This window comes from Ancylobacter sp. (genome assembly GCF_965279025.1).
GTDB lineage: Bacteria > Pseudomonadota > Alphaproteobacteria > Rhizobiales > Xanthobacteraceae > Ancylobacter.
Map to the genome: position 1 here is coordinate 3,523,677 of NZ_OZ257132.1, position 107,709 is coordinate 3,631,385.

Below are 107,709 nucleotides of genomic sequence, written 5' to 3' on the forward strand. Positions count from 1 at the left end.
CCAGATCGCCCGCCCCTGCGGGGGTGGGGGTAAACGTGATCGCGGTCGGCGAGCACCCGCACATGGTGCCGAGCGTCGGACACGGGCGAATGATCTTGCCGCATGTTCCGCACGTCGCCCCCTCCCGCGCCCCAGCATCCTCGATGGCGGAGAGGTCATCACGCATCCAGCGCAGGACTTGGGCCGCAATGGTGGGGCCGTTGTCCGATCCAGCGGCGCAGCTAAGGGACGCAGACGCACCGCTCGGGGCCACGATATTCAGCCACACGCGTCCATCAGTTTCAGTTACAGAGAGCTTCCAACCATCCGGCACCCTCACCCCTACCGGGGCGGGCATGGCCGCCTGCATGGCGCGGGCGCCCCACAGAGCGATGGTGAACGCCGAGGTATGATCGACGCCAAGTCGGGTGCGGGCTTCTGCATTCGCAAACACGGCTTGTCGCGCGGCCTCGGCAGCGTCCGGCGTGTTCTCAGTCATGGCGGGGCTCCGAAAGGGCGGCGGGGACGTCGAGGCTGACGATGACGGCATTCACGCTCGTGCCGGAATCGCGGAAGCTCTCATCCGGCAGCGCCTCGATGGACCCGCCCTGTCGAGCAATGAAGGCGCGGAACTCGCTTGCCCGGCGGTCTTGGCGGAAGCTCACGCCGGCTCCCATAACAGAGACCAGCCGGCCGCCGGGGCGAACGAAGCCGGCTGCGTGCATGACGTGCGCGATATCCGCCTGCTTGGCGAAGGGCGGGTTCATCACCACGCGGTCATAGACGGGCACGGGGTCGGCGCCGAGGAAGTCGCGCTGGATGACCATATCCAGCCGATGCGCAGCCTGAGAGCTTGCCTTGACGAGGGCATTGCAGCGCCGCTCGTCAACCTCGTAGCACATGACCTGCGCGCCCCACGCCGCTGCCGCGAGAGCTATGTTGCCGACGCCTGCGCTCGGCTCCAGCACCTTCATGCGCGGCCCGATCCGGGCGAGTTCCATGACGCGCGCCACCACGGCGGGCGGGCTGTCGAACTGGCCGAAGTCCTGCTTGGTGCGCTGGACGACGCCGGTCAGCAGAATGGGTTCGATCACCTCAGCCGCATCGCCGTCGAAGATGTGAGCTTTCGCGCTGCGGTTCCACTTCCCGCCGGCTGCGGCGATAACCTTGTTCACGGCCTCGTAGGCCTTGCGGTCAAGCTGACCAACGAGGGTAAGCGCGTTGCCCTGGCATTCGGCGCCGGCAAGGACGGCAAGGGTGGATTGGTCGACGTTCACTTCGCTGCTCCATTAATGACGAGCGCCATCGCAGAGGCGGCGGTGCTCAGGATGTGGCCGTGCGTCTCGGCGAAATACGGGATGCCGATCACGCCGGGCAGGCTCCAGCCGAACGCGAGGGCGCGGGTGCTCGCGCGGCTCATCGGCTCTCCTCCGCGCTCGCGGGGGACGGGAGGGCTCCGTAACCATGGGATGGCGACACTGAAACGCGGATGCAGCGGCAGCCTTCGCGGTAGGCGCGCTTCCATCCGGCCCGCCAATCTTCGCCCGGTCGCTTCCACGCGCGGCCGATGATGGTCTGCGCATCAGTGCGGGTTCGGCTTGTCGTGTGGGCCATGATGAATGGGCGGGGCCTTCCGTTCAGCCAAGCGCAGGCCCAGCCGTATTCGGTCCCGAACCTCACCCGCTCTCCGTCCTTCATCGCGGCGAGGGGGTTAGTCATGGGAGGGGTTCTCCGCATCGACGTGGCGGAAGGGCTCGTCAAACGGCTGGGTCGTGGGGTCGTAGCCGCGTGGCGTGGCCATCATCGCGATCAGCGCCGCCGCTTCCTCGAAATGCAGAGCGTCGCCAAGGGCGGTAGCCGTGCCCTCGGCGCGGGCAGCGACAGCACGCTCGCGAAGGCGGGTGACAATCTCGGGTATGCCAGGGTCGCGAACCGTGGCGCCATCGACATCCCGGCCGTCCACGACGGCACGGATAACCTGCGCCATATTGGCGCCGTCAGGCTTCGTAGTCAGCCACCACTCGGCGCGCCGGAGCGTCTCCACCAACTCTGCAATGCGCGCCATCTGCCGGGTGCAGACGCTATCGAGGCTCTTCCAATCGGCGGTAAGGCTCTTGCGGCGGGTCTCGCTGAGCTGCAACGCACCCTGCAATTTGGTGAACCCGATGACCCTCATGCGGTCTAGCTGGCCAGCGGCGGAAAGCGCGTATTCAAGCTCGGCGATCTTGTCGGCCGCCGCCTCTGGATTGGCGCGGCAGAGGTCAGCGTCGAAAGCGACGTGCTTATTCTCGCCGATCATGCCGCCCTCCAACGCTTCAGGACCAGCATGGCGGACTGCACCATGACCGCGTCGCGCCCTTCGATGGCGAACCCGCATCCCTCGCAGTAGACCGTGCAGCCCTCGTCAATCTGATCGCTGGTGCACTCGGCGCGGGTCAGCTTCGCAGTCTGGCAATCGGGGCATTCCTCGATGGACCAATCGACCTCACCCACGGCTCGGCCCCCCCTCGTCGGCGCGAGCCATGTTCTCGGCGTCGCATTTGCTATCTGGCGTCCATGACGGGTCTTTGCCGCACAGCCCAAGCGCCGGGTAATCGCCACACCACGAGCACATCGAAAGGGCGATTGGCTCACGCGACGGGTCGGCGGCAACGCGCTTGATCGGCATCTTCACGAAGCCGCGTCCCTTGGTGTCGAAAGGGAACCCCTCCTCGTCTAGGTCTGGTTCTTCCGGCTTGATGAACCCGACGAGTTTTGCGCCCTTCTGCTGAACCGCGTAACCTGCGTACCGGACGGCCATTGAGCCGCCGCGATAGGCTTCGTCTTCATCGACAACGTAGGTCGTGAAAATGACCGGCTGGCCCGGCGCGAAGGCGTCCCGCCGCTCCTTGCAGATGAACTTGACGGTCGTGATGCCGAGGCCGCGAAGGGCCGCGCGCTTGTCTTTCTGCCGCTCGCAGGCGCCGTCATAAGCGCAGCCGTTGCACGTGAGGGTTTTCATCGCGGCCCTCCCTCGTCGGCGAAGGGGCGGGCGGGGGGGGCGTCGTCCGGGTAGTCGTCCTGGTCGAGGGCGCGGCGGCCGAGCAGCGCGAAGCCGACGCCGGCGACGAGCCCAAGCACCGCGCCGATGACGACAAGCCACCAGTCGGGCGTGCAGAGGTTGCAGACGGCGGGGGTCATGACGCCCTCGCCATGCTGCGCTGCTTCAGGTGATGCCGAGCGTTCGCCTTGACGTCGGAATCCATGTCCTTCTGGCCGATCACCCATTCCAGATAGTCGGCGGGCACCTCCTCCCATCGCTTGCCGCGGTGCTTGCCGAACGGAACGCGCGGCAGGAGAGCCGGGCCGCTCGACCAGCGAGCCAAGGTCGGCAGGTCAACGCCGCTCTTGGCGGCCGTCTCGATGACGCGGCAGAGGAGCGCGGCACCGACATAGGCGTCCGGCCCGGCGCGGTGCGGCGGCATGGCGGTGTCGAAGTCCACCTCCAGCCCAAGCCAGTAGCGAAGGACTTGCAAGCTGTGCGACGGCGCATCCGGCCAGAGGCGCAGCGCGGTCTTGTAGGAGCACAGCCAGGGCACCAGCCCGTTGCCGTAGAACTTCCGCTCGAACTCGACATTGTGCGCGGCGAGATAGTCCGCCGGCGGCTTGCCGAGGCGAAGGAAGGCGACATCGGGTGACGGGGCGCCGAGGACGTCGGCATCGCTGATGTGGTGGATGGCGCGCGCCTCGACAGGCATCGGCCGGCCGGGGTTGGTGAGGATCGTCTGCGGCGGTCCAAATGTCGTCACAACCGCGTCCGGGACGGGGTCGCCGGCGCTCACCTCGATGTCGCACCAGCCGATCTCGCAGACCGCGTGCGGATCGTCGTCGTTCGGGATCCCCGTCGTCTCGAAGTCGATGCAGCGGATCAGCATGGCTCAACCCTCCTGCCGGCGGAGCGCCGTCACGCGCGCCTTGACGGCGGACTGCAGGTCATCGACCTCGTCGGCCATGAGCTCGTGCTGGAGCCTGAGCTGCTTCTGCTGATCGCTGCGGAACCAAGCCCCCAGCGCGTCCGGGTCCGTCGCGGCGGCGATGTGCGCGCGGCACTGCTCCAGGAACTCAGAGGGGGAAGGCGCCCGCTCGCCGACAGGGGGGCTATCGGCGGCGGGCGCCTCATCCGCGTCGGCCTGCTGGGGAGCGGCAGCGGGCTTCGCGGAATCGGAAGTCTTGGGCTTCGGTGCGGGATCGGCGGCCCGGGTGTCGTTGCCGAACTCGGCGACGCTGGCCTTCGCCTTCTCGGCTGCAGTCTCCTTGCCATCGGCGGGGCCGGCGGCGTGCAGGGGCGGGAAGGTATCCTCCAGGCTCGCCATGCCGTCGGTGACAGCCTTCATCATCGCGATGACACGGGCGACGTCCGGCGCCAGCCATTCGGCGGCAGTGCGGCCGATCACGGCCTCGACGCGCTTGATGTCGACGTGGTCGGCGAGTTTGCGCGCCGTCACCTCGCGGTACTGCTGGAGATTCGCGCCGATCTTCCCGACCAGCGCGTTCCGGGCTTCCTCGAATGCGAAGTCGGCGAAGGTCTGGAGAGCATTGGTGACGACGTTGCGGATCGCCTTGGACACGCCGATTTGCAGAGCGATGTCGAGCGCGCGGTCGTCGCCGGTCTTCATGCCGCGCTGGGATTTGCGCTGCTGGAAAGGGCGGACCATGTCGAAGCCGGTCTCATAGTCGGTGAACCGGGCGTAGATCAGCCAGGCGTCGCCGAGGTCCTGCACGCGGGTGTCGACGCCACAATTGCCGAAGGTCCGCGCCAGATCGTTTGCCAGCTTGATCGACGGACCCTCGATCCAATCGGTGCGGCCCTCGCGGTTGTTCTTCACCGGATAGCGGTAGAACCATTCCTGCCCGGCGGCGGCGGCGAGCGCCTTGAGCTTGCCGAGCACGCGGACGTCGTCCCGGTAGACCGCGACAGGCTGGGCACCGACGATCCTGTCCGCCGGCGCGGCGAAGGGCTGCGCGGTCGTTGCCACGGCGCCGCCGCGCTCCTCGGAACGGGAGAAGGCATCGAGGGCGGCGCGCGGGTCGGCACGGTCGATAATGTCGGTGTTGCTCATCGGGCAAGCTCCTTGGCGCGGCGGTCGGTGAGGCGCAGCACGCGGAACGTGCTCGCGGGCACGGTGTGCTCGGCGCGGGTTTGGGATTTCCAGGTCACGCGCCATCCGGGGAGCGTGCCGATCTCGGCATCGCCGAGCTTCGACTTGATCTCGGTTTCGATCGCGGTCTTGCGGGTCTCGCTGGTCTTGATCACGCTCGTCAGCGTGGCGCGCTCGGCCATCAGGCCCGGCAGCATGTTGTCGCCGGAAAGGTCGATCTCCTTGCCCGGCTGTTCGGCCGGGTAGAGCGTCTTCACGAGATCCTCGTCGGCGGAATAGGTGACGGGCGGCTCGCGGCCGGCGGCGACGTTCGCCCAGAAGTCGGCAGCGATGCGGCGGATGCGCGCCTCGGCGCCGGCATGGCGCTCGACGGCGAACTCGACGTATTCGGCGGAGAAGGTGTCGACGACGAGGGCCGCCACCATTGCCCAACTGGCATCCATCAGCGATGCCTCGCCGAGGGTCTGGAGCTGGTAGCCGATGGGCGGAACGCCATCCTCCCACATGGCCTCGAAGACCGGGCGGGCGACGACCTTGCACTGGATGTTGCCGAGCCCTTCGCGGGCCGGGTCGATGGCGACAACGTCCGGGGTGGCGCCGAAGCGATTGACCGGGTCGCGCAGATAGACACCAGCGCGGCGGACCTCCCATTCCGGGTGCATATCCCTGATCGCCTCGACGACGGACGCCTCCAGCCAGCGGCCGCGGCGCATGATGTCGTTGTCCTCGATCGGCGGGAGCGTGCCGGTCTTCTCGTGATAGACGCGCAGCGGCGTGCGGCGGGGATCGTGGCCGGCGACGGCAGCGATGTCGGATGCGGTCAGATCCTGCCGGCGGAGCGCCAGCCAGGATTCGCGGTCCGTGACCTCGATGCGCTGCGTCTTGGCGGATGCGGACTTCTCGACCACGCGCGCGGCGAGGGCGCCGATCGGCTGGAAGGTGTCAGTCATGGGCGTCGCTCCCGAAGCAGGTGGCCTTTGGCGCAGGCTTGCCGGCGAGAGCGGCGAGCGCGGCGTTGCGGATTCCGACCAGCTCCGGCGAGGCATCAGCGCGGGCGCACGCCTCCTCGATCCGATGGAGCCACTGGCGCAGGTTCCGCGCGTCGTTGCGATCAGCCATGACGAGCCTCGCGAGCGAGAGGGATGACGGCGCCGCTGCGAAGGCGGGCGCACGGGTTAAGGTGCCGGCTGGCGATGGCGCGGATTTCCGCAGGGTCTTCGCCCTGGTCGAGCGCTTGGATGACGTAGCGGAGGCCGATCGCCATCCGGGCGGAAGCGGCGCGCAGGGCGTTGTCGGCCCGGTCCCGGCGGCGGGCGGCGAACTCGGCAACGAACGCGCCGGCAATGGTGGCGACGAGCGCGCCGCCGACAGCGCCGACCATCACGAACGGCAGGGGCGTGGTCAGGAGGCCGACGGTGATCATTGCACCCGCGCCTCCGGCTCGTGCGTCGGGACGATGCCGCCGGCCTGCGCGTCCATCGCTGTGAGGCGTTCCGAGAGCGCCTTGCTAATGACGATCGACAAGAGCACGCGCTTGTTGACGCTCAGCCCCGACAGCGCGGAGGCGAGCAGGTCGACGGCGAGGCTGATGATCTCCATCGCTTCGATCTTGGCCCCGCGCGGGTCGACCTCGGCGGCTATGATCTTCTCAGCCTGACAGGTCAGGCAGTTGCAGGCGTCGGCCATGTCAGCCTCCGAAGGTGAACAAGAGGAAGGCGCCGAAGATCGCCGGCCCGCCGAGGCAGACCGCCAGCGGGAGCACCTGGGCGAGGACGGTGCGGAGGCGGAGGGGTTCACGCATCGGTCAGCTCGGGCCGGGCGGCCTCAAGCGCGGCGATGGCCTTGGACGTCCAGTCGCGGATGGCGACGAGGTCGGCGTGCGAGGCGAGATAGGTGGCCTGGAAGGCGTCGCCCTGCAGAAGGATGCGGACGGGCCGGTTGAGCTTCCGCCCAACGCTGCGGCAGTCATCGAGGCGGATGGCGCACAAGGAGCCCTCCATCCAGCCATCTCGGTCCTGCGCGATCTCCAGCGGCTCGGCGAGTTCGTTCGGGCGGGACATCGCGCTCACTCCGCAGCGATCAGCGACGGCGCGGCGGCGGCCCATTCGTCATAGGCGGCGAGCGCTTCGTCGGCGGCTTTGTTGAGGGGGGTCAGGGTCGCCAGCAGCACGTCCTGCGTCTTGGCGGGATGGGTGGCGCTCAGGCTCCACGCCAGCGCGGCATCGAGGCCGGACTCGTTGGCGTAGATCGCGAAGGCGCCCCAGGCGCCCTGATGATAGGTGGCGACCGTCGCGAAGGCCGGGCGCTTGGCGTCGAGTGCGTCGATCGCCTTCTCGCGGGTGACGATGCAGTAGCCGCCGAAGCGATCGTCGATGTGCTCCAGCGCCATCTCGCCGCCGAGTTCGTCGCGGCGCTCGATGATGTCGGCGACCAGCGCTTTCCGCTGGGCAATCATGTCCGTGTAGGGGGTGCTGCGGGTCATCTGCGGCTCCATCGCCTGCGGGGTCGTCAGCGCGTCGGCTGATGAACACATTGCTACAGACCGTAGACAGTCCTGTCAACTACCCATCGTAGCAATTTGTGAATGAGTTGCTACGCATCGAGGCGGGCGGCGCTCAAGCCGCCCCGCGCCGTCCGCAGGCTGGTGATGTCCGAGGTGCGGGCCGAAGGTGGGCCGAAGGCGGGCCTCGCGGGTCGCTAGAACGAACCTGTCCAGGTTCCCTCTGCTTCATGAGGTGGAAGGGCGCCGCTTGATGCGGCGCTTCCCCTTGGAGCGACGATTCAGGATGGAGAGGAACCTATATGAAGAAAGTTCTTCTACTACCCCGCGCGCGAAACGGCTTAACGCGCGCGTACGCGGGAAAGGCGCCGAGGGGTGCTTGTCCGGGGTTTGTCCGCAATCTGTCCGGGTTCTGTCCGGCCCTCAGCGGCATGAAAAAGCCCGCCGCTCACGGGGAGGGCGGGCTGGTCGGGAGGACGCAGGCGGTCAGGGGCCGGTCGGCGGCGGCGGCTCTTGGCGTGGCGCGAGAGCCTTCAAGACATCATTGATGCGGCCGGTGAGGAGTTCTATCTGCTGAGCGTTCTGTTTGCTCAGAGCTTGGGCATCCGTCGCGGCCTGGACGCTTGCCGAGGTCAACTGCACCCCACCATCGAAGCGGTCCCCGCCGAAGGAAAGCACCGCGATCACGGCTAGGATGCCTGCTACGACTGCGCCGCCAACCGTTGCATACAGGGTTGACGACGTCGGAAGGTGGCGAAGGGTGGTGTTTATCTCCGCAAATGCCGCCGAGCTGCCGGCTTCGAGACGAGCAAGGGCCGCATCAATCCTATGCTCGGTGGCCTCCATGCGGGCCTCCGTTGCAGCGATCTTGGCGTCCATTTCTTCGCGGGTCATGGGATCATATGTGACGCTGGCAGCGGGTTCTGGCAAGTCCGGATTGGTGCCGCGGCCAGCCCGGGTGGGCGCCGCTATAGCCGCTAAGAGCCCATTCGGCGCCATCAGATTTTTCATATCTACGAGCCGCCGCGGCGGACGTCTCGCCGCTTCGTTACGAGGTAAGTGTTGCGCGGGCCGCATCTACCTGTTCCTGAGTCAGTCGTCCGTCTTTAATGAATTGCTCAATAGATGAATTAAAGAATGAAAGCATATTCAGAAATCCGCTGCCGTTCATTACAACTTGGGCGAACGTAGTGACTTGGTTGTCGCCATTTCCTCCGAAGTCCGGGTCTACCCGCGACAGATAAAATTTAAACACACCCGAATTGTATGCAAGATTAACTACCCCATCAGCATAAGCGGTCGAAAACGACGCGCCTGGAAATACGCTTGCCTTGCTGTCGTCGATCTCATCGTCTGCCATTACAGCCCCTCCCATCGATCTTTCGTTAACCAATCACCCCGAACCGCCGCACGACGCGCCCGATGATCTGAACCTCGGAAAGCATCCGCTCACGCGCCGGGTGGCGCTCGTTGTCGGATATGACGTTCACGAGCACCTCGTCATCGCGCCGGCCGAGCACCTCCAGCCGCTTGACGACGATGCCGCCGAACTCGTCGGTCAGCGCATAGAGCCCATCGGGCGACGGCAGGCGGTGCCTGGTGTCTACGAACACGAAGTCGCCCTCGTTGAGGGTCGGGAGCATGGAATCGCCCTGCACCGGCAACACGATGGTGTCGTGCGGCCGCAAGCCCATGCCGGTCATCAGGGCGGGGGGTAGGCGCCAGTAGTCGCGCACATGCTCTGCAGCGAAGGTCATCCCGTGTTTGCCGGGGACGCCGTCGGACACGATGGTGAGGCCGCCGCCGCCCATGCCGCCCGTCACGTCGATCTGGGCGAGCGTATCCTTCGGGATGCCGCGCCGGCCGGTTTCGCTGCCGACGGTCTTCGCCTCGTCAGGGTCGCCTAACCCTGCGAGGTCGGCGACATCCATCGAGTCGATGTGAGCGTCGGCGGAACCCCGACCGTGAAACAGCCACAGCATGTTGCCGTCGAAGAAGCGCGCATACTTCGCCGCGTCGCGCTCGTCGAAATCCCGCGCCCCAGGCTGCCCGGCTCGCTCGTGGGCGTTGTAGGTCGAGGTCGCCACCGACATGGCCTCGGCAGCCGAGCGGGCGGACGAATAGCCCGCCTTCTCGCGCAGAAACTTCAGTCTTTCGCCCCGTGTCTTCATGTTGTGGAAGTTACCGAGCGGATTGCTACGATTGGTGGTTGACACGAAAAACTACGGGATGTAGCAATGTAGTCATGCGAACCCCGGCTGACATCATTGCGCTCTGGCCCTCGATCGGTGCTTTCGCCGCCGATATCGACGTCACCGCCAAGCACGCCTCCCAGATGAAGTTCCGCAACTCGGTGCCGGTGACCTACTGGCCGCGGATGGTTGCGGCCGCTGCAGGTCGCGGGATCGAGCTCAGTTATGAGGGGCTCGTAGGCGCTCACGCGCAGCCCGGCGGCTTCACGCCGGCGCAGGAATCCGCGACGCCGATGGAGGCCGCGCGATGAACCGCCAGCCCTTCTTCATGGTCTATGGCCTCGGCCAGCGCCAGCCGACGGTGCGGCACAAGACCCGCGCCAGCGCCGCACTGGAGGCCGAGCGCCTCGCCCGCGTGCATCCCGGCATCGAGTTCTTCGTGCTGCGCACCGTGAGCGTCTCCAAGAAGACCGACGTCATCACCGAAGAAATGTCGCCGTGGGATCGGGCGGACGAGGTGCTGGTCGACGACGAAAACGTCCCGTTCTGAGGCATCGCCATGAACGCCCCCGAGGTCTGCCATTTCCAGCCCGGCCAGCTCGTCGAGTGCATCGACGATGAATGGGTGAACATTATCGGCGAGCGTCCGCGCGTTCCGACGCCCGTCTCGGGATGCGTCTACACGATTGCCGAGGCTCACGAGTATCTCGGCGGAATCTTCCTGGGCTTCGAGCCCTACGGCACTGGCATCTGGTTCTCGTGGCTCCATTTTCGCCCGGTCCAGACGCCTGACATCGGCATCTTCCGGGGCCTTCTGGCGCCGTCGCCGGCCTCGCCCCGCGAGGTTGAGCTGGCATGAGCGCCCATCATTCCATCGTTTTCCCGACCGCGCAGCACGAGGGCTGGCAGGCCCTCCGCTCGCGTTCCGGTTTCCTCCCGACCCTCGCGGGCCGGCACCTGGCGCGCCGTCTCTCCATTCGCTGCGGCGGCGCGCTTCTCTCTCATCGCTTCAAGTCCTCCGAACAGTTGCCGTCCAACGTGGTCATAGCAAACCACAAGGAGACGGTTCTGTGTCGGTTCATCTCACCGAGGGCTCGGCTGATTCCGCCGAGAGCGAGGCAAGTCACATGAGCGGGGTAGCGCAAGCCTCCGAAGCGCTGGACCAGCTTGTCCAGCCGTGGCCGGCTCGAAAGAGCTTCAAGGAAGCCGTGGCGATCGCGACGAAGTTGGTCAACGACATCGGCATCAAATCGAAAATCTTGAGTGCGCCCATCAAGCACTCCCGCATCGAGGACCTGTGGAAGCGTGAAGCGCGCCGGGTCAATGCGGAGGAGCTGGACGCCATTCGAGCCGCGCGCGACGCGAAGCTCCAGAGGAACGCAAGTGACCAGCACCAGAGACTCGTCGCGCGGATTGCGCGGCTCGAAGCGGCCCTTCGCCTTTCGGACGAGGACGCTTATCGCGAATTGGCTGGAGAGCGGCGCGAGCTGGCTCGCGGTGCTGATCGCCCCCTGGATCGCCACGCCTGAGCCGGGAGGCGACGACGATGCAGTCTGACCAGCACCCCGCGTTCGACCTGATCGAGGAGGCGAAGTTCGCCCGGCGCATGCTGGCGATCACTGACGCCTCGCTCGTCAAGATCATCGAAGCCGCCGAGCCGAAGCCGGATGCCGCGCCCGTCGAGGCGACCCGGCCCGCGCGCCTGGAGGTGCCGACGGTCAATCCGGAGGGGTGGACGGACGAGGTGCGTGCGCTGGTGCGCAGCGAGCGTGCGCTCGGACGCACGGCGCAGGAGGTGGCAGTCGCACTGTCGATCGTGTTCGGGCTGGCCGTGACGCCACAGGTGCTGCTCGCCGCCATCATGCATTTCGACCTGGACTGCCGGTACGACGCGCCCGCGCCGGAGGAGCTTGCCGTGCTTGCCGTGCAGGCCGAGCAGGTGGCGCCGGTGCAGGAGGTGCTGGAGCAGCCCTCCGAGCCCGAGCCCGTTGCCGATCAGCCGCGCGACGCAACGCCGGTTGTGGATCACGAAGCCGCCCCGGTGGAAGACAAGCCGGCCGAGTTGGAAGCCGATGTGCCAGCGTGGCCGAACCCGGAAGACCCGGCCATCAACGAGCCTTGGGCGCAGAGGGCGCTCGCCATGCACGCCGAGGGCTTGCCGCCGTTCCGCATTGCTGGCGATCTGAAATGGCATGGCGCCACCGACTTCAAGGTCCGGTGCCTGCTGATCCCCGGCTTCCGCCAGCAGCAGCGCGACAAGATCAACGCCGCGCGCGGCTACATCGCCAAGCCCCGCACCAGCGCGCCTGCTGCTGTGCCTCCGAAGCCTGCGCCCCGTGAGCCGAAGACCAAGCCGACGCGGGTGACCGTCACGACGCCGGCCGCGCAGCCCAAGCCTGAGCGCAAGGCCGCCGCTGAGAAGCTGGACCCTCTTCCCTGGGCGATCCCCGCGCCCGGGACCGCCGCCGGCTGCAACACCGAGATCCCCGTGCCCGGCAAGGGCCTGCACATCAGCGACCTGCAGGACCGTCACTGCCGCTGGCTGATGGGGCCGGGCGCCGACGGGCACGAGACCTATTGCGGCTGCCAGAAGTCGAAGCACGGCTCCTCCTACTGCGAAGCCCATGCCGTGAAGGCCTTCAATGAATGGCCGCCGCGCACCCCGATCAAGCGACCGACGCGCATGGCGCGCTCGATGTCCGCGCTCCCCGATGCCCGAACCCGCCAGACCGAGAGGACAGTCTGATGAACCGGAACAATGGCAAGCGTCATATCCGCGATCTGGAAGGCGACCTGAACAACGCCGACGTGGCGCGCCGGCAGATGGAAGGCATCAGGACGCTGATCGTGCCCGATGACGCTCGGGGGCCCGGCATCGTGCGCGGGCACTCCGTAATCGCGGGGATGGTCGACCGCATCGTCACCGAAAGCGGCCGCGTCCTGAAAGACAAGTTCGCAGCCTGACCCGACGAACCCCAAAGGAGGGCACCATGCCCAAGCAGCCCGATTCCATGGTCACCGGCAGGGTGGTCAACAAGAAGGTGTTCGACACGCTGGTCTCGCGGGTCGGCGCCATGAACTCGAAGATGGCGACGCAGCGCGGCGAGATCGGGAGCTTCATCAAGGACGCCGAGGAAACGCACGGCATCCATCGCGGCGCCTTCAAGCTGGTGCTCAAGCTCGACGGCATGGAGGACCTCAAGGCCAAGGACTTCCTCCGCTCGTTCGACCTCTACCGCGAATACCTCAAGCTCGACCAGCGCGGCACCAGTGACCTGCTGGAGAACGATGCCGGCGACGATGAGGGCGATGACGTCGGTGATGCCGACGCCACGGATGCCGATGCGGCGGACGAATGGGATGCCAGCGCGCCGGCTGCCGCCAGCGATGACGAGGTGCTCGCCCCTGGCACGGTGCGGGTCGGCGGCGAGGTCGTGAAGCTCGGGCCGAAGCCCCGCGAACGCCGGCTCATGGAAGCGGCTGCCAAGATGGACGACGGCAGCACGACCGATCCCGAGGAGATGGGGCGGCGCCTCGCCGGAAACCCGCTCGATGACCTGACCGGCCGCCGCCACTGATGATGTCGACCACGGCGCTCCCGCTGATCCTCGCCCTCGACGTCGCCAGCACCACGGGCTGCGCCGAGGGCCGGCCCGGCGAGAAGCCGCGCACATGGAAGTGGCAGCTCGGCAAGGCCGGCGCCACGCGTCCGGAGCGCCTGTTCTCGCTCCTCTGTCACCTCTCGGAGCACCTCGCCGTGTCGCAGCCGAAGATCATCGTCATCGAGGCGCCCATGTCCCTGCGCGGTGTCGACACCATGATGCTGCTGTTCGGCGCGGTCGGTGTCTGCGAGGCGGTCGCGCGGGGCAGGGGCGTCAACGACATCATCCTCGCGAACGTCCAGAAGGTCCGGGGCTACTTCGTGGACCGCTCCCGGTTCAAGGAAACGAACGACGGCAAGAAGGCCGTCATGGCGAAGTGCCAGGCGCTCGGCTGGAACCCTCAAGGCTTCGACGAGGCGGACGCGGCGGCGGCCTGGGCATGGGCCTGCCACACCCGCTACCCGCGCCATGCCCAGCACGTCGAGCCGCTGCTGATCGGGAGCGATGCACGATGAGCAAGCCCCCCGCTCCCATCACCTTCGACGAGATGATCCGCGAGGCCCAGCAGGAGGCCTATCGGATCGAGGACATCCAAGCCGCCCTTGTCGCCTCCGGCCTGCGCTCCGGCCCGGAGGCCCAGCAGCTACGGCGCGCGAAGGTGTTCCTCGCCATCGCGTCCGGCCTGACCGACATCCGCGCCCGCCAGCAACAGCAGCCCCAGGGAAACCGCCGATGAAGCGCGATCGCACGCCGTGGAGCAAGGACCGGGTCATCCAGATGGCGATGATCGCGGGCGCCGGCGGAACCGCCGAGGACATCGCCGGGGCGCTGCGCATATCGCCCCAGGCGGCGCGGGATGCTGCGCGGCGGAATGGAATCGCGCTGTCGAGCCGGCTTGCGCCGTCCTGCGCGGTCGGACGGCGCATCGTGGTGGTGAAGCTGCGACCGGAGGTGATCGAAGCTCTCCAGGCTTCCGCCGCCTCGCGCGGGATCGACGTTGCCGAGCTGCTGGAGCGGATCGCCGAAGCGCACGCCCAAGGCGGCGCGGTGCTGACCGACAACGTGCTCGATGACGGGGTCGAAGGATGACCGCCGCCTGCACATGCCCGACCTGCGGCCAGCCGATGCGCGCCGGGACCGACGTCAAGGCGTTGACCGGCCTCGCGCGTGGCCCGGTTTCGCGCGCCATCCTGGACACGCTTGTCGAGTCCTATCCCGCCTCCATCGAGGGGCGCCGGCTTGCGGAAGCAGTATGGGGCGACGACCCTGACGGCGGGCCGAATTGGCCGGCTGGCTCTCTTTTCATCCTGATGCGCCGCCTTCGCCTGAAGCTCGGTCCGCTTGGCTGGACGATCACCAGCACCGGCCCCGGCCGAGGCGGCGCCAGCTTCCGCCTCGCGCCGCTGGAGGCCTGAGCATGGCGCCCGCGTGGCCCTTCGGCGAGTTGCAGCCGCAGCACCATAGCGTGGTGCTGGTCGACCCGCCTTGGCGCTGGTCCGGCGGCACGACGTCCCGGCCGCAGCACTATCCCCGCATGACGCTCGACGAGATCAAGGCGATGCCGGTGCGCAGCCTGCTGCTGCCCGAGGGCGGCCGCGTCTGCCTCTGGATGACCGCGCCGCTGATGCACCGCATGCCCGAGATCGCGAAGGCATGGCGGCTGCGGTACTCGTCGATGATCCCTTGGATAAAGCTCTGGAACGGCGAGGGCGGCATGTTCGTCTATGCCAATTCCGTCGCGCGCGGGACGGGCTTCGAGGTCATGGGCAACGCGGAATATTGCGTGATCCTGAAGGCCGGGCGCCCGCATTCGATCAAGGGCAACCCGTTCCCCGGCGTGCTGATCGAGCCCCGCCGCGAACACTCGCGCAAGCCGCCCCGCCTGCATGCCGAGATCGAGGCGCGCATCCCCGGACCCTATTGCGAGATATTCGCCCGCGAGCGCCGGCCCGGCTGGAACGCCTGGGGCAATGAGACCTGCAAGTTCGGAGCCGCGGCATGACCGACGTCTCCGACCTCGCGCGGCATATGGAAGGCGTGGCCCGGCTGCTGCTCGGCGAGCCGAACAAGGCCATGTCGTCCAAGGCCGAGCTGCGGTTCGGATCGAATGGTTCGCTGTCGGTCGACCTCAAGAAGGGCGTCGCCGCCGATCATGAATCGGGCGAGGGCGGCGGGGTGCTCTGGCTGATCCAGCGGCAGACCGGGCGCGCGAACGGCGCGGCTGTCGAGTGGATGCGCGAGAACGGATTCGAGGTCGAGGACCGGCAGGAGCACCAGCACCACGCCGCCGGCCCGGCGCGCCAGCAGCAGCAGGGTGTCGAGCGCCGCGAGATCGAGGCGACCTATGACTATGTGAGCGACATCGGCGATCTGCTCTATCAGGTGGTGCGCCAGGTCTTCACGCTCGACGGCCGCCCGGTGATGACGAAGGACGGGGCGAAGCGAAAGAAGACCTTCTCGCAGCGCCGGCCGGCCCCCGGCGAGCCCGGCGTGTGGATCAACGCGCTCGATGCCGGCACCTTCATGCGCAAGGGGCCCGGGGCGAACTGGTCCCGCTTCGACGAGGAGAAGTTCAAGGCCTGGGGCTGCACGGAAACGCGCGACTTCCACGACGAGCCGCCGCCGGTGCTCTATCGCCTGCCGGAGGTGCTGGAAGCGCTGGGCGACGAGCGCCAGGTCTTCATCGTCGAGGGCGAGAAGAAGGTCGATTCGCTCTGGAAGCTCGGGATCCCCGCGACCTGTAATGCGGGCGGATCGAAGAAGTGGCAGCCCGCGTTCAATGACATCTTCCGCGATGCCGCGGTCGTCGTGCTGCCGGACAATGACGACACCGGGCGCCAGCACGCCAGCATGATCGCCGCCGGGCTGAACGGCATCGCGGACCGCGTCCGCATCGTCGACCTAGCCGACCACTGGCCGCTGTGCCCGCCTAAGGGTGACGTCGTCGACTGGCTGGCCGCCGGCGGGACCGCGCAGGCCCTGTTCGACATGGTGAAGGCGACGGCGCCATGGGCGCCCGCCATCGTCTCTAAGTTCGGCGCGCTGGCGTGGCAGCACCTCGACGATGCCGGGCCGGAATATGAATACATCATCGATGGCTGGTTCACGCTCGGCGACAAGTCGGTGATCGGCGGCCCATCCGGTTCCGGTAAGAGCTTCCTCGCCATCCACGCCGCGATGTCGATCGCGCGCGGCACCGACTTCTTCGGCTGCAAGGTGCGTTCACCCGGGCTGGTGGTCTATCAGGCCGGCGAGGGCGTCCGGGGCATCAAGAAGCGGCTGCGCGCCTACCGCAAGCAATTCGACATCCCGCCCGACGAGGCGGTGCCCTTCGTGCTGCTGCAGTCGAAGATCGACCTCTACCGCCAGGATGGTGATACGCCCGCGCTGATCACCGAGCTCAAGGCGATCCGGGCGATCTACGGGCTGCCGCTGCGCGCGTTCTTTATCGACACCCTCGCCACGGCGCAGGGAGGCGCCGACGAGAACAGCGGCAAGGACATGTCCGTCGTGATGGAGAACATCGACCGGATCAACCGGGAGGCCGGCTGCCACGTCTGCCTCGTCCACCACATGAACGCCGCCGGCACGAAGTTGCGCGGGCACACCTCGATCTACGCGAACATCGACCAGGTCGTCTTCGTCACCCGCGACGAGGTCACGAAGGTTCGCACGGCGGTGCTCGGCAAGCAGAAGGACGACGAGGACAACGCGCATGTCCGGTTCGAACTGGCATCGGTCGAGGTCGGCAAGCGCGCCGACGATGGCAAGCCGATCACCTCGTGCGTCTGCCTCCAGGTCGGCGAGCGCGAGATCATGCAGAAGAAGACCGCCGCCGCCGGCTACGCGCTGATGGGCAAGGAGGAGCCGATCTTCCGGGCGCTGATGCTGGCGCAGAAGGAGAAGGGCATCGTCCCGACCCCGGAGATGATCGCCGCTGGCGTGCCCGCCGATGTGATCGCGGTCCATTACAGCGATTGGCGCGACGCTCTCAAGCAGGTTGGGGCGCCCGGCAGCGACGGCGAAGCCCAGAGCGACGAGGCGGTGCGCAAGATGTTCGACCGTCTCGTGATCCAGGGCAAGCTCACTCAGCACGACATCATCGGCTGGAGCCGCCCGCATCTGTGGTGGAAGGGCCGGCACATCCGGGGCTTCCCCGAGACGATGCCGGCGCCTGCGCCAAGCGGACAAAACCCGGACAATTCCTGGACACAGGGCTTCGGCGCTGGTGGTGACGAAGCGGCCGATTTCGGCGGGTTTTTCGAGGAAAACGCTTATGAACGCTGAACTTGAGGCCGGTGACGACGCCCGGACAAAACCCGGACAAAACCCGGACATCGACGCCAGCCTGCGCGCAAAGGGTTGGATGCCCGGCCAAGTTGATCCCGGCAAGGCGGCGCGGATGCAGGAGCGTTCAGAGCGTCGGCGGCGGCATGGCGATGGGCCGCCGGCGGAATGGTCGGGCGAGTGGGTGCGCAAACGCATGGTGCGCGCCTATAGGGTGCTCTCTGCTACGGAGGGACCAGTCGGGCCCCAGGGTTATTCTTCGTTCTGGCCGCCAATAGTTAGCGAGTTCGGCGATCTTGTTGCCCAGGTCGACACGGGGGAGCTTGGAAGGGGCCGAAATCGGCCAATCCGGGGCGCCGCGATCGAGGAGATCGGCGCCATGCACCAGGTGATCGAGTGGCCGATGACAGTATTGAAGGGCTACCCGGAAGATGCGCGCATCCTCGGACGCTGGGCGTTTTGCAAGGCGTTCAATCTGAACATCGAGGCAGAGGCGGCCCGCTCCGGCTACTCGTACACGCATTGGAGGCGCCTGCGCGATGATGCCGCAAACCTATGTGCCGCAATGCTTACAAAGGCTTCGGTGAAGCCCTTCTAGTTGCGTGAACTTGCGTGCGGGTTTCGGCTCGGGATTGACAATGAGCATTTGGTGCGGCTCTCGTGCGGGGATGCACCGAACTGTGACCGAGGGAACGCCCCAGCGGAGGGCTCGCCCCCGGCAAGGGGGCTGAGCGAGCCCAGAGCGTCGGGACGAAGACGACGTTACTAGGAACTGCTCTTACACCCCGCGCGAGACGATGAAGGCTCCGCACCGTGGTCAGGTTTCGGACACGCGGATCAGCTTTCGCGAAAGAAGATCGCGGATCTGTTTGGCCTCATCGAGGCTTGTACCGTCAGGTAGGTCAAACCCGATGAACTTCTTGAACAGGTCCAACTCGTCGCCGGCATATTGCTCCATGACAATGAAGGGCTGCCCGCTTTCGAATTCAGACACGCGCCAGTGAACTTCCGATCGCTTGGTCATGCGCTACCTCCCGATGCGCTCTTGAGCGCCGAGCCAATTACTAATCCGACTAGCTCGGCGATGACGTGCCGCCCGGTCTCTTTCCCGGCCTCCGTGGCAGCCTCTTTCAACCGCGTGCCGAGAGCTTTCTGGTCCGCCTCGATTGGGCTGCCAAGTGTGGAAAGGCCTTTGTCGGTGAGCGCTACACCGAATGCGCTCCCTTCGATCCTCTGATCCGCGTCGACGTAGCCGTTTCGATCGAGAAACCGGATGAGGTCGTCGAAGAATTCTTCAGGATCGCGCGGCGGTTCAAGGCTGGTTTTCGCCCCTAGGTCGAGGGCAGAAAAATCCACTCGCCTTGGCCATCGCTCATAAAGGGAGCCAAGGATGTGAGCCATCCAAGCGTCTCCGACCTCGCGATCTGACGTCTCATCGTTCATTCCGAGATTCCCAGTCGGCATTCATGGGCTGCAGGACGGCCCAAAAATGACTGTTGTTGTGCGGCAAGCGGCCCTCTATTCGCGCGGCTGTAGGCGTCGAACCTGATCCGCAATCTTCCGCAGCTTGCCGACCGCGTCATCCAACTCGCGGCGAGCGCGTTCGTACTCCTCGCGCTTGATGTAGCGATCGACGTCATCGAGTTCATCGCGGATCACGTCGGCAATTGCTCTCGACAGCGCTGAAGGCGATGGCATCGACGTCCCCCCTCTGATTTAGACGAAAAGTAGATCACCGCTCATGGCTGTCGGCAAGAAGACAGGCGGGCGCCAGAAGGGCACCCCGAACCGGGCGACTGCGCGCCGCGAGCGCGAGATCGCCCGGGGCGGCGACACCCCGCTCGAATACATGCTGAAGGTCATGCGCAACCCGCGCGCTGATGCAAGCCGCCGGGATGACATGGCCCGTGCCGCCGCCCCCTACGTCCACCCGAAGCTCTCGACGATGCAGCATACGGGCGCCAACGGCGGCCCCATCCAGACCGTGGACCTGACGAACGCGACAGACGATGACCTCGCCCGCCTCGAAGCGCTTCTCGGTCCAATTGCCAGTGCCGCCGGCGGAGCTGCTTCGGCAGATCAGGGCGGAGAGGGCGAGGAGGGCGCTGGAGGCTGAACGGGTTGGCATCCGGCAGGATGCCGAGCGAATCCGGGCGAAATGCCAGACCCTCGATGGCTTCATCGAAGAATTCTGGTCCGTCCTTGAGCCAAAGCGAGAGCTGAAGTTTGGTTGGGCGCTCTTGGCGATGTGCCGGCATCTCACGGCGGTGTCTGAGGGGCTGATCCAATTCCTGCTGATGACCGTGCCACCGGGGATGATGAAATCCCTGCTGCTGGTCTTCTGGACGGCATGGGAATGGGGGCCGCTAGGCCGGCCTGATATCCAGGTGTTGGCGACCTCGTACAGCCAGCCGAACGTGCTGCGCGACAACGTCAAGCTGCGGCGCCTGATCGAGAGCGAGAAGTTTCAGGCACTGTGGCCGCTGAAGCTGCGCGACGATCAGAACGCCAAGGGCAAGTTCGAGAACACCGGCAGCGGTTTCAGCGAGGCCCGGCCATTTTCATCGATGACCGGCGGCCGCGGCGATCGGGTGAAGATCGACGATCCGCATTCGACCGAGACGGCCGAGAGCGATACCGAGCGCGACACCGCTGTCCGCATCTTCCGAGAGGGCATTTCGGATCGACTGAACGACGTCACCTCGTCGGCGATCGTGATCATCATGCAGCGCCTCCACGAGCAGGATATCGCTGCCGTGGCCATGCATCTGGATATCGGGTTCACCCATCTGAACCTGCCGATGGAGTTCGAGCCTGACAGGGCGTGCCGAACCTATGTCGGCAATGAGCTGTTCTTCGAGGATCCGCGCACGGCGGAGGGCGAGCTGCTCTTTCCCGAGCGGTTCCCGCCGGGCGAGATCGAACGGCTCAAGAAGGCCAAGGGCTCATACGCCTATTCGGGCCAGTACCAGCAGCGGCCGGCGCCCCGATCGGGCGGCATGTTCCAGCGGGGAGACTTCGAGATCGTCGACGCCGTGCCCGCCGGCGGCCAGGAATGTAGGGCTTGGGACTTCGCGGCATCGAAGGCAGTCGCCGGCCGTTCGCCTGACTGGACCGTCGGGCTCAAGATGAAATACGTCGGGGGCATCTTCTACGTGCAGGATGTGCGCAGGGATCGCTGGTCGCCGGGCGATGTCGAGACGAACCTGAAGAACACCGCCACGCAAGACGGCCTTGGGGTCCGCGTTCGCATGCCGCAGGACCCCGGCGCCGCCGGCAAGGCTGACGCGGCGACGAAGGTCAAGCTGCTCGCAGGCTACGACGTCATCGTCGTGCTCCCGACCGGCGAGAAGTCGGTGCGTGCCAAGCCCGCATCTGCCCAGGCCGAGGCCGGCAACGTGAAGCTGGTGCGAGGCCCATGGAACGACACTTTCCTCGACGAGGTGTGCTCGTTCCCCAATGCACAACACGATGATCAGGTCGATGCCTTCGCCGATGCTCTGAACGAGCTGGCTCTGGGCTCGACCTTCACATTGGCCAACGTCTAGGAGCGGACATGAGCGTCGTTCAGTTCGCCCGCTTCGTCGGCGACAGCCTGACGAACCTCGTCAGCCGCATGGGCACCGAGCGCGACAAGGCGTCGTCGAGCTACTACGGCCTGCCGCTGCTGGACGATGGCCAGTTGCTGAACGCCTATCGGGGTGCCTGGCTCCCCCGCAAGATCGTCGACATCCCTGCCTTCGACAGCGTGCGGGCATGGCGCGACTGGCAGGCTGACGGCGATCAGATCGAGAAGATCGAGGCGGAGGAGAAGCGCCTCAACCTGCGCGGCAAGGTGCTGGAGGCCCGCGTCAAGGCGCGGCTCTGGGGCGGGGCTGCGATCCACATCGGGACGGGCGATCAGAACCTCGCCGCGCCGCTGAACGTCGACCGCGTCGGGCTGGCCGGCATTCGCCATCTGACCGTGCTTTCGCGCCGGCAGCTTTCCGTCGGTGAGATCGAGCGCGACGTCGAGAGCGAGTTCTACGGCCGGCCGAAGGTCTACAATCTCACGGCTGGCGACAAGACGATGGTGGCGATCCACCCCTCGCGCCTGGTGATCTTCACCGGCAACGCGCAGCCGGACGTCGATCTCGTCGGCGGCACCGAGTTGGGATGGGGCGACAGCGTCCTGCTGTCCGTGATGGACGCCATCAAGCAGGCCGATGGCACCTCGGCGAACATCGCCTCGCTCGTGTTCGAGGCGAAGATCGACATCATTCGGGTGCCGAACTTCATGGCGAACCTCGCCGATGCGGCCTATCGGGCGAAGCTGCTGGAGCGATACACGCTCGCGAACACCGCCAAGGGCATCAACGGCACGCTGCTCCTCGACAAGGAGGAGGAATACGAGACCAAGACCACGTCTTTCGCGACGCTGCCGGACGTGCTCGACCGCTTCCTGCAGATCGTCTCCGGCGCCGCTGACATCCCGGCAACCCGGCTGCTCGGCCAGTCCCCGGCTGGCATGAACGCCACCGGCGAGAGCGATTTGCGGAACTATTACGACCGGCTGTCCTCGATGCAGGAGCTGGAGATGACGCCGGCGATGCAGCGCCTTGATGAGGTGCTGATCCGCTCGGCGCTCGGCGCGCGTCCCGAGGAGGTCTATTACGATTGGGCGCCGCTCTGGGCTCTCTCCGACAAGGAGAAGGCCGACATCTTCAAGACTAAGGCGGAAGCCGCGCGCACCATCGCCGGCACCGGTGGCGCTTCCCCGCCGCTGATGCCGATCGAGGCGCTGTCGGATTCGCTGGTGAACGCCTTCGTGCAGGACGGCTCGCTTCCGGGGTTAGAAGGCGCCATCGAGGAATACGGCAAGCTCTCGGAGCAGGAGGAGAGCGAGGAGGAGTTGCAGGCGGCCGCGATGGCGCAGCAGCCGCCGGCTGGCCAGGAGACGCGAGGTGCGTCGGTCGACGACGCGACCTTTCGAGGACGCTCGCAGAAAGCGCCGAGGAAGCGGGCCCAGCCGAAAGGGGTTCGATCCTAATCAGCCGCGCGGCGGAAATGGCCGCTGGGTGCCGACGGGCAAGCGTATCGAGGCGCTCGCCGGCAAGGCCGGGCAGAACACTGTGGAGCATGTGCCGTTCGCCAAAGTGCGGCGGCCTGCTGAACTATCAAAGCTGGTCGGTGTCGACGTCCGGGGCTTCAAGCATTCGGTGAGCAATCAGGCGATCCAGCACGCCATCGGTCGCCATGGCGTCCCCTCGGTGGAGATCCAGCGCGGACAACGGGCGGTGACGCCCGAGGACTTCCAACGGCTTCCAGACGTGGTGCGCACGGCGCCCGCGCTGAGTCCCGTACGCGGCAAGAATGGCCAGCCAAGGCTGGTCTATCGGGCGGATATCGACGGGATTTCCTACACTTACATCGCAGAGGTTCGAGCCGGCAAGAAGCGGCTGGATGCTGTGACGATGTACAAGAAATGAAACGTCGCGATGCTCGTGCCCCGCGTGAACGGTCCCACAGCTTACGTCCGAAACGCTCGCGACTGAGCGAAACATAGGCCGACAGAGGCTCTCATGCAACTGACAGACGTCGCAGTCGTCGCGGGAACGCGCCGGCGCGAAGACGGCTATCTCGTCGCCGACGCCAGGATCGCGCGCACCGGCGTGCAGGTCTACCTCGGCCGTGAGGTGGGCAAGGCGGAGATGGCCACCGTGCGGGTCTACCGGCCCGGCGACGAGGTGTTCAGCGCCGATACCCTCAGCAGCGCGGCACATCGGCCCGTCACGAACGATCATCCCGCTGACCTCGTCACCTCGCAGAACTGGAAGCAGCACGCCGTCGGTCAGACCGGCGACGAGGTGGCAGGCGAGGGCATCTTCATCCGCGTCCCGCTGATGGTGAGCGACGAGGCCGCCATCCGTGACATCGAGGCCGGCAAGCGCGAGCTGAGTGCCGGCTACACCTGCGATCTGGACTGGACGGCCGGCAAGACGCCTTCGGGCGAGGCCTATGACGCCGTCCAGCGAAACATCCGGCTGAACCATGTGGCGATCGTCGCCCGTGGCCGGGCCGGTTCCGAGGTCCGCATCGGCGATGCGGCTCAATGGGGCGCTGCCCCGATCACCGACAAAACTCCTGAGAAGGAAATCACCATGACGCTCAAGACGGTTACCGTCGATGGCATCCCGATCGAAGTGACCGATCAGGGCGCCACGGTGATCGCGACGCTGCAGAGCCGCGTTGCCGACGCCGCCGCCAAGTTCACCGACGCCGAGACCAAGCATCAGCAGGCGCTTGCCGCCAAGGACGCCGACATCGCCAAGAAGGATGCCGAGATCGACGCCCTCAAGGGCAAGGTGCTCGACGCCGCCGCCATCGACAAGCTCGTCGCCGACCGCGCCGACCTGATCGGCAAGGCGAAGGTCCTCGCGAAGGACGTGAAGACCGACGGCCTGTCCGATGCCGACATCAAGAAGGCCGTCGTGATCGCCGTCGTCGGCGACAGCGCCAAGGACAAGTCGCCGACCTACATCGACGCCCGCTTCGACATCCTGGTCGAGGATGCCGTCAAGAAGACCGGCGAGTCCGATCCGTTCCGCGAGATCGTCAAGGACGGGCTCACCCCGACCGCCGACGAGCTCAAGCCCGTCCACGATGCCCGCGCGAAGATGCTGGCCGACATGACGTCGGCGAGCCTCGCCTCGGCCAACTGAGGGAGCGCGCATCATGGCGACCTATCAGACCACCTATGGCGTCTCGCCGGCGAAGGGCCTTCCCGGCCAGATCGCCAACGAGGAGAAGTGCAACAAGGTCAGCCGCACCGTCGAATCTGCGGCCGGCATCGCGTTCGGCCAGCCCGCTTTCCGGGGCGCCGGCGATCATGGTGTTGTCCTGGGCGGCACCTTCGCTGCCACGGGCGCCGGTTCGGCCGCGGCCTCCGGCAACGTCGGCACCGGCACGATCACGGCGAGCCCGGCGATCACTGCCGGCGCCAAGCAGGGCCGCTATCGCATCGTCCTGATCGGCACCTCCGCGACCGCGCCCTACCTGGTCTATGACCCGGACGGCTTGGTCGTCGGCGATGGCCTCGTGGCGACCGCGAACACCTCGATCCCCGGCATCACGACCTTCACCATCTCGAACGCCGGCACCATGACGGCGGGCGACACCTACTACATCGACGTCACCTACACCGCGAACGCCGTTTTCCTCGGCCTCGCCGTGCTGAACCCCGCCGTCCCGCCGGTCTCCTCGGGTGTTGCCGACCGCTACCCGCAGTATTTCACCGGCGCCTTCATGACGATGGGCCAGATGTACGTGACCGCCGGCGACACCGTCGTCGATGGCGGCGACGTCTACTGGGACCCGGCAGACGGTCGCTACACCTCCACCACGACGCACGTCCGCATCCCGGGCGCGAAGTTCGATACGTCGGGCGGGGACGGCGACATCGTCGAAGTCTCCCTCAAGCTCCGCTGATCGCGAAAGGACCAGCCGCCATGAACCAGATTGTCCGGCAGGCCTTCGCTGATGCGCAGGCCGCGCTCCCCTTCGTCATCGCGCAGGGGCGCAACATCGAGACGCGCATCTATCAGAAGCGCTATCCCACCCTCAATTACGCGCAGGTCGTCCCCGTCGTCACCGAAGGGGCACCGTGGGCGATCGGCACGACCTTCTTCACGGTCGACAGCGCGGGCGAAGCGAAGTTCATCTCCGGCGCCGGCACCGACATGCCGTTCAACAAGACCACCCGCGATCAGGCGTCGCACGACTTCGCCATGGTCGGTTCCGGTTGGGAGTGGAACATCGAGGATATCAATCAGGCTGCCCTCTACGGCATTGCTCTGCCCTCGACCGATGCCATGTCGGCGTCCGACAAGGTCGAGCGCCTGCTCAACTCCATCGCGTTCGTCGGCTCCACCGAGAAGAATTGGACGGGCTTCGCGAATAGCCCTGACGTACCGCGCGCCGACGTCGCGACGCCGGGCACGTTCTGGGCCGCCAAGACGGTCGATCAGATCCTGATCGACGTGAACGAGGTTCTGAGCCGGGTTCGGACGCAGACCAATGAGGTCGAGTGGGCGGACACCCTGGCGATTCCGCCGGATGCCTTCCGCGCGATCGCGACCAAGCGCCTCGGAGCCGGCGACGGCACGATCACCGTGCTGGAGTACATCCGCAAGAACAACATCTACACCGCCGAGACTGGCCAGCCGCTCACCATCATCCCGGTGCGCGAGCTCGCTACCGCCTCGCAGGATGGTGGCGGCCGCATGGTCGCCTACCGCCGCGACACCGAGGTGCTGCGCTTCCATCTGCCCATGCCCCGCACCGTGCTGCAGCCGCGCCAGAAGTCCATCATGGGCTTCGAGACCGGCATCATCGCGCGCACCGGCGGCACCGAGTGGCGCCTGCCCAAGGCCGCGGCTTACGCGGACGAGGTTACGGCCCCGCCGGCCTGAGCGAGCGCATGACCCTGCCGGGGCGGTCTCGGCAGGGTTCTCACCGATCGAAGCTGGAGGCGGTTATGAAAACCACCATCACCAATAACTCGCGCGCCTTGCAGGGCGTGCACACCACCGACGGGATGGCCTTTATCGAGGCTGGGCAGACCCGGGAACTCGAAGTCGCCGAAGACTACCTTCCGCGCCTCAAGAAGCTGCCGTTCTTCTCGCTCAACGGTGAGCGGAGCGCTGACGCCGCTGTCAATGACGGCCGCGACGTCAATGGCGATACGCCCGAGATGGCGGAACTGCGGGGGCGTTTCGACGAGGCGTGGGCAGCCCTGTCGGCCGAGCACGAGGCAGCCACGGCGGGCCTTGCAGCAGCCAACAGCGAGATCGTCACCCTCAAGGATCGAGTGGCCGAACTCGAACTCGAAAACGAGGATCTGACGAAGCGCATCCCTTCGGCAGTTGTCCCCGAAGCCAAGCACCGCGGCGCCGGCTCGTATTCCATTATGGAGGGCGACACCGAGATCCGCGAGAAGCTGCCGCGCGAACAGGCCGAGGCGTTCAACGCGCTCGACGCCGCTGGCAAGGCGAAGTGGCTGGCCGACAATCCCAAGCCCGCCGCCTGATCGGCAGGAGACCGCGCTATGAGCATCACCCCTCCGATTGTGCAGAACGAAGTCGGCCAGGCCGTCGCTGCGCCCCCGTTCTATGACGTCGTCAGCGCGCCTGCGTCGAAGTGGGTGAAGGTGACGAAGGCAGATTCCAACCTCGCCGGTGGCATCTGCCGTGCTTTGCTGGTCGGGACCGAGGGCACTGCGAACCTGCAGGACGCCGACGGCGTCACCACGACCGACGTCCCGCTCCAGATCGGCTACAACCCGCTGCGCTGCCTCCAGGTCCGCACCGGCGGCACGGCCGACAACATCTGGGCTCTGTACTGATGGCCAGCTATGGCACCCTTGCCGGATGGCGGGCCTACGCCACGGCGCGCGGCAACGGCGCCCCCACGAGCGCCACGGACGCGAATGGTGATGCCGCGTTGCTGCGGGCATCCGCCTATATCGACGGGCTGTACGGCATCCGGTTCGCCGGCCGCCCGACGGGAGGCGCCACCCAGGCGCTGGCGTGGCCCCGCACGGGCGCCGTCGACTATTACGGACAGTCCATCCCCCCCGATTCCATCCCCGACCGCGTCGTCAGCGCGGCCTATGAGGCAGCCCTGCTCGAATTGGCGTCGCCCGGTTCGCTCACGGTCACGCTCACGCCGGACCAGCGCAAGGTGCTGACTAAGGTCGACAAGATCGAGTGGGAGGTCATCACCCGCGGCAAGGCCGGCGTCGGGTTCGCCGACGCCACGCCGACCTCGACCCTCATTGAGGGTCTGTTGTGGCCGCTGCTCGTCCGCACCGACGAGCCCGCGATCATGGTGGTGTGAGCCGTGGCCGAGAATTGGGCATCCATCGCCGCGGAGGTCGAGCAGGCGATCCGCTCCATCGGCGACGTCTCCGCGCCGGACGGCTACCCCGCGACGCTGCGCAAGCCGCCGAGCGGGCCCCCTGCCCAGCCGTGGGAGCCGCCTTCGGGCCTGCCGACCTATTTCACCGTGCGCGTCATGGTGGCCGAGCGCGAGCTGCGCGACATCAACGGGACGCTCATCGGCCAGACCAAGCGCACGATCACCATTTCCGGGGCGGCTGGTGTCGTCCCGAGCGACGATGACCGGATCGCCGAAGGCATCACGGCCGAGCAGGCGACTGCCGCCGGTGACGATGCCGTGGCGTGGCAGGTGGTAGCTGCGGTTCGCCCGCTGGCGCCCGCTGGCGTCGCGGTGCTCTACGACATCGACCTTGTGACATGACCCGCAGCGAGATCGACGCCCTCCTGGCGCTGTACGAGCCGAGGCTGCGCGACGCCTTCATGCGGGCCGTCAACGAGACGGTCGACGCCATCGTGCTGCTGAGGGTGGTGGAGGCGCTGGAGCGGCGGGACATCGAGGCGGCGGTGCGCGCTGTCGGGCTGGACCCGGCGGCGTTCGGGCCGCTGCAACTGGCGATCAGCGAGGCTTATTACGCTGGCGGGATGGGCGAGGCAGCCGGCATCCGGGCGCGCGATCCCGACGGCAACCGCGTCGTGTTCCGGTTCGGGGTGCGGAACCTCGAAGCCGAGCAATGGCTGCAGTCGTCTTCCTCGGCGCTGGTGACGCGGATGGACGCCGATCAAGTCATCGGCCTGCGGACCAGCTTCGCCGCCGGCCTCGCGCGGGGCGACAACCCGCGCACCACGGCGCTGGATGTCATCGGCCGCATCAACCGCGCCACGCAGCGCCGGGAGGGCGGCATCATCGGCCTCACCAGCCAGCAGGCCAGCTACGTCGACCGCGCCCGCGATAACCTGCTGTCGGGCGATCCTGCCCGGATGCGGGAATATCTGACGCTCACCCGCCGGGACAAGCGCCACGACCGGACGGTGCTCAAGGCGATCCGGGAGGGCAGGGCGCTCTCCCGCGATGAGGTGACGAAGATCACGCGGCGGCTGTCCGACAGCTACCTCAAGCTGCGCGGGGAGACGATCGCCCACAACGAGACCATGCAGGCCATGGCGAAGGGGCGCGACGACGCGATCCGGCAGGCCGTGACGGCGGGAAAGATCGACGCCGAGACGACGACGAAGACGTGGTGGGATGCCGGCGACAGCCGCGTCCGGCCGACCCACAAGCATGGATCGCTCGGCGGCCAGAAAGTGCCGTTCGACCAGCCGTTCATCAGTTCGTCCGGGGCCCGGCTCATGTACCCGCACGACCCCGCAGCGCCGACGTCTGAAACGCTTGGGTGCCGGTGTTGGTGCGATTATCGCCCGAGCGCCATATCGCGTTTCCTGCGGCAATACCGGGAGCGGCAGGCGTGAGCGGCTTCGCTGCATCGGTCGGGGCCTGGTGCCACGGCGTTGTGGGCGCCATCGAGGCGATCCACGAGGATTCCGTGACCGACGTGGTGTCGGTGATGCAAACGGCCGGGCCGTCGAAGGCGGCCACCAAGGCCGACATCAAGAACGCCAAGAAGAAGTTCGTCGGCCCGCCGCAGCCGGCGGGACATGGCGGACGGATGCCGGTGGACACCGGGCACCTGCGAGCCTCGCTCATGGCATCGACAAGCCAGATGCCAAGCATCGACCCGAACAACAACAACCCGACCGGGCAGCCGGTGACCTATCAGCCCGGCCAGGTCGAAACCGTGATCAAGGGCGCCACGCTCGGCCAGACCATCTACATCGGCTACACGGCCGCCTATGCGGCCGCGATGGAATATGGGTCGGGCTCGCTCGCTCCCTATGCCTTCGTGCGAACCGCCGCCCAAGGCTGGCAGCAGATCGTCGCGAAGAACGAGGCGGCGATCATGAGGGCTCGGGGCCTGTCCTGACCGTCGTCGGGGCTTCCTCGACGCCGTCCATCTTCATCAGGTGCCCGGCCTGTAGCAGGGCCAGCGCGCGCCGCGCCGCCCTGATCGCGGTGTCACCGTGGCCGGTCTCGCCTTCCTCGCGGCCGAGCGCCTCCAGGGCGGCGTGCATGCGGTCGTAGATCGCGAGATCGCTGAGTTTCATCCGGGCAAGGTAGCGCAATGGCAACGTCGACAGAAGCCCGGATCAAGGCGCTGCTGTTCGCCCGGCTGGGCACGCTCACGGGCGCTGCCGGCGCGCTGCCGCTGGCCGTCCAGAACGTCAACTTCACGCCGCCGGCGTCGGGCAAGTTCCTCCGCGTGGACTTCATCCCGAACCGCGTCGACCGGCTGGAGATCGCATCGGACGGCGCCCACCAGATGCGGGGCCTGCTGCAGGTGTCGGTGATGTGGCCGAAGGGCGAGGGCATCGACGACCCGTACGACATCGCCGGAGCCATCGTCGCCGCCTATCCCGTCGACCTCCCGCTCTGGGATGGCGACCTTCGCGTGCGTGTCTATGAGCGCCCGGCCGTCGCCGGCGTCATCGTCGAGGACCAGCGGGTGATGATCCCGGTGACGATCCTCTGGGAAGAATTCATCTAACCATCTGAGAGGAAGAGACAATGGCAGTGCGGATGAAGATCGCTGGGCAGCGATTGTATATCGGCTCGACGCCGGTCGACGTCCCCGATGCGGATCTGGTCGAGGCCGATTTCGCGACGGAAACGTGGATCGAAATCAAGGGCTGGACGACGGTTGCCGCCATTGGCGACACGATCACGCCCATAGCCATTTCCGAGGTGAACCGCGAGCGTGACTTCGTCATGGGCGGGACTCGCAACGGAAATACGCAAGAGCAGGTTTTCAATATCATCCCCGGCGACGCCGGGCAGGTCGCGCTGAAGGCAGCTCAGAAGGCCGGCTATAATCGACGCTTCAAGGTGGTCTGGCCGGCGCTCGCCGCGCCCAAGGCGAACACCGTGACGATCACCATCGCGGCGCCCGGCGTCGTGTCGTGGACTGCTCATGGGCTCGCGGCCGGCACGTCCGTCAAGCTCTCGACCACTGGCACCCTGCCGACCGGGTTGACCGCCGGCACGACCTATTATGTCGTGAGCCCGACGACCGACGCCTTCAGCCTGTCCGCAACCCCCGGCGGCGCGGCGATCACCACCACCAGCACGCAGACCGGCGTGCACACCGCCACGACTGTGCCGACCGGCGCCGAGCGCAAATATGTCGGCCTCCCCCTGAATGTGACTGAACCCGGCGGCGAGGCGAACACGGCGGCTACGATCGCCGCCTCGATCGCCGTCAATTCCAACACGGTCGAGAAGGACGCCCTGGGCTGATGAGCACCGCCAAGCGCAACACCACCAAGCGGGCCAGCGTGCCCGCCGCAACTCCCGCCCCCGGCGTCGTCGACCTCTCGGCCATCGAGGCGTCGATCAAGCGTCAGGACGAGGGCATCGTCGTCGACATCATGGGCCCGGACGGCAAGACGCCGCTCGGGCTCAAGATCAGGGTCGCCGGGCCGGACAGCGCGAGGGCGCGGGAGGGACTGGAAGCACTCATCGACGAATTGACCGCCGAGGGCGGCGCCGGGAATGCGACGAAGGCCGAGCGTTACGACCACGGTCTGCGCTACCTCGCCAAAACCTCCATGTCGTGGGAGGGCCAGGTCAAGTTCGACGGGAAGGTTCACGACTTCTCCGAGGCGGCGGCTCTGGCGCTCTATCGCCGGTTCGGCTTCATCTCGCCGCAGGTCGATAAGGCTGTCGACCGCTCGCGTTTTATGAACGGCTGACCGATGCCCTGACCTCCTCTCTCGGGGAGGCACAGGAAGGTCAGCCGACATCGCCCCCGCTTGCTGTAGAGCGGGTCTGGCAAGCGTTCTGGGAAATGGACCAGTGTCGGGGCGGCCTCGTCTGCGGCGACCGATACATCTACTCGTCGGTCACCCACGCCGACATTGCCGGCTTTCAAGCCTGCGCCGGGGTCCAGTTCCGCCCGTGGGAGCGCCGCGCGCTTCTAGCAATGGACCGCGCCCGGCTCGCCTGGCTGAACAAGCGGGACGACAAGGCCACCGACAAGCCGAAGGACGACGACCTCACACCGGAGATGTTCGACGCGCTGTTCGGCTAGAACGTTGCGGACGGACTCGACTCCTGGCGCGCTCTGCACATGATTGCGGAGATCCGTCGAGGGTGTGGGGGTGACAAAGTGGCCGACCTTTTATCCAAAATAGTCGAAGTAATAGTGAGTGGCCGGATGTATTATTCCGCTATATTGGCAGTCGTTAGCGGACTTATATTGATCGCTAGCAATTACGGGATTAAAGTACCTGCAGAAATTGAAAAATGGACAGGCGTAATACTAATATTATCGAGTGTTATATTTGTATTTGATCTATTTATTAAAATTGTCAATTGGTCAAAGATGGCGATCGCTGAAAGAAATTATAATCGCCGGCAAGACGAAGAGTGTATCAGGAATATTCAATCATTGAATTACGATGAATTGCGCCTGCTTTCAGCGTTGCTTTTGGATATTGCGCCTAAACGTTTTGAAGTGGGGATGTATTCACCATTGTCAAATTTGTTGGACAAAGGAATGTTGCGCGTCGTCAGGCATGTAGATAACTCGACGACGATATGCGAGTTGCACCCAGCAATTTCGGCAAGGGCGGAGGTTGTTAAGAAGAGTCTACCTCCGCCGAACGAAGATATTTTTACGAGGTGGCCACGCCATTGAGATAGGTCGCCGTCAGCTTCGTCCGCTCGTTGTGGACCAGGCTCATGGGCCTTCATCCTCGACACATGGTTAGAAGCTAACGATGGCCTCATTATTAGGGCCGGGAAGGGGCCCCCGGAAATAGGTAGCGTACAGCAGAGAAAGCGGCCTAGTCGGCTTTGGGCTTCTTGCGAATGAACGATGGCCGGCGCTCTGGCGGGGTCACGTCGAGCTGAAGCGCGCGAGGCTTCTCGCCTTCCTCGGGTTCGGGCTTCCGATACGGCCCGATGAGGGACGTGCGCTTGGGCTCTGACTGCTGGAGCGCCTGATCGACGACGCCCCGGACTATCATCAGCCATTCGGTCGGGTCGGTCATTCCCTCGGGAAGCGGGCGGGAAAAGGACTGCTCTAGGCGCGAGATGATCTCGGCGGATAGGCTCCGCCGGTTCTCATGAGCCTGATCCTCCAGCCTTGCCTTAAGGCTGGCTGGGATCATGAATTTGTATTGGACCCGATCATCTTCGCTCATGAGGGGTGGATGTACCAAAAATGTCCTTGACGCAAGGTACACGAAATGTACCTATGGGACGTCTTATGTCCGGTCGAGGAGGCGATGACGACTCAGGTGCAATTCAAAATGAACCTGCCGGCAGATATAAAGCGGTGGGTGGCAATCGAGGCCGCCAAAAATATGCGGTCTGTGACTAAAGAAATCATCTTCATCCTTTCGGAGAGGATGGCGGCGACGACGGGGGCCAGCTTGCAGGCAGACACCCCCGCCGTCGCTCAGAACTCCGCCGCCTTGCAGGGCGGCGAGATCATCAACCAGGCACTGGAGATGCCCGATGACCACCAAGGAATATAACAAGTCTCAGAAGATATCCATCGCCGGCACGGACGTGCAGCGGGTCCTTTATCAGGACGAGCCGGTCGTGACGTTCGCAATGGTCGATGCGATCCACCAGCGCCCGGAGGGGACGGCCGGCCGCACCTTCCGCGAGAACCGCGCCCGCTTCGTAGAGGGCGAGGACTACGTCGATCTGACCTCCGACGAAATTCGTCGCATGTCGGAGACCGGCACTTTCCCGCCTCGCTCGTCGCGCGGCACCCTGATCACCCGTCGCGGCTATCTCAAGCTGGTGAAGCCCCTCACCGATGACCGCGCTTGGGATGTGCAGGGCGAGATGATCGACCGCTATTTCGCGGTGGAGAAGCTGGCGGCGCTTGCGCCCGACGTTCTGGAGATGATCCGCCGCGACGACGGAATCTCGCGCATGCTCGCGCGCAAGGTCACGGCGCTTGAAGGCCGGATCGACAACCTGCTGGTGAGCGTGAACGCGCGGGTGGCGGCGCTGGAATATGTGAGCGTGCGCGAACTGCTGGAGGAGGCGAAAGCGATCCAGAAGGGGCGCCGGGGCCTGAACCGCAAGGTCGGGCACGAACTCAAGAACCGGGCGCTGCTGGCCGGCCATCCGGCGCCGTGCCGCCGCTGCCCGCATTCTGGCGTGTGGCTGTTCCAGCGCGACTTCGCGTCGCTGTACATGAAGGAGTCCGGCGCGGCGCTTGTCGCCGACCACAACGCCCGGCAGCGCGGACAGGGCAACCTGTTCGTGATCCCGGCGAAGGGCGGGGAGGCTCGGGTCTGATGAACCAGCACCCCACACCCCGCCGCCGCCCCGAAGACTCGGCAACGATTGCGCTGATGCTGCTCAAGGCATCGGTGCTCCCGCCCGCCGACTCTGTCGCTGTCGTCGCTGCGCCGCGCTTGCCGGTCCTCTCCGGTGGCGCTGCTGCCGCGCGGGAGATGGTCTGATGGAAACGGCGATCAAGACCAGCAGGCGCGGCTTCTTCGGGCACGCAGCCGGGGCCTATGTCGCGGCCGGCGCCCTCGCGACTGGCACCGTCATCGCCGCCGACCGCATGGTCCTTCTTGCTGCCGAGCGGCGCCGTCTCGAAGCCGAGATGGCCGGCATGGATGACGACCAGGAGGTTGATCGAGTCTGGCAGCGGATGGCCGGGCTGGATCGCGACATGATGGCGTGCCGCGCAGTCTCGCCGGAGGGCGCCGTTGCCTCTCTGGAGGAGGCTCAGCGCGAGTTCGGCAGGTACGTTGACGACGGGTCTGACGGCCACCGGCTCATCAACTCGCTCATTCAGAGCGCGCTGGACTTCATCAAGGCGACCCCGGCCGCCTGACGACCCCACCAACGGCAAGACAGAGGGGCGGCTTTCGAGCCGCCCTTTTTCTATGTGCCGGAGCATATCCGCAGCTTAGCCTGAACCACGTTGAGCGACTCCATCCCGGCGGTCGACCGTCCTTCCGTATAGGCCTTCGCTTCTCTTAGCGCCTCATTGCACATAGCGGCGTGGCGCGCCGCTGCGGCTGCCTCCCGCCTCGCCTTCCTGTCCAGTTGATCCGAAACCACGAAGTAGATCGCAGCCGCGCTCACGATCACAGCCGCGAGCGTGATTATCGTCTTTTGCATGCACCCCATCCTCCCCCCGGTGAGTAAGCAATGACCGTTGCAAATCTTGGCCTTGCCGTCGATAGCCGGCAGGCGGCGGGTGCTGTCGTCGATCTTGACGCACTCGCGGCCTCCGCCATCCGCACAGAGAAGGCCACCGACTCCATGTCGGCAGGGGCCAAGCGCAGCGAGAGCGCGACCGCTGGCCTGTCCCGCACGATTCGCGAGGCCACGGGTGCCAACGACAACGCCGCCCGCGCGATCAGCCGACATGTGCAGGCGATCCAGGCGCTGACGGCGGCCGAGAGCCGTGGCGGCAGCAACAGCTATGCGGAGCGCGCCGCCGATATCCAGGCCTACGGCCGCGCGCTCGACGAGATGCGCGCCAAGGTCAACCCGGCCTACGCTGCGATTCGGCAGTACCGCGAGCAGGTGGAGCAGATCAGGACCGCGCACCGGCTTGGCGCCGTCTCGGCCGACGAGATGGCCGCAGCGATCAGCCGCGAGCGGCAGGCGACGCTCGGCAGCTTGGCAGCCCTCCGCGAGCGGCAGCAGGCTATCGCGGCAAGCACCGGCGCAAGTTATAGCTCAAACATCGCGGCGCAGTTCCAAGATATCGGCGTCACCGCCGCCATGGGCATGAGCCCGCTACAGATTGCGCTCCAGCAGGGTACGCAGCTTTCTGCCGTATTCAGCGACTTGAAGACGCAGGGCCTCGGGGTTGGCGCGGCGCTCACGTCCGCCTTCGCGAGTATAGCTAGCCCCGTTAGCCTCGTGACGCTCGGCGTTGTCGGCTTGAGCGCCGCGATGATCCAGTATTTTTCTGGTCTGTCCAGCGGCGAAGCCGTGTCGGACGCGCTGCTGAGGCGCCACGCCGCGAGCATCGATCGGCTCAAGGACGCCTACGACGGAGCGCTCGACAAGGTTCGGGCCGTCGCGAAAGAGAGCGAGCGCGTGGCGGAGGCGCTTGAGCGGATCGACCAGGGTGACCTCTTCAAGCAGCTCTCAGAGCAGACAGCTGACGCGATTGTTGAGATCAGGAAGCTCTCGGTCGAGATCGACAGCGCCGGGAACATCGGAGCGAACCCTGTATTCGCCCCGCTTGAACAGTCAGTGAATGACCTCATCAAGTCGGCCAAGGATGGACAACCCGACATAGCTCTCTTTCGGGAGCGGCTCGCTGAGATTATCAACACGTCTGGAACTAGCGAGCCGCTAAGGAACCTCGCTAAGACCTTCTTGCAACTCACGAACGATGCGGACACGACGTCGCGCGCGCTGATCGCCAGCCGATCTGCGATCGAGCAGACTGGCCTCGCAGCTAGCGGCCAGATCGCGGCCCTCAAGGCCTACGGCGAGGCGCTGAATGCCCTCGGCAATATCGCCCTCCCGGACCTGACGCCGCTCCAGGAGGCGCAGAAGCAGCTCGAAACGGCCCTTGCCAACTCTGGCGGCGATCCGGTCAAGGAGCTCTACGCCTACGAACAACACGAGGCCACGAAGACCCGCATCAAGGAGCGCGAGGCCGAGAAGCAGGCGGAGATCGACAAGCGGAAGGGCGAGCAAAACGCCGAACGCCTTGTGCGCGAGGCCGAGCAGCAGGAAGACGCTCTCGCCCGCCGGGTCGAAGCGCATCAGTGGGCGCTGCTGTCGGAGGAAGACGCGGAAAACCTGAGCCTCCAGAAGCGACTGGAGGACCTGGAGGAGTACTACGAACAAGGCAAGATGAGCCTTGAAGAATACCTCCAGTGGAAAACGTCAGCCGAAGAAGACCACGCGCGCGAGGTCGAGGAAATTCGCGAGCGGCAGGCGCAGCGCGAGAACAACATCAGGCAACAGCAGTTCCGAGTGGCCGGCGAGATGTTCGGGAACTTGGCTACTGTTGCCGAAGCGTTCGGCGAAAAAGGCTTCATCGCAGCGAAAGCCTTCTCTATTGGCCAAGCTGTGATGAATACAGCCGAAGCCGTGACGGAAGCTCTGGCATCTGCTCCGCCCCCCTGGAATTTTGCCGCTGCCGCCGCCGTCGCTGCTGCTGGCGCGGTTCAAATCGCGGCAATCGCCAGCGCGCGGCCCGGCAATGCACGCGCGCCCGCTGTCTCCGGCGGCGGCGGAAGCTATTCCTCCGGCGGAGGCGGCGGAGGAGGCGGCTCGTCCGGCGGCAGCGCCAGCAACGACAACAAGGCGCTCAACAACACCATGTACGTCAGCATCAAGGGCGAGGGCCCCGTGTCGCAGGAAGCTCTCCGCGACCTCATGGACATGATGGTCGAGGCACAGAAGAACGGCTACCAGCTCGTGGTCGGTCCCTGATGGCGATCGTCCTTTCCTCCGCGCTGGTCCTTTCGGCACCGACCGATCCGACTGGTCCGAACGCGCCCGCTATTGGCTGGCGCAACATCGTGGCGGCCGGCGGCATCGAGGCCGATTCCGAGGCGGACGGCTATCCCGTCACCAACCTCGCCAATCCCTCGACCGCGCCGCAAGCCTCGTGGCGCTCGGCGAGCACGGCCGAGCAGTTCGTGACGGTCGCAACGTCCGGCGGCGACGCGATCGACTATGTCGGCATCGCCCGGCACAATTTCGGCTCGGCGGGTATCAACATCAGCATCGAGGCGGCCGACCCGGACAATCCGGGCGACTGGATCGAGATATTCGCTGCCGTGGTGCTGGCGGGCGACGGGCCGGCGGTGCTGCGCTTCGAGCCGACCTATGCGACGGCCATCCGCCTGCGGCTGATCCCGCCGGGCGCCGTTCCGCCGCGCGCCGCGGTGCTCTATGTCGGGCAGCTCCTGCGTCTGCCGCGCGGGCTACAGGCCGGCCTTGTGCCGCTGGCCTTCGCCGCGTCCGATGAAGTCGTGTCGGCCAAGGCTGAGAGCGGCGACTTCCTCGGACGCATCGTCATAAACCGGTCGCTCAAGTCGGCCGTGTCGGTGCGGTATCTGCCCTACGACTGGTTCCGCGCCAACATGGGGCCGTTCGCTCGGGCCGCGCGCACCATCCCGTTCTTCTTCGCGTGGGCGCCTGCCGATTACCCGGACGACGCCGGCTATGCCTGGCTTGACGGCGACATCCGTCCGACGCTGGAGCGCACGTCTGCCGGGATCGTCGCCCATGTCGATATCTCGATGATGGCGCTCGCCCTATGACGACTTCGCTGACCTTTGTGGAGATCGACATCGAGGTGTGCAGCCTCGCCTATGGCGTCGCGCCCTGCGTGGCAACGACGGGTGGCCTGACGCCTACCGGCACGCGCAAATGCTTCAACACCCGCTCGACGTGCCAGGATCGTCCGAACTATGCGGCATCCACGGTGACGCTGCGATTTGCGGAGGGCACCGCTTCGCTCGCTGAGAGCGGCATTGACGCCATCCCCTGCATCGAGGGCGTGACGCTGAAATCCGCCATCGTCTCGCTGGGCGAGAACCTCGGCGAGCGTGGGTCGGTAACTGTCGAGTTCAGCGACTCCCCATGGCCCGACACCGGGCCGGGCTACGACCCCTATGTCACCGAGCGGCCCTATGATCCGTTCAAGGTCGGCACCTATTGGGGCAAATTCCGCGCGCGGCAGCCGTATCTGCGCTTCCGCCCGCTGCGGATCATTCGCGGCACGCTGGGGCAGTCGCTCGCCGAGATGGAGACCCGGCATTTCCTCGTCGAGAGCATCGAGGGCCCATCGCTGGATGGTCGGTTTTCGATCACGGCGAAAGACGCGCTCAAGATGGCGGATGAGGACCGCGCGCAGGCGCCGCGCCCGTCCAACGGATTCCTGACCGCCGACATTACGTCCGGCGCGACGACGGCCACGCTGGCGCCATCGGGCGTCGGCAATGCCGAATACCCCGCGTCCGGCCTCGTCGCGATCGGGGGCAAAGAAATCTGCGCCTTCACCCGCGTCGCCGACGTGTTGACGCTGACGCGAGCGCAATACGGCACGGTCGCCGTCGCGCACGAGGCGCAGGACCGTGTGCAGGTCTGCGTCGAGTATCTCGGGAAGACGCCGGCTTTCATCATCGCCGATCTGTTCCAAACCTATGCCGATATGCCCTCGGATTTCATACAGATCGCCGAGTGGGAGTTCGAATGCGCGACCTATCTCCGCAGGGTCTATTCGGGCCTGATCGCCGAACCGACGGGCGTCAATAAGCTCGTGTCGGCGATGATCCAGCAGGCGGCGCTCGCAGTCTGGTGGGATGAGATCGATCGCAAAGTGCGCCTGCAGGTGCTGCGTCAAATCCCATCTGACGCCGAGGTGATCGACGACAGCGTAATGATCGCGGAAAGCCTCAAGGTCCGTGAGCAGACCGACAAGCGGGTGTCGCAGGTCTGGACCTATTTCCGCATCGCGAATCCTCTCAAGAAGTCCGACGACGCCGACAACTATCGATCGGCGGCTCTGACCATCGACGCCCAGGCGCAGGACGATTACGGCGCGCCGGCGATCAAGACGATCTTCGCCCGCTGGATCCCGCCCTTCGGCCGGCAGGTTGCCTTGCGCGTCAATGATATTCAGCTCGGGAGATTCCGCGATCCGCCACGGAAGTTCACCTTCAAGACATTTCCAGGCGCCGGCCCGATGCCGCTGCTGGGGCGCGGCTTTCTGCTGGCCTCGCGGGTGCTCCAGGCTGACACAGGCGAGCCTGACAGCATCCCGGTGCAGGTGATCAGCCAGAAGGCGACTGCGAGCGGCTACGACGTCACGGCCGAGGAAATGCGTGGCCTGATCCTCGACGAAGAAGACCTCGACAACCGCGTCATCATCATCGACGCCAACACCTACAACTTCAATTTCCGCTCGGCCCACGACCAGCTCTATCCGGTGGCCGTGAGCGGCGACACCGTCACCTGCATCATCGAGGAAGGCGTCATCGTCGGCTCGACGTCTACCGCGCAGCCGGCCTTCACGGTCGGGACATGGGCGGCAGGCGTCAACCTCATCCTCATCCTGCGCGGGCGCATCCAGGGCGCGGGCGGTGCCGGCGGCTGGTATCTCAAGCCATTCGCCTATCCCGGCGGCCCGGCGATGTATGCCCGGCGCGCGCTGGCGGTACAGGTTGAAGGATCGGGCGCCATCTGGGGCGGCGGCGGCGGCGGCGTGGTCTGGCTCGGCTCGGAATACACCACGCAGGGCGGCGGCGGCGGACAGGGCTTTATCGGCGGCGCAGGCGGCATCGGCACCGAGGGCAACGGCAAGGCCGGCACATCGGAGGCCCCAGGCGCGGGCAGCTTCGGCGCGGGCGCGGGCGGCGGGCCGGGACAGGCCGGGCGGCCAAGCCTGACGAGCGGCGGCGCGAACGGCGGTGCAGCGGGCGCTGCGATCGACGGCGTGAGCTACCTCACCTTCACCGGCACGCCTGACGTGCGCGGCGCACAGATCAACTGAGGTCGACGATATGACGCTCTACCGCTGGCAATCGCCTGTGCAGGATGAGGACGGCAATGTCATGCCGGGCGCGACCGTCGAGGTGCGAAGCGAGGCGACTGGCCTGCTCGCCACGCTCTTCTCGGACAAAGCTGGGGCCGTGCCGCTCGCCAACCCCTTCGCAGCGGACAGCAATGGGCTGGCGGGGTTCTACGTTGCCGCCGGCTTCTACCGCTTGGAGGCCACCTCGGGCCTGCTGATCGCCGAGGCGCGCGACATCAACCTCGGCGCGATGAACGCCGGGCTCTACGATCCGGGCGCCGTCGAGAGCGACACGTTCAACGCCGCGAACCACGCCTTTTCGCCGACCGGCACCGGCTTGACGAGCACGACCACGCAGACCGCGCTTGCGGAGCTCGCCGGCGCCAAGGAAGACATCGGGCGCTATTCGGCGATCCGGGATATCACGCTGACGGCCGACACGCTGGTGCTGACCGATCGCGGCAAGCTGATCCGCTCGACGAATGGATCCGCGACGACGATCACCGTGCCCCCGCAGGGCTCCGTTGCCTGGCTCGACCGGACCCGGATCGACTTCCTGTGGTACGGCGCCGGCCAGCCGACCTTTGCCGCCGGCTCCGGCGTCACGATCCGCAGCGAGGACAGCAAGCTGAAGATCGCCAAGCGCTACGGGGCGGCCTCGCTGATCCGCCTCGCGTCAAATGAATGGGCGCTGGTCGGGAACCTCGCGACATGATGCCGGTCGGGATGATCGCACCGCTGCGCCCGGTGCCTACGCTCAAGCAGATCATCACGGGCCTCTCGCTGCCGACGCCGAACGTCGTGCTCGATGCCGGCGACCCCGCCAGCTACACGTCGGGCAACACATGGACGGACGTCCAGTCCGCCAATAACTTCTACCGCGGCGACGACGGTTCAGGCTTCGGCGGTTTCCCGCAGTTCGAGGGGGCTGTCGGTGCCCTGACCGGCGCTTTCGCTATGTCGAGCGTCACGCGCAGCCTCTTCCGGGCCACTGGCGCTTGGACCTTCGCCGAGGCGTGGCACAAGAACAATGGTGCCTTCACGCTCGCGGCCCTGGTCTATGTGCCGTCCCTGGCTTCTGGGAGTGGCGCCTTTCTGTTCTCGACGTGCGACGGCGCGACCTCGTCAGTCGGCATGCGGGCGCGATACCTCGACAGCGTCTCAGGTATGCGCCTTGATCTCAAGGTCTCCAAAGGGTCGGGCGGCTACTCGCTCGATACGTATGCGGACATGGCCCCCGGTCTTGTTGAGGGCTCGTGGAATTTCGTGGCGATTGCGATCGATGAAGCTGTCGGCTCAAACGGGCTGACGTTCCACTGCAACGGCCAGAACGTGCAGGCGACCAGCACCTACTCCTCGCCGTCTGCAGCCGCATCGTCCGGGCCCTATGACGTCTCGGGCCCGATCGCCGGCACCAGCGGCAACAAGATCAAGATGTTCGCCGGCTGGAGCAGCCGCCTATCGACGACGCAACTCGGCAATCTCTACGCGCAGATCAAGCAAGACCGGCAATTCGATCTGCCGTAGGGAGCGCACCATGTACGGTTTGGGATACGGGCTGGGGATCACCCAGCGCCGTGGCGTGCCCTATGTCGGGCCGCTCGACGGGTTCGCGGGGCAGCTCTACGCGACCTCTGGTCTGTGCCGGCTGCTGTCGGCCTATGGCGGCCCGCTGGTGCGGATGCGCCGTGCCAGTGATGGGGCCGAGACCGACATCGGATTCGTGGAGGATGGCGGGCTCGATGTCGCCGCGTTGCTCGCCTTTGCCGGCGCGAGCAGCGCCTACTCCACGCTCTGGCACGATCAGACAGGCAATGGGCACCACGGCGCGCAGGCGACAGGTGCCGCCCAGCCCCGGCTCGTCAATGCCGGGGTCCTCGACGTCGGGCCCAACGGCAGGCCGGCTCTGGTGTTTTCGGGCGCGCAGTATTTGGAGCTGCAGAGCTCGGTTGGCTTCGTTCGCGACGTCGCGGCGGCGACCTATGCCGCCGTCTCTCGCGCGACGGCGGCGAGCGGCCAGTCCGTTCTCGCCACTTCTACGACAGGATCGGCGGCCCAGGCGCGCAGCATTCTTGCTTACTCGCCCAATTCGACCGCGCCAGTTTTTCAGGCGCGAAATACCGATGTCAGTACCCTCACGGCCTTGACGGGCGTGGCGGTATCGTCTGGCGCATGGACCCGGCTCATTGGTCGCGCGCGCTATGCCGCCGGTGGCGCCGACATCGCGGTGAATGGCACGGTCAACACGGGCGCGATGACGCCCGCGCAGAACACGCCGATCGCGGACACAGTCGTAGGCGTAAGGATCGGCCAGTTTTCGTCTGGCTCTCTTTCCCTCACCGGCGGCATGTCCACCGTCGTGCTCGCGCAGTCGGCGCTCGACATCGCTGCGCTCAACGCAGCACTCGCGCAGGTGATGCCATGACCTACCTGATCTTCGACATCGCAGCCGACGCGCAGGACCGCAGCGCGCAGGCCTGGCTCGATTGCGGCTACGAGGCCGGCGGCACGGATCGCCTCTGGCTCTGCCTTGATCACCCGACGGACGGCAGGGGCGCGCTGATGATCCCGGCGACGCCGAGCGACGCGCAGATCGGGCTGTCGCAGGAGGCGTACGAGGCGCTCCTGACCGGCGCCGAGCGCGACGCCCTGGTGCCCGCGCTCACCGCCGACTGGACGCCTGAGATCGCCTGATCCGGCAAGACGACACCACGACAGATTGAGGGCCTCTTATGAGCGGATATGGATTCGGCCTCGGCCTGGGGCGCCGGCGGGCGGGGGGTGGTGGTGAACCGCTCCCGCTTAGGGTGGTGACCGCTCCGAACTGGCACCCGACCGGCATGCAGTCGGCGAGCGGATCAAATACCCGCTTCATCTCTCGGCGCCCGATATACATCGGCATCGGCGGGGCGTCAGAACTCGTCTGCAGCTACTTCAACGCCTGGGCGGGGGTTGGCGGGTCCGGCGCCTTCACCGTCGTCTCCGCCGCCATCGAGGCCGGCAACGGGTCGATGTCTGTGCCGGTGACCTTCGACGGTGGCGCGAACCGCTCGAAGAGCATCCCCCTCGGAACGTCGGACGTGCAGTCCGATCCGATCCTCCCGAGCGCCTTCGGGCTGACGAAGTTCGACGCGGGCACGCTTTTCTGGGAGCGCCTCGTCTTTGATGCCCCCACCGGCAACACCTACCCGGCCAACGTCCCGCGCCGCGCTGGCTATGCCGGCATGGCTGCGTATTCGTGCGACCCTGCGACCTTCCCGGCCCTGGTGGCTGACGGCGTGGGTGCGCTGGACGCCACCGGCAAGACCCTGATCAGCGGCAAGACGTTCGGCGCCATCGTGCTGGGGCGTCCGCTCACTGCTGGTGGGCGGCATTTCGGCAGTACAGGCGATAGTTTCACCCGCGACAGCGACCAGGAGACCGCTGCCGGAACTTACCCGCTACGCCTATTTGCCGATGTCTTCGAGCGGGCGATGATCGACTTCAAGGGGGACCTGTCGGGGCTCTACCCTTACATCAACTTTGGCATTTTCGGGACGGGCGTTAATAGCTACGATCCTGCTGCTGATCCGCGCCGGCCGTACTACAAATACTGCACCGACATGCATGACGAGTACGGCACCAATGACACCGGCGGCACTAACCTTGCCGCTCTCCAAGGTCGCTTGCAGGCTCTGTGGGGCGCATACGTTGCGGAGGGCGTGGAGCGCATCTGGCGCACCAAGCTATGGCCCATCGCGACATCGACAGACAGCTACGCCACCGAGGCTAATCAGACGGTGGTCGCGTCACAGCAGCCTGGGGGCATTCGCTTCGAACTCAATGCGTGGTTTGACACCAAGGCCGGGGATGGCACTCTTGCCGGAGTCATTCCTTGGGGGCGCTCGCGCGCGCCGACGAATTTCGAAAAATATCGCGTCTCCGACAATGTGGCGAGCTGGATCGTCGGCGGTGGTCACCCAAGCAACGCCATCGGCGTCCCGATGATGGCGAGCGAGGCCCGCTCGATCATGATCCCGGCGCCGACCGCCGTGCCGTCGCAGGTCGCAAATCTTGCGCTCTCGGCGTCGGACGTCGCCATCACCGCGACGTGGGATGCGACCACCAATAGCCCCTCGGATCATCTGGTCGAGCTATCGTCTGATGGGGGATCGACCTGGGCGCCGATCCATACCTATGAGCCCTGCACAACTTACAAGTGGACGGGGCTCACACCCTCGACGTCCTACCGGGTGCGGGTGACGGCGATCAACTGCAAGGGCGCGGGGCCAGTTTCCTCTGTCGTGGTCGTCTCGACGCAGGCCACGCCCTCCGGTCTGACACTCGACGGCCTCTCCGCCGCTCCCGTGCAGGCTCTCTCCTCTCGCCGACTCCGGTCGGCCTACACCGGGCCGGCGTACTACGGGCGGCGGATGGCGGACGGCCTGGAGGCACCGATTGGGTTCGACGCCAACGGTGACCTCGACGCAGCTTGGCTGCTGAGGTGGGCGCTCGGCGGGGATGTGCTGCTCAAGCGCGCCTACGACCAGTCTGGCGGAGGGTTCGACCAGACCGCCGCTTACACGTCGGGCAGCGTGGCTTCGTGGCCCATCCTCGCGCAGGCTGGGGTTCTCAACACGGTGGGTGGACGAGCCGCGCCGCTTTTCACCAACCCAAGGGCTTTCCCGAACAGCACGCTCTCGGCGGTGCCTGCGAACAACGCACGCTCAATCGTCGCGGTGCTTCGCCTGCTGGCGTTGAGCCAGCAAGGGATCATTGGCGCTGGTGGGTCTGGCTCCTACCACGCGGAAGTCACCTCTGGCGGCAGGGTGAACCTGCAAAAATACCTGACGACGAACATCCTCACGTCGACAGGGGCGGTCATTGCGGCGAATGACACGACGCTGGTGTCTGTGGCCTATGACGGGACCAACGCCGCGATCTGGCTGGACAAGATTGCCAGCGGCGCCGCAGTCAACGCTCAGACCTTCGCCGGGACGCGCACGGTGACCTACGGCACCCTCGACCCCAACACTTTCGGCTCCGTCAACGGCTACGTGCCGGAGCGGGTGACGTGGGACGGCGCGGCTCTGTCGACGCCTGACCGGCAGGCCGTCGAGAACTCGGCTGCCGCCTACTGGTCCACCTGACCCCCAGCCGCCTCCGGGCGGCTTTTTCGTATCCCGATATCGGAGACCGCCATGACCGCCGCCAATTTTACGCGGGCGCAGCCGCATGTCCTCGCCTATGAAGGCAAATTCTCGAACCACCCGTCCGACCCGGGCGGGCGCACCTATGAGGGCATCACACAGCGCGTGTGGGATGCCTGGTGCGCGCTCCATGGGCTTCCGAAACGTCAGCTCACCGCCAAGACCGGCACATGGAAGGACTGGGAGAAGAACCGGAACGCCATCTACCGGAAGCAGTATTGGGACGCCGTGCGCGCCGATGAACTGCCCTCCGGCGTCGACTTCGCGGTCTATGATCTGGCCGTCAATTCCGGCGTCGACCGCGCCGTGCGCATCCTTCAGAAGGCGCTGCGCATCAACAATGTCGACGGCTCCCTCGGCAGCGTCACCATGGCGGCGGTCGAGCGGCATCCGGACCATGATCTGCTTGTTGCCGCGATCTGCGCCGAGCGCCTCGCCTTCCTCCAACGCCTGAAGACGTGGAAGGCGTTCGGCACGGGATGGGGCCGCCGCGTCGCTGCCGTCCGCCGCACCGGGCAGGCGTGGGCCACAGGCTCCATCGGCCCGAAAGCCGAGCCTCTCGACGAGCCGATGGCCAAGGCCGAGGACGTGGACGCGAAGGCTATCCCGACAACTGCGGGCGCAGACGCTGCGATAGGCGCCGGCGGCTCCTCCGTGACGGCCGGCGGCATGCTGGAGGGTGTCCGGCAGCAGCTCGAGCCCTACGCCTATGCCAGCGACATCATCGCTAAGATCGTCCTCGCCCTCGTCATTGCCGGCATTCTGGCTGCGGCCGGCGGCATGGCGTGGCGCTGGCACCAGAAGCGCCGGGCGTCTGAATATGCCGAGGTTATGGCATGACTTGGCTCCTCGGCCTTGTGCTGGACTGGACGCCTTGGTGGCTGTGGCTTGCTGCCGGCATCGCGGCTCTCGCCGCCACCTACACCCTTTGGCGCCCCGTGTGGGCGCTTCTCCCGACGCCGATCAAGACCGCCGCCATCGTCATTGCGACGGGCGGCCTCGCCTATCTCGCCGGCCGCAACAAAGGCGCGTCCGGTGCTCTCCAGCGCGCAACCGAACAGGAGCAGGCCCGTGCGGACCAAATCATTGAGCGCGGCACTGCCGCTCGCCAGCGTGCTGATCGGGACGCTGTTTCTGGGCGGCTGCGCGACAACGACGGCTGGAAGCGGGACGACGGGTAAGGCCATCTGCACCGTGCTCCAACCCGTGAGGTGGTCTGCCGCTGACACCGACGAGACGATTCGCCAGGTGAAGGCGAACAATGCGGCCGGCAAGGTCGTGTGCGGGTGGCGGTAGATGGGGCCTGTCCACTATGACGACCTCAATCCCAAGGTCCGCGAATTCCTGGCCGATCTTGATGAGGAGAAGGTGGCCGAGCTCGAAGAGGCCATCCGGTTCACGCGCGCCACCAAGACCGTCTCGCGCTTCCTGAAATGGTGCCTGATCACGGTGGTGGCCGTGTTCCTGACGACGGCGGCCTTGGGGGAGGCTATCGGCAAAATCTGGGGCTGGATTACCTCGATAGGAGGCCCGAAATGATCTGGCGCGTCATCACGCTCACATCACTCGCCCTGCTCGCCGGCTGGGCGGGCTGGCAGGTTTCCGACCGATCTCCGCCGGTCGTCGTCTATTCGGCCAAGCCAGAGGGGCCGGCCGTTGCCGGCGGGCCCCTGCGCATCGCCTACACCCTCAACCGCCTTCGCCAGTGCGACACCATCGTCGACCGCATGGTCGTCGACAGCCGGCAGACGCGGTTCATTCTCGATCCGCTTGTCTTCGCCACGGGCGCCGGGCCGATCGGCCAGGAGCAATACGTGTCGGTCGTCAACGTGCCTGTGCAGGCCGCGCCCGGCCCGGCCATCTACCGGACGACCTCGCGCTTCACCTGCTCGCCCATCAACGCGCTCTGGCCGATCTATGCGCCGTCTCGGGAGATCGGCTTTGTCATCGAGCCGTGAGCCCTTCCGCGACGCCTTCGACAAGCCCACAGGCCTGCTGATCATCGACGGCCCCGGCTTCTCCGGCATCGCCACGCCGGAGGATTGGGAGCGGGTCGAGCGCTTCATTCGGCAGGCCCGGCAGCGCGTGCGGCTGGATGCCTATGAGGGCAAGTGGCCGGAGCCGCCTGTGCTGCCGGAGGTGTGAGGGGCCCTGGCTGGGCCGGCATGGCTCATTGACTCTCGGCGCGCGTGTTCCTTCTATGTTCCCATGAATGGAAGGAGCCGTCTTGTCGGATTCCAGTGCAACTGCGGCCGCCGCACGGTGTACGAGCGTGCCGCAGCGCTGGCGCTGCTCGGCCGTCCCGGCGAGACCATGCACGACATCCGGCTGAGGATGCGCTGCCGGCATTGCGGAGAGCGCGCGCCGAACGGGCCATTTCCCTTCGACGACACTGATGAGAGCAATCTTTGGTGCTGCACGGACAAGTCGATAGGCCTGATGCGGAAGCGGGAGGAGCCTTAACGGCTCATCTGATCTCCCACAGCCTGGCGCACTCCTCGCACATCTCCCCAGCCGGTCCGCGGTGCGGGCATCCCGGCCCGCAATCCATCTTCGTGAGCCAGCGCCAGAGGCGGCGGGCGAGGGTGAGGGCGCGCTCAAGCATGCGCGCCTCCTGCGGAACGGGTGGGGAACGGACGGGCAGGGCGCTGTGCCGTGTGCCGTGCCGTCGCGAACCGATGTACTGTGCGGAGAATGCGCATTTGGCGCCCCTTGCGTAGAAGGTAGCGCCTTGAGAATGCTTGCTTTCTGCTGGGAATTAGGCGGCGAAGAGCAGCGAGCGAACTGGTTTACAAAACCGCTGCACTACCGCTGTGCTAACCCGGCCCGCCAGTGTCGCCGACCTGCCCGCCGGCCCGGCATCGGGCGAGGGGCGGCGTCGGCTGGTCCTGTCGCGCTGGCGCTGACGCCAGCCTCGACAGCGTTCTCTTCGCCGATGGCCGGCGCCCGGTCAAGACGGCGCTGTCTCGCCTGTGCGGCTTCAGGGCGCCGCACCGCCTGTCCCGCCACGTCATCATCTCCACAGTCGCCGCGCGCCCCTGTCGGGGGCCCTGGGCTCCCGCAAGGTGATGTGCGCCGCCGCCAGGGGCGTCCGCGTGGAGGGCTGAACGGGCGATCACCCCCCGGATTACCGGAGCCTTCCGTCCGAACCGGCCAAAATACGTCATTGCGCCGAGGCGTTGCTTCTGCGAGACGAATCTGCGGGGATTTCTTTCTGAGGGCGCGTGCCGAACCCCTCCCGATGCTGTCATCGGAGAGCACGCTATTTGGGAGGCTGGAACATGAAGGCATTTTGGGTCGGACTGGCGGCTTTGCTGCTGGTCGGCATGGCCGGGAGCGCGTCGGCACAAACGATGAGCTATGCCCAGGCGGGGGCGCTGATCGCCAAGAGCTGCGGTCCGTCGATCGAAAAGTTTTGCGCGAAGGTAAACATCGGCTCGGGGCAGGTGCAGCAGTGCCTGACGCAGTACAAGGATCAGGTCCCCGCCCAGTGCTTCACTGACTATGCGGCGGCGGTTGCGTCGCTGACCAAGCGCGACGCCGCGCAGGACAGCGCCTTCAACGTCTGCAACGCGGACATCCGCCAGTTCTGCCCGGGCGTGAAGCCTGGTGATGCGCGTATTCTCGATTGTCTCATCGCGTCGAGCAAGGTTGTCCGCGGCACCTGCAAGCAGGTGCTTGTCGACGCCGGCTGGCAGTGACGCACCGCAACCACGCCCAATCGGAGAGATGAGATCATGACCCGCATCATCGCCCGCGTCGCGCGGAGCGCCCGGTATGCCGCTTTTGCAGCCCTGCTCGCAGTCCCGTTTGCGGTCACGCCAGCGGCTGCACAGACGAACCTGACCAACCAGCAGATCCTGCAGGGCCTGACTGCCACCACCGACGACGAGCCGACCATCACGGCCCAGTTGCTCCGCCAGATGGCCGAGCAGGCCGTGGCGCAGAATGTGCCGCTCAACCTCAACACGTCTGCGGTCGCTGCACAGCTCTTCAAGCTGGCGCAGATTACCGTTCAGATCCAGTTCGCGCTGAACTCCGACATCATCCGCCCGGAATCCTATGGGACTATCGGAGCGATCTCGGATGCCCTGCACCATCCGATCCTGTTCAACTACCACTTCCTGATTGTCGGAAACACGGATACGACCGGTACGAGAGCGCAGAATCTTAAGCTGAGCCAGGCCCGCGCAGACGCCGTCAAGCAGGCGCTTGTCACGGTGTTCGGCGTCGATCCGGGCCGTCTGGAGGCGGTCGGCCTCGGCCAGGAGGTCCTGCAGACTCCGAACGATCCGACCAACCCGATCAATCGTCGGGTGCAGTTGTTCAACATCGGGCTGGAATGAGGCCACGACGGTTTTGCACCGCCGGTCTTTCTGGCTATAGCGACGACCGGGCGCCTGCGGTGCCCGGTCTTTTCGTTTTCCAATACCGGAACGAGTTTATCAGATGAGCATCCAGAGAATCGAAGTCGGTCCGCGCATGAGCGAGGCCGTGATCCACGGGTCGGTCGTGTATCTCGCCGGCCAGGTCGCCAAGGGCGACAGCGTGACCGCGCAGACGCAGGCCGTGCTCGACCAGATCGACGCGCTGCTGGCGCAGGCCGGCACCGACAAGACCAAGCTGCTGACCGCCACCATCTATCTCGCCGACATCGCCACCTTCGGCGAGATGAACGCGGTGTGGGACACGTGGGTGTCGGCCGGCAACACGCCGGCGCGCGCCACCGTCGAGGCGGCTCTGGCCACGCCGGAATACAAGGTGGAGATCGTCGTCAAGGCGGCCATCTGAACATCGCGATCATGAAGGCCCCGTGAGGTGCCGGAACGAAAAAAGGCCCCGTCGCGAGACGGGGCCTTTCCGTTGGGGGGCGCCCCGGAGGGCGCCCCCGATGCCGGCGATCAGTGCCAGTTTTCGAGGTCGCGATCCTTGGTCTCCGGCGCCAGCACAAGGCCGATGACGAAGGTCGCGAGAGCCACGATGATCGGGTACCAGAGGCCGTAATAGATATCGCCGGTGGCCGCCACCATGGCGAAGGCGGTGGTGGGCAGGAAGCCGCCGAACCAGCCATTGCCGATGTGGTAGGGCAGCGACATGGCGGTGTAGCGGATGCGGGTGGGGAACAATTCCACCAGCCAGGCGGCGATCGGGCCGTACACCATCGTCACGAACAGCACGAGGATGGTGAGGAGAGCCACCACCATCGGCGTATTGATCGCCGCAGGGTCCGCCTTGGCGGGATAGCCGGCGGCGCGGATGGCTTCGGTCATGCTGGCGGTGAAGGCGTCGGACTGCGCCTTGAAAGCCGCCGCGTCGAGGCCGACGCCGCTGACGGAGGAGATCACCTTGTCGCCGACCTTGACGCTGGCGACGGTGCCGGCAGGAGCGGCCTCGTTCGAGTAGTTCACCGAGTTGCGTGCCAGGAAGGACTTGGCGACGTCGCACGAGGTCACGAACTTCGACGTGCCCACCGGGTTGAACTGGAACGAGCACTCGGCCGGATTGGCGACGACGGTGACGGGGGAGGTCGCCTGCGCCCGCTCAAGCGCCGGGTTGGCATAGTGGGTGATGGCGGCGAAGATCGGGAAGTAGGTCAGCGCCGCGATGAGGCAGCCGCCGAGGATGATCGGCTTGCGGCCGATCTTGTCGGACAGCCAGCCGAAGACGATGAAGAACGGCGTGCCGATGAGCAGCGAGATGGCGATCAGCACGTTGGCGGTCCAGCCGTCGACCTTCAGCGTCTGCGTCAGGAAGAACAGCGCGTAGAACTGGCCCGTGTACCACACCACGGCCTGGCCGGCGGTGCCGCCGAACAGCGCGATGAGGCCGACCTTGGCATTTTCCCAGCGGCCGAACGCTTCGGTGAGCGGCGCCTTCGAGGTCTTGCCCTCTTCCTTCATCTTCTTGAAGACGGGCGATTCGTTCAGCGTCAGACGGATCCACACCGAGACCGCGAGCAGGATGATCGAGACCAGGAACGGAATGCGCCAGCCCCATTCGGCGAAGGCGGCCTCGCCCAGATAGGTGCGGGTGCCGAGGATGACCAGCAGCGACAGGAACAGGCCGAGCGTCGCGGTGGTCTGGATCCAGGAGGTGTAGAAGCCGCGGCGACCATGCGGCGCATGCTCCGCGACATACGTGGCCGCGCCACCATATTCACCGCCCAGCGCAAGGCCCTGGAAAAGGCGGAGAATGATGAGGATGACCGGGGCGGCGATGCCCCAGGTGGCATAGTTGGGCAGAATGCCGACGACGAAGGTCGAGGCGCCCATCAGCAGAATGGTGATGAGGAAGGTGTATTTGCGGCCCACGAGATCGCCCAGCCGGCCGAAGAAGATGGCGCCGAACGGACGCACGGCGAAGCCGGCGGCGAAGGCCATGAGGGCGAAGATGAAGGCCGCGGTCGGGTTGACGCCCGAGAAGAACTGCGCGGCGATGATCGCCGACAGAGAGCCGTACAGGTAGAAATCGTACCACTCGAAGACGGTGCCGAGCGAGGAAGCGAAGATGACCTTCCGTTCCTCGCGGGTCATGGGAGCGGTCGTTCCGGCCGGTCCCTTGGTTGTTACGCTCATTGTGTTTCCCTTCCCCAGAGTAAGGCCGCGCTCGTGCAGAAGCATGCGAACACCCTCGCACGCGCGAAAAATTCAGCTCGCGAGAGCTGCCTGTCGTGATGGCCGAGTTTGGGAGTTCCGGTTGGGAACCTTGCGCTCGGGCTGTTTCCTCCCGGAGGTGGCCCGCACGAATCGGCGAGCGGCACTCTCCAGCTTCACGCCACGCGGAATTCTATGATTCCGTCGCATGCCTCAGCGGAGAGTGTCGAAACTGCGGCGCTTTGACGATTGGCAATTGGTCGTAAACTGCCGCCGACGCTGCAATGCGGGATAAAATGCTGTCGTTGCGAAGTAAAACGCCGGGTCAGGCCGGCTGGCCGATGGCCCGCCGGGCAATATAGAGCGCCAGCACGGCCGCGTTCGACACGTTGAGGCTGACGATCGAGCCCGGCATGTCGACACGGGCGAGCGTGTCGCAGGTCTGGCGGGTGAGGTGGCGCAGGCCCTTGCCTTCCGCCCCGAGCACCAGGGCGGTGGGCGCGGACAGGCGTGTATCGACGAGGTCCGCCGGCCCCTCGCTGTCGAGGCCGACCACCAGCACGCCGTTCTGCTTCAACTCGTCGAGCGCCCGGGCGAGGTTGCCGACGAAGCAGAAGGGCACATGCTCCAGCCCGCCGCTGGCGCTCTTCGCGAGCACGCCGGTGGCGGCGGGGCTGTGGCGGGCCGTGGTGACAATGGCACCCACCTTCAACGCCGCCGCCGAACGCACGATGGCGCCGACATTATGCGGATCGGTGATCTGGTCGAGGACGAGGATGAGATCGCTCTCCGCCGCCTTGGCGAGGCTGAGGGAGGGCAGGGGATCGCACTCGGCGAGCATCCCCTGATGCACCGCGTCGGGGTCGAGCAGCCGGTCGATCTCGCCGGGGCGGACGATTTCCGGGGCGATCTGCTGGGGAATCGCCTCTTCCTCCAGCCGGCGCGCCGCGTTCTCGGTCAGCATCAGCCGGCGCAGCTTGCGGCGGGGATTGCGCAGCGCCTCGACCACGCTGTGCCAGCCATAGAGAATCGCCACGTCGTCCGGCCACGCGCCAAAGGGGCGCCCGGCGGGGCGGGGGCGTGGCTGGCGGGGACGTCCGGCGGAAGGCTTGGGACGGCCGGGCGGGCGGCTGGGGCGATCGTTCATGCGCGCGTTCTGTCACGCCGCGCACGGCTTGGCAATTTGCCCGCGACACCGTTTGATCCACAGGCCGGGAGGCGCGCGACGCAAGCGGGGTTGACAGGGCAGGGGCACCTCACCATAAAGCCGGCCGCACGGGAGCCGCGCTTTGCGCCGGTTCTTCCGTCAGGTCGATGAGACGGCGCAATTCGACGCACCGCAGATCGGCCGACGTGCGAGGGGGAGTGTCCCGAGCGGCAAAGGGGGCGGACTGTAAATCCGCTGGCTATGCCTTCGTAGGTTCGAGTCCTACCTCCCCCACCACGTCGCTTCACGCTACAATGCGCCTATCCTCGCGGGTGTAGCTCAATGGTAGAGCAACAGCCTTCCAAGCTGATGACGAGGGTTCGATTCCCTTCACCCGCTCCAAATCTCCGCGCAAGCCCCCATATGAGCGACGGCGCGGGTCCCACACGGGACGGCCGGCAGCCCCGAGGGCGGCGCGTTTCCCCTCTCCCCGCAAAGGCCGCGCAACGCGGCACTTGCGGAATTCCGTGAAACCGCCTATCCCACGGCCCGATTTTTCGCGGCCCGCATGTCGCTGAAGGAAACGAGTTATGGCCAAAGAGAAGTTCAACCGATCGAAGCCTCACTGCAACATTGGGACGATCGGCCATGTTGACCATGGCAAGACGTCTTTGACGGCTGCGATCACGAAGATTCTTGCGGAATCGGGCGGCGCGACGTTTACGGCGTACGACCAGATCGACAAGGCTCCGGAAGAGAAGGCGCGCGGGATCACGATCTCGACGGCGCATGTCGAGTACGAGACGACGAACCGCCATTACGCCCACGTCGATTGCCCCGGCCACGCGGATTATGTGAAGAACATGATCACCGGCGCGGCGCAGATGGACGGCGCGATCCTGGTGGTTTCGGCCGCCGACGGCCCGATGCCGCAGACCCGCGAGCACATCCTGCTCGCCCGCCAGGTCGGCGTTCCGGCGCTGGTGGTGTTCCTGAACAAGTGCGACCAGGTCGACGACGAGGAGCTCCTCGAGCTCGTCGAGCTGGAAGTGCGCGAGCTGCTGTCGAAGTACGACTTCCCGGGCGACGACATTCCGATCATCCGTGGCTCGGCGCTGGTGGCGCTGCAGAACGGCGACCCCAAGCTGGGCCATGACGCGGTGCTGGAGCTGATGAAGGCGGTCGACGCCTACATCCCGCAGCCGGAGCGTCCGGTTGACCTGCCGTTCCTGATGCCGATCGAGGACGTGTTCTCGATCTCGGGTCGCGGCACGGTGGTGACCGGCCGCGTCGAGCGCGGCATCATCAAGGTGGGCGAGGAAGTCGAGATCGTCGGCATCCGTCCGACCATCAAGACGACGGTGACCGGCGTTGAGATGTTCCGGAAGCTGCTCGACCAGGGCCAGGCCGGCGACAATGTCGGCATTCTGGTTCGCGGCACGAAGCGCGAGGACGTCGAGCGCGGCCAGGTTGTGTGCAAGCCGGGTTCGGTGAAGCCGCACACCAAGTTCAAGGCCGAGGCGTACATCCTGACGAAGGAAGAGGGCGGCCGCCACACGCCGTTCTTCACCAATTACCGTCCGCAGTTCTACTTCCGGACGACGGACGTGACGGGCATCGTGACCCTGCCGGAAGGCACGGAAATGGTGATGCCGGGCGATAACATCACGGTCGACGTGGCGCTGATCGTGCCGATCGCGATGGAAGACAAGCTGCGCTTCGCCATCCGCGAAGGCGGCCGCACCGTCGGCGCCGGCGTCGTCGCCTCGATCATCGAGTGATGGGTGAAGGGGAGGGGTGCGCCTGTCGCATCCCTTTCCGGCACCGAAGTTTTTTCCGCTTCGGTGCCTAACTGTTGAAACCGGCGCGCTCGGCCCTCGACGTGGACGCGCCGCCGGTTATAGTGCCTCGCGATTCGAGAGGCGGGCGATCTGGGCAATGCCCCGTCCGCCTCTTCTAGGAGTGTAGCTCAACTGGTAGAGCACCGGTCTCCAAAACCGGGGGTTGGGGGTTCGAGCCCCTCCACTCCTGCCACCCTTCCCACCCGGGTGGCAGGCAAGGCGCCAAAGGTTCTTTGACGCGAGGCGGCTTTGCGGGCTATACGCCCGCTTCGTGCATTTTTAGACGGTCGTGCCGGTGGCGCCGATAAGGTGGCACATGGCGAGACCCGCAGGCGGCGCGCCGCGATCAGCCGATTCCGGCGCGGGCCGCATCAGAGGCGTTTCGAGACGAGCATGGCGAAGACGAACCCGGTCGAGTTCTTTCAGCAGGTCCGCGCGGAAGCCCGCAAGGTCACCTGGCCGACCCGTCGCGAGACGCTCATCACCACCGCGATGGTCTTCGTCATGGTGGTGCTGGCCTCGCTGTTCTTCCTGGTCGCCGATCAGATCCTGAGCTTCGTTGTCGCTCAGATTCTGCAGATCGGCCGTTGAGGAGAGACGCGATGCCGATGCGCTGGTACATCGTCCACGCCTATTCGAACTTCGAGAAGAAGGTCGCCGACTCCATCAAGGAGCAGGCTGCGCAGCGTGGCCTTACCGACCTGTTCGAGCAGGTGCTGGTGCCGACCGAGAAGGTCGTCGAGGTGCGCCGCGGCCGCAAGGTCGACGCCGAGCGCAAATTCTTCCCCGGCTATGTGCTGGTGAAGATGGACCTCACCGACGAGGCCTTCCATCTCATCAAGAACACGCCGAAGGTCACCGGCTTCCTCGGTGCCGACAACAAGCCGATGCCGATCGCCGAGAAGGAGGCCATGCGCATCCTTCAGCAGGTGCAGGAAGGCATCGAGCGGCCCAAGCCCTCGATCACCTTCGAGGTCGGCGAGACGGTCAAGGTTTCGGACGGCCCCTTCGCCTCCTTCAACGGCGTCGTCGAGGAAGTCGACGAGGGTCGCTCCCGCCTCAAGGTGGCGGTGTCGATCTTCGGTCGCGCCACGCCGGTCGAGCTGGAGTTCGCCCAGGTCGAGAAGGTCTGAGGACCACGCCTCGTAACGGTTTCAAGGGCGCAGCTTCGGCGGCGCCCTTTTTCGTTGGTGTCCGCGTTAACGGGTTAACACCCTCTTTCCGGCCCGGCGGCCTATCCTTCGCCAAGCCTGCCGCCGCACATGGCGGATGGCGGCACAACAGGGGAGGACGCCATGGCTGGCAAGCGCATCCTGATGATCGTCGGCGACTTCGTCGAGGACTACGAGACCATGGTGCCGTTCCAGGCGCTGCTGGCGGTCGGGCACACCGTCCACGCGGTTTGCCCCGACAAGAAGGCCGGCGACAGCGTGGCGACCGCGATCCATGATTTCGAGGGCCACCAAACCTATTCGGAAAAGCGCGGGCATAATTTCGCGCTTAACGCCACCTTCGCCGACATCGATCCCGCCCGTTACGACGCGCTGGTGATTCCCGGCGGGCGCGCACCGGAATATCTGCGGCTCAACGCCCGCACCATCGAGATCGTGAAACACTTCTTCGACACCGACAAACCGGTGGCGGCGATCTGCCATGGCGCGCAGATTCTCGCTGGCGCGCGGGTGCTTGAGGGGCGTACCTGTTCGGCCTATCCCGCCTGCCGCGCCGAGGTTGAACTCGCCGGCGGCACCTATGCCGACATCGCCATCGACGCGGCTGTCACCGACGGCAATCTGGTGAGCGCCCCGGCCTGGCCGGCGCATCCCGCCTGGATCGGGCAGTTCCTCACGGTGCTCGGCACCACCATCGCCCATGGCGAGGCCACGGTCGGGGCGCGCAAGGCGGCGTGAGCCGTCTTCGCAGCCGGGCCGAAGCGGACTAGACTGCGCGTGGCGGGGGAGGAGCCTCCGCCACCGAGGGAGGCGCGCCATGTGCAAGCTCTTCATCGAGGCCGATCCTGCCCTGTGGCAGACCCGGCTGAAATCACTCCGGCTGAACGGATTCTCCACCAGCGTGCGGCTGGAGAACCTCTATTGGCAGGTGCTGGAGGAGATCGCCCTGCGCGACGGCATGAGCCTGCCGCAGCTGCTGGCGCGCCTGCACGACGAATTGACCTTCGCCCATGGCGGGGTCGAGAACTTCGCCTCCTTCCTGCGGGTGTGCTGCGGGCGCTATCTCGCTCTCCAATTGGAGGGCGATGTGCCGCGAGACCTGCGCACGCCGATTCGTAGCCTCGACGCCGATGCGATTCTGGCGCGCGAGGCCCATCGCAGCCGCCGCGCGCTGTCGGCGGCCTGACGGCGCCCTGCCACGGCGCGGGATGAGGCCTGCTGCTCGCGCACCCGTTGCGTTTCACTGCGCGATCCTGTATGGCACCGAGCGTGTGTCCGAAGGTGCAAGCCTATGGGCCGCATTCATACGCGGGAGGCACGGCCGGTTCGCCAGCCGGCGTTAAGCGTGCCGCTACCGCGACCCTCCATTTACGCCGCCCGCGATGAAGCCGTCGCGACGGCGTGCTTTGGCGTTTGCGACTGGCAGTCGCGCCGCCGAGGAGTTCGTCATGGCGAAAAAGATCACCGGCTACATCAAGTTGCAGGTGCCTGCCGGCTCGGCCAACCCCGCCCCGCCGATCGGCCCGGCGCTCGGTCAGCGCGGCCTCAACATCATGGAATTCTGCAAGGCGTTCAACGCCCAGACCGGCCAGCTCGAAAAGGGCATGCCGATCCCGGTGGTGATCACGGCCTATCAGGACCGTTCCTTCACCTTCGAGCTGAAGACCCCGCCGGTCTCCTACTTCTTGAAGAAGGCCGCCGGCCTCGAAACCAAGAAGAAGCCCGGCTCCGGCCACAAGACGCCGGGCAAGGGCGGCTTCGTCGGCAAGATCTCGCAGGAACAGATGCGCGAAATCGCCGGGAAGAAGATGAAGGACCTCAACTGCGAGACCGTCGAAGCGGCGGTGCGCATGATCGAGGGCTCCGCCCGTTCCATGGGCCTCGAAGTGGTGGGTTGAGCTGATGGCCAAGATTTCCAAGCGTGTTCGCTCCGTCCGCGAGGGCATCGACCCGGTGAAGCTGTACGGCCTCGACGAGGCGCTGACGCTTCTCAAGGACCGGGCCAACGCCAAGTTCGACGAGACCATCGAAGTGGCGCTGAACCTCGGCGTCGATCCCCGTCACGCCGACCAGATGGTGCGTGGCGTGTGCAACCTGCCGAATGGCTCGGGCCGTACCGTCCGCGTCGCGGTGTTCGCGCGCGGCGCCAAGGCTGACGAAGCCAAGGCGGCGGGTGCCGACATCGTCGGTGCCGAGGACCTGCTCGAGACCATCCAGGGCGGCACGATCGACTTCGATCGCTGCATCGCCACCCCGGACCTGATGCCGCTCGTCGGCCGTCTCGGCAAGGTGCTCGGCCCGCGCGGCCTGATGCCGAACCCGAAGGTCGGCACCGTCACCATGGACGTGAAGGGCGCCGTCGAGGCGGCCAAGGGCGGCGCGGTCGAGTTCCGCGTCGAGAAGGCCGGCATCATCCATGGCGGCATCGGCAAGGCCTCGTTCCCGGTCGACAAGCTGGCCGAGAACATCCGCGCCTTCGTTGACGCGGTGGTCAAGGCCAAGCCGACCGGCGCCAAGGGCACCTATCTCCAGCGCGTTGCCGTTTCCTCGACCATGGGCCCCGGCCTGAAGGTCGAGCCTGGCACCGTTCTGGCTGCCGGCTGACCGCGCGTTCGACCTATCTGCGGCACGGGGCCGGTCGCGGCCCCGTGATCGCGACGGTGTGGATTTGTCAAGCCCTTGGTGCTATCAGGGGTGACAAATCCCAAGCGACCCACTATATGGGCGGTTTCGTTATCGACGACGAGTCGATCGCGAACCGAAGCAATTTCAACTTTCGCCCGCGTAAAATCGGGCGGAGAGGCCGGTAGGGTTCGCCCTGCCGGCTTTACGTCCTGTCCGAGACTGCCGGTGCCCCTCGCTCGAGGTGGCTTAATCCCGCTCCGGGGCCAGCATAGACGGGGTACGACCGACGAAGGGTTCCGGGCAACCGGGTCCTGGCTTTCGGCTCGAACCAGCGCCTTGGCCGGTTTTCCGGTCCCAGGGGACAGGATACCAACCGTCGCCGCTCCGCAAGGAGGGGCGGCAAGGCGCAAACCCGGCGGGGAAGACCCTCTTCCTCGCCACCGGAGAGCAAGTGAAGTGGATCGAGCACAAAAAGAAGAGCTCGTCACATCGCTGACCGACGTGTTCCAGAACACCTCGGTTGTCGTCGTGGCCCACTATTCCGGCCTCACCGTCGCCCAGCTGTCGGCCCTGCGCCGCCAGATGAAGGCGAATGGTGCGACCGTGAAGGTGGCGAAGAACCGCCTCGCCAAGATCGCTCTCGAAGGATCGGACGTCGCTCATGTCGCGGCCCTGCTGAAGGGTCCGACCATCATCGCTTATTCCAGCGATCCTGTTGCGGCTCCGAAGGTTGCCGTCGACTTCGCCAAGACGAACGACAAGTTCGTCATCCTCGGCGGAGCGTTCGGCACGACGGCCCTGAATGTGGATGGTGTGAAGGCTCTGGCCACCATGCCGTCCCTCGATGAACTGCGCGCCAAGCTGATCGGCCTCATCCAGGCCCCGGCTACCAAGATCGCCCAGCTCACCACCGCGCCGGCTGCGAAGCTCGCCCGCGTGTTTGGGGCCTATGCCAAAGAGAACGAAGCCGCGTGAGGCTTCCCGGTAATACTGGTTCGAACCGAAATCCAAGGACTTAAGTAAAATGGCTGATCTGTCGAAGCTCGTTGACGAGCTGTCCTCCCTGACCGTTCTCGAGGCTGCCGAGCTCGCGAAGCTCCTCGAAGAGAAGTGGGGCGTTTCCGCTGCCGCCGCCGTGGCTGTCGCCGCTGCCCCGGCCGCTGCCGCTGCCCCCGTCGAAGAGCAGACCGAGTTCACCGTTATCCTGGCCTCGGCCGGCGATAAGAAGATCGAGGTCATCAAGGAAGTCCGCGCCATCACCGGCCTGGGCCTCAAGGAAGCCAAGGATCTCGTCGAGGCGGCCCCCAAGGCTGTCAAGGAAGGCGTGACCAAGGACGAAGCCGAAAAGATCAAGGCGCAGATCGAGAAGGCCGGTGCCAAGGTCGAGCTCAAGTGATCATCTGATCATTCGAGGCCGCCGGTTCGCCGGCGGCCTCTGCCTTCGGGATAGCCGAGGGCATGGTTTAGGGAAGCCCGACGGCTTCCCAGACGATCCGGATCGGGGTCGTCTGGCGAGCCGTCGGTCAGGGAACGCCGGAGAGGCAGGCACCGCTTGTGCCTCATCCTCGTCGGATTGTTCCGTGATCTTATGCCTCCACGCAAGGCCACCGGCCCTCCCGCCGGTATCGTGGAAGGCGCTGACGGATACTCGGACGGAGCGAGGAGCGACATGGCGCAGACGTTCACCGGTCGTAAGCGGGTCCGCAAGTTTTTCGGCAAGATCCAGGAAGTGGCGGAGATGCCGAACCTCATCGAGGTTCAGAAGGCATCCTACGACCAGTTCCTGCAGATCGTTGAGCCGAAGGGCGGTCGCGCCGACGACGGCATTCAGGCGGTTTTCAAGTCGGTTTTCCCGATTTCGGACTTTTCGGGCGCTGCCATGCTCGAATTCGTCCGCTACGAATTCGAGCCGCCGAAGTACGACGTTGACGAGTGTCGCCAGCGCGGCATGACCTTCGCGGCGCCGCTGAAGGTCACGCTGCGCCTCATCGTGTTCGATGTCGATCCCGATACCGGCTCCAAGTCCGTCAAGGACATCAAGGAGCAGGATGTCTACATGGGCGACATCCCGCTGATGACCATGAACGGCACGTTCATCGTGAACGGCACCGAACGTGTCATCGTGTCCCAGATGCACCGCTCGCCCGGCGTGTTCTTCGACCACGACAAGGGCAAGACGCATTCCTCGGGCAAGCTGCTGTTCGCCGCCCGCATCATCCCGTATCGTGGCTCCTGGCTCGACATCGAGTTCGACGCCAAGGACATCGTCTATGCGCGTATCGACCGCCGCCGCAAGATTCCGGTGACGAGCCTGCTCTTCGCCCTCGGCCTCGCCGGCGAAGAGATCCTCAACACCTTCTACGACACCATCACCTTCGCCCGCGCGAAGGATGGCTGGCGCATGCCGTTCGATCCCAAGCGGATGAAGGGCTACAAGGCCGTTTCCGACCTCATCGACGCCGACACCGGCGAAGTCGTGGTCGAGGCCGGCAAGAAGGTGACGGTCCGCCAGGCCCGCCAACTCGCCGAGAAGGGCCTCAAGGCGCTCAAGATTTCCGACGACGAGATGGTCGGCCAGTATGTGGCCGAGGACATCGTCAACCCGACCTCGGGCGAGATCTACGTCGAGGCCGGTGAGGAAGTCACCGAGAAGATGCTCAAGCAGCTTGTCGAGCTTGGCTATGACGAGGTGCCGATCCTCGATATCGACCACATCAATGTGGGCGCCTATATCCGCAACACGCTGACCGTCGACAAGAACGTCACCCGCGAAGACGCGCTGTTCGACATCTACCGCGTGATGCGTCCCGGCGAGCCGCCGACGCTCGATTCCGCGCAGGCCATGTTCCACTCGCTGTTCTTCGACAGTGAGCGCTACGACCTGTCCGCCGTCGGCCGCGTCAAGATGAACATGCGCCTCGACCTCGACGCCGAGGACACCGTGCGCGTGCTGCGCCGCGAGGACATTCTCGCGGTCATCCAGACGCTGGTCCAGCTGCGCGACGGCAAGGGCGAGATCGACGACATCGATCACCTCGGCAACCGCCGCGTCCGCTCGGTCGGCGAGCTGATGGAGAACCAGTACCGCGTCGGCCTGCTGCGCATGGAGCGCGCCATCAAGGAGCGCATGTCGTCCGTCGACATCGACACCGTGATGCCGCAGGACCTCATCAACGCGAAGCCGGTTGCGGCTGCGGTGCGCGAGTTCTTCGGCTCGTCGCAGCTCTCGCAGTTCATGGACCAGACCAATCCGCTGTCGGAGATCACCCACAAGCGTCGCCTCTCGGCGCTTGGCCCGGGCGGCCTGACGCGCGAGCGTGCCGGCTTCGAAGTGCGCGACGTGCACCCGACGCATTACGGCCGCATCTGCCCGATCGAGACGCCGGAAGGCCCGAATATCGGCCTGATCAACTCGCTGGCGACCTTTGCCCGCGTGAACAAGTACGGCTTCATCGAGGCGCCCTACCGCCGCGTGAAGGACAGCCAGGTCCAGGACGAAGTGGTCTATCTCTCCGCCATGGAGGAGGGGAAGTACTACGTCGCGCAGGCCAACATCCCGCTCGACGCGGAAGGCCGCTTCACCGAGGACCTGATCGTCTGCCGGCACGCCGGCGACGTGCTTCTCGTCACCCCGGACCGCGTCGACTTCATGGACGTGTCGCCCAAGCAGCTCGTCTCGGTCGCCGCCGCGCTCATTCCGTTTCTTGAGAACGATGACGCCAACCGCGCGCTGATGGGCTCGAACATGCAGCGCCAGGCCGTGCCGCTGGTGCGCGCCGACGCGCCCTTCGTGGGCACGGGCATGGAAGCGATCGTTGCCCGTGACTCGGGTGCCGCCATCGGCGCCCGTCGTACCGGCATGGTCGACCAGGTCGATGCGACCCGTATCGTCATCCGCGCGACGGAAGAGAACGATCCGTCGAAGTCCGGCGTCGACATCTACCGGCTGCAGAAGTTCCAGCGCTCGAACCAGTCGACCTGCATCAACCAGCGTCCGCTGGTGCGGGTGGGCGACCGCGTGCGCAAGGGCGACATCATCGCTGACGGTCCCTCGACCGATCTCGGCGATCTGGCGCTCGGCCGGAACATCCTCGTCGCCTTCATGCCGTGGAATGGCTACAACTTCGAAGATTCCATCCTGCTGTCGGAGAACATCTCCAAGGGTGACGTCTTCTCCTCGATCCACATCGAGGAATTCGAGGTGATGGCCCGTGACACCAAGCTGGGTCCGGAGGAAATCACGCGCGACATTCCCAACGTGTCGGAAGAGGCGCTGAAGAACCTGGACGAAGCCGGCATCGTCTATATCGGCGCCGAAGTGCAGGCGGGCGACATCCTCTGCGGCAAGATCACGCCGAAGGGCGAGAGCCCGATGACCCCGGAAGAGAAGCTGCTTCGCGCCATCTTCGGCGAGAAGGCGGCGGATGTGCGCGACACCTCGCTGCGCGTTCCTCCCGGCGTCACCGGCACCATCGTCGAAGTGCGCGTGTTCAACCGCCACGGTGTGGACAAGGACGAGCGCGCCCAGGCGATCGAGCGCGAAGAGATCGAGCGTCTGGCCAAGGACCGCGACGACGAGCAGGCCATTCTCGACCGTAACGTCTTCGGGCGTCTCGCCGAGATGCTCGACGGCAAGACCGGCGTCGCCGGCCCCAAGGGCTTCAAGAAGGACTCGGCTCTCACCCGTTCGGTGCTGACCGAGTACCCGCGCAGCCAGTGGTGGCAGTTCGCGGTCGCCGACGACCAGCTCATGAGCGAGCTGGAGGCGATCCGCAACCAGTACGACGAGTCGAAGAAGCGCCTCGAGCAGCGCTTCCTCGACAAGGTCGAGAAGCTGCAGCGCGGCGACGAGCTGCCGCCCGGCGTGATGAAGATGGTCAAGGTCTTCATCGCGGTGAAGCGCAAGATCCAGCCGGGCGACAAGATGGCCGGCCGGCACGGCAATAAGGGCGTGGTCTCGCGCATCGTCCCGGTCGAGGACATGCCGTTCCTTGAGGACGGCACCCCGGTCGACATGGTGCTCAACCCGCTCGGCGTGCCCTCGCGCATGAATGTCGGGCAGATCCTCGAGACGCATCTCGGCTGGGCCTGCGCCGGTCTCGGCCGGGTCATCGACCGCGCCATCGAAGGCTACCGTCAGACGCAGGACATCGCGCCGCTGAAGGATGCGTTCGGCAAGATCTACGGCAAGGACGACACCATCGACTCGCTCGACGAGGAAGGTCTGGTCGAGCTGGGATCGAACCTGCGTCGCGGCGTGCCGATTGCCACGCCGGTGTTCGACGGCGCCCGCGAGGCGGATATCGAGCACATGCTGGAGCTGGCGGGCCTCGACAAGTCGGCGCAGTCGACGCTGTTCGACGGCCGTACCGGCGAGCAGTTCGATCGTAAGGTCACGGTCGGCTACATCTACATGCTGAAGCTGCATCACCTTGTCGACGACAAGATCCATGCACGCTCGATCGGCCCGTACTCGCTCGTTACCCAGCAGCCGCTGGGCGGCAAGGCGCAGTTCGGCGGTCAGCGCTTCGGCGAGATGGAAGTGTGGGCGCTCGAGGCTTATGGCGCGGCCTACACGCTGCAGGAGATGCTCACCGTCAAGTCGGACGACGTCGCGGGCCGTACCAAGGTCTACGAGGCGATCGTGCGCGGCGACGACACGTTCGAGGCGGGCATTCCCGAGAGCTTCAACGTTCTCGTGAAGGAGATGCGTTCGCTCGGCCTGAACGTCGAGCTGATGAACTCCAAGACCCTCTCGGCCGTGGCGACGCCCGGCGAGAGCCTGCCAGCGGCCGAATGACCGACTGAACCAAAGGGGGCGGGTGCACCCGGTGCGTCCGCCCCTTCGACCGCTCGACAGACCAGACTTTTCCGTGACCCCAACCAGCCGCGGCGGCGGAGGCGGGGTCCAGCCGAAGGAGACGGCGATGAATCAAGAGGTGATGAATCTCTTCAACCCGGCGGCGCCGGCGCCGACTTTCGATCAGATCAAGATCTCGATCGCGAGTCCGGAGAAGATCCTGTCGTGGTCCTTCGGTGAGATCAAGAAGCCGGAGACGATCAACTACCGTACGTTCAAGCCCGAGCGTGACGGCTTGTTCTGCGCGCGCATCTTCGGTCCCATCAAGGACTATGAGTGCCTGTGCGGCAAGTACAAGCGCATGAAGTACAAGGGCATCATCTGCGAGAAGTGCGGCGTGGAAGTCACGCTGTCGCGCGTGCGCCGTGAGCGCATGGGCCACATCGAGCTTGCTGCCCCGGTTGCCCATATCTGGTTCCTGAAGTCGCTGCCGAGCCGCATCGGCCTGCTGCTCGACATGACGCTCAAGGACCTCGAGCGCATCCTGTACTTCGAGTATTACTGCGTCATCGAGCCCGGCCTCACGCCGCTGAAGGAGCGTCAGCTCCTCTCGGAAGAAGACTATCTGCGCGCCCAGGAAGAGTATGGCGACGATTCGTTCACCGCGCTGATCGGCGCGGAGGCGATCCGCGAGATCCTGCGCGGCATGGACCTCGAGAAGATCGCCGGCAACCTCCGCAAGGAGATCGCCGAGGCGACCACCGAGCTCAAGCCGAAGAAGCTCGCCAAGCGCCTGAAGATCGTCGAGGCCTTCCAGGAGTCCGGCAACAAGCCGGAATGGATGATCCTGACGCATGTCCCGGTCATCCCGCCGGACCTGCGCCCGCTCGTCCCGCTGGACGGCGGCCGCTTCGCCACGTCCGACCTGAACGATCTCTACCGCCGCGTCATCAACCGCAACAACCGCCTCAAGCGGCTGATCGAGCTGAAGGCGCCGGACATCATCATCCGCAACGAGAAGCGCATGCTTCAGGAAGCGGTCGATGCGCTGTTCGACAACGGCCGTCGCGGCCGCGTCATCACGGGCGCCAACAAGCGCCCGCTGAAGTCGCTCGCCGACATGCTGAAGGGCAAGCAGGGCCGGTTCCGCCAGAACCTGCTCGGCAAGCGCGTCGACTATTCCGGCCGTTCGGTGATCGTCGTCGGTCCCGAGCTGAAGCTGCACCAGTGCGGCCTGCCGAAGAAGATGGCGCTGGAGCTGTTCAAGCCCTTCATCTATTCGCGCCTCGACGCAAAGGGCCTTTCCGCGACCGTGAAGCAGGCGAAGAAGCTGGTCGAGAAGGAGCGTCCCGAGGTCTGGGACATCCTCGACGAGGTCATCCGCGAGCATCCGGTGATGCTGAACCGCGCCCCGACGCTGCATCGCCTGGGCATCCAGGCGTTCGAGCCGGTGCTGATCGAAGGCAAGGCGATCCAGCTTCACCCGCTGGTCTGCTCGGCCTTCAACGCGGACTTCGACGGCGACCAGATGGCGGTGCACGTGCCCCTGTCCATCGAGGCGCAGCTTGAAGCGCGCGTGCTGATGATGTCGACCAACAACATCCTGCACCCGGCCAACGGCGCGCCGATCATCGTGCCGTCGCAGGATATCGTGCTCGGTCTCTATTATCTCACCATGATGAAGGAGAACGAGCCGGGCGAAGGCATGGCCTTCTCCAACATGGGCGAGATCGACCACGCGCTGGCTGCCAAGGCCATCACGCTGCACACCAAGGTGCGCGGGCGCTATATCGGCGTGGGCGAGGACGGCAAGCCGGTCTCGAAGATCCACGACACCACGCCCGGCCGCATGAAGCTCGGCGAATTGCTGCCGAAGAACGCCAAGACTCCCTTCGACGTCGTCAACAAGCTGATGACCAAGAAGGAAATCTCGAACATGATCGACACCGTCTACCGCCACTGCGGTCAGAAGGAGACGGTCATCTTCTGCGACCGCATCATGACGCTCGGCTTCTCCAACGCCTTCCGCGCCGGCATCTCCTTCGGCAAGGACGACATGGTGGTGCCCTCCAAGAAGTGGGACATGGTCGAAGAGACCCGTGCGCTCACCAAGGAGTACGAGCAGCAGTACAATGACGGCCTGATCACCCAGGGCGAAAAGTACAACAAGGTCGTCGACGCGTGGGGCAAGTGCTCCGCCCGCCTCGCCGACGAGATGATGGCCGAGATTTCGGCGGTGAAGAAGGACCCGGTGACGGGTCGCGAGAAGCAGATCAACTCGATCTACATGATGGCGCATTCCGGCGCGCGTGGTTCGCGCGAACAGATGCGCCAGCTCGCCGCCATGCGCGGCCTGATGGCCAAGCCGTCGGGCGAGATCATCGAGACGCCGATCATCTCGAACTTCAAGGAAGGCCTGTCCGTGCTCGAGTACTTCAACTCGACCCACGGTGCCCGTAAGGGCCTGGCCGATACCGCGCTAAAGACCGCCAACTCGGGCTACCTGACCCGTCGTCTCGTCGACGTGGCCCAGGACAGCATCATCACGTTGCGCGACTGCGGCACCACCAACGGTATCGCCATGCGCGCCATCATCGACGCGGGCAACATCGTCGCCACGCTCGGCTCGCGCGTTCTTGGCCGCACCGCGGCCGAGGACGTGATCGAGGGGGCGACCGGCAATGTGATCGTGCCGGCCGGCCACATGATGGACGAGGCCGATGTCGAGCGCATCGGCAAGGCGGGCGTGCAGGAGATCAAGATCCGCTCCGTGCTGACCTGCGAGGCCAAGAACGGCGTCTGCGGCACCTGCTACGGCCGCGACCTGGCTCGCGGCACGCCGGTGAACATGGGCGAGGCCGTCGGCGTCATCGCGGCGCAGTCTATCGGTGAGCCGGGCACCCAGCTCACCATGCGCACCTTCCACATCGGCGGCGCGGCGCAGCTCTCCGAGCAGTCCTTCATCGAGGCCTCGTTCGAGGGCACGGTGAAGCTCCGCAACCGCAACGTGGTGCGGAATTCGGAAGGCGAGCTGATCGCGATGAGCCGCAACCTTTCCGTCCTGATCATCGATCACGACGGTTCGGAGAAGGCGACTCACCGCATCCAGTTCGGCGCCAAGCTGAAGGTTGATGACGGCGACGCCATCAAGCGCGGCCAGCGCATCGCCGAGTGGGACCCCTATACCCGCCCGATCCTCACCGAGGTCGAGGGTATCGTGGGTTACGAGGATCTGGTCGAAGGCGCCTCGCTCAGCGAAACGGTCGACGAATCGACCGGTATCGCCAAGCGCGTCGTCACCGACTGGCGCACCGGCCGTGGCTCGGAACTGCGCCCCTCGCTGGTCGTCAAGGGTCCGGACGGCAAGGTGCTGAAGCTGCAGCGCGGCGGCGATGCCCGCTACACGCTGCCGGTCGAGGCCATCCTGTCGGCCGACCCCGGTTCGACCATCAAGGCGGGCGACGTGCTCGCCCGCGTGCCGATGGAGTCCGCCAAGACCCGCGACATCACGGGCGGCCTACCGCGCGTGGCGGAGCTGTTCGAGGCGCGTCGTCCGAAGGATGCGGCGATCATCGCCGAAATCTCCGGCACGATCCGGTTCGGCAAGGACTACAAGAACAAGCGTCGCGTAAGCATCGAGCCGCAGGATTCGACCGACGACACGGCCGAGTACCTGATCCCGAAGGGAAAGCACATCCATCTGCAGGATGGCGACCTTGTCGAGAAGGGCGACTTCATCGTCGACGGCAACCCGGCGCCGCACGACATCCTGGCCATCAAGGGCGTCGAGGAACTCGCCGCCTATCTCGTCAACGAGATCCAGGAGGTCTACCGGCTGCAGGGCGTGCTCATCAACGACAAGCACATCGAGGTGATTGTCCGTCAGATGCTGCAGAAGGTTGAGATCGACGACGCCGGCGAGAGCGACCTGCTCACCAATGAGCAGATCGACGCGTCGGAGCTCAACGAGATCAACGAGCGCCTGATCGCCGAGGGCAAGAAGACCGCTTCCGGTCATCCGGTCCTGCTCGGCATCACCAAGGCGAGCCTGCAGACCCGCTCCTTCATCTCGGCCGCCTCCTTCCAGGAGACGACCCGGGTGCTCACCGAGGCGGCGGTCAACGGCAAGTCCGACGATCTCGCCGGCCTCAAGGAGAACGTCATCGTCGGCCGCCTCATCCCGGCGGGTACCGGCGCCCAGATGGCGAAGCTCCGCGTGACCGCGACCACGCGCGATGAGCTGATCACCGCGCAGAACGAGCAGGACGGCGCCGCTGCCAATGCGCGCCGCATCGAGGGTCCCGCCGCCGCCGAGTGACCGGCGTCGGAAATCCTTGAAATGAAGAAGGGCCGCTCCTGAAGGGGGCGGCCCTTTTTACTTGCCGGCTCTGCGGGGCAGGGGGCGCCCGGTGAGCCGCCCGTGCGGGCGCGCTACGCCCGGGGGCGACGATACGCAGTTCCGTGCCTGGTGACCGCAGCGGGGGCACACGCGGCCCCGTGTGCGGTTGATCGGCATATCTGCGCGGTACTTGCGACGGGGGCCGGCGATTGAGGCGGAGGGGGCCGGCTCGCAAGCCAAAGCTCCGTGCGTTTCTCCGCCGCCTGATAAGGTGTCGGCCACCCGCTGCGCCGTGAGTCGCGAATCGTCAGCGGAAACCGTTCGACGGTCCTTCCGCGCGATCGGTCGGGAGAATCGGGCGAGTCGGTGAGCGAGGGGCCTTCCGGCAGATCGACGCATGTTCGTTGCGTGGCGACCGGTTTCTACGAAATCTAACGCCTGCAATGGCTCGCACGACCCTGTGAGCGGGTTATCTTGCGGTTAAGGGTTGACGAAAGGCGAGTCGGCGCGTAGAAGGCGCCTACTTTCACGGCAGGCGGTTGATGTTACCGCGTTCGGACACCCTGTCTGGACACAGAACGTCAAGACGCTGCCGGGACGCAAGCACGACCAATTCCGGCGCATGATCGCGCATATGAGGGCTCTTCGAGCCGTCGCGTGATCCTCTGAACGTTGAGCGCCCTCGGCCAGGTCCTGGCCGGCGGCGCTTCTTTCGTTCGCAGACTGGCCGGTAGTGCTGACTGTTCCGATCCGTCGCGAAAGAAGAATGCGGTTGTGGCCGCGGAAATTGGGTTAGCGCGAGGGCATTCCTGTCCGTAGCGCAGCGAGACGAAGGCGAGACACGTGCCGACGATCAACCAGCTGATCCGCAAGCCGCGGGAAGCCCAGAAGGCCCGGAACAAGGTTCCGGCGCTGCAGGCCAGCCCGCAGAAGCGTGGTGTTTGCACCCGCGTCTATACGACGACCCCGAAGAAGCCGAACTCGGCGCTTCGTAAGGTCGCCAAGGTTCGTCTGACCAATGGCTACGAAGTCATCGGTTACATCCCCGGCGAGGGGCACAACCTGCAGGAACACTCCGTGGTGATGATCCGCGGCGGCCGCGTCAAGGATCTTCCCGGCGTGCGCTATCACATCCTGCGCGGCGTGCTCGATACGCAGGGCGTCAAGAATCGTAAGCAGCGCCGTTCCAAGTACGGCGCCAAGCGGCCGAAGTGAGGATTGAACGATGTCCCGTCGTCATCGTGCAGAGCGCCGTGAAGTCACCCCGGATCCCAAGTTTGGGAGCGAGGTGCTGAGCCGCTTCATGAACGCCGTCATGTATGACGGCAAGAAGTCGGTTGCCGAGCAGATCGTTTATGGCGCTCTCGACCTCGTCGAGAACCGCGCCAAGTCGGAGCCGCTGGGTGTGTTCACCCAGGCGCTCGACAATGTCAGCCCGGCCATCGAGGTGCGCTCCCGCCGTGTCGGCGGCGCCACTTACCAGGTGCCCGTCGAAGTGCGTCCCGAGCGTCGTCAGGCTCTCGCGATCCGCTGGCTGATCATTGCGGCCCGTGCGCGCAACGAGAAGACCATGGTCGAGCGTCTGTCGGGCGAACTGCTCGACGCCTCGAACAACCGCGGCACCGCCGTGAAGAAACGTGAAGACACGCACCGCATGGCGGAGGCCAACCGCGCCTTCTCTCACTACCGCTGGTGATGACGAGAGCCGGGACGAGGATCTGATATGTCGCGCATTAATGCTATCGAAGACTACCGTAACTTCGGCATCATGGCCCACATTGATGCTGGCAAGACCACCACGACCGAACGGATCCTCTATTACACCGGCAAGAGCCACAAGATCGGCGAAGTCCATGATGGCGCTGCCACCATGGACTGGATGACCCAGGAGCAGGAGCGCGGCATTACCATTACGTCCGCCGCGACGACCGCTTTCTGGCACGGCAAGCGCCTGAACATCATCGACACCCCCGGCCACGTCGACTTCACCATTGAAGTCGAGCGTTCGCTGCGCGTGCTCGACGGCGCCGTCTGCGTTCTCGACGGCAACCAGGGCGTCGAGCCGCAGACCGAGACCGTCTGGCGCCAGGCCGACAAGTACAATGTTCCGCGCATCGTGTTCGTCAACAAGATGGACAAGACCGGCGCCGACTTCTTCCGCTGCGTCGAGATGATCATCGACCGCGTGGACGGCAAGCCGGTCTGCTGCCAGCTGCCCATCGGTTCCGAGATCAACTTCAAGGGCATCATCGACCTCGTCCGCATGAAGGCGGTCGTCTGGGACAATGAAGAGCTGGGTGCGAAGTATCACGACGAAGAGATCCCGGCCGAGCTGCTCGACCAGGCCGTCGAATATCGCGGCAAGCTGCTCGAAGCGGCCGTCGAGCTCGACGACGACGTGCTCTCCGCCTATCTGGACGGCGTCGAGCCGGACGAAGCCACCCTCAAGGGTCTGATCCGCAAGGCCGTCATCGGCCGCGTGTTCAACCCGGTGTTCTGCGGCTCGGCCTTCAAGAACAAGGGCGTTCAGCCCCTGCTCGACGCGGTGTGCGACTTCCTGCCGTCGCCGGTCGATCGTGGCGCCATCAAGGGCATCGATTTCGACACCGAGGAAGAGACCGTTCGCAACCCGAACGATAGCGACCCGCTGTCGGTCCTCGCGTTCAAGATCATGGACGACCCCTTCGTCGGCACCATCACCTTCTGCCGCGTCTATTCGGGCAAGCTCGAGACCGGCATGGGCCTGCTGAACTCGACCCGCGACAAGAAAGAGCGCGTCGGCCGCATGCTGCTGATGCATGCGAACAACCGCGAAGACATCAAGGAAGCCTATGCCGGCGACATCGTCGCCCTGGCGGGTCTCAAGGAAGTGCGCACCGGCGACACGCTGTGCGACCCGGCCAAGCCGGTCATCCTGGAGAAGATGGAATTCCCCGAGCCGGTCATCGAGATCGCGATCGAGCCGAAGTCCAAGGCCGACCAGGAGAAGCTGGGCCTCGCTCTGGCCAAGCTCGCGGCGGAGGATCCGTCCTTCCGCGTGTCGACCGATTTCGAAAGCGGCCAGACCATCCTCAAGGGCATGGGCGAACTGCATCTCGACATCAAGGTCGACATCCTGAAGCGCACCTACAAGGTCGACGCTAATATCGGCGCCCCGCAGGTGGCCTATCGCGAGACGATCACCCGCAAGACCGAAGTCGACTACACCCACAAGAAGCAGACCGGTGGTACCGGCCAGTTCGCCCGGGTGAAGTTCGTGGTCGAGCCGAACGAAGTCGGCAAGGGCTTCTCGTTCGAGAGCAAGGTCATCGGCGGCGCGGTGCCGAAGGAGTACATCCCCGGCGTCAACAAGGGTCTGGAAAGCGTGCTCGGTTCGGGCGTGCTGGCCGGCTTCCCGGTGGTGGACGTCAAGGTCGAGCTCATCGACGGCGCCTATCATGAAGTCGACTCGTCGGCGCTTGCCTTCGAAATCGCCTCGCGTGCGGCGTTCCGCGAAGCCCTGCAGAAGGGTGGCGCGGTGCTCCTCGAGCCGATCATGAAGGTCGAGGTCGTGACCCCGGAAGACTACACCGGCTCGGTCATCGGCGACCTCAACTCCCGCCGCGGCCAGATCCAGGGCCAGGACATGCGTGGCAATGCGAACGTCGTGAATGCGATGGTGCCGCTCGCCAACATGTTTGGCTACGTCAATACGCTTCGGTCCTTCTCGCAGGGCCGCGCTACCTTCACCATGCAGTTCGACCACTACGAGCAGGTGCCGTCGAACGTCGCTCAGGAGGTCCAGGCCAAGTACGCGTAAGCGTCTGCCTGGGTTTCTGAAGCGCATTCGTATCAACATCGATAAGACCGACGGAGAGCCTCGTGGCCAAAGAGAAGTTCAACCGATCGAAGCCTCACTGCAACATTGGGACGATCGGCCATGTTGACCATGGCAAGACGTCTTTGACGGCTGCGATCACGAAGATTCTTGCGGAATCGGGCGGCGCGACGTTTACGGCGTACGACCAGATCGACAAGGCTCCGGAAGAGAAGGCGCGCGGGATCACGATCTCGACGGCGCATGTCGAGTACGAGACGACGAACCGCCATTACGCCCACGTCGATTGCCCCGGCCACGCGGATTATGTGAAGAACATGATCACCGGCGCGGCGCAGATGGACGGCGCGATCCTGGTGGTTTCGGCCGCCGACGGCCCGATGCCGCAGACCCGCGAGCACATCCTGCTCGCCCGCCAGGTCGGCGTTCCGGCGCTGGTGGTGTTCCTGAACAAGTGCGACCAGGTCGACGACGAGGAGCTCCTCGAGCTCGTCGAGCTGGAAGTGCGCGAGCTGCTGTCGAAGTACGACTTCCCGGGCGACGACATTCCGATCATCCGTGGCTCGGCGCTGGTGGCGCTGCAGAACGGCGACCCCAAGCTGGGCCATGACGCGGTGCTGGAGCTGATGAAGGCGGTCGACGCCTACATCCCGCAGCCGGAGCGTCCGGTTGACCTGCCGTTCCTGATGCCGATCGAGGACGTGTTCTCGATCTCGGGTCGCGGCACGGTGGTGACCGGCCGCGTCGAGCGCGGCATCATCAAGGTGGGCGAGGAAGTCGAGATCGTCGGCATCCGTCCGACCATCAAGACGACGGTGACCGGCGTTGAGATGTTCCGGAAGCTGCTCGACCAGGGCCAGGCCGGCGACAATGTCGGCATTCTGGTTCGCGGCACGAAGCGCGAGGACGTCGAGCGCGGCCAGGTTGTGTGCAAGCCGGGTTCGGTGAAGCCGCACACCAAGTTCAAGGCCGAGGCGTACATCCTGACGAAGGAAGAGGGCGGCCGCCACACGCCGTTCTTCACCAATTACCGTCCGCAGTTCTACTTCCGGACGACGGACGTGACGGGCATCGTGACCCTGCCGGAAGGCACGGAAATGGTGATGCCGGGCGATAACATCACGGTCGACGTGGCGCTGATCGTGCCGATCGCGATGGAAGACAAGCTGCGCTTCGCCATCCGCGAAGGCGGCCGCACCGTCGGCGCCGGCGTCGTCGCCTCGATCATCGAGTAACACCGAACAATCCCGAGGGGCGCGGGATCGCTTGCGCCCCTTTTTCGTGGAGCTCGTTACAGAGCCCGACTGACGAGCCCTCTGGGAGCCTGAAGTCAATGAACGGCCAGAACATTCGGATCCGCCTCAAGGCGTTCGATCACCGCATCCTGGATGCCTCGACGCGCGAAATCGTGTCGACGGCGAAGCGTACGGGCGCCCAGGTCCGCGGCCCCATTCCGCTGCCGACGCGGATTGAGAAATTCACGGTCAATCGTTCTCCCCACGTGGACAAGAAGTCCCGTGAGCAGTTCGAGATGCGGACGCACAAGCGTCTGCTCGACATCGTCGATCCGACCCCCCAGACCGTGGACGCGCTGATGAAGCTCGACCTCGCTGCGGGCGTCGACGTCGAAATCAAGCTCTGAGAGAAGGCGAAGGGACACGGCCATGCGGTCAGGCGTCATCGCCCAGAAGGTCGGCATGACCCGCATCTTTAACGATGCAGGTGAACATGTTCCGGTCACTGTGCTGAAAGTTGATAATTGCCAGGTGGTTGCCCACCGTACCATCGAGAAGAACGGCTATTCGGCCGTGCAGCTCGGTGTCGGTCAGGCGAAGCCTCAGAACACCACGCGCGCTCTGCGCGGCCATTTCGCCGTGGCGAAGGTCGAGCCCAAGCGCAAGATGGCGGAGTTCCGCGTCGAGGAGACCGACCTTATCCCGGTCGGTGCCGAGCTGACCGTCGACCACTTCGTGGTCGGCCAGTTCGTCGACGTGACGGGCACCTCCATCGGCAAGGGCTTTGCCGGTGGTATGAAGCGCCACAATTTCGGTGGTCTGCGCGCCACTCACGGCGTGTCGGTCTCGCATCGTTCGATCGGTTCTACCGGTGGTCGTCAGGACCCCGGCAAGACCTTCAAGAACAAGAAGATGCCGGGCCACATGGGCCATGAGACGGTGACCACCCAGAACCTCAAGGTTGTGCTCACCGATGTCGAGCGCGGTCTGATCGCGGTCGAGGGTGCGGTTCCCGGCAACAAGGGCGGCTGGATCCTGGTGGCTGACGCGGTGAAGAAGAAGCTGCCGGAAGCCGCGCCGAAGCCGGGCAAGTTCCGTCTTCCGGGCGCGGATGCGGCCAGCGACGCGCCGGCGGCTGACGTGGCTCCCGCGACCGAGGCTGCGGCCGAGGAGAACGTGTGATGGAACTCGCCGTCAAGACTCTCGAAGGCGCCGAAGCCGGCTCCGTCACCCTGTCGGACGAGATTTTCGGTCTCGAGCCGCGCCAGGACATCCTGCACCGCTGCGTGGTGTGGCAGCTGTCGCGCCGCCAGGCCGGCACGCACCAGACCCTGTCCCGCGCGGACGTCAACCGCACCAAGCGGAAGATGTACAAGCAGAAGGGCACCGGCGGCGCACGTCACGGCGCGGCCTCCGCTCCGCAGTTCCGCGGCGGCGCCAAGGCGTTCGGCCCGGTCGCCCGCAGCCATGCGAGCGAGCTGCCGAAGAAGGTCCGCGCGCTTGCCTTGAAGCATGCGCTGTCGTCCAAGGCCAAGGACCAGCAGATCATCGTCCTCGACGATGCCGTGCTGGCCGAGCCGAAGACCAAGCTGCTCAAGGAGCGTCTGGCGGGCCTCGGCCTGTCGAGCGTGCTCGTCGTGTCCGGCGCCGAGGTGGATGCCAATTTCGGCCTCGCCTCGCGCAATGTCACCCATCTCGACGTTCTGCCCGTCCAGGGCATCAACGTCTACGACATCCTGCGCCGTCAGACCCTGGTGCTGACGAAGGCGGCTGTCGACGCTCTGGAGGCGCGCTTCAAATGAGTATCGATCCGCGCCACTACGACGTGATCGTGTCCCCGGTGATCACCGAGAAGGCCACGATGGCGTCCGAGCACAACAAGGTCGTCTTCAAGGTTGCTCTGACGGCTACCAAGCCGCAGATCAAGGAAGCGGTCGAGAAGCTCTTCGACGTGAAGGTCGAGAGCGTCAACACGCTGGTCCGCAAGGGGAAGACGAAGTTCTTCAAGGGCCGCAAGGGCGTGCAGAACGACGTGAAGAAGGCGGTTGTGACCCTCGCCGAGGGACACTCCATCGACATCACGACGGGTCTGTGAGCCGGAATTAAGGGACCAGAGACATGGCGCTCAAAACCTTCAAGCCGGTAACGCCGAGCCTTCGCCAGCTCGTCATCGTCGACCGCTCGTCCCTGTACAAGGGCAAGCCGGTCAAGACGCTGACCGAAGGCAAGTCGGAGGCGGGCGGCCGCAACAATACGGGTCGCATCACCGTGCGCTTCCGCGGCGGCGGCCACAAGCAGGCCTACCGCCTCGTCGACTTCAAGCGCAGCAAGCGCGACGTGGCGGCGACGGTCGAGCGTATCGAGTACGACCCGAACCGGACGGCGTTCATCGCCCTCATCAAGTATGAGGACGGCGAGGTCAGCTACATTCTCGCCCCGCAGCGTCTCGCGGTCGGTGACCAGGTGGTCGCCTCTAAGAGCGTGGACGTGAAGCCCGGCAACGCGGCTCCGCTCGGCAATCTGCCGGTCGGCACGATCGTGCACAACATCGAGATGAAGATCGGCAAGGGCGGCCAGATTGCCCGCTCGGCCGGCTCGTATGCGCAGATCGTCGGCCGCGACCAGGGCTACGTGATCATCCGCCTCAATTCGGGTGAGCAGCGTCTGATCCACGGCGAGTGCATGGGTACGGTCGGCGCCGTGTCGAACCCGGACCACATGAACACCAATCTCGGCAAGGCCGGTCGCAAGCGCTGGCTCGGTCGTCGTCCGCACAACCGCGGCGTCACGATGAACCCGGTCGATCATCCGCATGGCGGCGGCGAAGGCCGCACCTCGGGTGGACGTCATCCGGTCACGCCCTGGGGTTTCCCCACCAAGGGCAAGAAGACCCGGAAGAACAAGTCGACCACCAAGTTCATCGTGTCCAGCCGGCACGCCCGCAAGAAGTGAGCGAGGGAAACTGAACTATGTCTCGATCGGTCTGGAAAGGTCCGTTCGTCGACGGCTACCTCCTCAAGAAGGCGGATGCCGCGCGTGCGTCGGGTCGTCACGACGTCATCAAGATCTGGAGCCGCCGTTCCACAATCCTCCCGCAATTCGTGGGGATCACGTTCGGCGTCTATAACGGCAACAAGCACGTCCCGGTTTCTGTTTCCGAGGACATGGTGGGCCACAAGTTCGGCGAGTTCGCCCCGACCCGTACCTATTACGGGCATGCGGCGGACAAGAAAGCCAAGCGGAAGTAGAGGCAGGGTCATGGGAAAGGCAGCTCGTCCGCGCACGCTCGCGGATACGGAAGCCAAGGCGGTTGCGCGTAACCTTCGCGTCAGCCCCCAGAAGCTCAACCTCGTCGCCGGTCTTATCCGGGGCAAGAAGGTCGCGACCGCTCTGGCCGATCTTCAGTTCTCGCGCAAGCGGATCGCCGGCGACGTGAGGAAGTGCCTGGAATCGGCGATCGCCAATGCCGAGAACAATCATGAGCTCGACGTCGACGATCTGATCGTCGCCGAGGCGCATGTCGGCAAGGGCCTAGTCATGAAGCGCTTCGCGGCCCGCGCCCGTGGTCGTGCGAGCCGGATCGAGAAGCCGTTCTCGCATATCACCATCGTGGTGCGTGAAGTCGAGGAGAAGGCCTGATGGGTCAGAAGGTCAACCCGGTCGGGCTGCGGCTCGGCATCAACCGCACCTGGGATTCGCGCTGGTTCGCGGGCAAGGGCGAGTACGGCCAGCTGCTTCACGAGGATATCAAGATCCGTGAAGTGCTGCAGAAGATGCTGAAGCAGGCCGCGGTCTCCAAGATCGTGATCGAGCGTCCGCACAAGAAGTGCCGCGTCACCATCCACTCGGCTCGTCCGGGCGTGGTGATCGGCAAGAAGGGCGCGGACATCGACAAGCTGCGCAAGAAGGTTGCCGAGATGACCAACTCGGAAGTCTTCATCAACATCGTCGAGATTCGGAAGCCCGAAATTGACGCGCGCCTTGTCGCCGAATCGATTGCCCAGCAGCTCGAGCGCCGTGTGGCGTTCCGTCGCGCCATGAAGCGCGCGGTGCAGTCAGCGATGCGTCTGGGCGCGGAAGGCATTCGTATCAACTGCGCGGGCCGTCTCGGCGGCGCCGAAATCGCCCGTCTCGAATGGTATCGTGAAGGGCGCGTGCCGCTTCACACCTTGCGCGCGGACGTGGATTACGGTACGGCCACCGCCTTCACGACTTACGGCACCTGCGGTGTCAAGGTCTGGATCTTCAAGGGCGAGATCCTGGAGCACGATCCGATGGCGCAGGATAAGCGCCAGGCGGAAAGTGAATCTTCGGGTGGTCGCTCGTCTCGCCGCGACGCGGCGTGAACAGAGTGATGAAGGAATAAGAGGCGCGACATGCTGCAACCAAAGCGCACGAAGTTCCGCAAGCAGTTCAAAGGCCGTATCCACGGCGTTGCGAAAGGCGGAACTGACCTCAATTTCGGCCAGTTCGGGCTCAAGGCCCTGGAGCCGGAGCGCGTGACCGCGCGTCAGATCGAAGCCGCGCGTCGCGCGCTCACCCGTCACATGAAGCGTGCGGGCCGGGTGTGGATCCGCGTGTTCCCTGACGTGCCGGTGTCTTCGAAGCCGACCGAAGTCCGCATGGGTAAGGGTAAAGGCGCGCCCGACTATTGGGCCGCCAAGATCAAGCCCGGCCGCATCATGTTCGAGATCGATGGCGTGAGCCAGGATATCGCCCGTGAAGCGCTTCGGCTGGCGGCAGCCAAGCTGCCGATCAAGACGCGTTTCGTCGAACGCATCGCTGAGTGACGGAGGGACAAATGACAAAGGCTTCCGACATTCGGACGAAGACTGCGGACGAGCTGCAGGACCAGCTGCTGGGCCTCAAGAAGGAGCAGTTCAACCTGCGCTTCCAGAAGGCTACCGGCCAGCTCGAGAACACGTCGAGGGTTCGTCAGATCCGCCGCGATATCGCGCGGGTCAAGACGATCCAGGCGCAGAAGGTCGCTTCGGCGGCCAAGGCTAAGTGAGGAGAGGGCGATGCCGAAGCGTTTGCTGCAGGGCGTCGTGGTGAGCGACAAGCAGGACAAGACCGTCGTGGTCCGGGTCGAGCGCCGTTTCACCCATCCGCTGCTGAAGAAGACCGTCCGCCGTTCCAAGAAGTACCATGCCCATGATGAGGGCAACGCTTGGAAGGAAGGCGACACCGTCTGGATCGAGGAGCACCGCCCCTTGTCCAAGCTCAAGAACTGGATCGTTGTCCAGGGCGAGAAGCGGGCTGAAGTCTGAGCGCCCGGAAACGGGATTGAGGGGCGCGCGCCGGTGACGGCTGCGCGCGGTTTTTGCGAGAAATAGGTGCGTCATGATCCAGATGCAGACCAATCTCGACGTGGCGGACAATTCCGGTGCGCGTCGCGTCATGTGCATCAAGGTGCTTGGCGGTTCGAAGCGCAAGTATGCCCATGTCGGTGACATCATCGTGGTGTCGGTGAAGGAAGCTATCCCGCGCGGCCGCGTGAAAAAGGGCGACGTGATGAAGGCGGTTGTGGTTCGCACAGCCAAGGACATTCGTCGCGTGGATGGTTCGGTGATTCGTTTCGACCGTAATGCGGCCGTGCTGATCAACAACAACAAGGAGCCGGTCGGCACCCGTATCTTCGGGCCGGTTCCGCGCGAGCTTCGCGCCAAGAACCACATGAAGATCATCTCGCTGGCGCCGGAGGTGCTTTGATGGCCGCTAAGATCAAGAAGGGCGACAAGGTCGTCATTCTCACCGGCCGCGACAAGGGTCGCACGGGCGAGGTGTTCGAGGTGCTCCCCAAGGAAGGCAAGGCGCGCGTGCGCGGTGCCAACCTCGTGAAGCGTCACCAGCGGCAGAGCGCGAACCAGGAAGGCGGGATCATCTCCAAGGAGGCCCCGATCAACCTGTCGAATATCGCGATCGCCGATCCGAAGGATGGCAAGCCGACCCGCGTCGGTTTCCTTGTGCAGGCAGATGGCACCAAGGTGCGCGTCGCCAAGCGCTCGGGGGAGAAGATCGATGGCTGAGACCAGCTACAGCCCGCGGATGAAGTCCCTCTATGAGGACGTCGTCCGCAAGCAGATGATCGAGCAGTTCGGCTATAAGAACCCCATGGAAGTGCCGACGATCGACAAGATCGTCATCAACATGGGTGTTGGCGAGGCGACGGCCGATACGAAGAAGGTGACGACTGCGGCTGCGGATCTGGCGTTGATCGCCGGCCAGCGCCCGGTGGTCACCCGCGCCCGCAACGCGATCTCGAACTTCAAGCTGCGCGAGAACCAGCCGGTCGGCGCGAAGGTCACCCTTCGCAAGACCCGCATGTTCGAGTTCGTGGACCGGCTGGTGAACATCGCCCTGCCGCGCGTCCGCGATTTCCGCGGCCTGAACCCGAAGAGCTTCGACGGTCGCGGCAATTTCGCGCTCGGCATCAAGGAGCATATCGTGTTCCCTGAGATCAACTACGACAAGGTTGATCAGATGTGGGGCATGGACATCATCGTCTGCACGACGGCGAAGACGGACGAGGAAGCGCGCGCGCTTCTGAAGGCCTTCAACTTCCCGTTCCGTCAGTAAGCATCCCCTTCCGGCTGTGGGGCGGGAGCCCCAAACGCGGAGACTAGGAGCAAGATCATATGGCCAAGAAGAGCTCGGTCGAGAAGAACGAACACCGCCGGAAGCTCGTTAAGAGCTATGCCGGCAAGCGTTCGCGTCTCAAGGCCTTGGTGAGCAACAAGGAACTGCCGATCGAGGAGCGCTTCGCGGCGGTCCTCAAGCTGGCGGAGTTGCCCCGCAATTCGGCGAAGGTTCGCATTCGCAACCGGTGCGAGATCACCGGGCGTCCGCGCGCCTATTACCGCAAGATGAAGATGAGCCGTATCGCGCTGCGCGAGCTCGGTTCGCAGGGCCAGATTCCTGGCCTCGTCAAGTCGAGCTGGTGAGGAGGGTCGAACATGTCTACGACTGATCCGATCGGCGATCTGATTACCCGCATCCGCAACGCCCAGATGCGTCGCAAGGAAAAGATCTCCACGCCGGGCTCGCGTCTGCGCGCCAGCGTGCTGGAGGTCCTCGCGGCCGAGGGTTACATCCGCGGCTATTCGGCTTCCGAGCCCGTCAACGGCCGTACCGAGTTCGAGATCGAGCTCAAGTACTTCGATGGCGAGCCGGTGATCCGTGAGATTGCGCGCGTCTCCAAGCCGGGTCGGCGGGTTTATTCGTCCGTCAAGACCCTTCCCCGCGTCGCCAACGGCCTTGGCGTCGCTGTCGTCTCCACGCCGCAGGGCGTGATGGCGGACCACGAAGCCCGCGACAAGAACGTGGGCGGCGAGGTCCTCTTCACGGTCTTCTGATCGGGGAGGAGAGAGAGCACATGTCCAAGATCGGTAAAGCACCCATCACCATTCCGGCCGGCGTCACGGCGTCGGTTGACGGCCAGACGGTGACGGTGAAGGGCCCCAAGGGGTCCCTCGAAACCAAAGTCGTCGACGAGATCGCGGTGAAGATGGAGGACGGGGCTATCCTGTTCTCCCTCAACGGCGAGACCAACCGCCACAAGGCGATGTGGGGCCTTTCCCGCACGCTGGTGGCCAACCTGGTCGAAGGCGTCACCAAGGGCTTCGAGAAGAAGCTCGAGATCAGCGGCGTCGGCTATCGCGCCGCCGTGCAGGGCAAGAACCTCAGCCTGGCGCTGGGCTTCAGCCACGACGTGAACTATGCGATCCCGGAAGGGATCCAGATCGTCACGCCGAAGCCGACCGAGATCGTCGTGAGCGGCATCGACCGCCAGAAGGTCGGTCAGGTCGCCGCCGAGATTCGCGACTATCGCGGTCCCGAGCCCTACAAGGGCAAGGGCGTGAAGTACGCGGGTGAGTTCATCTTCCGCAAGGAAGGCAAGAAGAAGTAACGGACCCGAACCATGGCACAGTATCAGGACGCTACCGAGCGCCGTAAGGCGCGTGTCCGTCGTGCTCTCCGCACGACGGCGAACGGGCGGCCGCGCCTTTCGGTGCATCGCTCGTCGAAGCACATCTATGCGCAGGTCATCGACGATGCGCGCGGCGTGACGCTTGCGTCCGCCTCGACGCTTGAGAAGACCCTGCGGGAAAGCCTGAAGACCGGCGCGGATGTCGCCGCGGCGCAGGCGATCGGCAAGCTCGTGGCGGAACGCGCCGTCGCAGCCGGTGTGAAGGACGTGGTCTTCGACCGCGGCGCCTTCATCTATCACGGCCGCGTCAAGGCGCTCGCCGAGGCCGCCCGTGAGGGCGGTCTCAACTTCTGAGATCACGAGCGGGATCCCCCCGCAGAACGACGAGGATATGATCATGGCTCGTGAACGTGAGCGTGAACGCGAGGATCGCGACAACACGTTCGTGGACAAGCTGGTCCACATCAATCGTGTCGCGAAGGTTGTGAAGGGTGGCCGTCGCTTCGGCTTCGCCGCCTTGGTGGTTGTCGGCGACCAGAAGGGTCGCGTCGGCTTCGGCCACGGCAAGGCGCGTGAAGTGCCGGAAGCCATCCGAAAGGCGACGGAAGCCGCCAAGCGCGCGCTGATCCGCGTGCCGCTGCGCGAAGGCCGTACCCTGCATCATGACGTGCATGGCCATCATGGCGCCGGCAAGGTCATCCTGCGCGCGGCTCCGGCCGGTACGGGCATCATCGCCGGCGGCCCCATGCGCGCCGTCTTCGAGACGCTCGGCATGCAGGACGTGGTGGCGAAGTCTTTCGGCTCGTCCAACCCGTACAACATGGTCCGTGCGACCTTCGAGGCCCTGAAGAACCAGGACAGCCCGCGTCTTGTCGCGGCGCGCCGCAGCCTCAAGGTCTCGCAGCTTCAGTCGCGCCGTCGCGTCGACGACGCCGAAGCGACCGACTGACGCCTGAGTGGTAGGGAAGCTAATCATGGCGAACAGCAGCAACACGGTTACGGTCGAGCAGACCGGCAGCCCGATCCGCCGGCCCCAGGCTCAGCGGGCGACGCTGATCGGTCTCGGCCTCAATAAGCTCGGGCGTCGCTCGACGCTTGAAGACACCCCGGCGGTACGTGGCATGATCTACAAGGTCCGCCACCTCGTCCGCGTCGTCGAAGCGTGACGGCGCTGTAGGAGACTGGCGATGAGCATCCTTAACGAGATCAAGGACAATTCCGGCGCCCGCAAGAAGCGCATGCGCGTCGGCCGCGGCATCGGTTCGGGCAAGGGCAAGACCGCGGGCCGCGGCGTGAAGGGTCAGACCTCGCGTACCGGCGTCGCGATCAAGGGCTTCGAGGGCGGCCAGATGCCGATCCATCGGCGCCTGCCCAAGCGCGGCTTCACCAACATCTTCGCGCTGGATTGGAACGAGGTTTCCCTCGGCCGCATCCAGACCGCGATCGATGCGGGCAAGCTGGACGGCAAGGCGGCGATCACCCAGGCGGCGCTGGTCGAGGCGGGCGTCCTGCGCCGCGCCAAGGACGGCGTGCGCGTGCTGGGTTCGGGCGAGCTGACCGCCAAGGTCACGCTGGAAGTGTCCCATGCCACCAAGTCGGCTGTCGAAGCGATTGAAAAGGCTGGCGGCACTCTGACGCTCCTGGCGTCGAAGGCCAAGACCGGCAAGACCAAGACTGGCGAAACGGCGGCCTGACGCTTAAGTCAGGTCTTACCGAATTTTCAGGGCACAGACGAGGAGCGGAGCCACCATGGCCTCGGCAGCAGAACAGCTCGCGGCAAACCTCAACTTCGGTGCTCTGGCAAAAGCCGACGAACTGAAGAAGCGCATCTGGTTCACCCTGGGTGCGCTTCTCGTTTATCGGCTGGGCACCTATATTCCGATGCCCGGGATCAATCCCGACGCGCTCGCCGACGTGTTCCGCACGGCGCAGCAGGGCATCATCGGCCTTTTCAACATGTTCTCGGGCGGCGCGGTTTCGCGCATGGCGATCTTCGCCCTGAACATCATGCCCTACATCTCGGCCTCCATCATCATCCAGCTCCTCACCACCGTCTCCCCGACGCTGGAAGCGCTGAAGAAGGAAGGCGAGTCGGGCCGCAAGCAGATCAACCAGTATACGCGCTACCTCACCGTGGTGCTCGCCGTGTTCCAGTCCTATGGCATCGCGGTCGGGCTTGAAGGTTCCGGCGCCGTGGTGGCCGATCCCGGTTGGTTCTTCCGCATCTCCACCGTGATCACGCTAACCGGCGGCACGATGTTCCTGATGTGGCTGGGCGAGCAGATCACCTCGCGCGGCATCGGCAACGGCATCTCGCTGATCATCTTCGCCGGCATCGTGGCGGAACTGCCTTCCGCCATCGCCAACACGCTGGAACTCGGCCGCCAGGGCGCGCTCTCCACCGGCATCATCCTCGCGGTGATCCTGATGGCCGCTGCGGTGATCATGTTCATCGTGTTCATGGAGCGTGCGCAGCGCCGGCTGCTGATCCAGTACCCGAAGCGCCAGGTCGGCAATAAGGTGTATGAGGGCCAGTCCTCGCACCTTCCGCTGAAGCTCAACACCTCGGGCGTCATCCCGCCGATCTTCGCGTCGTCGCTGCTGCTCATCCCCACCACGGTGGCGAGCTTCACGCAGGGCCAGGGTCCGGGCTGGCTCACCACGGTGACGACGCTCATCGGCCACGGGCAGCCGCTGTTCATGCTGCTCTACGTGCTGCTGATCGTGTTCTTCTGCTTCTTCTACACCGCCATCGTGTTCAACCCGACCGAGACGGCGGACAATCTGAAGAAGCATGGCGGCTTCGTGCCGGGCATCCGTCCGGGCGAGCGCACGGCCGAGTACATCGACTATGTGCTGACTCGCATTACCGTCATCGGTGCCGCTTACCTTGCGATCGTGTGCCTCTTCCCGGAGATTCTCATCTCCTATGCCGCGGTTCCGTTCTACTTCGGCGGCACCTCGCTGCTGATCGTGGTGAGCGTGACCATGGATACGGTGGCCCAGGTTCAGGGTCATCTGCTGGCGCACCAGTATGAGGGGCTGGTCAAGAAGGCCAAGCTCAAGGGGAAGCGCCGATGAGGCTAATACTGCTCGGACCTCCGGGGGCGGGGAAGGGCACGCAGGCGCAGCGTCTGGTCGCGCGCCATGGCATCGTGCAGCTCTCGACCGGCGACATGCTGCGCGAAGCCGTCCGTGATGGCACGCCGATCGGCCTGAAGGCGAAGGCGGTGATGGATGCCGGCAACCTGGTCTCGGACGAGATCGTGATCGGCATCATCTCCGAGCGAATCGACCAGCAGGACTGCGGCAAGGGCTTCATCCTCGACGGTTTTCCCCGCACGGTCGCGCAGGCCGAGGCACTCGACCGCATTCTCGCGGAGAAGGGCCTCAAGCTCGACGCCGTGATCGAGCTCAGGGTCGACCAGGACAAGCTGGTCCACCGCATCGTCCAGCGCGCCAAGGAAACCGCGGCGCGCGGCGAGCCGGTACGGCGGGATGACGATCCGGAAGTCTTCAAGACCCGGCTCGACGCCTTCAATCGCGACACCGCCGTGGTCGCTCCCTACTATGCCGAGCGCGGCATGCTGGCGACGATCGACGGCATGAAGCCGATCGATGACGTGACCAAGGCGATCTCGGACGTTCTCGAAATGGTCTGAGTGGTTAAGCGTGCGGCTTGACATGAGGGCGGAATCGCTCTATGTGCCGCGCTTCACTTATGCGGGTGCCGCCCATCGACATCATTCGCTGATGTCGGGCGGCCTCGTGCGTAGTTCCTGCAAGGCCGGCCTCCACCGGATGCAGGCATTTTTCTCACCGGCTTGTCCGGTTCACATGGAGTGAGCGACTTGGCTCGTATCGCAGGCGTTAACATCCCGACCAACAAGCGCGTCATCATTGCGCTTCAGTATATTCACGGCATCGGCGCCAAGAATGCCGCTGAGATCGTTGAGAAGGTCGGCATTCCGGTCGAGCGTCGGGTGAACCAGCTCACCGACCAGGAAGTGCTTCAGATCCGCGAGACGATCGATCGCGACTATCTGGTCGAGGGCGACCTGCGTCGCGAAGTCTCGATGAACATCAAGCGCCTGATGGACCTCGGCTGCTATCGCGGCCTGCGGCATCGTCGTGGCCTGCCGGTGCGTGGTCAGCGGACCCACACCAATGCCCGTACCCGCAAGGGTCCGGCCAAGGCGATCGCCGGCAAGAAGAAGTGATCTGAGCGGGCGCAAGCCCGCTTATTCGCGCCGGCGCCTCGCGCGGCCGGCGCATTCGTTTTGCATACTGTCCCGAGCGCCTGGAATGACGGGCGCGCCCGAAGGATCCGAGGTCTATGGCTAAAGAAGCTGCCCGCATTAAGCGCCGTGAGCGCAAGAACATCGCCTCCGGCGTCGCGCATGTGAATGCGTCGTTCAACAACACCATGATCACCATCACCGACGCGCAGGGCAACACCATTGCCTGGTCGTCGGCGGGTGCCATGGGCTTCAAGGGTTCGCGCAAGTCCACGCCGTATGCGGCGCAGGTTGCCGCCGAGGATTGCGCCCGCAAGGCCGCCGATCACGGCATGCGCACCATCGAAGTCGAGGTCTCCGGTCCCGGTTCGGGCCGTGAATCGGCGCTTCGTGCCTTCCAGGCGGCGGGTTTCACCGTGACGTCGATCCGCGACGTGACGCCGATCCCGCACAATGGCTGCCGTCCGCGCAAGCGTCGGCGCGTCTGACGCCTAATCATCCAGCGGCGCTTCGGGCGCCGCAGGGGCCGCTGCATCTGGCCTTCCTCCTCCCGCCGGTGGGGGGAAGTTGCCGGGCAGGGAGTCCGGGGCACCGTCGAAACCAAGGGTGACGTCGTGATTCAAAAGAATTGGCAAGAGCTGATCAAGCCCGAGAAGCTTGAGGTCGCCCTCGGCAGCGATCCGAAGCGTCTTGCGACCGTGGTCGCCGAGCCGCTCGAGCGTGGCTTCGGCCAGACGCTCGGCAATGCGCTGCGTCGCATCCTGCTGTCGTCGCTGCAGGGCGCGGCGGTGACCTCCGTGCATATTGACGGCGTGCTGCACGAATTCTCGTCGATCCCGGGCGTGCGCGAGGATGTGACCGACATCGTCCTCAACATCAAGGACATCGCCATCAAGATGGCGGGCGATGGCCCCAAGCGCATGGTCGTGAAGAAGCAGGGTCCGGGCGTCGTCACCGCCGGCGACATCCAGACCGTGGGCGACGTCCAGGTGCTGAACCCCGAGCTGGTGCTGTGCACCCTCGACGACGGCGCTGAAATCCGCATGGAGTTCACCGTCGACACCGGCAAGGGCTATGTTGCGGCCGACCGCAATCGCCCCGAGGACGCGCCGATCGGTCTCATTCCGGTCGACAGCCTCTATTCGCCGGTGAAGAAGGTCTCCTACAAGGTCGAGAACACCCGCGAGGGCCAGATTCTCGATTACGACAAGTTGACCCTGACCATCGAGACCAACGGTTCGGTGGGCCCCGAGGATGCGCTGGCCTATGCTGCGCGCATCCTGCAGGACCAGCTCGAAATCTTCGTCAACTTCGAAGAGCCCAAGCGCGAGACGGAAAGCCCTGTCATGCAGGAGCTGCCCTTCAACCCCGCGCTGCTCAAGAAGGTGGACGAGCTGGAGCTCTCGGTTCGTTCCGCGAACTGCCTGAAGAACGACAACATCGTCTATATCGGCGACCTGATCCAGAAGACCGAGGCGGAGATGCTCCGTACCCCGAACTTCGGCCGCAAGTCGCTGAACGAGATCAAGGAAGTTCTCGCCAGCATGGGCCTGCACCTCGGCATGGAAGTGCCGGGCTGGCCGCCCGAGAACATCGAGGATCTCGCCAAGCGGTTCGAAGATCACTACTGAGCATTGAGCGCGGCGTTCGAGCCGTCACCCGTATCTCCCGGCTCGAAAGCCGCCGCATTTTAGGAATTTTGCCATGAACCACGGCAAGACATATCGCAAGTTCAACCGCACGGCCGAACACCGCAAGGCGATGTTCGCCAACATGGCGCAGGCCCTGCTCACCCACGAGCAGATCATGACCACTCTGCCCAAGGCGAAGGATCTTCGCCCGGTGGTGGAGAAGCTGATCACCCTCGGCAAGCGTGGCGGCCTTCACGCCCGCCGCCAGGCGATCGCCGAAGTGCGCGACGTCGCGGTCGTGCGCAAGCTCTTCGACGTGATCGGCCCGCGCTACAAGGAACGCAATGGCGGCTACATCCGCATCATCAAGGCGGGCTTCCGCCATGGTGACAACGCGGCCATCGCGGTGATCGAGCTGGTCGATCGTGATGAGTCGGCCAAGGGCGCCGCCGACCTGGCCCGCCACGAGGCCGCCAAGTCCGAGGAAGCCGCCGCCGCGTGATCGCGACGGAAGCTGGACGATAAATTTCGGATTGGGGCGGCTTGGCCGCCCCTTTTCTTTGTGGTGCCGCGCCGGGGTCCTGCAGAACACCGAGCCTCGCATCACGGCCCTTCCTACGCCACAGGGCGGGGATTATATCTGGCGTCATGAAACGCTTTGCCCTCATCGCCGCCTCGCTTCTCGTCGCTGCCCCGGCGCTCGCCCAGGCTCCCGCCGCCGGCGGCCCGCGCGTACCCGCCTCACGCGCCGAAATCGGCCTCAGCTTCGCCCCTGTCGTCGCCCGCACGGCGCCGGCCATCGTCAACGTCTATGCGCTGAAGACCGCGCAGCGGAACAACCCGCTGCTGGAGGACCCGTTCTTCCGGCGCTTCTTCGGCGATCGGGGAGGGCCGGATGTGCCCGGCCTGGACATGCCGCGCGAGCGGATCCAGCGTTCGCTGGGTTCGGGCGTGCTGGTGGACCCATCCGGCATCGTTGTCACCAATAACCACGTCATTGACGGCGCCGACGAAATCCGCCTGTCGCTGGCCGACAAGCGCGAATTCGATGCCGAGGTAGTGCTGCGTGATCCGCGCACGGATATCGCCATCCTGCGAATCAAGGAAGGAAAGGGCGATTTCCCCTCAGCGGTCCTCGGCTCGTCGGATGACCTTCAGGTGGGCGACATCGTACTCGCGATCGGCAACCCGTTTGGCGTCGGCCAGACGGTGACGCAGGGGATCGTCTCGGCACTCGCCCGCACCCAGCGGGGAATCACCGATTACGGCTTCTTCGTCCAGACCGATGCGGCTATCAATCCCGGCAATTCCGGCGGCGCTCTGGTGGACGGGGCGGGACGTGTGGTCGGCATCAACACGGCCATCTTCTCGCGATCCGGCGGCTCGCAGGGCATCGGCTTCGCCATCCCGGCCGACATGGTGCGGGTGGTGCTGCAGTCGGCGATGTCGGGCAGCACGGTGGTGCGTCGTCCGTGGCTGGGTGCCGATCTCCAGCAGGTGACGCCCGATATCGCCGAAGGGCTCGACGTGGTGCGCCCCACCGGGGCGTTGGTGCAGAACATTTTCCCGGGCAGCCCGGCGTCGAAGGCCGATTTGCGTGCCGGCGACCTCATTGTCACGGTGGCTGGGCAGGAGGTCGACGATCCGGACGCCTTCGGCTACCGATTCGCCACGCGTCCGCTGGGGGGCACCGTCGACCTCGGGATCGTCCGGCAGGGCAAGCCGGTGACGGTCAAGGTCGCGCTGGAGGCAGCGCCCGAGACGGTGCCGCGGGACGAGGTCACCCTGGCCGGTCGCTCGCCCCTGTCGGGGGCGACGGTGGTCAACCTCTCGCCGGCGGTGATCGAGGAGATGCGCACCATCGACGCTATCAAGGGCGTGGTGATTCTGTCTGTCGAAGAGGGGTCGCCCGCCGAGCGCACGAGCTTCCGCCCCGGCGACGTCATCATGGACATCAACGGCACCGCCATCGCGACGACGGCCGATCTCCAGCGGATCACCCGCGTGCCAGCAAGGGCGTGGCGGGTGACGCTCCAGCGCGGCGGGCGGGTCATCTCCGCCCTGCTGCCGGGTTGAGGCGGCCTTGTCCGACCTCTTCGCTTCCGCCGGACTGGACGGCTCCGCCCCTCGGCCGCTTGCCGACCGGCTGCGCCCGCAGAAGCTCGCCGAGGTGGTGGGCCAGGAACACCTGACGGGCGAGGGGGGCGCGCTCACGCGCATGATCGCCAATCGCTCGCTCGGCTCGCTCATCTTCTGGGGCCCGCCGGGCACCGGGAAGACCACGGTGGCGCGGCTGCTGGCGCGCGAGACCAGCCTGCATTTCGAGCAGGTGTCGGCCATCTTCACCGGCGTCGCCGATTTGAAGAAGGTGTTCGAGGCAGCGCGCGGGCGCCGGGCGATCGGGCAGGGCACGCTGCTCTTCGTCGATGAGATCCACCGCTTCAACCGCGCCCAGCAGGACGGCTTCCTCCCGGTGATGGAGGACGGCACCATCACGCTGATCGGCGCGACGACGGAGAACCCGTCCTTCGAACTGAACGCGGCGCTGCTGTCGCGGGCGCGCGTGCTGGTGTTCAAGTCGCTCGACGCGGACGCCATCGAGCGGCTTCTGCAGCGGGCCGAGGAACTGGAGGGCCGCCGCCTGCCGCTCGACCCGGAGGCGCGCGGCGCGCTGGCCGGCATGGCCGACGGCGACGGGCGCTATCTGCTCGGCCTGGCGGAGGAACTGCTATCGCTGCCGGACGGGCCGGATCTCGACATTGCCGGCCTTGCCGCGACCATGCAGAAGCGCGCGCCGATCTACGACAAGGGGCAGGACGAGCACTATAATCTGCTGAGCTGCTTCCATAAGAGCCTGCGCGGTTCCGATGTGAACGGCGCCATGTACTGGGCCGCGCGCATGCTGACGGGCGGCGAGGACCCCGGCACGGTGTTCCGCCGCCTGTGCTGCGCGGCCTCGGAGGATGTCGGCATGGCCGACCCGCAGGCAATGCCGCAGGTGGTGGCGGCGTGGACGGCCTTCGAGCGTGTCGGCTGGCCGGAGGGGCGCCTGTTTCTGGCGCAGGCCATCGCCTATGTGGCGACGGCGCCCAAATCCAACGCCGCCTATTCCGCCTTCAACGCGGCCCTGGCCCTGGCGCAAAAGACCGGATCGCTGCCGCCGCCCAAGCACATACTGAACGCGCCGACCAAGCTGATGAAAGAGCTCGGCTACCACGCCGGCTACCAGTACGATCACGATTTTCCCGATGCGTTTTCGGGACAAGAGTTCTTTCCCGAAGAATTCGCCGGCGATCCCCGGGCAGACTTCTACACGCCGAACGAACGCGGCTTCGAGCGCGAGGTGAAGAAGCGCCTGGAGTATTGGGCGCGGCTCCGGACGGAACGCCAGGGCGGCACATAGATCGGGACGAGCAAACAGGCGGGCTGGCGGGTGCAAGGCATTCTTCTCATCTTCATCGGCGCCGGCATTGGCGGCGTGCTGCGCAACGCGCTGGGCATGGCGGCCATGCGGATTTTCGGCATGGGCTTTCCCTACGGGACCATGGCGATCAACATCATCGGCAGTTTCACCATCGGCATCGTCGCCGGATGGCTGACCTTCATGGCGAGCGGCGCCTGGACCATGCATGCGCGCGCCTTCATCATCACCGGCATTCTCGGTGGGTTCACCACCTTCTCGACCTTCTCGCTCGACACGGCGCTGCTGGTGGAACGTGGCGACACGGGGCTTGCGGCGCTCTATGTCGGCGGCTCTGTCGCGCTGTCGCTGGCCGGCGTGTTCGGCGGGCTGGCGCTGATGCGCGCTCTCGCCTGACGCTCGCGCGTGACGCGGGGCCTTGTCTCGGCTATGTGCTGGGGCGAGGAGTATCCATATCATGGCCGTTGAGACACGCCGCGTCGACGCGGATGAAGAGGGCATGCGGCTCGACCGCTGGTTCAAGTCGCATTTCCCCGACCTTTCCTTCGGCCACCTGCAGAAGCTGCTGCGCAGCGGGCAGGTGCGGGTGGAGGGCGGCCGGGTGAAGACCAATACCCGCCTTTCCGCCGGCCAGAGCATCCGCATTCCGCCGCTGGAGGAGAAGCCGCAACTCTCCGCCGCCGAGCATCTGGAAGCGGAGGAGGCCAAGGCACGCGGCGAGGCGCCCCCGCCGCGCGCGACCCGGTCCGCGCCTTCCGCCGATGGCGAAGCGGACATCGCGGCGCCGGCGGTGCGGCGCTCCAGCAGCGACGACAAGGACTTCCGCGCCCTCAAGGACATGACGCTTTACGAGGACCGCGACGTGCTGGTGCTCAACAAGCCGTTCGGCCTTGCCGTGCAGGGTGGCTCCGGCACCTTCCGCCATGTCGACGGCATGCTGGAGGCGCTGCGCGGCGATGACGGCCAGAAGCCGCGCCTCGTCCACCGCATCGACAAGGACACGTCCGGCATCCTGCTGGTGGCGAAGACCCGCCTGTCGGCGTCGACGCTCGCCAAGACCTTCCGCTCGCGCTCGGCCCGCAAGGTCTACTGGGCGCTCGTGCCGGGCGTGCCGCGCCCCGCGCAGGGCCGTATCTCGACCTATCTCGCCAAGGACGAGGCGGCCGAAAAAATGCGCGTCGCCCGCCATGGCGACGACGAGGCAAGCCACGCGATTTCCTATTACGCCGTGGTGGACCACGCGGCGCAGAAACTCGCCTGGCTGTCGATGAAGCCGGTGACCGGCCGCACCCACCAACTGCGCGCCCACGCCGCCCATATCGGCCATCCCATCGTCGGCGACCCGAAATATTTCGACATCGAGAACTGGCCGCTGCCGGGCGGGCTGCAGAATCGCCTGCACCTGCTGGCGCGCCGCCTGGTCATCCCGCATCCGCGCGGCGGCGACCGGCTTATCGACGTTTCGGCACCTCTGCCGCCGCACATGCAGCAGAGCTGGAACGTGCTTGGCTTCGATGCCAGCCAGTACGACCCGATCGTCGACGCGCCGGAAAGCTGAGGCTGCGGCCGAGCCATGCGGCCGCCGGTGGCGGCTGGTCTGTTCGCGCTCGCGATGCGGATGGCGCGCGGGCGGGCGATGGGGTAGGCAGGTCGCGACCGGTCCCTGTGGATGTTTCGCATGCTGTGCCCCGTCTTCCGTGCCGCCCTCCCGCTGGCCTTGAGCCTGTGCCTTGCCGCCCCCGCGCGGGCCGCGCCCGATTGCGCGGGCAGGCTCGGCACCTCCCGGGTCATGGAGGTCGATCCGGTCGGTCTTCAGGTTGGAACCAAGCACTTTCCGCAGACTCTCGACCTCGCCGACCACGAAGTCGTGCTCACCTTCGACGACGGCCCGTTGCCCGGTACGACGCCGGCCGTCCTGAAGGCGCTGGCGCACGAATGTGTGCGGGCGACCTTCTTCGTCATCGGGCGGAACGCGGCCGCTCATCCGGACCTTCTGCGCCGCGAGATCGCCGAGGGGCATACGGTGGGCCATCACAGCATGACCCATCCGATGACGCTGGCCGATATCCCCTATGACAAGGCCGTGGCGGATATCGAGAAAGGGCTGAAGGCGGACGACAAGGCCGCTTATGGCGCCGCCGGTACGCGTCCCCGCGTGCCTTTCTTCCGCTTTCCGGGATTCGGGTCGTCACCCGAACTGCTGGCCTATCTCGGGCAGCGTGGGATCGGCGTTTTCGGCGCGGATCTCTGGGCCTCCGACTGGAACCTGATGACGCCGGAGGCGCAGCTCACTCTGGTCATGGGCCGCCTCGACCATGCGGGACGGGGCATCATTCTCTTCCACGATACGCGCGAGCAGACGGCAAAGATGCTGCCGGCCTTCCTCAGCGCGCTGAAGGAGAAGGGCTACCGCGTCGTGCATATCGTGCCGCCGCCCCCGCAGACGGCTGCGGCGCCGTAGAGGGCCGGCATCACGGCAGGATGACGCCCGTCCTGGTGTAGAAGTGCCCCTCCAGCCGGCCATCCTTCATGACCTCGTGTTCCATCACCTCGCCCGTGCTGCGGAAATGGGCGGCCCGCATGGGGTTCTCGAGCTGGCCCCGTGCGACGGCGAACAGCACGGCTGGCCGCCCTCGGAGAGTATTGGCGGGATACCAGTAGCCATACATGAGACCGGGCTGGCCAAGGACGGCCCGGCCGACGGAGTTGCCGCGGCCCCTCGCATCGCCCTTGCCGTAGAACGCCAGTTCGCTGGCGATGTTGTAGGCATCGAGGCCGATCAGCAGCGGTTCCTGACCCGTGGCGTGCCTGACATCGCCGGCGATGCCGGCTGCCTGCTGGCCGAAGTCGCGCCAGGCCACCGGCACCGTTGGAAAACGCGGGACATCTCCCAATCCGGGCAGTCCGGCGACCAGATAGCTGAGGCCGATGCCGTAGACCACCAGGCTGATGGCGAGCGTGGGGCCCCAGGCGCGACGCATGCGCCGCTCGAAGGCGGAAGCCGGTGACACGATGCCGGCGGCGAGCGCCGGCAGCACCGCAAGCCAGAGCGGACCGGTCCAGTTCAGCCTCGCCATGTGAAACAGGCTGAAGGCGATGAAGACGGACAGCGGCACTAGCGTGAAGATGGCGACGAAGCTGACCCTGTCGCGGCCTTCCCCGCTCATCGGCTTCGGCCCTGCCGACCGTAGGCGCGGCCAAAGGGCGATCAGCGCGGCAGCCAGCCCGGTCGGCGTGAGCAGGGCGGCAAGGCTGAGCAGCAGTTCCGGTAGCGAGAAACGAACCACGCCCTCTATGCGGCGTGTGCTCTGGAAGGCAAAGGAGGCGAAGCCGTTCTCCAGGTTCCAGACGATGACCGGCAGGAAGATGACGAGTGCGAGGGCGGCGGCGAGATAGGGCTCGGGACGCCGCAACCAGACGCGTGCGCGCGCCTCGACCAGCATGAACAGCACGCTTGCCGGAACGAGCAGCACGATGGTGTATTTCGACAGCATGCCCAGGCCCAGGCAGATGCCGACGCCCAACCAGGCCCTTCGCTCGCCGCCGCACAGGGCGCGCTGGAGAAAGTACAGCGCTCCCGCCCAGCACGCCGTGAGCGGCGCATCGGGTGTCATCACCAGCCCGGTCGCGAAGAAGAACGGCAGGGTCGCGACCAGAAGCACGCTGACCAGAGCCGCCGACCTGCCGAACAGCTGCTGCGCGAGGCGAAAGCTGAAGAACGCCGTTACGCCCCAGCCAAACCATGCGGCAATGCGCACGCCGAATTCGTTGTCGCCGAACAGGTGGGTTCCGCCCCAGATCAGCCAGGCGACCATTGGCGGGTGGTCGAGATAGCCGATGTCGAGGTGCTGGGCGTAGTCCCAGTAATAGGCCTCCTGTGGCAGCAGATCGGCGACCCCGAGGAAAAGCAGGCGCAGCACAATCGCATAGCCGGCCGCCGCAATGACCGCCACACGCCATTGGAGGGCCCCCGAGAGCCCCGTTCTCGCCGGCGGAAAGGCGAACAGGGCTGTGCCGACCGAGGTCACGAGGGCTGTGCCGGCCATGGCGAGCAGGATCGACAGGGGCGCGGGCACGTTCGCGAAACGGCTGGCACATGCCAGGATCCCGATGCGCAGGGAGAGCGCCAGGAGGGCGACGGCGAGATAGCGCGCGTAACGCTCGAACGCGGGGTGCCGCCCGGTCGCAAGGGCATTGGCGGTCGTCCAGCGCACATTCAGCGCATAGTTCGACAGGCTGGCGAGGCAGAAGCTCGCGAGCTGCGCGCCGGCAAGTCCGACGCCGATGAAGATAAGGATGCGGAAGGCCAGGAAATCGACCAGCAGGGCGGCGCTGCCGAAAATCGCAGAGCGCGTGGCCCACTCGGCGCCTCCCACAAGGGCGAAAAGCCGCCGCACAGGCGCCGCCCCCCGGCCCGGTTCAGTCTTCGACGTGCCGTCGACACGTTCCAGCGAGATGATCGGCACGTCACGCAGCCCCGATGCCGGGCCGCGCTGGGCGAGCGGATACGGCCCCAGCCCGGCTGTGATCGGCCGCGCGTCGCCCGCCGGTTCCGTGCTGCTGCAATTGCCGGCTATTCGCCGCACGGCGTTCTGTGCCGTTCATCGTCTCACCCGCTCAACCGTGCCGTCGGGGAGTGGCGATGGGCCAATCTTCCCCGTTCTCTCCACGAGATTCAGTCAGAAATGCTGACAGGAGGCTGTCGATTTCTCCCGCTGAGGCGGCTGACGATCGACAATCAGGGGAGTTGCGCTGGAGCGGAGGGCGGGTGGAGGGCTTACGGGCAATGTCGGCCGCTCCACGGGCGAGCCTTCACGGCCCTCGACGAGCCCGGCACCGATGGTGAGTTAAATGCTCCGCAGCAAGCTCAACGCGGTCAGTTCGTTCAGTGTCGCGCCGCGCATGGGGAGCGGAGAGCTTGGGCAAAGCCTTCGCGGCATTCATGCCGACGCCGGGATTGGTTGATGCGCGCTGCGGTGATTACACCTAAAGCGCTGTGGGGTCGCCGAGCCGCCTGCGGTCTCGACGCGTGTCGAGCATGAGATCGCGCAGGCGCCGCCCGAAGGGGTGACCCACTGCCCGATCATCCCGCGACACAGTAGGCCGCGGCAACAGCCCAGCCCCGCTACCCTCGCCCATTCTGCCAGACGGCGGGGGCACTCCTTCTCCAACTGAGGGGGCGGCCGTATTACCTAGAACCTGTAGTTGAGGCCGATCTTGACCGCCTGGAACGCGGCCGAGTTCGAGGCGTCTCGGCCGTCGGCGATGGTGGAAGAGCCGATCACGTCCTCATAGACCGGCCGCTCGACCAGATCGCACCACCGGCCCCCGAGGAGGCCGCATGCGGTCTGGTTGCGCACCACCCAGGCGGTGCCCACCTGCTTCGAATAGGTCTTGGTCACCCCCGAGCGCGCCTTCCAGAACGTGAAACTCTCGGCATCGAAGCCGGCGAAGGAGTACTCGGCCTTGACCGACCACCGGTCGTCGATGGCGTATTCCGCACCGGCGCCGAGGGTGAAGCCGGTCCGGGTCTGTCTGGCCGTCTCGGAAAAGCTGATCTCCGTCCGGGTTCCGCCGGGATTGTTCGCGTCCGCAAAGTTGCTGATGTACTGCGTCCGCGTCTCGGTTTCGCGCAGGAAGGCGACGCCCGCCGTGCCGTAGACCAGCCACTGGTCGGTGAACGCGTAGCCAGCCTTCGCGCGGAGGGTCGTCATCCAGTCGAAAGAATAGTCGGTCTGGGCTTCCTGCATGCGATTGGCGATCAGGGCGGCGCCCTCTGTGGCACCGAGGACACCCGAACTTCCCATGCCGGCATGAAGATAGTCGGCCTCGGCACCGATCACGAAGCCATTGGCGAACTGGTAGCTATAGCCGAGCTGCCCGCCCCAAATTCCGCCGCTGAAGGTTTCATCCGCAGATTCCGCGAAGGCACGGGACGCGTAGCTGCCATCCGCCAGCGTCGTGGTGCCGTCGACCGAGCCGAAGCCGTAGCCGACCGAGCCGCCGGCGTAGAGGCCGGTCCAGCGCTCGCCATTGGCGCGCAGGTGGAAAGGCAGCGGGGCCATCGGCTCGTCGCTGCCGAAGGTGCCCGTGAGCGTCGCCATGAAGGTGCGGCCGGGGGCCGGCATATCGGTGTTGTTCAGCGCATCGACATAATAGGTGTCGAGCAGGTTCTGCACGCTGACATCGAGCGTCAGATTGCTGTTCAGCTTCCATTGGGCGAAGGCGTCGACCACCGTGTAGGGCTCCCACACCTTCGTCACCCAGGCAAAGAAGCCGCTATCGGCCTCGACCGGCACCAGCCGCTCGCTCATGTAAGTGACGCGCCCGCCCAGCGTCAGCCGTTCGTCGAAGAAGCGGGCACCGGCGGTGACCGACGCGGTGAAGCGCGGCGGGATCTGGTTGGTGAGGTAGTCTGCGGACAGGGTGTAGTCGGTGCACAGGCCGTTCGTCTGGCAGGCCTCGAAATCGGTGTAGTAGTTGACGCCGAAATCGGCGAAGACCCGGCCCGTGTCGTAGCGTCCGGAAAATTCGACGCCCTTGAAGCGCACGAAGTCGTAGTTGAACAGGCCCATATAGCCGGTGAATTCGCGGCCGATGTAATTGTCGGTGGTGTTGTCGAAATAGGCGAGCTTCAGCCGCAGCTTGTCGCCCGTCATCAGCACGTCCTCGCGCATCAGATTGGTGCCGAATTCCCAGTTGCTGGCTTCCTCTGCCTCCAGTGCCGCGTTGAAGATCTGGTCGCTCCGGGTCTGGCTGGCCTCGCGCACGCTCGGCGGCCGGATGCCGGCCTGGTATTGGCCATAGAGCTGCCAGCCCTCGAACGGTGTCACGACGATGCTGGCGCTCGGGCTGAAGCCGTCGCCGGAATAGCCGGAGAAGGCATCGCCCGGCGTGCCGGCGGTCGTGATGCCGTTGAAGGATGTGTTGTAGGTCAGGTATTCCACGCCGGCACTCAGTTCGAGCCAGGTGGCCGGCTCCCACTTCACCCGCGCGAAGAGCGCGCCAACCTCCCGCTCGCCATTGGCCGGAATGGCCCAGAGCGCCACGTCGGAGGGGTTGTAGGCCTGGGTAGGCCGCGCATTCTCATACACGTAGCTGCCGCCATAGCTCAGCGCGAGCGGCATGTCGGCGACGACGAAGCGCGACGTATTGCTGGCATTCACGCCGACATTTTCCGACTGCTGCTCGAGCTTCGGCGTCTTCCCGAGGGAGGCGAAGACATTGGTCTCGTCGGTGAGCGAAGCATAGGCGTCGATCCTGAGGTCGACGAGGTCGTTGTCGACCGGCGTGTAATTATAGCGCAGCGTGGCTTGGCTGATCTCGACCGAGCTCAGCGGAATCTGCCAGGTCGTCTTGTTGCCGGCGGTGATCAGCGACGGCGACACCTCGCCGAACTCATTGCCGTAATAGAGATAGCCGATTTGAAGCTGCTGCTCGTCGGTGGGGCGGAAGGTGGCCTTCAGCAGCGTCGAGGTCACGTCTTCCGAGGTGTTGTAGACGAGTTGGCCACGCCCGTAATTCGACAGAGGCACCTCGCTGCGGAGGTAGTCGGTGGTAGTGAGGGACCCCTGCGTGCCAGCGAAGTAATTGCCGCTCTGGCGCCGCACGAAAGCGCCCACGAGATCGACGTTCTCCTCCCGCACCGCCAGCGCGAAGCTGCCATTGGTGATAGCGGCTCCGTCGCTGTCGCCGAACACCGCCGCCGTCTCGCCGACCAAGGGAGCAACCGAATTGGTGCTGAGCCCGGTACGCGCACGCACGCCCCAGCGCTCCCCGGCCTGAAGGGTGTCCTCGACGTTCAGCGTCTCCATGGCGATGGTGCCGCCGATGGCGCCAGCCACAGCGCCGTCCGGGCCTTTGGTGACGGTGATGCCGGAAATCAGATCAGGGTCGACATAGGTACGGCTGTCGATACCGGAATAGCCGCGATAGCTCGACGTGGATTGCTGCGAACCGTCGATCGTCGTCGCGACGCGGTTCTGGCCCTGCAGGCCGCGAATGTTTGGGTCGATCGAGGCGCCATTATTGCCGCCGCCAGAAATGACGCCCGGCGTGCCCTGGAACAGCGCGCCGGCGGTCTGCGGCGGGAAGCGCTCGATCTCCTCACTGGAAATGTAGTTGGTGGAGCCTGCGGTTTCGAACGGCAGGTCGGCGGGCGTGCCGGCACCGGTGACGTCGATCGTGCCGAGTTCGATTGCACCGTCGGCCGCGTTATCCGTGCGGCCCGACACCGGCGCGGAGATGGTCACAAGGGTTGGGTTGGTGAAGGCATAGGTCAGCCCGCTCCCGCCAAGCAGCCGGGCCAGCGCCTCCTCCGGCGAAAAGCTCCCGCGCAGCACCGGGGACATCCGCCCGGCGGTGAGCGAGGCCGGATAGGCGAACGTGATGCCGGTCTGGCGGGCGAAGGCAGTCAGAGCCGTCCCGAGCGGCTGGGCGGGAATGTCAAAGCTGTTCCGCGCCGCGCTCGACTGTTGCGCCTGGGCGGTAGCAACGTGCGCCAGGACCAGCATCGTTGTTGCCACGAGGCATGCCCGCAGAATTCCAGTCCGCCCCTTTAAGCCCGCCATAGTCCTGTCTCCGCTCGCGTGAAGAGGGACGTGTTCTGCCGGGTCGTCGGGTCCCTCACTGGCTAAGACCGGGAGCGGGGTGGAAATCCTCAGCGCCGTGCCAGAAAATTTTGCTCACGCCGCCGAGACGATGGTGAGGAAGGGCGAGAGGGCGATGACCCGGATCGGCAGCCCCTGGGCGAGGGCCGCGAGCGAGGCTTCGGGGGTACGAAGGTCCAGCACCGCATTGACGCGCAGGGCGTCGATGGCCGCGCCGCGGGCAACGATCCATCCCGAATGGTAGGGGCGCAGCGCCGCGATGATATCGGCGAGCGAGCGGTCTTCGGCGATGTACATGCCCGAGCGCCAGGCGAGGGTGACGTCCGCCGGCTGGAGGGTAACCGCGCCGAGGCCGCCGTCCGGGGCGATGCGGATGCGCTCGCCCGCTTTCAGCGTCAGTTCGCCGGCGGCCGTGACCTGCACTCCGTGCTCAACCACGCTCACCGCCAGCGAGCCGTCGCCGCGATTGGCATCGACGTCGAAGGCGGTGCCGAGGGCGCGCAACCGGCTTGCCCCCGCCGCCACCTCGAAAGGACGCGCGGGGTCTGCCGCTACCTCGAAGAAGGCCTGCCCTTCGAGCAGTTGGACTTGCCGACGCGCAGCGGTGAGGTCGAGGGCAAGGGCGCTACGGGCGTTCAGCGTCACGCGCGTGCGGTCGGCCAGCGTGACTGTCCGCACCTCTCCCGTGCCGGTCGCGATGTCCGCGCGGGGACCCAGCGTTCTCAGCAACCACGCGCCGCCCGCGCCCGCGACGCCAAGGCCGGCGGCGCCGCCCAGCAGGGCGCGTCGCGAGAGGCCGGACTGGATGTGCCGTGCCGTGCCGGGCCGGATGAGGCCGCTGCGCGAATCCTGATGCAGTTCCGAGGCATCGCCCCACAGCTGTTCCGCCTCGCGCGCGGCGGCCTCGTGGTCCGGGCTCAGTCGTCGCCAGGTGGCGAAGGCGGCGACGACCTCCGACCGCGCCTCGCCGGAATGCAGGCGCACGATGAAAGCCAGCGCCTCATCCGACAGGGCGCGCGGCGGGTAGGCGGGTCGATCGCTGGCTGATGTCACCAACGGGATCTCCCACGAAAGCCTGAAAAGAGCGCGGACTTGTAGACGGTTGCCGTCGGCATGCTCCCCAACACGCGCGTCTTACTCATCGTCGCGCATCAGGTCGCGGCAATGCATGAGTGCACGAAGTATGTGCTTCTCCACCATGCTGACGGACACGCCGAGATGCGCGGCGATCTCGCGGTGGCCGCGCCCCTCCAGCTTGTTCATCACGAAAGCCGTTTGGCAGGCCGCCGGCAGTTCGTTCAGCAGCACAGCAAGCCGCACGATGCGCTGCCGGTGATGGAGAGCCGCAGCAGCATCGCCGATAGCGGCGAACCCGTCGATCTCCTCGATGGCGACCCGGTGGAGCCATTCGGCGTGGCGCCGGGCCGTGAAGTCGATCGCGGCGGTACGGGTCGCCGTAAAGGCGTAGGTCTTGGGATGCTCGATTGCCACCGCCTGCGCCGACCGGCCGGCGAGCCGGAGATAGGCGTTCTGCACCACCTCCTCGCCACCGTCGCGATCCCCCACCAGTCGAGCCGCGAAGCGCACGAGGTCACGATGATGACGCCGGTACAGATCGCCCAGCCAATGGTTGAGCGCCTTATTCATGGTTCGCCCCACCGCCGCGAGCGAGATCAGGAGGCAACTTTGTCCAGTAGTAGGTTGCGCTCAAAGCCAAGGTGATTACCGGGAAAGGCGCGCGCCGCTCATCGCCCGCGCAGATTCAGTCGTAGGGCGACAACCTAGACAATTCAGATTGTTGCGCAACATCAATGATTTAGATTGATTACAGATAAAAAAGGCCGCGGATGCGAACGACGGGTGAAGATGGTGAAGGACAGCATCCGGCAACAGCGTGCGCACGCTGCGGTTCATCGTTCATAGTCGCCGGCTCTTGCACAGCGCTTGGCGCGCGGTCTCCTGACCGCGTCGCCCTTCGCCACCAGCACCAGCTTCGAAGCGAGGTTATAGGTGTCCTGCAAGCCGATGTTCATCCCCTGGCCGTCGGTCGGCGGGTCGATGTGGCAGGCATCGCCGGCGAGGGACGCGTTGCCGTCGCGGTAGCGCTCGACCGGCCGCATTGAAATGCGGAAGATCGACGACCACCACACGGCGCGCGGCGCCGATTGCAAACGAACGGAAGAACATGTTACCCAACATTGGGGTCTGCCCTTCTTCCGGCATGACGCAACGTCCTTCCAGACGAACATTCCTCTGAAGTCATGCCGAAAAGATATCAGGCCACGGCCCGGATTCCCTCGCTCGCCTTCGGCATGGATCGCTGCATCGAGTTCGACGATGCGGAGCGTCTGGCTGAAGCTCTCGGTCCGAAAGGCCGGGCAAGCCTTGTGTATCGCCCCGTCGACCACAAAATGCCGTTTTGCAGCCGCTCGGCTAGCGTGAAGACGGCCTATGCACGGATTGTGGCAAGCGCGTCTTCGGCCGTTGATGTGGAAGCGGAAGGCGCGTCGCTGACGGGCGTCCTGCTCCTGCCGATTTTCGGCACCACCCTGACGCAATACGGTCGGCATAGCGTCGAATGGGGTCATGGGACCAACGCAGCGTTCCTGCCGCCGGACAGGTGCACCGCCCGGACCACCTTGCGCTCGGTGGTCAGCGTCGACATTGATCCCGCCGCGATCGAACCGGTCTTGAACGGCATTCTCGGCGACGACTGCCGTAAGGAGACATGCCACTTCATCGATTTTACAACACCACGCCCCCTCACCACACATGTGCGCGGCGTCGATTTTCTCAAGGTAATACTGTCGTATTTATCTGTATTAGACAGCATGAACCTTGAGCCCGACCTCATCGAGAGGTCGGGAATCGACAACATCATCTTGCGGTCAGCGCTCCTCATGATGCATCCGGAGCTTATCTCTGCGAGGGAAGAGCGAAGGAACGATAGATTAAACGCGATCGGCTCCGTCTGTGACTATATCGACGCCAATCTGAACAACCGGATCACGTTAACCGATCTTGAGCTGATAAGCGGCCTGTCCGGGCGCAGGCTGCAATACGCTTTTCGTGCCAGATTCGACTGCACGCCCATGCAATGGGTGGCGCAGCGTCGCCTGGAGGCGGTCCGCGCACATATTCTGGCGGCGCGGCCCGGCGCTTCCATCACCGCCATAGCCAGCCTTTACTTCACCAATCTCGGCGATTTCGCACGGCTGTATAGAGTGCGCTACGGCGAGCTTCCGAGCCAGACCCTGAGGGGCGCTTTGGCCAAGCGGCACTGAGTTTGACCGCTCGTCCGGCATCGGCTCCGGCGACCCGCCTCCGAGAAGACCCAGCCGCCGCAACGGCTCCTGTGGCGAGAATGCCGTAGCTCCGCTTTTTCAAAGCCGCCGTCGTTTATCCGATAACCCGTTCGCACACGCGGTTGCGACGCCCTTGGCGGCTGCCCAAAGGTCAGAGCGCGAACGGTTCCGTACGCTTTTGGTCGACGCTGTGTCGGCTGCCTCGGCAGCAGGCCATGGCGCGCCGACGGTGGTGAGGAGCGGGATCCATCCATCCTTTGCTTACCGGGCGACGCGGCGAGGGACTATGCAATGAGCGAGGGCAGTATGTTGGGCGGCAAAGGCGAAATCAGGCTTACAGCGGCGGCGAGGGGAAGCGATGCGAATGCGGGGGCGACTTCCACATTTCGCCCGCCCGTGCGGTTCGGCAGACGCGCAGCTACGTCGTCGCTTGCCCGACCTGTCCTGCGCTCCCGCTATGCCGCCGCGCTGCTCGCTTTCGCCTCGACAACGGCCCTGACGTCACCCGCATTGGCACAGGTGGGCACATGGACCGGGTCGACAAGCAGCGACTGGCTCGATTCGGGGAACTGGTCAGGCAATACCCTTCCGACTTCTTCCAACAATGTCCGCTTCAACACGACAACGAACAGCGCCGTTCTGTCCGGTGTCGGAGAAGCGCGTAACGCCTATGTCGGCAACGGATCGGCGGCTTCGCTCACCATCACCGGCCAGGACGCCGCCTTGACATTGTCGGGCCAGTTGCAGATCGGCCCATACGCGGCGGGCACGGTTTCGGTGCTGGACGGCGCAACCGTCACCGTGGCGAAGGGCGTCTTCGTCAATGTGTATTCCGGCAATTCCGGCGAGTTGATTGTCAGCGGCGCCGGCACCCGTCTCACCGCGCAGATGGAGCTTCAGGTCGGCAAGGCCGATGTCGGCACGATGACGGTGTCCGACGGGGCGGTTGTGACCGTCGGAAGCGAGACGTGCACCAGTTCCTGCGGCATGGCCATCCTCGGTGGCGACAGCGGAGGAAAGGGCACCCTGTCGGTCTCCGGCGCCGGTTCCAGCCTTTCCGTGGCCGGAGAGTTTCTGGTGGGGTGGAACGGGAGTGGCGCCGTCACCATCGCTGATGGTGGGCAGATCACAAGCCAGATGAGCACGTTTGGCGCCAATGCGACAGCGTCCGCCTCGGTCCTGGTCACGGGCGCGGATTCGCTGCTGAGCACCAGCGACATCTACCTGGGCCAGAACGACGGGAGCAATCCGAGCTCCCTGAACGGCGGCAGCGCGGTCTTGACGATTGCCAATGGCGCCACCGTCAAGGCGGCCAGCGGAATCTCCTACGTGCCGCTGCCGAGTTCGACGCCCGTCATTTCCACCGGCACGGTCTATCTGGCCTACAGCACCGGCTCTACCGCGACCCTGAATATCGGCGCGGCCGAGGGCAGCCTCGCGCAGGCTGCCGGCACCCTTGATGCCAACTACGTGACCTTTGGAAACGGCACGGGCACCGTGGTGTTCAACCACACTGCGACGGACTATGCCTTCGGCGCAGCCTTTTCCGGAACGGGCAGCGTCAAGGCGATCGCCGGCACCACCATCCTGAGCGGCGATTCCTCCGGCTTTACCGGCACGACGACCATCGGCGCTGGCGCCACGCTTCAGGTGGGCGATGGTGCAACCTCGGGCGCGCTCGGCGGTGCGATTGTCGATAACGGCACTCTCATCTTCGACCGTTCCGACGAAGCCTCCTTCGCGGGAACCATCTCCGGCGAGGGCCTGATCGACAAGAGCGGCAGCGGCACGCTGACCATGAGTGGCAACTCATCCAGTTTCGCCGGCACCACAACGGTTTCCGCGGGCGAACTCAAGATCAGCGGATGGCTCGGCGGCGTGGTGACGACGCAGTCCGGCTCGACTCTTTCCGGGTCCGGCACCGTCGGCGGGATCGTCGCTGAAGCAGGGTCCACCATTGCGCCGGGCAACAGCCCCGGAACGCTGACCGTTGCAGGTAATTACGAGCAGCAGTCCGGCTCGACCTATGCGGTGGAGGTGCAGCCAGGCAGCGCCGTGTCCGACGTCATCTCGGTGCAGGGCTCCGCGACTCTGGAAGACGGCGCGATACTGGACGTCACCAAATACGGCAGCGGTGCCTTTGCCTATGACGCCCATTACACCGTTCTCACCGCCGCGGGCGGGGTGGAGGGCACCTATGTCCTGACCGGGGATACGATGATCTCTGCCTTCTACGGGCTGGAGGCGGTGTATGACGACACCAATGTCTATCTCGATGCCGGGCAGGTCCGGTCCTTCGTTGCCGCCGGCGTCACGCGCAACCAGAGGGCGACCGCCAGCGGCCTGCAAAGCCTCGGCGGTTCCAGCGCCCTGCGGTTCGCCATCGCCTCCCTACCGACCGACGCCGAGGCGCGGGCGGCTTTCGACGCCCTTTCGGGCGAGGTACATGCCTCCATCAAGGGCGCACTTGTGGAGGATAGCGGCATCGTGAGAGAGGCAGCGATCGAGCGTCTCCGTCACGCCTTCGGTTCCGCCGGCGCGGCCACCCAAACCGTTGCCGCCTGCGGCGAAGCAGGAGGCAACGGCACAAGCGCGGCACCTTCCGGCATTGATTGCCCTGCCGTCTGGGCCCAGGGTTACGGCTCTTGGGGCACCACGAGTGGCAACGGCAATGCCTCCGAGCTCTCGCATGACATTGGCGGCTTCCTGATCGGAGCGGACGCTGCCGCGCTCGATACATGGCGCCTGGGTGTGATGGGGGGCTACAGCCGCTCCACCTACTCGGTGGATGCCCGAGACTCCTCGGGCAATTCCGACAATTACAGCGTCGGCGTTTATGGCGGGTCGCAATGGGATAGGCTCGGCCTGCGCCTGGGCGCGGCCTATACGTGGAGCGACGTGGAGACGGCGCGCAGCGTCAATTTCGCGGGCTTCGCCGATTCGCTTTCCGGCGACTACGATGCCGGCACCACGCAGGTGTTCGTCGATCTGGGCTACCGCATCGACATCGCTTCCGCCTCGTTCGAGCCGTTCGCTGGCCTTGCCTATGTGAATGTCGATACGGATGGCTTTACGGAGCAGGGAGGCGCGGCGGCGCTCACCAGCCAGGCCGACGACACCAGCGTCACCTTCTTGACCCTCGGCCTGCGCGCATCCAACAGCTTCACCGTCAGCGGCTACGATCTGACGGTCGCGGGAACGCTCGGCTGGCGCCACGGCTGGGGCGACCTGACGCCGACATCGACGCTAAACTTCGCGGGCTCGGACGCTTTCGCCATCAGCGGAACGCCAATCGCTGCGGACGCCGCCTTGGTCGAAGCAGGTATCTCTGCCGCCCTCTCGCAGCGCGCCTCGCTCGACCTGTCCTACAGCGGGCAATTCGGCGACGGAGTACAGAGTCAGGGTGTGCGTGGAACGTTCGGCGTGACGTTCTAGGCGTCGAACTGCCGACGCCCCGGCTTGCGGCCGCGCGGCCGCAAGCGCTGGCCTGTCGCCCATTTTCGGCGTCCTCCAGCAGCCGCAGCATCGCGCGGCGCTTGTACGCGCTCGTGCGGCGCATGCCGTAGGCGGCATCGTCCGCCCGCTCTACCGTCTTCCGCGTTCCCGCTTGAGCCGCACGCCGAATGCGGTCTCTATTGACGCCCCGAGGCCATCCGGAAGAAAGTGAACCGTCGTGCAGCCAGATGTCTGCCGCATCACTTGCCTGGCCCGACCGCGTGACCAAACGGCATCATGAGAGGCCAGGGGGGTCGAGGCTATTGACCCACGCCGAGCCGCGCGCCGGCCCATCTCTCCATTTGACAGCAGCAGTGCGCCTTCATGGCGTGACTGTCTGGTAGCTGAGGAAAGGGCAGGCTCCGCATCAGGATTCACGCGGCCGTCGGGACCTCTGAGTTCGATGCAGAATATCAGATTGCGTTGACTGGGGCGCCTCGCCGAGAGGCGGTGGCCGGTTCACTGGCCCGACTGCTGGCCCATTTCCAGGCGACGAGCGAATAAGTGGTCCTATTGCCCGCGACGCAACTGGCCCGCCAGCATGTCCGCGACGGCGTTGCCACCATCAAGACCGAAAAGAGCGGCGGCAAGGTCGAGGTGGCGCTGCCTATCCTGGCCGTACTGCAGGCCACGCTCGACGCCGGCCCCAGCGGCGATCTCACCTTCATTGCCGGCGCCAATGGCCGCCCACTCACGAAAGAGTCCTTCGGCAACGAGTTCGCAGCGGCCGCTCGCACCGCCGGTGTACCGAAGTCTGCCCATGGCGTTCGCAAGATCGCCGCGACACGGTCTGCCAATGCCAGCGCGACTGGAAGCGATCTTCGGATGGACGGGGGAACGATGGCCTCGCACTACACACGGAAGGCCGATCGCAAGAGGCTCGCTACGGCCGCCACGCACCTTCTCGCGAACGATGCCGGAACATCTATTCCCGCGCCTTATCTCCCGGTGCGGGAAAATGAAGAGAAAGGCTAATGAAATCAGCACCACATCAAAATAATGGTGCGGTCGAGAGGACTCGAACCTCCACGGTGTTACCCACTGCCACCTCAAGGCAGCGCGTCTACCAATTCCGCCACGACCGCATCACTCACACCCGGCTGCTTCGTTAGCGGCCAGCGGGAGCGGGGCATCGTCTAACAGATCGTTT

The 107,709-nt window shown here is 65.5% G+C and carries 133 protein-coding genes and 4 tRNA genes (1 of these 137 cut by a window edge); 105 read left to right on the plus strand and 32 right to left on the minus strand.

Annotated features, from left to right (window positions below; translation table 11 throughout):
• The 18 genes from ACQY76_RS16255 to ACQY76_RS16340 all read right to left on the minus strand — a co-directional run.
• Nucleotides 1-478, minus strand: the 5' end (the start) of a protein-coding gene (locus ACQY76_RS16255) for a hypothetical protein (RefSeq protein ID WP_428029761.1). Its footprint begins 494 nt before the window's first position; 478 of the gene's 972 nt are visible here — the first part of the coding sequence; its start codon is at nt 476-478; its stop codon lies beyond the left edge, outside the window.
• The gene (locus tag ACQY76_RS16260; protein WP_428029762.1) at nt 471-1,256 is read right to left on the minus strand and encodes a methyltransferase; all 786 of its coding nucleotides are present in this window, start codon (nt 1,254-1,256) and stop codon (nt 471-473) included. Before ACQY76_RS16260 ends, ACQY76_RS16255 begins: the two co-directional genes overlap by 8 nt.
• Nucleotides 1,253-1,399 carry a hypothetical protein gene (locus ACQY76_RS16265; RefSeq protein WP_428029763.1) on the minus strand — a complete coding sequence of 49 codons (147 nt, stop codon included), beginning with the start codon at nt 1,397-1,399 and terminating at the stop codon, nt 1,253-1,255. The genes ACQY76_RS16260 and ACQY76_RS16265 overlap by 4 nt, the downstream gene beginning before the upstream one ends.
• Nucleotides 1,400-1,690: 291 nt before the next feature.
• The gene (locus tag ACQY76_RS16270; protein ID WP_428029764.1) at nt 1,691-2,278 is read right to left on the minus strand and encodes a hypothetical protein; all 588 of its coding nucleotides are present in this window, start codon (nt 2,276-2,278) and stop codon (nt 1,691-1,693) included.
• Complete coding sequence (locus ACQY76_RS16275) at nt 2,275-2,472, minus strand: hypothetical protein (protein WP_428029765.1); 198 nt, start codon at nt 2,470-2,472, stop codon at nt 2,275-2,277. The genes ACQY76_RS16270 and ACQY76_RS16275 overlap by 4 nt, the downstream gene beginning before the upstream one ends.
• The gene (locus tag ACQY76_RS16280) at nt 2,465-2,980 is read right to left on the minus strand and encodes a hypothetical protein (RefSeq protein WP_428029766.1); all 516 of its coding nucleotides are present in this window, start codon (nt 2,978-2,980) and stop codon (nt 2,465-2,467) included. Before ACQY76_RS16280 ends, ACQY76_RS16275 begins: the two co-directional genes overlap by 8 nt.
• Nucleotides 2,977-3,159 carry a hypothetical protein gene (locus ACQY76_RS16285; RefSeq protein ID WP_428029767.1) on the minus strand — a complete coding sequence of 61 codons (183 nt, stop codon included), beginning with the start codon at nt 3,157-3,159 and terminating at the stop codon, nt 2,977-2,979. Before ACQY76_RS16285 ends, ACQY76_RS16280 begins: the two co-directional genes overlap by 4 nt.
• Nucleotides 3,156-3,893 (minus strand): hypothetical protein, encoded by a 738-nt coding sequence (locus tag ACQY76_RS16290; RefSeq protein ID WP_428029768.1) that lies wholly within the window; start codon nt 3,891-3,893, stop codon nt 3,156-3,158. Before ACQY76_RS16290 ends, ACQY76_RS16285 begins: the two co-directional genes overlap by 4 nt.
• Before the next feature lie 3 nt (nt 3,894-3,896).
• Nucleotides 3,897-5,078 (minus strand): hypothetical protein, encoded by a 1,182-nt coding sequence (locus ACQY76_RS16295; RefSeq protein ID WP_428029769.1) that lies wholly within the window; start codon nt 5,076-5,078, stop codon nt 3,897-3,899.
• Entirely contained in the window at nt 5,075-6,067 is a 993-nt protein-coding gene (locus tag ACQY76_RS16300; RefSeq protein WP_428029770.1) for a YqaJ viral recombinase family protein, read from the minus strand. Before ACQY76_RS16300 ends, ACQY76_RS16295 begins: the two co-directional genes overlap by 4 nt.
• Nucleotides 6,060-6,236, minus strand: a complete 177-nt coding sequence (locus ACQY76_RS16305; RefSeq protein WP_428029771.1) for a hypothetical protein — start codon at nt 6,234-6,236, stop codon at nt 6,060-6,062. The genes ACQY76_RS16300 and ACQY76_RS16305 overlap by 8 nt, the downstream gene beginning before the upstream one ends.
• Nucleotides 6,229-6,540: a hypothetical protein gene (locus tag ACQY76_RS16310; RefSeq protein ID WP_428029772.1), complete on the minus strand. Its 312-nt coding sequence runs from the start codon at nt 6,538-6,540 to the stop codon at nt 6,229-6,231. Before ACQY76_RS16310 ends, ACQY76_RS16305 begins: the two co-directional genes overlap by 8 nt.
• Nucleotides 6,537-6,803, minus strand: coding sequence for a hypothetical protein (locus tag ACQY76_RS16315; RefSeq protein WP_428029773.1), 267 nt, complete (start codon nt 6,801-6,803; stop codon nt 6,537-6,539). Before ACQY76_RS16315 ends, ACQY76_RS16310 begins: the two co-directional genes overlap by 4 nt.
• Nucleotides 6,804-6,910: 107 nt before the next feature.
• Complete coding sequence (locus ACQY76_RS16320) at nt 6,911-7,177, minus strand: hypothetical protein (RefSeq protein ID WP_428029774.1); 267 nt, start codon at nt 7,175-7,177, stop codon at nt 6,911-6,913.
• Nucleotides 7,178-7,182: 5 nt separating this feature from the next.
• On the minus strand, nt 7,183-7,599 hold the full coding sequence (locus ACQY76_RS16325; protein ID WP_428029775.1) for a hypothetical protein: 417 nt from the start codon (nt 7,597-7,599) through the stop codon (nt 7,183-7,185).
• A gap of 504 nt (nt 7,600-8,103) precedes the next feature.
• Nucleotides 8,104-8,511 (minus strand): hypothetical protein, encoded by a 408-nt coding sequence (locus ACQY76_RS16330; protein WP_428029776.1) that lies wholly within the window; start codon nt 8,509-8,511, stop codon nt 8,104-8,106.
• Nucleotides 8,512-8,665: 154 nt separating this feature from the next.
• Nucleotides 8,666-8,977 (minus strand): hypothetical protein, encoded by a 312-nt coding sequence (locus ACQY76_RS16335; RefSeq protein ID WP_428029777.1) that lies wholly within the window; start codon nt 8,975-8,977, stop codon nt 8,666-8,668.
• A gap of 25 nt (nt 8,978-9,002) precedes the next feature.
• Nucleotides 9,003-9,833 (minus strand): LexA family transcriptional regulator, encoded by an 831-nt coding sequence (locus tag ACQY76_RS16340; protein WP_428029778.1) that lies wholly within the window; start codon nt 9,831-9,833, stop codon nt 9,003-9,005.
• A 29-nt stretch (nt 9,834-9,862) separates the two neighbouring features.
• Here ACQY76_RS16340 and ACQY76_RS16345 point away from each other — a divergent pair, with 29 nt between their 5' ends.
• From ACQY76_RS16345 to ACQY76_RS16410, 14 genes are all read left to right on the plus strand, one after another.
• Nucleotides 9,863-10,120 (plus strand): hypothetical protein, encoded by a 258-nt coding sequence (locus tag ACQY76_RS16345; protein WP_428029779.1) that lies wholly within the window; start codon nt 9,863-9,865, stop codon nt 10,118-10,120.
• A complete protein-coding gene (locus tag ACQY76_RS16350) occupies nt 10,117-10,359 on the plus strand; it encodes a hypothetical protein (RefSeq protein ID WP_428029780.1) in 243 nt (80 codons plus the stop codon). Before ACQY76_RS16345 ends, ACQY76_RS16350 begins: the two co-directional genes overlap by 4 nt.
• A gap of 9 nt (nt 10,360-10,368) precedes the next feature.
• Complete coding sequence (locus ACQY76_RS16355; protein ID WP_428029781.1) at nt 10,369-10,668, plus strand: hypothetical protein; 300 nt, start codon at nt 10,369-10,371, stop codon at nt 10,666-10,668.
• Between the two features lie 211 nt (nt 10,669-10,879).
• Nucleotides 10,880-11,338 carry a hypothetical protein gene (locus tag ACQY76_RS16360; protein WP_428029782.1) on the plus strand — a complete coding sequence of 153 codons (459 nt, stop codon included), beginning with the start codon at nt 10,880-10,882 and terminating at the stop codon, nt 11,336-11,338.
• Between the two features lie 17 nt (nt 11,339-11,355).
• The gene (locus tag ACQY76_RS16365; protein ID WP_428029783.1) at nt 11,356-12,555 is read left to right on the plus strand and encodes a GcrA family cell cycle regulator; all 1,200 of its coding nucleotides are present in this window, start codon (nt 11,356-11,358) and stop codon (nt 12,553-12,555) included.
• The gene (locus tag ACQY76_RS16370; protein ID WP_428029784.1) at nt 12,555-12,773 is read left to right on the plus strand and encodes a hypothetical protein; all 219 of its coding nucleotides are present in this window, start codon (nt 12,555-12,557) and stop codon (nt 12,771-12,773) included. Before ACQY76_RS16365 ends, ACQY76_RS16370 begins: the two co-directional genes overlap by 1 nt.
• Before the next feature lie 26 nt (nt 12,774-12,799).
• Complete coding sequence (locus ACQY76_RS16375) at nt 12,800-13,387, plus strand: hypothetical protein (protein ID WP_428029785.1); 588 nt, start codon at nt 12,800-12,802, stop codon at nt 13,385-13,387.
• 2 nt (nt 13,388-13,389) lie between these two features.
• Nucleotides 13,390-13,926, plus strand: a complete 537-nt coding sequence (locus ACQY76_RS16380; RefSeq protein ID WP_428029786.1) for a hypothetical protein — start codon at nt 13,390-13,392, stop codon at nt 13,924-13,926.
• Nucleotides 13,923-14,147, plus strand: coding sequence for a hypothetical protein (locus tag ACQY76_RS16385; protein ID WP_428029787.1), 225 nt, complete (start codon nt 13,923-13,925; stop codon nt 14,145-14,147). Before ACQY76_RS16380 ends, ACQY76_RS16385 begins: the two co-directional genes overlap by 4 nt.
• Entirely contained in the window at nt 14,144-14,500 is a 357-nt protein-coding gene (locus ACQY76_RS16390) for a hypothetical protein (protein WP_428029788.1), read from the plus strand. Before ACQY76_RS16385 ends, ACQY76_RS16390 begins: the two co-directional genes overlap by 4 nt.
• Nucleotides 14,497-14,826 (plus strand): helix-turn-helix domain-containing protein, encoded by a 330-nt coding sequence (locus ACQY76_RS16395; RefSeq protein ID WP_428029789.1) that lies wholly within the window; start codon nt 14,497-14,499, stop codon nt 14,824-14,826. The genes ACQY76_RS16390 and ACQY76_RS16395 overlap by 4 nt, the downstream gene beginning before the upstream one ends.
• Nucleotides 14,827-14,828: 2 nt before the next feature.
• Entirely contained in the window at nt 14,829-15,413 is a 585-nt protein-coding gene (locus ACQY76_RS16400; RefSeq protein WP_428029790.1) for an MT-A70 family methyltransferase, read from the plus strand.
• Nucleotides 15,410-17,698, plus strand: a complete 2,289-nt coding sequence (locus ACQY76_RS16405; protein ID WP_428029791.1) for an AAA family ATPase — start codon at nt 15,410-15,412, stop codon at nt 17,696-17,698. The genes ACQY76_RS16400 and ACQY76_RS16405 overlap by 4 nt, the downstream gene beginning before the upstream one ends.
• Nucleotides 17,688-18,296, plus strand: a complete 609-nt coding sequence (locus ACQY76_RS16410; protein ID WP_428029792.1) for a hypothetical protein — start codon at nt 17,688-17,690, stop codon at nt 18,294-18,296. Before ACQY76_RS16405 ends, ACQY76_RS16410 begins: the two co-directional genes overlap by 11 nt.
• A 219-nt stretch (nt 18,297-18,515) precedes the next feature.
• Here the strand turns inward: ACQY76_RS16410 and ACQY76_RS16415 are convergent, their stop codons facing one another.
• The 3 genes from ACQY76_RS16415 to ACQY76_RS16425 all read right to left on the minus strand — a co-directional run bounded on the left by ACQY76_RS16415 (nt 18,516) and on the right by ACQY76_RS16425 (nt 19,396).
• Nucleotides 18,516-18,722: a hypothetical protein gene (locus tag ACQY76_RS16415; protein ID WP_428029793.1), complete on the minus strand. Its 207-nt coding sequence runs from the start codon at nt 18,720-18,722 to the stop codon at nt 18,516-18,518.
• Nucleotides 18,719-19,141 (minus strand): hypothetical protein, encoded by a 423-nt coding sequence (locus tag ACQY76_RS16420; protein ID WP_428029794.1) that lies wholly within the window; start codon nt 19,139-19,141, stop codon nt 18,719-18,721. Before ACQY76_RS16420 ends, ACQY76_RS16415 begins: the two co-directional genes overlap by 4 nt.
• Nucleotides 19,142-19,216: 75 nt before the next feature.
• Nucleotides 19,217-19,396, minus strand: coding sequence for a hypothetical protein (locus ACQY76_RS16425; RefSeq protein ID WP_428029795.1), 180 nt, complete (start codon nt 19,394-19,396; stop codon nt 19,217-19,219).
• 43 nt (nt 19,397-19,439) lie between these two features.
• On the opposite strand from ACQY76_RS16425, the gene ACQY76_RS16430 reads away from it, so the two are divergent.
• The 13 genes from ACQY76_RS16430 (at nt 19,440) to ACQY76_RS16490 (ending at nt 29,555) form a co-directional block, all read left to right on the plus strand.
• On the plus strand, nt 19,440-19,814 hold the full coding sequence (locus ACQY76_RS16430) for a hypothetical protein (protein ID WP_428029796.1): 375 nt from the start codon (nt 19,440-19,442) through the stop codon (nt 19,812-19,814).
• The gene (gene terL, locus ACQY76_RS16435) at nt 19,708-21,246 is read left to right on the plus strand and encodes a phage terminase large subunit (protein WP_428029797.1); all 1,539 of its coding nucleotides are present in this window, start codon (nt 19,708-19,710) and stop codon (nt 21,244-21,246) included. Before ACQY76_RS16430 ends, terL begins: the two co-directional genes overlap by 107 nt.
• Nucleotides 21,247-21,254: 8 nt before the next feature.
• Nucleotides 21,255-22,727: a DUF1073 domain-containing protein gene (locus ACQY76_RS16440; RefSeq protein ID WP_428029798.1), complete on the plus strand. Its 1,473-nt coding sequence runs from the start codon at nt 21,255-21,257 to the stop codon at nt 22,725-22,727.
• 28 nt (nt 22,728-22,755) lie between these two features.
• Nucleotides 22,756-23,166, plus strand: coding sequence for a hypothetical protein (locus ACQY76_RS16445; RefSeq protein WP_428029799.1), 411 nt, complete (start codon nt 22,756-22,758; stop codon nt 23,164-23,166).
• A 93-nt stretch (nt 23,167-23,259) separates the two neighbouring features.
• Nucleotides 23,260-24,399 carry a DUF2213 domain-containing protein gene (locus ACQY76_RS16450; RefSeq protein WP_428029800.1) on the plus strand — a complete coding sequence of 380 codons (1,140 nt, stop codon included), beginning with the start codon at nt 23,260-23,262 and terminating at the stop codon, nt 24,397-24,399.
• A gap of 13 nt (nt 24,400-24,412) precedes the next feature.
• Nucleotides 24,413-25,165 (plus strand): structural cement protein Gp24, encoded by a 753-nt coding sequence (locus ACQY76_RS16455; protein WP_428029801.1) that lies wholly within the window; start codon nt 24,413-24,415, stop codon nt 25,163-25,165.
• Between the two features lie 20 nt (nt 25,166-25,185).
• The gene (locus tag ACQY76_RS16460; protein WP_428029802.1) at nt 25,186-26,148 is read left to right on the plus strand and encodes a DUF2184 domain-containing protein; all 963 of its coding nucleotides are present in this window, start codon (nt 25,186-25,188) and stop codon (nt 26,146-26,148) included.
• Between the two features lie 65 nt (nt 26,149-26,213).
• Nucleotides 26,214-26,765, plus strand: coding sequence for a hypothetical protein (locus tag ACQY76_RS16465; RefSeq protein ID WP_428029803.1), 552 nt, complete (start codon nt 26,214-26,216; stop codon nt 26,763-26,765).
• Between the two features lie 18 nt (nt 26,766-26,783).
• Nucleotides 26,784-27,080 (plus strand): spike base protein, RCAP_Rcc01079 family, encoded by a 297-nt coding sequence (locus ACQY76_RS16470; protein WP_428029804.1) that lies wholly within the window; start codon nt 26,784-26,786, stop codon nt 27,078-27,080.
• A complete protein-coding gene (locus tag ACQY76_RS16475; RefSeq protein ID WP_428029805.1) occupies nt 27,080-27,574 on the plus strand; it encodes a DnaT-like ssDNA-binding protein in 495 nt (164 codons plus the stop codon). Before ACQY76_RS16470 ends, ACQY76_RS16475 begins: the two co-directional genes overlap by 1 nt.
• Nucleotides 27,575-27,577: 3 nt before the next feature.
• Nucleotides 27,578-27,997, plus strand: a complete 420-nt coding sequence (locus tag ACQY76_RS16480) for a hypothetical protein (RefSeq protein ID WP_428029806.1) — start codon at nt 27,578-27,580, stop codon at nt 27,995-27,997.
• Nucleotides 27,994-29,043, plus strand: coding sequence for a head morphogenesis protein (locus ACQY76_RS16485; RefSeq protein WP_428029807.1), 1,050 nt, complete (start codon nt 27,994-27,996; stop codon nt 29,041-29,043). The genes ACQY76_RS16480 and ACQY76_RS16485 overlap by 4 nt, the downstream gene beginning before the upstream one ends.
• Nucleotides 29,040-29,555 (plus strand): HK97 gp10 family phage protein, encoded by a 516-nt coding sequence (locus ACQY76_RS16490; RefSeq protein ID WP_428029808.1) that lies wholly within the window; start codon nt 29,040-29,042, stop codon nt 29,553-29,555. The genes ACQY76_RS16485 and ACQY76_RS16490 overlap by 4 nt, the downstream gene beginning before the upstream one ends.
• On the opposite strand, the gene ACQY76_RS16495 is transcribed toward ACQY76_RS16490, so the two are convergent.
• The gene (locus ACQY76_RS16495; RefSeq protein WP_428029809.1) at nt 29,530-29,754 is read right to left on the minus strand and encodes a hypothetical protein; all 225 of its coding nucleotides are present in this window, start codon (nt 29,752-29,754) and stop codon (nt 29,530-29,532) included. The genes ACQY76_RS16490 and ACQY76_RS16495 overlap by 26 nt on opposite strands.
• Here ACQY76_RS16495 and ACQY76_RS16500 point away from each other — a divergent pair.
• The 5 genes from ACQY76_RS16500 to ACQY76_RS16520 all read left to right on the plus strand — a co-directional run bounded on the left by ACQY76_RS16500 (nt 29,754) and on the right by ACQY76_RS16520 (nt 32,327).
• Complete coding sequence (locus tag ACQY76_RS16500) at nt 29,754-30,176, plus strand: DUF4128 domain-containing protein (RefSeq protein WP_428029810.1); 423 nt, start codon at nt 29,754-29,756, stop codon at nt 30,174-30,176. The genes ACQY76_RS16495 and ACQY76_RS16500 overlap by 1 nt on opposite strands.
• A 20-nt stretch (nt 30,177-30,196) precedes the next feature.
• Complete coding sequence (locus tag ACQY76_RS16505) at nt 30,197-30,925, plus strand: hypothetical protein (protein WP_428029811.1); 729 nt, start codon at nt 30,197-30,199, stop codon at nt 30,923-30,925.
• Entirely contained in the window at nt 30,925-31,380 is a 456-nt protein-coding gene (locus ACQY76_RS16510) for a hypothetical protein (protein WP_428029812.1), read from the plus strand. The genes ACQY76_RS16505 and ACQY76_RS16510 overlap by 1 nt, the downstream gene beginning before the upstream one ends.
• A 95-nt stretch (nt 31,381-31,475) precedes the next feature.
• The gene (locus ACQY76_RS16515; protein ID WP_428029813.1) at nt 31,476-31,718 is read left to right on the plus strand and encodes a hypothetical protein; all 243 of its coding nucleotides are present in this window, start codon (nt 31,476-31,478) and stop codon (nt 31,716-31,718) included.
• A 39-nt stretch (nt 31,719-31,757) separates the two neighbouring features.
• Nucleotides 31,758-32,327, plus strand: a complete 570-nt coding sequence (locus ACQY76_RS16520) for a hypothetical protein (protein ID WP_428029814.1) — start codon at nt 31,758-31,760, stop codon at nt 32,325-32,327.
• A 148-nt stretch (nt 32,328-32,475) separates the two neighbouring features.
• Here ACQY76_RS16520 and ACQY76_RS16525 read toward each other — a convergent pair whose 3' ends face one another.
• On the minus strand, nt 32,476-32,835 hold the full coding sequence (locus ACQY76_RS16525) for an Arc family DNA-binding protein (protein WP_428029815.1): 360 nt from the start codon (nt 32,833-32,835) through the stop codon (nt 32,476-32,478).
• An 84-nt stretch (nt 32,836-32,919) separates the two neighbouring features.
• Between ACQY76_RS16525 and ACQY76_RS16530 the strand changes: the two genes are divergently transcribed.
• Genes ACQY76_RS16530 through ACQY76_RS16545 form a run of 4 tightly spaced genes read left to right on the plus strand, consistent with a single transcriptional unit; the run spans nt 32,920 to nt 34,502 of the window.
• The gene (locus ACQY76_RS16530) at nt 32,920-33,171 is read left to right on the plus strand and encodes a hypothetical protein (protein WP_428029816.1); all 252 of its coding nucleotides are present in this window, start codon (nt 32,920-32,922) and stop codon (nt 33,169-33,171) included.
• Complete coding sequence (locus ACQY76_RS16535) at nt 33,152-33,952, plus strand: ORF6N domain-containing protein (RefSeq protein ID WP_428029817.1); 801 nt, start codon at nt 33,152-33,154, stop codon at nt 33,950-33,952. Before ACQY76_RS16530 ends, ACQY76_RS16535 begins: the two co-directional genes overlap by 20 nt.
• The gene (locus ACQY76_RS16540) at nt 33,952-34,119 is read left to right on the plus strand and encodes a hypothetical protein (RefSeq protein WP_428029818.1); all 168 of its coding nucleotides are present in this window, start codon (nt 33,952-33,954) and stop codon (nt 34,117-34,119) included. Before ACQY76_RS16535 ends, ACQY76_RS16540 begins: the two co-directional genes overlap by 1 nt.
• On the plus strand, nt 34,119-34,502 hold the full coding sequence (locus ACQY76_RS16545) for a hypothetical protein (RefSeq protein ID WP_428029819.1): 384 nt from the start codon (nt 34,119-34,121) through the stop codon (nt 34,500-34,502). The genes ACQY76_RS16540 and ACQY76_RS16545 overlap by 1 nt, the downstream gene beginning before the upstream one ends.
• Nucleotides 34,503-34,552: 50 nt before the next feature.
• Here the strand turns inward: ACQY76_RS16545 and ACQY76_RS16550 are convergent, their stop codons facing one another.
• Nucleotides 34,553-34,792 carry a hypothetical protein gene (locus ACQY76_RS16550; protein ID WP_428029820.1) on the minus strand — a complete coding sequence of 80 codons (240 nt, stop codon included), beginning with the start codon at nt 34,790-34,792 and terminating at the stop codon, nt 34,553-34,555.
• 30 nt (nt 34,793-34,822) lie between these two features.
• Between ACQY76_RS16550 and ACQY76_RS16555 the strand changes: the two genes are divergently transcribed.
• From ACQY76_RS16555 to ACQY76_RS16630, 16 genes are all read left to right on the plus strand, one after another.
• Complete coding sequence (locus tag ACQY76_RS16555; RefSeq protein ID WP_428029821.1) at nt 34,823-37,081, plus strand: phage tail length tape measure family protein; 2,259 nt, start codon at nt 34,823-34,825, stop codon at nt 37,079-37,081.
• Nucleotides 37,081-37,917 carry a hypothetical protein gene (locus ACQY76_RS16560; protein WP_428029822.1) on the plus strand — a complete coding sequence of 279 codons (837 nt, stop codon included), beginning with the start codon at nt 37,081-37,083 and terminating at the stop codon, nt 37,915-37,917. The genes ACQY76_RS16555 and ACQY76_RS16560 overlap by 1 nt, the downstream gene beginning before the upstream one ends.
• Nucleotides 37,918-38,156: 239 nt before the next feature.
• Nucleotides 38,157-40,151: a hypothetical protein gene (locus tag ACQY76_RS16565; protein ID WP_428029823.1), complete on the plus strand. Its 1,995-nt coding sequence runs from the start codon at nt 38,157-38,159 to the stop codon at nt 40,149-40,151.
• Between the two features lie 10 nt (nt 40,152-40,161).
• Nucleotides 40,162-40,887, plus strand: coding sequence for a carboxypeptidase-like regulatory domain-containing protein (locus tag ACQY76_RS16570; protein ID WP_428029824.1), 726 nt, complete (start codon nt 40,162-40,164; stop codon nt 40,885-40,887).
• Nucleotides 40,884-41,699, plus strand: coding sequence for a hypothetical protein (locus tag ACQY76_RS16575; RefSeq protein WP_428029825.1), 816 nt, complete (start codon nt 40,884-40,886; stop codon nt 41,697-41,699). Before ACQY76_RS16570 ends, ACQY76_RS16575 begins: the two co-directional genes overlap by 4 nt.
• A gap of 10 nt (nt 41,700-41,709) precedes the next feature.
• A complete protein-coding gene (locus ACQY76_RS16580) occupies nt 41,710-42,597 on the plus strand; it encodes an arabinofuranosidase catalytic domain-containing protein (RefSeq protein WP_428029826.1) in 888 nt (295 codons plus the stop codon).
• On the plus strand, nt 42,594-42,866 hold the full coding sequence (locus ACQY76_RS16585) for a hypothetical protein (RefSeq protein ID WP_428029827.1): 273 nt from the start codon (nt 42,594-42,596) through the stop codon (nt 42,864-42,866). The genes ACQY76_RS16580 and ACQY76_RS16585 overlap by 4 nt, the downstream gene beginning before the upstream one ends.
• A gap of 116 nt (nt 42,867-42,982) precedes the next feature.
• Nucleotides 42,983-45,301, plus strand: a complete 2,319-nt coding sequence (locus ACQY76_RS16590) for a fibronectin type III domain-containing protein (RefSeq protein ID WP_428029828.1) — start codon at nt 42,983-42,985, stop codon at nt 45,299-45,301.
• A gap of 51 nt (nt 45,302-45,352) precedes the next feature.
• Nucleotides 45,353-46,201, plus strand: a complete 849-nt coding sequence (locus ACQY76_RS16595; protein WP_428029829.1) for a glycoside hydrolase family 108 protein — start codon at nt 45,353-45,355, stop codon at nt 46,199-46,201.
• Entirely contained in the window at nt 46,198-46,542 is a 345-nt protein-coding gene (locus tag ACQY76_RS16600) for a hypothetical protein (protein WP_428029830.1), read from the plus strand. Before ACQY76_RS16595 ends, ACQY76_RS16600 begins: the two co-directional genes overlap by 4 nt.
• 115 nt (nt 46,543-46,657) lie before the next feature.
• The gene (locus ACQY76_RS16605) at nt 46,658-46,900 is read left to right on the plus strand and encodes a hypothetical protein (RefSeq protein ID WP_428029831.1); all 243 of its coding nucleotides are present in this window, start codon (nt 46,658-46,660) and stop codon (nt 46,898-46,900) included.
• The gene (locus tag ACQY76_RS16610) at nt 46,897-47,319 is read left to right on the plus strand and encodes a hypothetical protein (RefSeq protein ID WP_428029832.1); all 423 of its coding nucleotides are present in this window, start codon (nt 46,897-46,899) and stop codon (nt 47,317-47,319) included. Before ACQY76_RS16605 ends, ACQY76_RS16610 begins: the two co-directional genes overlap by 4 nt.
• Complete coding sequence (locus ACQY76_RS16615; protein ID WP_428029833.1) at nt 47,303-47,506, plus strand: hypothetical protein; 204 nt, start codon at nt 47,303-47,305, stop codon at nt 47,504-47,506. Before ACQY76_RS16610 ends, ACQY76_RS16615 begins: the two co-directional genes overlap by 17 nt.
• A 1,136-nt stretch (nt 47,507-48,642) precedes the next feature.
• Entirely contained in the window at nt 48,643-49,062 is a 420-nt protein-coding gene (locus ACQY76_RS16620) for a cysteine rich repeat-containing protein (RefSeq protein ID WP_428029834.1), read from the plus strand.
• A gap of 36 nt (nt 49,063-49,098) precedes the next feature.
• A complete protein-coding gene (locus ACQY76_RS16625) occupies nt 49,099-49,707 on the plus strand; it encodes an OmpA family protein (RefSeq protein ID WP_428029835.1) in 609 nt (202 codons plus the stop codon).
• A gap of 103 nt (nt 49,708-49,810) precedes the next feature.
• Nucleotides 49,811-50,152, plus strand: a complete 342-nt coding sequence (locus ACQY76_RS16630) for a RidA family protein (protein WP_428029836.1) — start codon at nt 49,811-49,813, stop codon at nt 50,150-50,152.
• A gap of 110 nt (nt 50,153-50,262) precedes the next feature.
• Here the strand turns inward: ACQY76_RS16630 and ACQY76_RS16635 are convergent, their stop codons facing one another.
• Both ACQY76_RS16635 and rlmB read right to left on the minus strand, forming a co-directional pair.
• Complete coding sequence (locus tag ACQY76_RS16635) at nt 50,263-51,894, minus strand: MFS transporter (protein WP_428029837.1); 1,632 nt, start codon at nt 51,892-51,894, stop codon at nt 50,263-50,265.
• 385 nt (nt 51,895-52,279) lie between these two features.
• Nucleotides 52,280-53,101, minus strand: a complete 822-nt coding sequence (gene rlmB / locus ACQY76_RS16640; protein ID WP_428029838.1) for a 23S rRNA (guanosine(2251)-2'-O)-methyltransferase RlmB — start codon at nt 53,099-53,101, stop codon at nt 52,280-52,282.
• A gap of 212 nt (nt 53,102-53,313) precedes the next feature.
• Here rlmB and ACQY76_RS16645 point away from each other — a divergent pair.
• The 50 genes from ACQY76_RS16645 to ACQY76_RS16890 all read left to right on the plus strand — a co-directional run bounded on the left by ACQY76_RS16645 (nt 53,314) and on the right by ACQY76_RS16890 (nt 93,611).
• Nucleotides 53,314-53,398, plus strand: a tRNA-Tyr gene (locus ACQY76_RS16645).
• A gap of 31 nt (nt 53,399-53,429) precedes the next feature.
• Nucleotides 53,430-53,503 (plus strand) — tRNA-Gly (locus tag ACQY76_RS16650).
• Between the two features lie 188 nt (nt 53,504-53,691).
• Nucleotides 53,692-54,882 (plus strand): elongation factor Tu, encoded by a 1,191-nt coding sequence (gene tuf, locus ACQY76_RS16655; protein ID WP_428029839.1) that lies wholly within the window; start codon nt 53,692-53,694, stop codon nt 54,880-54,882.
• 177 nt (nt 54,883-55,059) lie between these two features.
• Nucleotides 55,060-55,135, plus strand: a tRNA-Trp gene (locus tag ACQY76_RS16660).
• A gap of 200 nt (nt 55,136-55,335) precedes the next feature.
• Entirely contained in the window at nt 55,336-55,533 is a 198-nt protein-coding gene (gene secE / locus ACQY76_RS16665) for a preprotein translocase subunit SecE (protein ID WP_018390587.1), read from the plus strand.
• An 11-nt stretch (nt 55,534-55,544) separates the two neighbouring features.
• Nucleotides 55,545-56,075 (plus strand): transcription termination/antitermination protein NusG, encoded by a 531-nt coding sequence (nusG, locus tag ACQY76_RS16670; protein ID WP_428029840.1) that lies wholly within the window; start codon nt 55,545-55,547, stop codon nt 56,073-56,075.
• A 162-nt stretch (nt 56,076-56,237) separates the two neighbouring features.
• On the plus strand, nt 56,238-56,852 hold the full coding sequence (locus ACQY76_RS16675; protein WP_428029841.1) for a DJ-1/PfpI family protein: 615 nt from the start codon (nt 56,238-56,240) through the stop codon (nt 56,850-56,852).
• Nucleotides 56,853-56,931: 79 nt separating this feature from the next.
• Nucleotides 56,932-57,300 (plus strand): ribbon-helix-helix domain-containing protein, encoded by a 369-nt coding sequence (locus ACQY76_RS16680; RefSeq protein ID WP_428029842.1) that lies wholly within the window; start codon nt 56,932-56,934, stop codon nt 57,298-57,300.
• Between the two features lie 262 nt (nt 57,301-57,562).
• Complete coding sequence (rplK, locus tag ACQY76_RS16685) at nt 57,563-58,012, plus strand: 50S ribosomal protein L11 (RefSeq protein WP_018390591.1); 450 nt, start codon at nt 57,563-57,565, stop codon at nt 58,010-58,012.
• A gap of 4 nt (nt 58,013-58,016) precedes the next feature.
• Nucleotides 58,017-58,718: a 50S ribosomal protein L1 gene (rplA, locus tag ACQY76_RS16690; RefSeq protein ID WP_428029843.1), complete on the plus strand. Its 702-nt coding sequence runs from the start codon at nt 58,017-58,019 to the stop codon at nt 58,716-58,718.
• Nucleotides 58,719-59,195: 477 nt separating this feature from the next.
• Complete coding sequence (rplJ, locus tag ACQY76_RS16695) at nt 59,196-59,714, plus strand: 50S ribosomal protein L10 (RefSeq protein ID WP_428029844.1); 519 nt, start codon at nt 59,196-59,198, stop codon at nt 59,712-59,714.
• Between the two features lie 49 nt (nt 59,715-59,763).
• Entirely contained in the window at nt 59,764-60,135 is a 372-nt protein-coding gene (gene rplL, locus ACQY76_RS16700; RefSeq protein WP_428029845.1) for a 50S ribosomal protein L7/L12, read from the plus strand.
• A 273-nt stretch (nt 60,136-60,408) separates the two neighbouring features.
• Nucleotides 60,409-64,539 carry a DNA-directed RNA polymerase subunit beta gene (gene rpoB / locus ACQY76_RS16705; RefSeq protein ID WP_428029846.1) on the plus strand — a complete coding sequence of 1,377 codons (4,131 nt, stop codon included), beginning with the start codon at nt 60,409-60,411 and terminating at the stop codon, nt 64,537-64,539.
• 127 nt (nt 64,540-64,666) lie between these two features.
• A complete protein-coding gene (rpoC, locus tag ACQY76_RS16710; RefSeq protein WP_428029847.1) occupies nt 64,667-68,857 on the plus strand; it encodes a DNA-directed RNA polymerase subunit beta' in 4,191 nt (1,396 codons plus the stop codon).
• Nucleotides 68,858-69,721: 864 nt separating this feature from the next.
• On the plus strand, nt 69,722-70,093 hold the full coding sequence (gene rpsL, locus ACQY76_RS16715) for a 30S ribosomal protein S12 (protein ID WP_018390597.1): 372 nt from the start codon (nt 69,722-69,724) through the stop codon (nt 70,091-70,093).
• Nucleotides 70,094-70,103: 10 nt separating this feature from the next.
• Complete coding sequence (rpsG, locus tag ACQY76_RS16720; protein WP_018390598.1) at nt 70,104-70,574, plus strand: 30S ribosomal protein S7; 471 nt, start codon at nt 70,104-70,106, stop codon at nt 70,572-70,574.
• Nucleotides 70,575-70,601: 27 nt separating this feature from the next.
• Entirely contained in the window at nt 70,602-72,677 is a 2,076-nt protein-coding gene (gene fusA, locus ACQY76_RS16725) for an elongation factor G (RefSeq protein ID WP_428029848.1), read from the plus strand.
• A 62-nt stretch (nt 72,678-72,739) separates the two neighbouring features.
• A complete protein-coding gene (gene tuf, locus ACQY76_RS16730) occupies nt 72,740-73,930 on the plus strand; it encodes an elongation factor Tu (protein ID WP_428029839.1) in 1,191 nt (396 codons plus the stop codon).
• 98 nt (nt 73,931-74,028) lie between these two features.
• Nucleotides 74,029-74,337, plus strand: coding sequence for a 30S ribosomal protein S10 (gene rpsJ / locus ACQY76_RS16735; RefSeq protein WP_013166261.1), 309 nt, complete (start codon nt 74,029-74,031; stop codon nt 74,335-74,337).
• 22 nt (nt 74,338-74,359) lie between these two features.
• Nucleotides 74,360-75,112, plus strand: coding sequence for a 50S ribosomal protein L3 (gene rplC, locus ACQY76_RS16740; RefSeq protein ID WP_428029849.1), 753 nt, complete (start codon nt 74,360-74,362; stop codon nt 75,110-75,112).
• A complete protein-coding gene (rplD, locus tag ACQY76_RS16745) occupies nt 75,112-75,732 on the plus strand; it encodes a 50S ribosomal protein L4 (RefSeq protein ID WP_428029850.1) in 621 nt (206 codons plus the stop codon). Before rplC ends, rplD begins: the two co-directional genes overlap by 1 nt.
• Entirely contained in the window at nt 75,729-76,025 is a 297-nt protein-coding gene (locus ACQY76_RS16750; protein WP_428029851.1) for a 50S ribosomal protein L23, read from the plus strand. Before rplD ends, ACQY76_RS16750 begins: the two co-directional genes overlap by 4 nt.
• Before the next feature lie 23 nt (nt 76,026-76,048).
• Entirely contained in the window at nt 76,049-76,882 is an 834-nt protein-coding gene (gene rplB, locus ACQY76_RS16755) for a 50S ribosomal protein L2 (protein WP_428029852.1), read from the plus strand.
• Between the two features lie 17 nt (nt 76,883-76,899).
• Entirely contained in the window at nt 76,900-77,178 is a 279-nt protein-coding gene (gene rpsS, locus ACQY76_RS16760) for a 30S ribosomal protein S19 (protein WP_018390604.1), read from the plus strand.
• A gap of 10 nt (nt 77,179-77,188) precedes the next feature.
• Entirely contained in the window at nt 77,189-77,569 is a 381-nt protein-coding gene (gene rplV, locus ACQY76_RS16765; protein WP_428029853.1) for a 50S ribosomal protein L22, read from the plus strand.
• A complete protein-coding gene (gene rpsC / locus ACQY76_RS16770; protein ID WP_428029854.1) occupies nt 77,569-78,276 on the plus strand; it encodes a 30S ribosomal protein S3 in 708 nt (235 codons plus the stop codon). Before rplV ends, rpsC begins: the two co-directional genes overlap by 1 nt.
• A 30-nt stretch (nt 78,277-78,306) precedes the next feature.
• Nucleotides 78,307-78,720 carry a 50S ribosomal protein L16 gene (rplP, locus tag ACQY76_RS16775; RefSeq protein WP_018390607.1) on the plus strand — a complete coding sequence of 138 codons (414 nt, stop codon included), beginning with the start codon at nt 78,307-78,309 and terminating at the stop codon, nt 78,718-78,720.
• A gap of 11 nt (nt 78,721-78,731) precedes the next feature.
• Entirely contained in the window at nt 78,732-78,941 is a 210-nt protein-coding gene (gene rpmC, locus ACQY76_RS16780) for a 50S ribosomal protein L29 (RefSeq protein WP_428029855.1), read from the plus strand.
• A gap of 10 nt (nt 78,942-78,951) precedes the next feature.
• Complete coding sequence (gene rpsQ / locus ACQY76_RS16785; protein WP_183189293.1) at nt 78,952-79,200, plus strand: 30S ribosomal protein S17; 249 nt, start codon at nt 78,952-78,954, stop codon at nt 79,198-79,200.
• 73 nt (nt 79,201-79,273) lie between these two features.
• Nucleotides 79,274-79,642, plus strand: coding sequence for a 50S ribosomal protein L14 (gene rplN / locus ACQY76_RS16790; protein ID WP_018390610.1), 369 nt, complete (start codon nt 79,274-79,276; stop codon nt 79,640-79,642).
• On the plus strand, nt 79,642-79,959 hold the full coding sequence (gene rplX / locus ACQY76_RS16795; protein ID WP_428029856.1) for a 50S ribosomal protein L24: 318 nt from the start codon (nt 79,642-79,644) through the stop codon (nt 79,957-79,959). Before rplN ends, rplX begins: the two co-directional genes overlap by 1 nt.
• The gene (gene rplE, locus ACQY76_RS16800) at nt 79,952-80,509 is read left to right on the plus strand and encodes a 50S ribosomal protein L5 (RefSeq protein ID WP_428029857.1); all 558 of its coding nucleotides are present in this window, start codon (nt 79,952-79,954) and stop codon (nt 80,507-80,509) included. Before rplX ends, rplE begins: the two co-directional genes overlap by 8 nt.
• Nucleotides 80,510-80,568: 59 nt before the next feature.
• Nucleotides 80,569-80,874, plus strand: coding sequence for a 30S ribosomal protein S14 (gene rpsN, locus ACQY76_RS16805; protein ID WP_428029858.1), 306 nt, complete (start codon nt 80,569-80,571; stop codon nt 80,872-80,874).
• 12 nt (nt 80,875-80,886) lie between these two features.
• On the plus strand, nt 80,887-81,285 hold the full coding sequence (gene rpsH / locus ACQY76_RS16810; RefSeq protein WP_428029859.1) for a 30S ribosomal protein S8: 399 nt from the start codon (nt 80,887-80,889) through the stop codon (nt 81,283-81,285).
• Between the two features lie 20 nt (nt 81,286-81,305).
• On the plus strand, nt 81,306-81,839 hold the full coding sequence (rplF, locus tag ACQY76_RS16815; protein ID WP_428029860.1) for a 50S ribosomal protein L6: 534 nt from the start codon (nt 81,306-81,308) through the stop codon (nt 81,837-81,839).
• A gap of 12 nt (nt 81,840-81,851) precedes the next feature.
• On the plus strand, nt 81,852-82,214 hold the full coding sequence (rplR, locus tag ACQY76_RS16820) for a 50S ribosomal protein L18 (protein ID WP_428029861.1): 363 nt from the start codon (nt 81,852-81,854) through the stop codon (nt 82,212-82,214).
• A 43-nt stretch (nt 82,215-82,257) separates the two neighbouring features.
• Nucleotides 82,258-82,809, plus strand: coding sequence for a 30S ribosomal protein S5 (gene rpsE / locus ACQY76_RS16825; protein ID WP_013166279.1), 552 nt, complete (start codon nt 82,258-82,260; stop codon nt 82,807-82,809).
• Between the two features lie 25 nt (nt 82,810-82,834).
• Nucleotides 82,835-83,026 carry a 50S ribosomal protein L30 gene (rpmD, locus tag ACQY76_RS16830; protein ID WP_428029862.1) on the plus strand — a complete coding sequence of 64 codons (192 nt, stop codon included), beginning with the start codon at nt 82,835-82,837 and terminating at the stop codon, nt 83,024-83,026.
• A gap of 21 nt (nt 83,027-83,047) precedes the next feature.
• Nucleotides 83,048-83,554 carry a 50S ribosomal protein L15 gene (rplO, locus tag ACQY76_RS16835; protein ID WP_428029863.1) on the plus strand — a complete coding sequence of 169 codons (507 nt, stop codon included), beginning with the start codon at nt 83,048-83,050 and terminating at the stop codon, nt 83,552-83,554.
• Between the two features lie 55 nt (nt 83,555-83,609).
• Complete coding sequence (gene secY / locus ACQY76_RS16840) at nt 83,610-84,941, plus strand: preprotein translocase subunit SecY (RefSeq protein ID WP_428029864.1); 1,332 nt, start codon at nt 83,610-83,612, stop codon at nt 84,939-84,941.
• On the plus strand, nt 84,938-85,522 hold the full coding sequence (locus ACQY76_RS16845; protein ID WP_428029865.1) for an adenylate kinase: 585 nt from the start codon (nt 84,938-84,940) through the stop codon (nt 85,520-85,522). The genes secY and ACQY76_RS16845 overlap by 4 nt, the downstream gene beginning before the upstream one ends.
• Nucleotides 85,523-85,711: 189 nt before the next feature.
• The gene (rpsM, locus tag ACQY76_RS16850; protein WP_091444477.1) at nt 85,712-86,080 is read left to right on the plus strand and encodes a 30S ribosomal protein S13; all 369 of its coding nucleotides are present in this window, start codon (nt 85,712-85,714) and stop codon (nt 86,078-86,080) included.
• Between the two features lie 116 nt (nt 86,081-86,196).
• A complete protein-coding gene (gene rpsK / locus ACQY76_RS16855) occupies nt 86,197-86,586 on the plus strand; it encodes a 30S ribosomal protein S11 (protein ID WP_018390623.1) in 390 nt (129 codons plus the stop codon).
• A gap of 126 nt (nt 86,587-86,712) precedes the next feature.
• Nucleotides 86,713-87,729: a DNA-directed RNA polymerase subunit alpha gene (locus tag ACQY76_RS16860; RefSeq protein WP_428029866.1), complete on the plus strand. Its 1,017-nt coding sequence runs from the start codon at nt 86,713-86,715 to the stop codon at nt 87,727-87,729.
• 73 nt (nt 87,730-87,802) lie between these two features.
• Entirely contained in the window at nt 87,803-88,231 is a 429-nt protein-coding gene (gene rplQ, locus ACQY76_RS16865; protein WP_428029867.1) for a 50S ribosomal protein L17, read from the plus strand.
• A gap of 146 nt (nt 88,232-88,377) precedes the next feature.
• Nucleotides 88,378-89,805 (plus strand): DegQ family serine endoprotease, encoded by a 1,428-nt coding sequence (locus tag ACQY76_RS16870; protein WP_428029868.1) that lies wholly within the window; start codon nt 88,378-88,380, stop codon nt 89,803-89,805.
• A gap of 7 nt (nt 89,806-89,812) precedes the next feature.
• Nucleotides 89,813-91,132 (plus strand): replication-associated recombination protein A, encoded by a 1,320-nt coding sequence (locus tag ACQY76_RS16875; protein ID WP_428029869.1) that lies wholly within the window; start codon nt 89,813-89,815, stop codon nt 91,130-91,132.
• A gap of 30 nt (nt 91,133-91,162) precedes the next feature.
• Entirely contained in the window at nt 91,163-91,546 is a 384-nt protein-coding gene (crcB, locus tag ACQY76_RS16880; RefSeq protein WP_428029870.1) for a fluoride efflux transporter CrcB, read from the plus strand.
• Between the two features lie 61 nt (nt 91,547-91,607).
• Nucleotides 91,608-92,708, plus strand: coding sequence for an RluA family pseudouridine synthase (locus ACQY76_RS16885; RefSeq protein WP_428029871.1), 1,101 nt, complete (start codon nt 91,608-91,610; stop codon nt 92,706-92,708).
• Nucleotides 92,709-92,828: 120 nt separating this feature from the next.
• The gene (locus ACQY76_RS16890) at nt 92,829-93,611 is read left to right on the plus strand and encodes a polysaccharide deacetylase family protein (protein WP_428029872.1); all 783 of its coding nucleotides are present in this window, start codon (nt 92,829-92,831) and stop codon (nt 93,609-93,611) included.
• Nucleotides 93,612-93,621: 10 nt separating this feature from the next.
• On the opposite strand, the gene ACQY76_RS16895 is transcribed toward ACQY76_RS16890, so the two are convergent.
• From ACQY76_RS16895 to ACQY76_RS16915, 5 genes are all read right to left on the minus strand, one after another.
• Nucleotides 93,622-95,736 carry a glycosyltransferase family 39 protein gene (locus ACQY76_RS16895; RefSeq protein WP_428029873.1) on the minus strand — a complete coding sequence of 705 codons (2,115 nt, stop codon included), beginning with the start codon at nt 95,734-95,736 and terminating at the stop codon, nt 93,622-93,624.
• A 606-nt stretch (nt 95,737-96,342) separates the two neighbouring features.
• Nucleotides 96,343-99,663, minus strand: a complete 3,321-nt coding sequence (locus ACQY76_RS16900; protein ID WP_428029874.1) for a TonB-dependent receptor domain-containing protein — start codon at nt 99,661-99,663, stop codon at nt 96,343-96,345.
• Nucleotides 99,664-99,834: 171 nt separating this feature from the next.
• Nucleotides 99,835-100,812, minus strand: coding sequence for a FecR family protein (locus ACQY76_RS16905; RefSeq protein WP_428029875.1), 978 nt, complete (start codon nt 100,810-100,812; stop codon nt 99,835-99,837).
• 81 nt (nt 100,813-100,893) lie between these two features.
• The gene (locus tag ACQY76_RS16910; RefSeq protein WP_428029876.1) at nt 100,894-101,406 is read right to left on the minus strand and encodes a sigma-70 family RNA polymerase sigma factor; all 513 of its coding nucleotides are present in this window, start codon (nt 101,404-101,406) and stop codon (nt 100,894-100,896) included.
• Nucleotides 101,407-101,669: 263 nt separating this feature from the next.
• Nucleotides 101,670-102,008, minus strand: coding sequence for an FAD-dependent monooxygenase (locus ACQY76_RS16915; RefSeq protein ID WP_428029877.1), 339 nt, complete (start codon nt 102,006-102,008; stop codon nt 101,670-101,672).
• A 12-nt stretch (nt 102,009-102,020) separates the two neighbouring features.
• On the opposite strand from ACQY76_RS16915, the gene ACQY76_RS16920 reads away from it, so the two are divergent.
• From ACQY76_RS16920 to ACQY76_RS16930, 3 genes are all read left to right on the plus strand, one after another.
• Nucleotides 102,021-103,043 carry a helix-turn-helix domain-containing protein gene (locus ACQY76_RS16920; protein WP_428029878.1) on the plus strand — a complete coding sequence of 341 codons (1,023 nt, stop codon included), beginning with the start codon at nt 102,021-102,023 and terminating at the stop codon, nt 103,041-103,043.
• A gap of 312 nt (nt 103,044-103,355) precedes the next feature.
• Entirely contained in the window at nt 103,356-106,499 is a 3,144-nt protein-coding gene (locus tag ACQY76_RS16925) for an autotransporter outer membrane beta-barrel domain-containing protein (protein WP_428029879.1), read from the plus strand.
• 564 nt (nt 106,500-107,063) lie between these two features.
• Nucleotides 107,064-107,534 (plus strand): hypothetical protein, encoded by a 471-nt coding sequence (locus tag ACQY76_RS16930; protein WP_428029880.1) that lies wholly within the window; start codon nt 107,064-107,066, stop codon nt 107,532-107,534.
• A 25-nt stretch (nt 107,535-107,559) separates the two neighbouring features.
• Here the strand turns inward: ACQY76_RS16930 and ACQY76_RS16935 are convergent.
• Nucleotides 107,560-107,644 (minus strand) — tRNA-Leu (locus ACQY76_RS16935).
• Between the last annotated feature and the right edge of the window lie 65 nt (nt 107,645-107,709).

Coding starts and splice junctions, on each gene's coding strand:
- rplK (WP_018390591.1), top strand. CDS start 57,563: ATGGCGAAAAAGATCACCGGCTACATCAAGTTGCAGGTGCCTGCCGGC.
- ACQY76_RS16400 (WP_428029790.1), top strand. CDS start 14,829: ATGGCGCCCGCGTGGCCCTTCGGCGAGTTGCAGCCGCAGCACCATAGC.
- rplO (WP_428029863.1), top strand. CDS start 83,048: ATGAGCATCCTTAACGAGATCAAGGACAATTCCGGCGCCCGCAAGAAG.
- ACQY76_RS16680 (WP_428029842.1), top strand. CDS start 56,932: ATGTGCAAGCTCTTCATCGAGGCCGATCCTGCCCTGTGGCAGACCCGG.
- ACQY76_RS16460 (WP_428029802.1), top strand. CDS start 25,186: ATGAACCAGATTGTCCGGCAGGCCTTCGCTGATGCGCAGGCCGCGCTC.
- ACQY76_RS16530 (WP_428029816.1), top strand. CDS start 32,920: ATGACGACTCAGGTGCAATTCAAAATGAACCTGCCGGCAGATATAAAG.
- ACQY76_RS16925 (WP_428029879.1), top strand. CDS start 103,356: ATGAGCGAGGGCAGTATGTTGGGCGGCAAAGGCGAAATCAGGCTTACA.
- rplV (WP_428029853.1), top strand. CDS start 77,189: ATGGGAAAGGCAGCTCGTCCGCGCACGCTCGCGGATACGGAAGCCAAG.
- ACQY76_RS16425 (WP_428029795.1), bottom strand. CDS start 19,396: ATGCCATCGCCTTCAGCGCTGTCGAGAGCAATTGCCGACGTGATCCGC.
- ACQY76_RS16285 (WP_428029767.1), bottom strand. CDS start 3,159: ATGACCCCCGCCGTCTGCAACCTCTGCACGCCCGACTGGTGGCTTGTC.
- ACQY76_RS16365 (WP_428029783.1), top strand. CDS start 11,356: ATGCAGTCTGACCAGCACCCCGCGTTCGACCTGATCGAGGAGGCGAAG.
- rplA (WP_428029843.1), top strand. CDS start 58,017: ATGGCCAAGATTTCCAAGCGTGTTCGCTCCGTCCGCGAGGGCATCGAC.
- terL (WP_428029797.1), top strand. CDS start 19,708: ATGACCTCGCCCGCCTCGAAGCGCTTCTCGGTCCAATTGCCAGTGCCG.
- rpsJ (WP_013166261.1), top strand. CDS start 74,029: ATGAACGGCCAGAACATTCGGATCCGCCTCAAGGCGTTCGATCACCGC.
- rplB (WP_428029852.1), top strand. CDS start 76,049: ATGGCGCTCAAAACCTTCAAGCCGGTAACGCCGAGCCTTCGCCAGCTC.
- ACQY76_RS16560 (WP_428029822.1), top strand. CDS start 37,081: ATGGCGATCGTCCTTTCCTCCGCGCTGGTCCTTTCGGCACCGACCGAT.
- ACQY76_RS16380 (WP_428029786.1), top strand. CDS start 13,390: ATGTCGACCACGGCGCTCCCGCTGATCCTCGCCCTCGACGTCGCCAGC.
- tuf (WP_428029839.1), top strand. CDS start 53,692: ATGGCCAAAGAGAAGTTCAACCGATCGAAGCCTCACTGCAACATTGGG.
- ACQY76_RS16915 (WP_428029877.1), bottom strand. CDS start 102,008: ATGTTCGTCTGGAAGGACGTTGCGTCATGCCGGAAGAAGGGCAGACCC.
- ACQY76_RS16300 (WP_428029770.1), bottom strand. CDS start 6,067: ATGACTGACACCTTCCAGCCGATCGGCGCCCTCGCCGCGCGCGTGGTC.
- rlmB (WP_428029838.1), bottom strand. CDS start 53,101: ATGAACGATCGCCCCAGCCGCCCGCCCGGCCGTCCCAAGCCTTCCGCC.
- ACQY76_RS16440 (WP_428029798.1), top strand. CDS start 21,255: ATGAGCGTCGTTCAGTTCGCCCGCTTCGTCGGCGACAGCCTGACGAAC.
- ACQY76_RS16635 (WP_428029837.1), bottom strand. CDS start 51,894: ATGACCCGCGAGGAACGGAAGGTCATCTTCGCTTCCTCGCTCGGCACC.
- ACQY76_RS16535 (WP_428029817.1), top strand. CDS start 33,152: ATGACCACCAAGGAATATAACAAGTCTCAGAAGATATCCATCGCCGGC.
- ACQY76_RS16620 (WP_428029834.1), top strand. CDS start 48,643: ATGAAGGCATTTTGGGTCGGACTGGCGGCTTTGCTGCTGGTCGGCATG.
- ACQY76_RS16335 (WP_428029777.1), bottom strand. CDS start 8,977: ATGGCAGACGATGAGATCGACGACAGCAAGGCAAGCGTATTTCCAGGC.
- ACQY76_RS16265 (WP_428029763.1), bottom strand. CDS start 1,399: ATGAGCCGCGCGAGCACCCGCGCCCTCGCGTTCGGCTGGAGCCTGCCC.
- ACQY76_RS16630 (WP_428029836.1), top strand. CDS start 49,811: ATGAGCATCCAGAGAATCGAAGTCGGTCCGCGCATGAGCGAGGCCGTG.
- ACQY76_RS16350 (WP_428029780.1), top strand. CDS start 10,117: ATGAACCGCCAGCCCTTCTTCATGGTCTATGGCCTCGGCCAGCGCCAG.
- ACQY76_RS16410 (WP_428029792.1), top strand. CDS start 17,688: ATGAACGCTGAACTTGAGGCCGGTGACGACGCCCGGACAAAACCCGGA.
- ACQY76_RS16290 (WP_428029768.1), bottom strand. CDS start 3,893: ATGCTGATCCGCTGCATCGACTTCGAGACGACGGGGATCCCGAACGAC.
- rplX (WP_428029856.1), top strand. CDS start 79,642: ATGGCCGCTAAGATCAAGAAGGGCGACAAGGTCGTCATTCTCACCGGC.
- ACQY76_RS16455 (WP_428029801.1), top strand. CDS start 24,413: ATGGCGACCTATCAGACCACCTATGGCGTCTCGCCGGCGAAGGGCCTT.
- ACQY76_RS16450 (WP_428029800.1), top strand. CDS start 23,260: ATGCAACTGACAGACGTCGCAGTCGTCGCGGGAACGCGCCGGCGCGAA.
- ACQY76_RS16505 (WP_428029811.1), top strand. CDS start 30,197: ATGGCAGTGCGGATGAAGATCGCTGGGCAGCGATTGTATATCGGCTCG.
- ACQY76_RS16405 (WP_428029791.1), top strand. CDS start 15,410: ATGACCGACGTCTCCGACCTCGCGCGGCATATGGAAGGCGTGGCCCGG.
- ACQY76_RS16385 (WP_428029787.1), top strand. CDS start 13,923: ATGAGCAAGCCCCCCGCTCCCATCACCTTCGACGAGATGATCCGCGAG.
- ACQY76_RS16510 (WP_428029812.1), top strand. CDS start 30,925: ATGAGCACCGCCAAGCGCAACACCACCAAGCGGGCCAGCGTGCCCGCC.
- ACQY76_RS16625 (WP_428029835.1), top strand. CDS start 49,099: ATGACCCGCATCATCGCCCGCGTCGCGCGGAGCGCCCGGTATGCCGCT.
- ACQY76_RS16545 (WP_428029819.1), top strand. CDS start 34,119: ATGGAAACGGCGATCAAGACCAGCAGGCGCGGCTTCTTCGGGCACGCA.
- ACQY76_RS16550 (WP_428029820.1), bottom strand. CDS start 34,792: ATGCAAAAGACGATAATCACGCTCGCGGCTGTGATCGTGAGCGCGGCT.
- ACQY76_RS16675 (WP_428029841.1), top strand. CDS start 56,238: ATGGCTGGCAAGCGCATCCTGATGATCGTCGGCGACTTCGTCGAGGAC.
- ACQY76_RS16600 (WP_428029830.1), top strand. CDS start 46,198: ATGACTTGGCTCCTCGGCCTTGTGCTGGACTGGACGCCTTGGTGGCTG.
- secE (WP_018390587.1), top strand. CDS start 55,336: ATGGCGAAGACGAACCCGGTCGAGTTCTTTCAGCAGGTCCGCGCGGAA.
- ACQY76_RS16485 (WP_428029807.1), top strand. CDS start 27,994: ATGACCCGCAGCGAGATCGACGCCCTCCTGGCGCTGTACGAGCCGAGG.
- ACQY76_RS16605 (WP_428029831.1), top strand. CDS start 46,658: ATGGGGCCTGTCCACTATGACGACCTCAATCCCAAGGTCCGCGAATTC.
- ACQY76_RS16355 (WP_428029781.1), top strand. CDS start 10,369: ATGAACGCCCCCGAGGTCTGCCATTTCCAGCCCGGCCAGCTCGTCGAG.
- ACQY76_RS16595 (WP_428029829.1), top strand. CDS start 45,353: ATGACCGCCGCCAATTTTACGCGGGCGCAGCCGCATGTCCTCGCCTAT.
- rpmC (WP_428029855.1), top strand. CDS start 78,732: ATGACAAAGGCTTCCGACATTCGGACGAAGACTGCGGACGAGCTGCAG.
- rpsG (WP_018390598.1), top strand. CDS start 70,104: ATGTCCCGTCGTCATCGTGCAGAGCGCCGTGAAGTCACCCCGGATCCC.
- ACQY76_RS16870 (WP_428029868.1), top strand. CDS start 88,378: ATGAAACGCTTTGCCCTCATCGCCGCCTCGCTTCTCGTCGCTGCCCCG.
- rpsH (WP_428029859.1), top strand. CDS start 80,887: ATGTCTACGACTGATCCGATCGGCGATCTGATTACCCGCATCCGCAAC.
- rplL (WP_428029845.1), top strand. CDS start 59,764: ATGGCTGATCTGTCGAAGCTCGTTGACGAGCTGTCCTCCCTGACCGTT.
- ACQY76_RS16280 (WP_428029766.1), bottom strand. CDS start 2,980: ATGAAAACCCTCACGTGCAACGGCTGCGCTTATGACGGCGCCTGCGAG.
- ACQY76_RS16575 (WP_428029825.1), top strand. CDS start 40,884: ATGATGCCGGTCGGGATGATCGCACCGCTGCGCCCGGTGCCTACGCTC.
- ACQY76_RS16475 (WP_428029805.1), top strand. CDS start 27,080: ATGGCCAGCTATGGCACCCTTGCCGGATGGCGGGCCTACGCCACGGCG.
- rplP (WP_018390607.1), top strand. CDS start 78,307: ATGCTGCAACCAAAGCGCACGAAGTTCCGCAAGCAGTTCAAAGGCCGT.
- ACQY76_RS16570 (WP_428029824.1), top strand. CDS start 40,162: ATGACGCTCTACCGCTGGCAATCGCCTGTGCAGGATGAGGACGGCAAT.
- ACQY76_RS16520 (WP_428029814.1), top strand. CDS start 31,758: ATGATTGCGGAGATCCGTCGAGGGTGTGGGGGTGACAAAGTGGCCGAC.
- ACQY76_RS16525 (WP_428029815.1), bottom strand. CDS start 32,835: ATGAGCGAAGATGATCGGGTCCAATACAAATTCATGATCCCAGCCAGC.
- ACQY76_RS16395 (WP_428029789.1), top strand. CDS start 14,497: ATGACCGCCGCCTGCACATGCCCGACCTGCGGCCAGCCGATGCGCGCC.
- ACQY76_RS16430 (WP_428029796.1), top strand. CDS start 19,440: ATGGCTGTCGGCAAGAAGACAGGCGGGCGCCAGAAGGGCACCCCGAAC.
- ACQY76_RS16540 (WP_428029818.1), top strand. CDS start 33,952: ATGAACCAGCACCCCACACCCCGCCGCCGCCCCGAAGACTCGGCAACG.
- rpoC (WP_428029847.1), top strand. CDS start 64,667: ATGAATCAAGAGGTGATGAATCTCTTCAACCCGGCGGCGCCGGCGCCG.
- ACQY76_RS16890 (WP_428029872.1), top strand. CDS start 92,829: ATGCTGTGCCCCGTCTTCCGTGCCGCCCTCCCGCTGGCCTTGAGCCTG.
- rpmD (WP_428029862.1), top strand. CDS start 82,835: ATGGCGAACAGCAGCAACACGGTTACGGTCGAGCAGACCGGCAGCCCG.
- ACQY76_RS16515 (WP_428029813.1), top strand. CDS start 31,476: ATGGACCAGTGTCGGGGCGGCCTCGTCTGCGGCGACCGATACATCTAC.
- ACQY76_RS16370 (WP_428029784.1), top strand. CDS start 12,555: ATGAACCGGAACAATGGCAAGCGTCATATCCGCGATCTGGAAGGCGAC.
- ACQY76_RS16375 (WP_428029785.1), top strand. CDS start 12,800: ATGCCCAAGCAGCCCGATTCCATGGTCACCGGCAGGGTGGTCAACAAG.
- rplD (WP_428029850.1), top strand. CDS start 75,112: ATGGAACTCGCCGTCAAGACTCTCGAAGGCGCCGAAGCCGGCTCCGTC.
- ACQY76_RS16315 (WP_428029773.1), bottom strand. CDS start 6,803: ATGGCCGACGCCTGCAACTGCCTGACCTGTCAGGCTGAGAAGATCATA.
- ACQY76_RS16390 (WP_428029788.1), top strand. CDS start 14,144: ATGAAGCGCGATCGCACGCCGTGGAGCAAGGACCGGGTCATCCAGATG.
- ACQY76_RS16345 (WP_428029779.1), top strand. CDS start 9,863: ATGCGAACCCCGGCTGACATCATTGCGCTCTGGCCCTCGATCGGTGCT.
- ACQY76_RS16420 (WP_428029794.1), bottom strand. CDS start 19,141: ATGAACGATGAGACGTCAGATCGCGAGGTCGGAGACGCTTGGATGGCT.
- ACQY76_RS16845 (WP_428029865.1), top strand. CDS start 84,938: ATGAGGCTAATACTGCTCGGACCTCCGGGGGCGGGGAAGGGCACGCAG.
- ACQY76_RS16310 (WP_428029772.1), bottom strand. CDS start 6,540: ATGATCACCGTCGGCCTCCTGACCACGCCCCTGCCGTTCGTGATGGTC.
- rpsC (WP_428029854.1), top strand. CDS start 77,569: ATGGGTCAGAAGGTCAACCCGGTCGGGCTGCGGCTCGGCATCAACCGC.
- rplN (WP_018390610.1), top strand. CDS start 79,274: ATGATCCAGATGCAGACCAATCTCGACGTGGCGGACAATTCCGGTGCG.
- ACQY76_RS16415 (WP_428029793.1), bottom strand. CDS start 18,722: ATGACCAAGCGATCGGAAGTTCACTGGCGCGTGTCTGAATTCGAAAGC.
- ACQY76_RS16320 (WP_428029774.1), bottom strand. CDS start 7,177: ATGTCCCGCCCGAACGAACTCGCCGAGCCGCTGGAGATCGCGCAGGAC.
- rplF (WP_428029860.1), top strand. CDS start 81,306: ATGTCCAAGATCGGTAAAGCACCCATCACCATTCCGGCCGGCGTCACG.
- rpsN (WP_428029858.1), top strand. CDS start 80,569: ATGGCCAAGAAGAGCTCGGTCGAGAAGAACGAACACCGCCGGAAGCTC.
- ACQY76_RS16555 (WP_428029821.1), top strand. CDS start 34,823: ATGACCGTTGCAAATCTTGGCCTTGCCGTCGATAGCCGGCAGGCGGCG.
- ACQY76_RS16750 (WP_428029851.1), top strand. CDS start 75,729: ATGAGTATCGATCCGCGCCACTACGACGTGATCGTGTCCCCGGTGATC.
- fusA (WP_428029848.1), top strand. CDS start 70,602: ATGTCGCGCATTAATGCTATCGAAGACTACCGTAACTTCGGCATCATG.
- rpoB (WP_428029846.1), top strand. CDS start 60,409: ATGGCGCAGACGTTCACCGGTCGTAAGCGGGTCCGCAAGTTTTTCGGC.
- ACQY76_RS16910 (WP_428029876.1), bottom strand. CDS start 101,406: ATGAATAAGGCGCTCAACCATTGGCTGGGCGATCTGTACCGGCGTCAT.
- rpsS (WP_018390604.1), top strand. CDS start 76,900: ATGTCTCGATCGGTCTGGAAAGGTCCGTTCGTCGACGGCTACCTCCTC.
- rplC (WP_428029849.1), top strand. CDS start 74,360: ATGCGGTCAGGCGTCATCGCCCAGAAGGTCGGCATGACCCGCATCTTT.
- nusG (WP_428029840.1), top strand. CDS start 55,545: ATGCCGATGCGCTGGTACATCGTCCACGCCTATTCGAACTTCGAGAAG.
- ACQY76_RS16270 (WP_428029764.1), bottom strand. CDS start 2,278: ATGATCGGCGAGAATAAGCACGTCGCTTTCGACGCTGACCTCTGCCGC.
- rpsE (WP_013166279.1), top strand. CDS start 82,258: ATGGCTCGTGAACGTGAGCGTGAACGCGAGGATCGCGACAACACGTTC.
- ACQY76_RS16465 (WP_428029803.1), top strand. CDS start 26,214: ATGAAAACCACCATCACCAATAACTCGCGCGCCTTGCAGGGCGTGCAC.
- ACQY76_RS16610 (WP_428029832.1), top strand. CDS start 46,897: ATGATCTGGCGCGTCATCACGCTCACATCACTCGCCCTGCTCGCCGGC.
- secY (WP_428029864.1), top strand. CDS start 83,610: ATGGCCTCGGCAGCAGAACAGCTCGCGGCAAACCTCAACTTCGGTGCT.
- rplR (WP_428029861.1), top strand. CDS start 81,852: ATGGCACAGTATCAGGACGCTACCGAGCGCCGTAAGGCGCGTGTCCGT.
- ACQY76_RS16900 (WP_428029874.1), bottom strand. CDS start 99,663: ATGCTGGTCCTGGCGCACGTTGCTACCGCCCAGGCGCAACAGTCGAGC.
- rpsK (WP_018390623.1), top strand. CDS start 86,197: ATGGCTAAAGAAGCTGCCCGCATTAAGCGCCGTGAGCGCAAGAACATC.
- ACQY76_RS16585 (WP_428029827.1), top strand. CDS start 42,594: ATGACCTACCTGATCTTCGACATCGCAGCCGACGCGCAGGACCGCAGC.
- ACQY76_RS16580 (WP_428029826.1), top strand. CDS start 41,710: ATGTACGGTTTGGGATACGGGCTGGGGATCACCCAGCGCCGTGGCGTG.
- ACQY76_RS16885 (WP_428029871.1), top strand. CDS start 91,608: ATGGCCGTTGAGACACGCCGCGTCGACGCGGATGAAGAGGGCATGCGG.
- ACQY76_RS16325 (WP_428029775.1), bottom strand. CDS start 7,599: ATGACCCGCAGCACCCCCTACACGGACATGATTGCCCAGCGGAAAGCG.
- rplQ (WP_428029867.1), top strand. CDS start 87,803: ATGAACCACGGCAAGACATATCGCAAGTTCAACCGCACGGCCGAACAC.
- ACQY76_RS16500 (WP_428029810.1), top strand. CDS start 29,754: ATGGCAACGTCGACAGAAGCCCGGATCAAGGCGCTGCTGTTCGCCCGG.
- rplE (WP_428029857.1), top strand. CDS start 79,952: ATGGCTGAGACCAGCTACAGCCCGCGGATGAAGTCCCTCTATGAGGAC.
- ACQY76_RS16470 (WP_428029804.1), top strand. CDS start 26,784: ATGAGCATCACCCCTCCGATTGTGCAGAACGAAGTCGGCCAGGCCGTC.
- ACQY76_RS16330 (WP_428029776.1), bottom strand. CDS start 8,511: ATGACCCGCGAAGAAATGGACGCCAAGATCGCTGCAACGGAGGCCCGC.
- ACQY76_RS16295 (WP_428029769.1), bottom strand. CDS start 5,078: ATGAGCAACACCGACATTATCGACCGTGCCGACCCGCGCGCCGCCCTC.
- rpsQ (WP_183189293.1), top strand. CDS start 78,952: ATGCCGAAGCGTTTGCTGCAGGGCGTCGTGGTGAGCGACAAGCAGGAC.
- ACQY76_RS16305 (WP_428029771.1), bottom strand. CDS start 6,236: ATGGCTGATCGCAACGACGCGCGGAACCTGCGCCAGTGGCTCCATCGG.
- ACQY76_RS16920 (WP_428029878.1), top strand. CDS start 102,021: ATGCCGAAAAGATATCAGGCCACGGCCCGGATTCCCTCGCTCGCCTTC.